This window comes from Prosthecodimorpha hirschii, from assembly GCF_001305515.1.
GTDB classification, from domain to species: domain Bacteria; phylum Pseudomonadota; class Alphaproteobacteria; order Rhizobiales; family Ancalomicrobiaceae; genus Prosthecodimorpha; species Prosthecodimorpha hirschii.
In genome coordinates this window covers 5,182,857-5,298,199 of the sequence record NZ_LJYW01000001.1, presented here as the reverse complement: position 1 = coordinate 5,298,199, position 115,343 = coordinate 5,182,857, and the positions used below count along the sequence as shown (strand labels likewise).

Here is a 115,343-nt window from a genome sequence, read left to right as displayed (position 1 = left end):
CATTGGAGACGAAATGGACGCGCGGGCCGTCGTGATAGGGCGCCAGCGCCAGCGTCACCATGGCGGGGCCGAGATCGGACCCGCCGATGCCGATATTGACCACATCCGTGAAGGCCTTGCCGGTGGCGCCCTTGACCGCGCCCGTGCGGACGGAATCGGCGAAGGCGCCCATGCGGATCAGCACCTCGGTCACGTCGGGCATCACGTCGCGCCCGTCGACCGTCACGGCCCGGCCGGACCGGTTGCGCAGCGCGGTATGCAGAACCGCGCGGCCCTCGGTGGTGTTGATCGGCTCGCCGGCGAACATCCGGTCGCGCCAGCCTTCGAGATCGGCGACGCGCGCCAGCGCCATCAGCCGCTCCATGGTCTGCGGTACGATCCTGTTCTTGGAATAGTCGATCAGCAGGTCGTCGAGCGCGACGGAGAAGCGCTGGAAGCGCTGCGGGTCGGCGGCGAACAGATCGCGCAGATGCAGCGGCTCGACCAGCCGGGCATGCTCGACGAGATCGGCCATGGCGAGATCGACAAGTTCGGGCATCACGCGGATCTCCGGTCCGAAACGCAGCATCGAAATCATGGCGGCACTCCTTGTCCCATGCGGTGCCGGCAGGATTTTCGGAACGTCACGGCGAAAGGCAGACGGCTTATCGGAATCATCAAGGCGGTCGCGGCGGGAAGCGCGCGAAATTGCGGCGCGCCGCCGCGACGCCCCGGCGCTAAAAGGCCTTGAAGGTGATCAGCGTCTTGGTGTCCTGGATGCCCGGAATGTGGTGCACCTTCTCGTTCACGAAGCGGCCGATATCGGTATCGTCCTCGACATAGAACTTCACGATCAGGTCGTGGTCGCCGGCAATGGAATAGATTTCCGATGCGATCTCGGCATCGGCAAGGGCGGTCGCGACCTCGTAGGCACGGCCGAGATTGGTCTTGATCAGGACGAAGAAGGGTTTCATGGGCTCGCCTTGGCGAATGATGCGGGCGCCCAATAGACCGGATCGCCGCCATGGCGGCAAGGGGTGGCGGCCCCGCTTACGGGGGCGGCCGAGCGCACCCGAACCGCGCCGTGCGGATCAAAACCCGGAGGGGATGTCGCGAAACAAGGACGCCCGCCCCGCCGCTGCAGCTTCGCGTCGGCGTGCCGGTCCCCTTGGGGCGGCGGCGCGACGCGATCATTCCGAAATTTCGGAAAGAGCGCAGGCGGCGGGCGGGTTGGGGAGATCGAAGGCTGCCGGTACATCCGCGGTCAGCGTTCCTGATCTCCACTGGACGCCGGGGCTTGGTCGGCCCCGCGTCACCGTCGAGACCAGAAGTGGGAGCGCATGGCCGCCATTGCAAGGGCGCCGACCAACTTTTCCCATCCAAATTCCCGCTTGCCAACGATGGGACGAGATCCTAGGTCTGTAGCCATCTCATGGGGGTGCCCGTCCTGACGGCCGGGCTGAGAGGCGGTGGCGCCAACTCCAAGAACCTGATCCGGGTCGTGCCGGCGGAGGGATTTGAGATGGCGATGGTCCCGCAATCCCGAACCGTCCTGCCCGCAATCCCGGCGGAGGCGCGTTCGTGACCCAGCAACTCCCCACACATTCCCCTGCGGGCGTCCCGCTCACGTCCGCCCCCTTCACAGCCGAACGCGTCGCCGGCGTGCTCGACGCGGTCCGGACCGCCCGGCCGCGGGTCCAGGTGATCACCAATCCGGTCGCTCAAGGCTATACGGCCAACATGCTGCTGGCGATCGGCGCGCGGCCGTCGATGACCTCCAGCCCGGAGGAGATCGCCGCCTTCATCGCGGTCTCCGGCAGCCTGCTGGTCAATCTCGGCATCCTCGACCGGCACCGGCGCGACGCCAGCCTGACCGCCGTCGAGGTCGCCCGCGAGATGGGCGTGCCGTGGGTGCTCGACCCGGTCAAGGTCGACATCTCCCCGCCCCGGCTCGACTTCGCACGCACGCTGATCGGCATGGAGCCGGATTTCGTGCGAGCCAACCATGACGAATTCGTCGGCCTCGGCGGCGCGGATACCGGCGAGGAGGCGGTCCGCCATTTCGCCGCCAGGAACCTGACCACCGTCGCGTTGTCCGGGCCGGTCGACATCGTCACCGACGGCACCCGGATCGTCAGGATCGCCAACGGGCATCCGCTGATGGACCGCGTCACCGCCATGGGCTGCGCCGGTACCGCGGTGGCGGCGGCGTTCCGGGCGGTCGAGCCGGACCCGCTGATCGCCGCCGCCGCGGCCCTGACCGTGATGGGCATCGCCGGCGAGGTCGCCGCGGCGGCCTCCAGCGGGCCGGGATCCTTCGCCGGCGCGATCCTGGATGCGCTCTACGGGCTGGATGCGGCCACCATCCTCGAGAAGGCGCGCCTGACATGACCGCCCCGCCCCCCTCCCCGAAGCCCGCCCCGACGATCGCCAGCGTGGCTGCCACGCTCGCCGCCCTGCGCGCCCGCCGGCCGCTGGTGCACAACATCACCAACTACGTGGCCATGACCGTCTCGGCCAATGTGCTCCTGTCCCTCGGCGCTTCCCCGGCCATGGTCCATGCCGGCGAGGAGGTCGAGGACTTCGTCGGCATCGCCGACGCGCTGGTGATCAATATCGGCACCCTGTCGGGCCCCTGGATCGAGGCCATGCTGCGCGCCGCCGCGGCTGCCGATCGCCTGGGCAAGCCCTGGCTGCTCGATCCGGTTGCCGCCGGCGCGACCCGGCTTCGCTCTGACGCCGCCCTCGCCCTCCTGCGCCTGAAGCCCGCCGTGGTGCGCGGCAATGCCGGGGAGATCATGGCGCTCGCGGGCCTCGCCGGCGCCGCCTCGACCGCCGCCGGGGCGGAAGCCAGCCGGGGCGTCGATTCGCTCGCCGGCTCGGAGGCGGCGGTCGCGGCCGCCGTCGCCCTCGCGCGGCAGGCCGGCACGGTCGTGGCGCTAACCGGCGAGACCGACTACGTGACCGACGGCACCCGCCTGATCGCGATCACCGGCGGCCATGCGCTGATGCCGCTCTCGACCGCGCTCGGCTGCGCGCTGTCCGCCGCCACCGGTGCCTTCCTGGCCGTGGCCCCGCCCTTAGACGCCGCCGTCGCGGCACTGGCCGTCTATGGCGCGGCCGGTGCGGTCGCCGGCGCGCGCTGTCCCGGTGGGGCCGGCCACCTGCCGGCCGAACTGTGCGACGCGCTCCTCGCCATGGACGAAGCCACCCTCGCCGCCCAGGCCGGCCTTACGGAGATCGCCCTTTGACCCGCCCCGCCTTCGATCTCGGTCTCTATCTGGTCACCGATCCGTCGATCGGCCAGCCGCGCGCGCTGCTCGACACGGTCGCGGCGGCGGTCGCCGGCGGCGTCACGCTGGTGCAGTTGCGCGACCCGTTGGCGGAGACCGGCGCCCTGGTCGCGGCCGCGCGCGCGCTGGTCGCCCTGCTCCGGCCGAAGGGCATCCCGCTCATCGTCAACGACCGTACCGACGTGGCCTTGGCGGCGGATGCCGAAGGGGTCCATGTCGGCCAGGGCGACATGGATGCGCGCGACGTGCGCCGCCTCCTCGGACCGGACCGGATCGTCGGCCTGTCGGTCGGCTCGCCGGCCGAATATGCCGCCTCGGCCGAAGCCCTCGCCGCGGTCGACTATCTCGGCACCGGGCCGATCCGCATGACCGCCACCAAGGCCGATGCCGGCGCGGCGATCGGCTTCGAGGGGCTCGGCGCCGTCGCCCGGCTGACCGCCCTGCCGATCGTCGCCATCGGCGGCATCGGCGCGGCCGAGATCGCCCCCTCGGTCGCGGCCGGCGCGCGCGGCGTGGCGGTGGTCTCGGCGATCATGGCCGCCGCCGACCCGAAAGCTGCCGCTGAGGCGCTGCGTGCCGAACTCGACCGTGCCCGTGCACGGCAGCCGGAGACCGCCGCATGACCGCCATCGCGCTGACCATCGCGGGCTCGGATTCCGGCGGCGGCGCCGGCATCCAGGCCGACCTGAAGACCTTCTCGGCGCTCGGCGTCTACGGCGCCAGCGTGCTGACCGCCCTGACGGCGCAGAACACGCTCGGCGTGACCGCGATCCACGACGTGCCGCCGGACTTCGTCACCGCCCAGATCGACGCGGTCTTCTCCGATCTCGCCGTCAATGCCGTGAAGATCGGCATGCTGTCGCAGCCGGCGGCGATCCGCGCGGTTGCGGCCGGGCTCGACCGCTGGTCGCCCGCCCATGTCGTGCTCGATCCGGTCATGGTCGCGGCGAGCGGTGCCAACCTGTTGCAGCCGGAAGCCGTCGCCACCCTGCGCGAAGTGCTGATCCCGCGCGCCCATCTGGTCACGCCGAACCTGCCCGAGGCGGCGCGCCTGCTCGGCGACGGCGTCGCCACCACGGAAGCGGCGATGATGGACCAGGCTCGGCGCATCCTGGCGATGGGGCCGCGCGCCGTGCTCATCAAGGGCGGGCACGGCCATGGCGCGGAAAGCGCCGACCTGCTCGTCTCCGCGGCCGGCCATCGCTGGTACCGCGCCGCCCGCCACGAGACGCAGAACACCCACGGCACCGGCTGCACGCTGTCCTCCGCGATCGCCGCCGGCCTCGCCCGGGGCCTGCCGCTGGAGAGCGCCGTGGCCGAGGCCAAGGCCTATGTCACCGCCGCCATCCGCGCCGCAGACGGGCTGAAGATCGGCCGCGGCCACGGGCCGGTGCATCATTTCCACGCCCTCTGGACGGGAGCCGAGACATGACCGGAACCGTTTCGCGCCGCCGTGCGCTGGCCGCGGCCGGCGCCGCGCTGGCCGCCCCGCTCGCCAGCCCGGCCCTCGCCAAGGGGCTGGCCGAATGGAAGATGGTCACCTCCTGGCCGAAGAACCTGCCCGGACCCGGCCTGTCCGCCGAGCGGCTCGCGCAATCGATCGCCCGGCTGACCGACGGCCGGCTGACCGTGAAGGTCTATGCGGCCGGCGAGTTGGTGCCGGCCCTGGAATGTTTCGACGCAGTCTCGGGCGGCACCGCCGAGATGGCCCATACGGCGGCGATCTACTGGCAGGGCAAGATGCCGGCCGCGCCGCTCTTCACCACCGCCCCCTTCGGCCTGACGCCGCTCGAGCACATGATCTGGATCGATCAGGCCGGCGGCCAGGCGCTGTGGGAGAAGCTCTACAGGCCCTTCGGCGTGCAGCCCTATATGGGCGGCAACACCGGCTTCTCGATGGCCGGCTGGTTCCGTCGCGAGGTGAACGGCCTCGAGGACCTGAAGGGCCTGCGCATCCGCGTGGTCGGGCTCGGCGGCGAGATCTACCGCCGGCTCGGCGCGACCCCGGTCTCCCTGCCGACCGGCGAGGTGCTGCCGGCGCTGCAGGCCGGCGTGGTCGATGCGGCGGAGGTGCTGGCGCCCTATTCGGACCTCGCCTTCGGCTATCACCGGGTGACCAAGACCTATTACGGCCCGGGCTTCAACAAGCCGAACGGCACCGGCGAGGCGATCGTCTCGATCAAGGCGCTGGAGGCCCTGCCGGCGGACTTGCGCGACCTGGTCGCCGTCGCCTGCCGGCAGGAGCACGCCAACGCGCTGACGCTCGCCGAATGGAACAACGCCTCCAGCCTGGAGGTGCTGAAATCGACCCACGGCATCGGCGTCAAACCGATGCCGGCCGACATTCTGGCCGCCGCCGCCCGCCATGGCGAGGACCTCCTCGGCGACATCGCCGCGCGCGATGCCGTCTCGCGCGAAGTGGTCGACAGCTACCGCGCCACCCGCCTGCGCACCGGCGGCTGGCTGCGCATCACGCAAGGATCGTTCCTGGACGCCCGCCAGGGCTAGGCGCCGGCACGCGCCTCGATCCCCCCATCGATCCCCGCGCTACGATCCCCGCATCGATCCTTGCATGGATCGATCCCCCCATCGATCCCCGCCTCGATCTCGCACCGCATCCCCGGACAAGGCGCGCGAGCGCCGCCGATCCGGGGCCTACTCGCCTCGCAACCGCGTCGGAATTCCCATGAAAAAGAAAGCCTTGCGGCAAGCGGCGAGGCGAGTGGGTCCCGGCTCTCCGCTCGCGCTCCGGCCGGGAATGCGTTGTGAGATTGGGTGCCTATCTCGGAATCTCGGTGCGCGGGCCGCCGGCGGCTCCGGGTGGGAATGCGGTGCGAAATGGTGCGTCCCCTGCCAGGTCCATCGGCACGCCAAGATCTCTCCGCGGATCCCCGGACAAGGCCCGAAGGGCCGCCGATCCGGGGCCTACTCGCCCCGCGACGGCATCAAGATCGTCAATCGAAACAAAATCTTGCGGCATGTTGTCGGCAGAGTGGGTCCCGGCTCTCCGCTCGCGCTCCGGCCGGGAATGCGGTTTGGGGATTGCCGATCCCCCTGTCGACTGCTGCGCTTCGATCCCTGAATGAATCGAGTCCCTGATCGATCCCTGCATCGATCCGTGCCACGATCCCTGCCCCGATCTGACGGCGCATCCCCGGACAAGGCGCGTCAACGCCGCCGATCCGGGGCCTACTCGCATCGCAACGATGTCGGAATTCCCATGAAAAAGAAAGCCTTGCGGCGAGTGGCCAGGCGAGTGGGTCCCGGCTCTCCGCTTCGCTCCGGCCGGGAATACGCTGAGAGATTGGGCGTCCATCTCTGGATCTCGGTGCGCGGACCGCCTGCGGCTCCGGGCGGGAATGCGGCGCGAGAGGGTAAGTCGGCTGCCAGATCCCTGGGCACGCCAAGATCTCTCCGCGGATCCGCGGACAAGGCCCGCCAGGGCCGCCGATCCGGGACCTACTCGCCTCGCGACGGCATCAAGATCATCAATCGAAACATAATCTTGCGGTATGTTGGCAGCAGAGCGGGTCCCGGTTCTCCGTTTCGCTCCGGCCGGGAATGCGGTTGGGGGATTGCCGATCCCCCCATCGATCCCCCCATCGATCCCCCCATCGATCACCGCAATGCCACAGCGGTGCCGCGACCCCTCCGGAACCGCCCGCCACCCTCTGGACGGCGCGGCGCGGCTCTGCGATGGTCCGGGCGGGTGCGCGAGGAGAATTCGATGCTGAAGTCCGTTCGGTGGCTTCCGGCCGCCTTGATTCTGGCCCCGCTCGTGCCCCATGCGGCTCCGGCCGCCGCCCAGACCACACCGCCGGCCGCGACCCAGTCGCAGAATCCGCTGCTCGACGCCGCCCGCGCGGCCTTCGATGCGCTGCCGCTCGACGACCGCAAGGCGATCCAGAACGATCTCGTCTGGGCCTCGACCTATAACGGCACGCTCGACGGCCAGTTCGGCAAGGGCAGCTTCGATGCGATCGTCGGCTTCGAACTGAAGAACAAGCTCAAGGCCGACGGCATCCTCGAGCCGCGCGAACGCAGTGCGCTGGCGGCGGAGGCGGAGAAGCTGCGCGGCATGTCCGGCTACGCGGTCGTCGCCGACCCGAAGACTGGCTTACGCATCGGCCTGCCGGTCAAGGCTTTCGAGACCTCCGGCCCGCGCGGCCGCGGCACGGCCTGGACGCGCAAGGACAACCGCATCTCGGTCGCCACCGAGGCCTACCGGCCCGGCGAAGCCGACCTGCAGGCGATGTTCGACCAGTTGAAGGCCGAGCAGGCCGGCCGCAAGGTCACCTATGCGATCTGGCGGCAGACCTGGTTCGTGGTCGCCGGCGAGACGCAGACGCACAAATTCTATACTCGCTACGCCACCGGCCCGGCGGGCGTCGTCGGCTACACCTACGGCTTCGAGAAATCGACCCCCGACGGCGACCGGATCGCCGTCGTGCTGTCGAACTCGTTCGATCCCTTCCCGGGCACCACCGCGGTCGCCGCCGGTCCGGCCCCCGCGATCGCGACGCCGCCTGCCGCGGTGACCACCGCGCCACCGCCCGCCGCCGCGACGACCGTCACGGCCGCACCCGCCGCCACGAAGCCGGCCGTTTCGACCACCCCAACGCCGCCGGCCGCCATCCCGGCCGCAGCCGAGAAGCCGGCCATGCTGGCGGCGAGCGGCCTGGTGGTCGCGCAGAACCGGGTCGTCACGGTCTCGGCGGCGCTCGACGCCTGCCGCGCGCCGAGCCTGCGCGGCAAGCCGGCCCGCGTCGTCGCCACCGATGGGGCCAGCGGCCTGGTCCTTCTGGAGGGCGAGACCGGACCCGCCACCCCGGTCGCCCTGCGCAGCCGAACGGTCGCGGCCGGCGAGGCGCTGATCGTTCTCGGCCAGGGCGAGCGCTCCGGCCAGGGCCTGATGGTCGGACCGGGCGAGGCGGTCGCCGCGCCCGAGGGCTCCAAGGCCGGCCAGCGCGTGCTGACGCCGCTGCAGCCCGGCGGCCTCGGCGCCACGGTCACCGACCGGTCGGGCGTCGTGGTCGGCCTCGTCGCCGGCCTTGCCAACGAACCGCGACGGATCGCCGGCGTCGCCCCCGAGGCGCCGTGGTCGGTCGCCGGCAGCGGCGCGCTCGCCGCCTTCCTGGCCGGCCAGGGCATCGCGGTCGCGACCGCCCCGGAGGCGTCTGCGGCGCGCAGTGCCGGTCAGATCGCCACCGCCCTCAAGGGCGCCGTGGTGCAGATCGGCTGCGGCCGCTAGAGCGTCTCCGGACCGGATGGAATCATCCTGTCGACTAGGAAGTGCTCCAGTTTCAAAGGCTTGAGCCGGTCCCTTGCGGTCAGATCGCGTCGATCCGACCGGGACAGGCTCGAGCCGATCCCGGCCGGCTCGGAATGCCGCGCGGCGCAGGGTCCCGCCGCGCACAGTACCGCCCCGCGCCTGCCGCAGAGCTCGATCCGGGAGCACACGGAATCGTCATGGCTCTGCCGCGGCGGGCGTCTGGCAGGCCCAGTGCCGTCGTGCCATGAGAGGCGATCCCTCTTGAGGCATCCCCACCATGGCCCTGCGCATTCGGACCGTCCCGTTGATCGTGGCGTCCGCCCTGTTCATGGAACATCTCGATTCGACCATCATCGCCACCGCCCTGCCGGTGATGGCGGACGATCTGGGCGTTCCCACCATCGCCCTCAATCTGGCGATCACCGCCTATCTGATCAGCATGGCGGTGTTCATCCCGGCCTCCGGCTGGATGGCCGACCGCTTCGGCGCCCGCCGGGTCTTCGTCTCGGCGATCGGGGTGTTCATGGCCGGCTCGATCCTGTGCGGTCTGGCCCCATCGATGACGGTGCTGATCCTCGGCCGCCTGCTGCAGGGGCTCGGCGGCGCCATGATGGTGCCGGTCGGACGGCTGGTCATGCTGCGCACCGTGCCCAAGGACGATCTGGTCGCCGCCATGGCCTGGCTGACCGTGCCGGCGCTGATCGGCCCGGTGATCGGCCCGCCCCTCGGCGGCCTGATCGCCACCTATGCGTCGTGGCGCTGGATCTTCTGGATCAACGTGCCGATCGGCTTTGCCGGCATCGCGCTGGCGCTCGCCTTCCTGCCGGCGATCCGGGAAGAAGAGCGGACCCCGTTCGACACCACCGGCTTCCTCCTGTCGGCGGTCGGGCTGGCCACCGGGGTCTTCGCCTTCGAAACCCTCGGCCGCGATATCGTGCCGCTGCCGGTCTCCCTGGCGCTCGCCGGTGCCGCCGGCCTGATCCTGTGGGCCTATGTCCGCCACGCCCGCGGCTTCGAACAGCCGATCATCGATGTCGGCCTTCTGCGCATCCCGACATTTCGCATCGCGGTCACGGGCGGCTCGCTGTTCCGGATCGGCATCGGCGCCCTGCCGTTCCTGCTGCCGCTTCAGATCCAGATCGGCTTCGGCCACTCGGCGCTGGAATCCGGCCTGACCACCTTCATCGCCGCCGCCGCCGCGATGATGATGAAATTCGCCGCCGCCACGATCATCGAGCGTTTCGGCTTCCGCTCGACCCTGATCGTCAATTCCGCGCTCGGCGGCCTGATGACCGCCAGCATCGCGCTGATCGGCGTCGGCACGCCGCTCGGGCTGATGATGGTGCTGCTGTTCGTCGGCGGCTTCTTCCGCTCGCTCAACTTCACCGCCATCAACGCCATCGCGTATGCGGATATCGAACCACACCAGATGAGCCGGGCGACCTCGCTGGCCAGCATGGCCCAGCAGATCTCGCTCTCCGCCGGCGTCGCCGTCGCGGCCATGATCCTCCACATGGTGACCGCGGCCGGCGCGGAACCGGATGCCGGGCGCATCTCGATGGCGCTGGCGGCGGTCGGCATCGCGTCCGGCCTGTCGGCGCTGATCTTCGCCCAGCTCCGGCCGGGTGCCGGCGCCTCGCTGCAGGGCGGGCGCCGGGCCGCGGCGGAGCCGGACGGACAGGCGTGACGCCGGCGGCTCCGGCGGCCCTGGCGGCTCAGGCAGCTCTGGCGGCCAGGAAACCGCTGGCGCGGACGGGCGACGTTACCTAAAAGTCAGCGTCCTGACGCAACCGCCGCCGGAGTCGACCTTGCCCGCCCGCCTCGAAGGGTTCCTCGCCGATCCGCGCCTGGAGCGCGCGATCCTCGTCCTGATCCTGATCAACGCCATTTCGCTCGGCCTGGAGACCAGCCCGACCGTGATGGATGCGATCGGCCCCGCCCTGCTGGCGCTGGATCGCGCGATCCTGGCCGTCTTCGTCGTCGAACTCATGCTGCGCCTCGTCGTGCGGCGCCTGAACTTCTTTCGCGATCCCTGGAGCGTGTTCGACCTGGTGGTCGTGGCCGTCGCGGTCGTACCGTCTTCGGGGCCCTTCTCGATCCTGCGCGCCCTGCGCATCCTGCGCGTACTGCGATTGATCACGGCGGTGCCGTCGCTGAAGCGGGTGGTCGGCGCGCTGCTCGGCGCCCTGCCGGGCATGGGCTCGATCGTGCTGCTCCTGGTGCTGATCTTCTATGTCGGCGCGGTCATGACCACGAAGATGTTCGGTGCCGACCACCAGGAAGCCTTCGGCACGCTCGGCGCTTCGCTCTATACCCTGTTCCAGATCATGACCCTGGACGGCTGGTCGAGCGAGGTGGTGCGGCCGGTCATGGCCAGTCATCCGCTCGCCTGGCTGTTCTTCGTGCCCTTCATCCTTGTCAGCGCCTTCATCGCGCTCAATCTCTTCATCGGCGTCGTCGTCAACGCCATGCAGAGCGAGCATGATGCCGTCATGGCCGAAGCCGAGGCGGCGGCGCGCCGGGCGCGCGAGGACCCGATCCTGGCCGAACTGCGCGCGCTGCGCGCCCAGGTCGGCGCCCTGGAGGCCCGCCTCGCCTCGCCGCCGCGCTGACAATCCGACAGCCGGCGCCGCACCCGATCCGCCGGCGCCGCGCCGGGCCGGCCAGTACCCGCGCCCCAGGCCTCGATACGGTCAGCCGAACAGGAATCCCGGATGCGGGGCGGCGAGCAGGTGCTCGTTCACGTAGCGGTTCTCGTCGGCGAAGATCCGCGCGGTCGCCTCGCGCAGGTCCTTGATGTCGGGCGCATATTTCGGAAATTGCTTGGGCGGCAGGACGCGCTTCATCTCCTTGATCAGATCCTTGCGCTCGAGCGCGGTGACCTGCTTGCGGGTATGGCGGTTGACGATCAGGGCGATCTGCATGGCCGGGTCGGACAGCGCGGGATTGAGTGCGTTCTCCTCGGGCTCCATGTCGGCGACGCTCTCCTCCGGCACCCGGCAGGCCTCGGCGATGAAGTTCCGATAGTAGCCGCCGAAGCCGTCGCGGATGCGCTCGTAGGGCAGCACGGTCACCCGCTCGGCGCCATATTCGGCGTTCAGCGCCTCGATGTAGCGGCGCCAGGACATCAGCGAGAGGTCGACCTCCTTCGGCCACCATTCCTCGAACGGCAGGCCGATGCGGCCGTGGCGGACCAGATGCGCATAGCAGGACAGGAGGTAGCTGTCCTGACGGCGCACGGTCAGCACGACGCGGAAATCGTAGGGCTCGAAATGGCGCAGGATCTTGAAGGTCCGGCCGGCCTGCGACGCCCAGTCGCCGCCCTTGCGGCGCGGATGCAGCAGGTAGATCGAGAAGCCTTCCTCGCTGACCAGCATCCGGTCGGTGCCCGGCTGGGACCAGGTGCGCACGAAGTCGTCGACGGCCTTGCGCGAGACCCGACGACGAAAGAAGGACGGCGTCTCGTCGCGCAGGGCCTCGCCGAACTCGGAATTGCGCAGCTTGCCGGTCGGCACATAGGCGATGCCCTGCTGGGCCAGTCGCAACCGCGCCGGCTTCAAGGCATGCTGGAGCGAGGTCGTCGCCGTCTTCGGCGCGCCGATGTGGAAGATGATCTGCAAGGACAGTCCCCGCTCCTGAGCCCCGATCGCGATTGGCCGGACCAGAACCGTTCAGGGCACGGCGGTGCGAGCCGCGGCCGCCGCCGGAGCCGACGATCCGGCTTCAGCGGGCGGCAACAAGGTCTCGAGCGCGCAGGGCTCCCCGGTTCGCGGGTCGAAATAGCGGCTGCTCACGATCCACGCAACGTGGAAGACCTCTTCGGCCGTACGGGCGCGACGCCGGAACGGCACCGCGCGCCGATCCGTGGTGAAGCCCCAGCCGGCATAGAAGGGCGTGCCGTGGCAGACCACCTCGGCGCCGCCGAGAGCCGCGATCAGGCCGACATCGGCGCTGACCACATGGACCACGTCCCAGCCGGCGGGCAGCCCCGAGCGCTCCGGTGCCGCCAGCATGGTAACCTTGCGCGCGCCGGCGATCTCGGCGATCCGTTCCGGCGTCAGGATCGGCGCCGGCGGGAGGCTGCCGATCGCGGCCGGCGCCATGACGCCGATTTCAGCCGACGGGTCGGCCTCCAGGGCGACCTTCAACATGGTCGCGAAGCTGTCGACGGACGCGCCGCCCAGGGCGACGGCACGATCGTTCTGCGCCTGGTCGACCACCAGGATGCGCCGCGCGCTGGTCCTGAGCGGCGCCGGACCGACGGACAGCCGCGGCAGCAGCGCCGCGACCCGGTCGCGCTCCGCCGGGTCGAGGGTCATCTCGCCGTTGAGGCGCGCGACCAGACGCGATTCGCGCGTGGCATCGTAGTAGGAGGCGCGATCGTCGTAGATCAGCGAGGCGACGGCCTTCGGCGTGCCCGAGGCGACGAAACCGTGATCGACGAACAGTTCCGGGCGGCCGAGCAGCCGCCGCACCGACTGATAGTAGGGATCGACCGTCTGGAAGCGCTGGTCGATGCGCATGCCATAGTCGGCACCGGCCGCCTTGCGCATCTCCTTCGGCAGGGCCAGCGCCTTGACGCCGAACAGCCGCCGCAGCGGCGCCGCCCAGCGGGCCGGGAGCGCGTCGTTGGAGAGCAGCGCGATCGCGCCGCTGGTGTGGCCTTCGACCAGTTCCTCCGGAATCCCCGGCCGCATGGCCTCGCGCCGCGGCAGGGCCGCGATCCGGGTCATCTCGGCACAGACGCGGGCCGCGGCGGCGCCGTCGAACGCACCGGCCGCCAGTTCGCGCCGCGCCCAGCCCATGCCCTGCTCGGAGACCATCGGCTTGCCCTTGGCCAGCGCCTCGGCGAGCAGGCGCAGCAGCGTGTCCTTGTCGGGCGCCCGCGCGATGTCGAGCTTCTGCCAGATCTGCTCGAACTTGAAATACGGCATCGAGATGGACGGACGGCCCATCAGGACGGCCTCGAACAGCATGGTCGAGTTGACCGAAAGCACCGCCGCGGCGTGGTAGAGCGCCTCCTCCGGCGAGACCAGGAACTTGACCGGACCGTCGATGGCAAAGTCGACCGAGGTCTCGATCTTGAGCCGCGTCTTCTGGTCGATGATGGTGCGTTTCGCCGGCGGCTGGCGGATGATCACCTGCACGCCCAATTCGCGCGCCACGTCGAGCAGGTCCTCGATCGCCTGCGACTGGCGGTCGAGCGCATAGTCCTGGCTGTCGACCTGGCTGTCGAGCGGCTGGCCGGCGAAGAGGACGATCGGCAGGGACGGATCGAGCGCGAAAATCGACGCATAGGCATCGCGATCGAGCGTCGGCTGATAGCGGTGGAAGATGTCGAACTTCGGCGAACCGGTCACCAGAAGACGGTCCGGGCGATAGCCGCGCTCCAGAAAGATGCGCCGCTGCATCTGTCCCCAGGCCAGCACATGGTCGGTCGCCGGCATGTTGGCGCCGCTGCGCGCCACGTAGTAGCGCTCCTCGTCGATGAAGACCGACTCGTGCGGAACCAGAATGGTCGGTATTTTCAACACCCGGCAGCAATGTACGATTTCACGCATTACGGGATGCCAGTCAAACGAGACGACGAAACCCGCAACCGAGCCGGCAAGGGGGGCGAGTTTCCTCATCACGAGGCGGCGGTATTTCTCCGGGTTATCTTGCGCATAGACAAGTACATTGAGGCGCGCGCGAACGTCCTCGCTATCCCGAACGATGTCGAGCGGATGGAACCGAACGCCACCGCCGCGAGCGATCTTCGAAACAAGCGCATCGCCATGTTCTGGTATCCATGGCATATACAAAAATACTGGCAGTTCACCAGCTTCCGGGCCGGGTCGGAGTTTTGAATCATACCAATGCGGCAATGTATCGTCGCCGTCGCGACCCACAACCCAACGTTTGATCCGGCGGATAAACTTGAATAGATCCATTGCCTCAGTCAATCGAAGCGTTGTTCGTTTACATTTCCCCGGGGCGCAACGCAGAACGCACCGGACCTATTCAAGGCAAGGTCGTTATAGGACGGCCTCGGATGGATGCCAACCGAGAAAGCGGGCGGTTTCGGGACCATGACCAAAAGGAACGAGTTCCTGGCGGGCATCAGTCGAGGCGAACGCGGACACTGGCCGTCGACCCACGGGCATCTATGACGGAGACCTGACTGTATCCGGCACCATCCGGTTGCCAGAACGCCGTCCGGCGCGAACCGGCGGTCGTCACCGGCACGCCGTTGACCATCCAGACCAGCGGCGGCACCCCGCCGAGCGCCTTCAGGGCGAGCGGCCCGGCGACCTCGGGTCCGAATCGGGCGAGACCGAGATCGATCCGGGCACCGTCCGGCGGGAAGGAGATCGCCAGGGCCGCCTCGGTGGCCGCCGACACGGTCTTCGGGATATCCCGGCGCAGATGGCGCAGCGGCGGCGGCAGGGTCGTGCTGGTCGCCACCAGGGTGTCGCGCGGTTGCGGAACCGTTTCCGGCGGCGTGCCGATGCGCGCATAGGCATCGAACAGGATCGGCGCGGCGACCAGCCGTCCGACCAGCCCGACCACCGGCGCGCCGTCCGGCCGGCCGACCCAGACCGCGATGGTCCAGCGCTTGTCGAAGCCGACCGCCCAGGCATCCCGGTAGCCGTAGGAGGTGCCGGTCTTGAAGGCGATCAGGCCCTGCGCCCCGTTGGTCGGCGGCGGCGCGCCCTTCAGGATGTCGGCGACATACCAGGCCGAGACCGCGTCGACGAAGCGGTGACGATCGGTCTCCGAGCCGGGTTCGTCGCGCCGCCAGGTCAGCGATATGGTCTCGCCGCCGCGCGCGAAGGCGGTATAGAGCCGCGCGGCGTCGACGAGGCGGATGCCGAGACCGCCGAGACCGACGGCGAGGCCGGGGGCGGCCTCGCGCGGCATCTCGATCTCGGCACCGGCCGCCTTCAGCCGGGCGATCAGCCGCGCCGGTCCGACCGCCCCGAGCAGTTCGACCGCCGGCACGTTGAGCGAATTCTGCAGCGCGCGGCGCGCCGTCACCGTGCCGTGGAACGACTGGTCGAAATTCTCCGGCGCCCAGGCGCCGTAGCGGGCCGGCCGGTCCTCCAGCACGGTCTCCGGATGGGCGATGCCGTTCTCGAAGGCGAGCGCATAGATGAACGGCTTCAGCGCCGAACCGGGCGAGCGGAAGGCGCGGGCGAGGTCGACCGAGCCGGCGCGTTCGGTCGCGAAATAGTCGGCGCCGCCGACATGGGCGTGCACCTCGCCGGTCGCGTTGTCGACGACCAGGATGGCCACCGAGACCTTCGGCCCGAGGCCCTGCACGCGCGCACCGGCCAGCGCCTCCAGGCTGGTCTGCAGGCGTGCGTCGACGGTGGTCCGGTGGACCCGCTCCTCGGGCCGCTCGGCGACCAACTGCTCGGAAAGATGCGGGGCATGCACCGGGAAGGGCTGACGGCCGGTCGGCACCGCCTCGGCCTTGGCCCGCGCCACCTCGGCGGCATTGAGCACGCCCTTGGCGAGCGCGCGGTCGAGCACCCGGTCGCGGGCGCGGCGGGCCAGATCCGGACGACGGTCGGGGCGGCGCAGCTCGGGCGATTGCGGCAGCGCGACCAGGAGCGCGGCCTCGGCATGGCTGAGGCGGCGCGGTTCCTTGCCGAAATAGGCGTAGCTCGCCGCCCGGATGCCTTCGATATTGCCGCCCTCGGGGGCAAGCCGCAGATAGATCGCGAGGATCTGGTCCTTCGTGAAGCGCCGCTCCAGTTCGGCCGCCCGCGCGATCTGGCGCAGCTTGGCGGCGACGTTGCGCTCGTCGCGCGGCTCGATCAGGCGGGCGACCTGCATGGTCAGCGTCGAGGCCCCGGAGACGACGCGGCCGGACGTGGCGAACTGGACCACGGCCCGCCCCATGGCGCGCCAGTCGACGCCGCCATGCTGACGGAAGCGGTCGTCCTCGTAGGCGTAGAGCAGTTTCAGATAGTCCGTGTCGACCTCCGAGGGGTCGAGCGGCAGGCGCCAGCGGCCGTCGACGGTCACGAAGGGGCGCAGCAGCCGGCCGTCGCGGTCGACCACGATGGTCGAGCGATGTTCGGCGGCGGCGAGATCGAGCGGGCCGAGCCCGTCCATGAAGGCGCGCGCACCGGAGAGCGCACCGCCGACCGCCGCGATGCCGACCATGCCGGCACCGACCAGGAAGGCGGCGAAGCCCCGGAGCCGGCCGCCGGCCGGAGCCGCGGCAACGGGTCCCGCGGCGGGCCGGTTGCGGTCCGCGTCGCGGGACCTGGCCTGTCCATCGCCCTGAGGGTTCACGGTTCTCATCATCCCTGGCTCGGGTCACAGATGTGAAAAGGCGATCGGCGATCATGGAAAGGGAGGTGGCGGCCCCGATGGGCCCGCCGGCGCCGCGCTTCAACGCACCGCCGCCGCCGGAGCCGCCACCTCTTCCGACCCGCCTCGACGGCGGCCCGGAGGTCCGGTGGTTCGATCGAGACGGATGGTCCCCATCCGCGGATGGTCTCCATCCGCCTCGTCGATCCGAACCACTAACTCTTTGACTCCGTGGTCGGTTCAATCTGACATTTGCGGGACGCAAATCTCGGATCTTTACCACCAGGCGGGCGCGGCCGGCCGAAGCCCGTGCCGCGCCCCTGCCCTCGTTCAGCGCTTCGGCTGCACCTCGACGGTGCCGAAGCCGGTGCGGCCGAACCGCTCGGGCCGATACATGTCCTCGACCACGGCCGGCGGATGCATGTAGGTCCCGGGCGCCACGGCACGGACGATGTAGGCGACGTGGAAGAAGGCCGACTGGCTCGAGGTCCGGTCGAAGGCCGCGACGAAGCGGTCGTCGCGGTATTCGGTGTGGCTCGGCTCGACCGAGCTCTCCAGCCAGGAGAACTTGTCGGTGTCGCTGCCGTCGACCAGCTTCGGATTGTCGATCTCGAAGCCGGCCGGCAGATGATCGACCAGCAGCAGGTCGGCCGCCTGGGCGGAGGCCTCGGTGACCTTCAGCACGACCACCAGCCGGTCGGTCTGGCGCACCTTGGACGGGTCCGCCTTGGTGCCGTCGAGCTTGTAGTAGGTCCGTTCGATCGTATAGCCGTTGGAGACGGCCGGCTCGGGCTGGATCGGGTGACCCGATGCCGTGACCACCAGCTGTGCCGGCGCCGACGAGGTATTGGCGACGGTGACCGGGCCGTCGGTCAGGGCGAGCCCGCGGAACGACCGGTAGAGGGCGCCCTGATGCGCGGCACCGTTGACCGACAGGGTCAGGCGTTCGGCATCCTTGAGCATGGCGTGGGCGGCGATCACCATCCAGGCATTCTCCTGGGTGGAGGTGTAGGTCTGCCGCGTGCGCACCTCTTCGACGACCAGCGAGGCGCGCTGGAAGGTCGGCTGGCCGAAGCCGCTTTCGGCCATCATGGCCATGATGCCGGCACCGTCGCGCAGCGCCGAACCGTAGTCGTGGCGGTAGTTGCGCTCGGCCTTGATGGCGACGAGCCGGTCCATGGCCGAGAGGAAGATCGGCTGGGCCCGGCCGCGATCACCGAGCATGGCCAGAGCCGCACCGAGCTGGGCCCGGGACAGCGGCGTCTGGAACATGTCGAGCTTCTGGTCGGCCAGATAGCGCAGGTCGCCGATCACCGGACGACCGTTGCGGGCCAGCACATAGGCCGCGTAGGCGATCTCCGGCGCATTCTCGGCGGTCGGATCCTCCATGTTGGCGATGACGTTGCGCAGATGGTCGAGGGCCAGTTCGAAGGCCACCTTGGGCACCTCGAAGCCGCGCTCCCGAGCCCGGGTCAGGAAGTCGGTGACGAAGGCGTCGAGCCAGACATTCTCGCCGCCGACCGACCACAGGCCGAAGGTGCCGCTCGAGTCCTGGCGCGCCAGAACCTTGTCGACGGTGTCGCGGATGCGCTGGTCGATCTTCTCGTCGAGCGCCAGCTGCTCCTCGCGGGCGAGCTTGTTGACGTAGAGGAGCGGCATGGCGCGGCTGACCAATTGCTCGGAGCAGCCATAGGGGTAGCGGTCGAGCGCCTTGAGGAGCGCCGGCACGTCGAAGGCACCGACCGGGGCGACCGACAGCGAGACGACGCCGGTGCCGGCGACGAAATCGGAGACCAGGTCCGGACCGATCGTCACCGACCCGCCATTGGCGGCGAGCGGCTGCACGGTGCGGCGGTAGACCGCCGGGACGCCCGGCTGCACCCGCAGCACCAGCTGCTGGTGCAGGTCGAGGCCCTGGCCGGAGAATTTCACGTCGATCACCGCGGTGCCGACGCCGGCGGCCGTGACCGGGATCGAGAGTTCGCTGCGTCCGTTCTTCTTCAGGGCGAGCGTCGAGCGCAGGCTGTCGGCCGGGATCACGACCGGGCCGTGGATGTCGACATCGACCGTATAGTCGCCGGCCGGTGCCTCGACATTGTCGATCGCCATGTGGAAGCGCGAGCGGTCGCCGAGCGTCAGGAAGCGCGGCAGCGTCGCCTGGACGACGACCGGATCGCGCACCACGACATCCGCCTGGGCATGGCCGACGCGGCCCTTCGACCAGGCGATGGCCGCGACCCGGACGGTGCCGTTGAAGGCCGGCAGGTCGAAGGTGACGGTCGCGGTGCCGTCGGCGCCGACCTTGACGACGCCCGAATAGCGGGCGAGCGGCAGGTCGCGCGGGACATCGGCGCCGCTCTCGGCGACAGAGTCGCCGCCGGAGCGGATCGTGCCGCGCACGCCCTGCATGCCGTCGATCAGGTAGCCGTAGAGATCGCGCAGCTCGACGCCGAGCTGGCGCTGGCCGAAATAGAACTTCTCCGGGTTCGGCGTCTCGTAGCGGGTCAGGTTGAGGATGCCGAGATCGACCGCGGAGACGACCACATTGGCGGTCTCGCCCGGCGCCAGGCCGGCGAGCTTGACCGGGATGGTCAGCGGTCCGCGCGGACGCTGCAGCGCCTGCGTGCCGAGGCTGACGCCGATCGTGCGCTGGTCCTGGTCGATGCCGAACCAGGAGACGCCGATGGCGCGGCCGGGCATGCGGTGGGCGGCAACATCGAGCGGGCGATGGGCGAAGCCGACCACATAGGCGCCGGCACCCCATTCGGCCTTGACCGGGATGGAGACGGTGGTGCCCGCCTTGACGGCGTCGACCACATGGGTGTCGACCACGCCGTCGGAGACGATCGCGATCGTCGCCTTGCCGTCGAAGCGCGGCGTGACGCGGACCTTCATCTCGTCGCCGGACTTATAGGCCGGCTTGTCGAGCTTCACGTCGAGCACGTCGGGGGTGTCGGGCTTGTCCGAGCCACCCCAGCCGACCGAGAAGGAGACCGACGTGTGGGCGCCGGTATCGTCGGTCAGGTCGAGGCGATAGGAGCCCCAGTCGACCGGAACGGCGAGGCGGGCCGGCTCGGCGGCGGCGATGTCGGTGCGGCCGTTGGAGACGCGCGACGTCGAGGTCACGGTCTCGTAGTCCCAGCGGCCTTCGCTATTGTACCACTGGTAGCGCTTGTGGACGCGGGACAGTTCCCAGGCCACGCCCTTGCGGGCGCGCCGCTCGCCGTCCGGCGACGCATAGGCGAGCTCGAATTCGGCGACCGAGCCTTCGTTGAGGGCGCTGTCCTCGAAGCGCTTGCGCACCGCGAGCACATTGCCCTCCGGCAGGATCGGCAGCGTCACCGAACGGGTGACCGCGCGACCGCCGGATTCGTTGACGCGCAGCGTGACCTTGGCCTCGACCGGGCGGCTGGTCTTGTAGCGCGGCATCGGCACGGTCACGTCGACCTTGCCGTTCTCGTCGGTGGTCGCGGTCTCCTGCAGGTCCTGGGTGACCGCCTCGAAACTCTCGTCGTCGAGGCCGATGACCCAGCCTTCGAGCCCCGGCACGGTGGTCTTCTTGGCGAGATCGACGGAGATCTCCCCGCTGACCTCCAGATCGGCGCCGGCCGCACCGTAGAGCTGGCGGGCCTCGACCGCGATGCGGGCCGGTTCGCCGGCGCGCAGACGCTCGGCGGCGGGAGCCAGCTTGAGCTCGATGCGCTCGGCCACATAGTCTTCGACCAGGAAGGTGACCTCGCCGATCGGCGGGCGCTTCGGATCGGCATAGGCCTCCAGGCGCCAGGTGCCGGTCGGCAGGCCGGAATTCAGCGTCAGCGACAGCGAGCGGCCGCCCTCGCCCTGGTCCTCGACCACCTGGCGGCGATATTCGACGCCGTCGGGGCGCTTGGCGACGATGGTCAGCGGCACGCCGGCGGCGGCGGTGCCCTTGGTGTCGCGCAAGAGCGCGGTCAGATAGACGGTCTCGCCGGAGCGGTAGACGCCGCGCTCGGTGAACAGGAAGGCGTCGAGCCCGGTGGGCGCATCGCGGCCGCCGACCCCGCGGTCGGTCAGGTCGAAGGCCTGGCCGGTCAGGTCGAGAAAGCCGTAGTCGCCCTTGGCGTCGGTCGCGACGACCAGGCCCGGGGCGGTGCCGCCGGCGCCGCGCGCCAGTCCCGGCGCGAAGCCGGCGAGGCCCTTGGCGTCGGTCTTGGCCGTGCCCAGCACCTCGTTGTTCTTGGCGACCAGCTTGACTTCGACGCCGGCGAGCGGCTCGGCGGAGGCGAGCGAGCGGACCATCACGGTGGCGCCGGACGAGCCGGTCATGGCGGTCAGACCGAGATCGGAGACCAGGAACCACTGCGTCGCACGGTTGTCGTATTCCTCGACCTTGGCGCCGGCCGCGACCGCCGACATCACATAGATGCCGGCCTCGAGCTTGCCGACGGCCTCCAGCACCGGGAAGGCGGTGACCACGTCCTTGTTGATGTCCATGGGCACGTCGAGCGAGCCCTTCCAGACGCGCAGGCCCTTCTCGTCGGCGATCTTGTCGGTCTGGTACTTGTCGAGCGCCTTGAGGAAGTTCTCGTCGCGCAGCGTCGGCACGATCGAGCGGTCGCCGATCCGGAAGATCTCGATCTCGACCGACTTGGTGTTGACGGTGACGACCGGCAGGCCTTCCTGGCCGGTGCGCGGCAGGACGTAGTTGCGCCCGGTGAAGCGCACCTGCGGGGCGCGGTCCTTGACGTAGGTCGTGTAGTCGATCGTCTTCAGGAGATCCTCGCCGGCGATCGCGGACGGCAGGCCGGCGCGGATGACGATGCCGTAGCGCTTGCCGTGTTCGAGCCCGTCGATGCAGATCTGGCGACCCGAGGCGGTGACGGCCGGATTGGCCATGCCGGTCACGGCCACATAGGGCGCATAGTCGGTGTTGCGCTTCAGCTCCTCGGTGAACTCGAAGCAGGCGCGCGGCTGGGCGGCATTGTTGTCGACCGAGGCGGTTTCGAAGCGGAAGCCGTATTTGTCGCGCAGGGCCGTATGCTGGGCGCGCACATTGGCGGCTTCGACCAGCTTCAGGCTTTCAGCATAGGCGTTGATGGCATAGCGCCAGTTTTCCTGCGCGGTCTCGGCAAGGCCCAGCGTCGCGAGCGCGGCCGCTTCGTCCGGCTTGGCGGCGGAGCGCTGATAGGCGGCATAGGCGGCCGCGGCGGCATCGGCACGGATCTGGTAGCGGTCGCTGTAACTCGACCGGACGACCCGCGCGGCGGCGATCGCATAGCGGTTCCAGACCGACCAGTCCTTCGGATCCAGGACGATGGCGGCCGAGAAGGCTTCGAGCGCCTTGTCGTAGTCGCCCGCGGCCAGCGCGGCGTCGCCGTCCTTCCTGGCCTTGTCGAGACTGGTTCCGGCAGGCTTGGCGGTCTTCTTGAACTTGGCCTCGAGCCGGGTCGCGGCACTGGCCAGGTCCTCCCTCTGGAGGGACTTCTCGGCGGCTGCCGGCGACAGGGCGAGAAGGACGAGCGCGAAGGCGGCGATTGCGGCGCGCAGAATGGACGACATGGCGCATCTCCCGTGAATGCCGACTTAGTAGGCCCGGATTGTTTCCCCAGCATTGCGTCGGCAGGCCGCTCCGGGCGGCTCCGCAAAGGTCCGCAATGCAAGGCGGATCTGTGCCGCGGCGGGCTGGCGGGCGGGGGGCCGGACCGCTAGATTGCCTGCAACGCTCCGTCCGCGAAATCAGCCCACGAGGATTCCATGACCGAGATGAAAGCGCCGGCCAAGTTCGGCCTGGGGGCGTCCGCCCAGCGCATCGAGGATCCGCATTTCGTCACCGGCCGTGGCCGCTACACCTCCGACATCACCCCGGCCGGAACGCTCTACGGCTATGTTCTGCGCGCCCAGATGGCGCATGCCCGCTTCACGCTGTCCGGCGTCGACGATGCCCGCGAGGCGCCCGGCGTGCATCTCGTCCTGACCGGCGAGGACGTCGAGGATCTCGGCCACATCCCCTGCCGCGGGCTGGTGCGCCAGGTCGACGGCAAGTTCCCGTGGGTGCCGCCGCGGCCGGTGCTCAATCTGACCACGGTGCGCCATGTCGGCGATCCGATCGCCTTCGTGGTCGCCGATACGGTCGAGGCGGCCCGCAGCGCCGCCGAGGCGATCGATGTCGACTATGTCCCCCTCGACGTGGCCGTCGAGACCCGCACCGCGCTCGATCCGGCGACCCCGGTGGTCTGGCCCGAGAAGGGCACCAACCTCGCCTTCGACTATTTCCTCGGCGACAAGGACAAGACCGACGCCGCCTTTGCGGCCGCGGCCCGGACCGTGGCGCTGGAGGTGGTCAACAACCGCCTGGTGGTCAACTACATGGAGACCCGGGCGGCGATCGGCGAATATGACGCCGATACCGACCGCTACACCCTGATCGCCGGCACCCAGGGCGGCCACGGCATGCGCGATGCGCTGGCCCGGCCGGTCCTGAAGATCGCCCCCTCGCAGCTGCGCGTGATCACGCCGGACGTGGGCGGCGGCTTCGGCATCAAGACCTTCGTGTTCAGCGAGTATCCGCTCGTACTGGTCGCCGCCAAGAAGCTCGGCCGTCCGGTCAAGTGGGTCGGCGACCGCACCGAGCACTTCATCGGCGACGCGCAGGGCCGCGACAACATCACGACCGGCGAGCTGGCGCTCGACGCGGATGGCCGCATCATCGGCTACCGGGTCGACCTGACCGCCAATATGGGCGCCTATCTGAACCAGTACGGCCCGTTCATCCCCTGGGTCGGCGTGACCATGTCGACCGGGCTCTACGACATTCCGGCGCTCGCCGTGTCGGTCAAGGGCGTCTTCACCAACACCCTGCCGGTCGATGCCTATCGCGGCGCCGGCCGCCCGGAGGCGGCCTATCTGATCGAGCGGCTGATGGATGTCGCCGCGCACGACCTCGGCCTCACCCCGGAGGAATTCCGCCGGCGCAACTTCGTCGCCACCCTGCCCTACACCACCGCCACCGGCCGCAGCTACGACACCGGCGATTTCGCCGGCCACATGGATGCCGGGCTCGCCGCCGCCGATTATGCCGGCTTCCCGGCCCGCCTCGCCGCCTCCAAGGCCGCCGGCAAGATCCGCGGCCTCGGCTTCGCCACCTATATCGAGGCCTGCGCCTTCCCGGGCAGCGAGGAGGCCAACGTCGTCCTCAATCCGGACGGCGGCGTCACGCTGTTCATCGGCACCCAGACCAACGGCCAGGGCCACGCCACCGCCTATGGCCAGATCATCGCCGGCTATCTCGGCATCGACATCGCCCAGGTGAAGACCGTGCAGGGCGACACGGATCTCGTCGCCAATGGCGGCGGCACCGGCGGCTCGCGCTCGATCCCGCTCGGCGCGGCCTCCGTCGACATCGCCGCCAAGGTGCTGGTCGAAAAGATCAAGGAACTGGCCGCGACCGAGCTGGAAACCTCGGCGGGCGATCTGGAACTGGTCGACGGCGCGGTCCGCATCGTCGGCACCGACCGCTCGATCTCGCTCGCCGACGTGGCCCGCGCCGCGCCCGACGAGGACAGCCGCAAGGGCTACGGCAAGTTCGTGCAGGACGAATGCACCTATCCCAACGGCACCCATGTCTGCGAGGTCGAGATCGACCCGGAGACCGGCAAGACCGACGTGGTCGGCTACACGATCGTCGACGATTTCGGCGTCACCGTGAACCCGCTGCTGCTCGCCGGCCAGGTCCATGGCGGCGTCGTGCAGGGGCTCGGCCAGGCCCTGATCGAGAACACGGTCTACGACGCCACCGGCCAGCTGCTGACCGCCTCGTTCATGGACTACGGCATGCCGCGCGCCGACGACGTGCCCTCGATCGCCTTCCAGACGCGCAACATCCCGTCGACCACCAACATGCTCGGCATCAAGGGCGCCGGCGAGGCCGGCACGATCGGCGCCACGCCGGCGGTCGCCAATGCGGTCAACGACGCGCTCTGGCGTGCCTACGGCATCCGCCATCTCGACATGCCGCTGACCCCGCTCAAGGTCTGGGAGGCGATCCGCGCCGCCGGCTGAGCCGGCGGGGTTCGATCGATACCGTCGGGCGATACCGTCGGGCGAAACCGTCGGGTGCCGCCCGGTTCCGGTGACCGCCGGTTCCGGTGACCACCGGTTCCGTCGGACGGAGGACCGGGCGAGAGGCCGACCTGCACGAAGGCCGCGGCGAACGCGGCCTTTGTCGTCTCCGGGGTTCGGGCGGCTGCAGGCGCCACGCCGTTGCCGCCGGCACGGCGTTCCGGAGCACGCGCGTATCGCGCCGGCCGCCGATTCGGGAACGGAACAGGCGCCGCGGCGGGATGCGGCCATGTCCGCAGGGCACTCGCGCCGGCAGCGAATTTGTCGCACAATTCGCAATGTCACGGATGCAGCGCTTGCGCCGTCCGACCTCGCCTCACCCCCCACGGCCTCTGCGCCCCGAACGAGAAGACCGGTCGCGACCGGCCCGGATGTTCCCGCCCGATGAACCCGCTCCTTGGAATCACGCTCAAGCTCATCTCGACGCTGGTCTTCGCCGGCATGCTGATCTCGATCAAGCTGGTCGCGGACCGCGTGCCGCCGGGCGAGATCGTGTTCTTCCGCTCCTTCTTCGCGCTGATCCCGGTCCTGATCTATCTGCGTTTCCAGGGACCGCTGGGGCCGCTCCTGTTCACCGAGCGGCCGGTCGGCCACATGGTCCGCTCGCTCTACGGCGTCACCTCCATGTTCCTGTGGTTCGGTGCCCTGCAGCTGCTGCCGGTCGCCGATGCGCTGGCGATCAGCTACGGCGCGCCGCTGCTGACGGTCGCGCTGGCCGCGGTTCTGCTCGGCGAACAGGTGCGCATCTACCGCTGGACGGCGGTGGTGGTCGGCTTCGGCGGCGTGCTGGTCATGCTGGCGCCCCATCTCGGCGACCTCAGGCACATCTTCAGCGACGGCGCCGCCTTCGGCGCCATGCTGGCGCTGATCTCGACCGTGTTCACCGCCCTCGCCGGCACCCAGGTGCGCCGCCTGACCATGACCGAGAAGACCGGCGCGATCGTGATCTACTTCTCGCTCGGCTGCACGCTGTTCTCCTTCGCGACGATTCCGTTCGGCTGGGTCCGGCCGTCCGCCTTCGATCTCGCCTGCCTGATCGCGTCCGGGCTGTTCGGCGGCATCGGGCAGCTCCTGATGACGCAAAGCTACCGCTATGCGCATGCCTCGCTGGTCGCGCCGCTCGAATATTCCTCCATGCTGTGGGCCGTGATCTACGGCGCCTGGCTGTTCGGCGAGGTCCCCGGGATCAGCGTCGTGATCGGCTCGGTGATCGTGATCGGCGCGGGCGTGTTCATCGTGTTGCGCGAGCGGGCGCTCGGCCGCTCGCCGGAGGAAATCCGGAAGCCCGGCCTGCCAGGCGGCGCCTGAGCCCGGGCCGCGATCCGACCCTCATCGCCGGAGAGCCCGGGCCGGCGATCGAACCGTCATCGCCATGTCGTCGCCATCTGCTTCGCCGGACTGCCCCGCCCGTCCGCGGAGTGCTAAACCGGAGGCGCGATTCGATGCCGGAGGATACGGCCGCCGTGGCCATGACCATCCCGCCACCCGCCAACGACCGGGTCCCGGCCCGCATCGGTCCGGGTGCCCTGGTGCTCGTCGTCGGGCCGTCGGGTGCCGGCAAGGACACGCTGATCGCCGGCGCGCGTGCGCTGCTCGCCGATGACGACCGCGTCGTCTTCCCGCGCCGGATCGTGACCCGCCCGCCCGACGCGACCGAGGACAACGACACGCTCGACGAGGCCGAGTTCGACATCCTGGTCCGGCTCGACCGCGCCGCCCTGTGGTGGCGCGCCCATGGTCTCGGCTATGCGCTGCCGCGCGCCATCGACGAGGCGATCGGCGCCGGCCGCATCGTGGTCGCCAACGTCTCGCGCCGCGTGGTCGCCGATGCCCTCGCCCGCTACGCCCGCGTGACCGTGGTGTTCGTCACAGCACCGCCCGAGGTGCTCGCCGCCCGGATCGCCGCGCGCGGCCGGGAGAGCGGCGCCGCGATCGCGGAGCGCCTGGCCCGATCGAGCGAGGCGCTGCCGGCGGTGCCGTCGCTGGTGGTGATCCAGAATGTCGGCGATCCGGAGGTCGGCGCGCAGCGGCTGGCCGACGTGATCGGCGACCTCGCGGCCGCGACCCGCTGACCGCGCGCCCGGCACTGATCCCAACGGCTCGGGATGCCGACGTATCGGGCCGTTGAAGGAACGCGATTTTCTCATAGGCGTCAGAGGCATGAGAAAGTCGCGTTTCGAAGCCCGACGATCATTCCACGACCGTCGGGGTGACCCGTTCAGAGCACGAGATTGAACAGGTCGATGCCGAGCCGGGCATTGATGGCGCGAAACAGTATCTGCGCCCGTTCCAGCACCTCCGGCGGGATCTCCTCCGGCCAGCGGGTCTGCCAGACATAGGCGACGCGCCGGGCGACATCGGCCCGCCAGCCGTCGGGAAGCAGGATCTGCTGACGGGTCGCCGACGCGACGATCTGGTCGACCAGCGCGCCCTGGCGCCGGTCGGCATCCTCGAGCACGAAGTCCTGGCCGAGCAGTTCGGCGACCATCGGCACGATCACACCTTCGCCGAAGACATCCTCGATGTCGACATGCGTCGCCCCGATCGCCTCGGAGACGGTCAGCACGCCGCTGCCGGCATGCTGGAGCAGCGCCGACGGGTTGAGCGGGGTGCGCCGCCGGGCGCCCTCGCCATCGTCGAGCAGCACCAGCGTCTGCGTCTCGGCCGTGGCGAACAGGGCCGCGATCGGCGCCATCAGGCGGGTGCCGCCGCAGGCCGTGACCTGGACATCCTCGGGGATCGCGTCGAACCCCGCCGCGCGGCACAGCACGGCGAGAATCTGCAGGTAGATGTGATGGCCGATGTCTTCGACCAGCACATTCTTGGGCGACCGGAACAGCGCCTGCATGACGTTGTAGCCGGCGGCGGCCTGCAGCGCGAAGGTCGTTTCCCGATCCGCCGGCCAGCCGTCGGACACGACCCGCGAATGCCCGGTCTCGTCCTCGAAGACCGGCGACACGCGATGCAGGTTCTTCGGATCGATCAGGAACGGGGAATGGGTCGAATACAGGAGCGTGTTGTTCTCCGAAAGCCGGTCGAAGAACGAGATCAGCTTCTGCTGCGCGGTCGGATGCAGGTTGAGACCGGGCTCATCGAGCAGCAGGACGGCGTTCTTGTGGCCCTCGTCGGATTCGAACAGGAACACCAGATAGAAGGAGAAGAACCACTGGAATCCCTTCGAGCGGGATTCCAGCTCGATCTCGACGCCCGGGCGCTTGTCGTCGGACACCCAGATGCGGAAATAGTCGCCGTCGGCGTCGTAGCGGATGCGGTAGCGCCGCTGGCCGAACCAGTCGGCGAAGCCGTCGGTGATGCTGAGCGAGGCCGAGTTCAGCTTCAGGGAGCGCAGTTCCTTGCGCTCCTGGTCGCGTCGGATCATCTCGTCGGTGACCCGGTCGCCGCGGTTGCGCGCCAGCGCCGCCTCGCCGCCGCCGAGCTCGGAGATCTCCTGCGGATTGAGGCCGACATGCTTGAACAGCGCATGGATGGTGCGCGTGCGCGGCTCGTTCGGGTGCTTGGCGAAGTCCTCCAGGAAGCGCGGCAGATAGATGGCGCTTTCCAGGATGCCGTAATTCTCGAAATAGATGAACACCGGCAGCTCGGCGATGATGGCGGCTTCCAGCTGGCTCTGCACCGGCCGGCTCGAGGCCTTGCCGAGAATGTCGTCGATGGCGTTGATCAGCTGGGAGACGATGTCGCCCGCCAGCGGGTTCATCTTCAGGTTGGCTTCGGCGCGCAGCTGGTTCAGAATCGCGATGCCCGGCTCCGACTTCAGATCCCGGATCGGAACCAGAATGTCCTTCTTGGCGACCGCCCAGGCCGACAATTCGGTGCGCAGCTGCTGGGTCTGCATCTCGCGGTCGAAGGACGGCGTCACCAGCCGGCGCGCGGCCTTGGCGAAGGTATCGAGCGCCATGGCCAGTTCGGTCGTCGGAATCGGCTGGTCCGAGATCGAGGCCTGGTAGCTGCACTTCATGGCGCCGTCGTAGTAGCGCGTGCAGATGACCAGCGTCGGCGGCGAGACGTTCAGGCGCTGCGACAGCTCGACCCGGAAGGTCGGCGACAGCTCGAACTCCACCGCGCAGACCGCCCAGTCGCCCGGCTTGCGAAAATCGCGCATGAAGCGCTCGCGCGGGAACTCGCGCTGCGGCCGGTACGGATCCTCGATGCCCGGATTGAACTTGTGCAGGGCTTTCAGAAGCGTGGTCTTGCCCGACTCGTTGCGGCCGACGAAGGCAGCCACCCGATCGACCGGAATCCAGCCGCTATCGTCAATATTCCTGAAGTTGGTAACGCGAAACCGTTTGAAAACAAGCCTGCCCATCGAGCGAACGTCCTTCGTGTCGGTCGGACCGACCTTAGCCCGCGCGGGCGGAAGTCACCGTCCTGGTCTTCGCGGCGCCCTCCGGCGCGGCGATCGGCAGGACAGTCGGCGACAGGAGCCCAAACCGGGCCCGACGACAGAGGCACCGCCGTCTCCGCCGCAGCAACTTGGCCTGCCGCGGCATCTCTACGGAACGCCGCCCTTTTCGTCAAACCCGGGAGGGTCCCGATATGTCAGCTGTATCGAGGATGGCGATCATTTTCTCGTCTTCGACCGGCTCGAACTCGGCATAGCCCTGGCCGACGGCGGAAAAGTCCGCCGGCTCGGCGAGAATCGCCAGGCGGTCGACCAGGGGTCTTAGCGCCGCGGCGGCGTCCGGCGCCGCGATCGGCGCGGCCAGTACGACGCGCGTCGCGCCGGACCGCGCCAGTGCCGTCAGAGCCGCCCGCACGGTGGCACCGGTCGCGATGCCGTCGTCGACGAGAATGACCGTCCGGCCGGCCACATCGACGGCCGCCCGGCCGCTCATATAGCGCGCGTGGCGCGCCTTGAGCTCGTCGACCTTGACCGCGCGCAAGGCCGCGAAGGTCGCCTCGTCGACGCTGAGCGCCGCGATCAGCGGCTCGTTGCGGACCGTGACCACGGAACCCGACCCCGCGGCCTCGGCCACCGCGCCGATGGCGAGCTCCGGGTTGCCGGGCGCCCCGATCTTGCGCACGAGGACGAGGCCGAGCGGCGCCTTCAGGGCCCGGGCGACGGGCGCCGCCACCGGCACGCCGCCCCTCGGAAGGGCCAGGACCACGGGCCGCCCCGCCGCCTCGTCGGCCAGGGCCACCGCCAAACGCTCTCCGGCCTCGCTCCGGTTCTGGAACATCGCCCGCCCTCCCCTGTCGCGCCGCCGCGCGATCGCACCGCCTCGCGGTCGCTCCGTCGCCACGTCGATCATGACGCATTTCCCGGCCGGGCAGCATCCGGCCAACCCCGCAGGGCGCCGGCCGGCGACGGACGCACGGCGGGCCCTTGCCAACCGGCTGCCCATCCATGAGGCAGACGACGCACAGCCGACCCATCGCTGCACGATAACTATGCAATTCGTCGAAATTGTCCATTTATTAAGCAACCCAGACGGCCCGGGCGGTACCGAATGCCGGAGAGAGCGGCCGGTTCGGCGGGAAACACTGCCGGAATCGGCCCGCGCGGCATTTGGCATCCCTCTTGCGAATGAATGGCGCCCGGCGGTCCTGAACCGGCCGGCACTCTTCGCCCACGCGGTCCCCGGGATCGTCGTGGATAGCCAATAAGCGGAGTTTTGGGGGAACTTAACCCATGCAGTTCATGTCCTACGCGACGCGCCTCGCGGTCGTCGGCTCCATCGCCTTCGGCGCGACCTCTGCGGCGCTCTCCGCCCAGGAAACCATCAAGGTCGGCATCCTCCACTCGCTCTCGGGCACCATGGCGATTTCCGAGACGACGCTGAAGGATACGATGCTCTTCCTCATCGACGAGCAGAACAAGAAGGGCGGCGTTCTCGGCAAGAAGCTCGAGGCCGTCGTCGTCGACCCGGCGTCCAACTGGCCGCTCTTCGCCGAGAAGGCTCGCGAACTGATCACCAAGGACAAGGTCTCGGCCGTGTTCGGCTGCTGGACCTCCGTCAGCCGCAAGTCCGTGCTGCCGGTGTTCAAGGAGCTCAACTCGATCCTCTTCTACCCCGTCCAGTACGAGGGCGAGGAATCCGAGCGCAACGTGTTCTACACCGGCGCTGCCCCGAACCAGCAGGCCATCCCGGCCGTCGACTATCTGATGTCGAAGGACGGCGGCGAAGTGAAGCGCTGGGTGCTGGCCGGCACCGACTACGTCTATCCGCGCACGACCAACAAGATCCTTGAGGCCTATCTCAAGTCGAAGGGCGTGGCCGAAGCGGACATCATGATCAACTACACGCCGTTCGGTCATTCCGACTGGCAGACGATCGTCTCCGACATCAAGAAGTTCGGCTCGGCCGGCAAGAAGACCGCCGTCGTGTCGACCATCAACGGTGACGCCAACGTGCCGTTCTACAAGGAACTCGGCAACCAGGGCATCAAGGCGACCGACATCCCGGTCGTGGCCTTCTCGGTCGGCGAGGAAGAGCTGGCCGGTATCGACACCAAGCCGCTGCTCGGCCATCTCGCCGCCTGGAACTACTTCCAGTCGGTCAAGAATCCGGCCAACGAGGCGTTCATCGCCAAGTGGAAGGAATTCACCAAGAACCCGAAGCGCGTGACCAACGACCCGATGGAAGCCCATGTCATCGGCTTCGCCATGTGGGTCAAGGCGGTCGAGAAGGCCGGCACGGCTGATCCGGACAAGGTCATCGACGCCCTGCCGGGCATCGAAGCCCCGAACCTGACCGGCGGCGTCTCCAAGATGCTCCCGAACCATCACATCACCAAGCCGGTCCTGATCGGCGAGATCAAGGCCGACGGCCAGTTCGACGTGGTGTGGCAGACCAAGGGCCTCGTCCCCGGCGACGCCTGGACCGACTTCCTGCCCGGCTCCAAGGACCTCGAAGCCGACTGGGTCACCCTCAAGTGCGGCAACTACAACACCGTCACCAAGAAGTGCGGCGCCTGATCGCTGCCACCTCCCGCGTGACCTGACCATCCGCGGGGAGGCTCGAAAGGCCTCCCCGCTCCGTCTCCGGCGCCAGCCCTTTGCCCGGTCCCCCGGGTCGAACGGTCCGCCGCCAGGCCGATCTGCCCTGCACGGCCGGGTCCGACCTGCGACACTTCGATAGTTCGGCTCCGATCGGCTGCCCCGAACCGCCGATCCCGCCCCGGCCGCGCCGCGATGCGGCCCCTGCGACGCATCCTTCGTCCACCGGCACCCGGGCCGATCGCCCCGGACCGCTCCAGACTGGATCGAGACGTCACCCGATGCTTCATTCCGCCCGCCGCCTTGCCGCCAGGGCCTTCGCCCCGCTCCTCCTCTCCTTCGGACTGGTCCTTGCCGCGCTCGCCTGGCTGCCGTCGGCCGCCGTGGCGCAGGCACCGATCGACGCCGCGCTCGAAAAGCTGACCACGGACAGCTACTCGGACACGATCGACGCGATCCAGGCCATCGCGGTGTCCGGCCATCCGCGCGCCGCGGTCATCATCCAGGCCCTGCAGGGCGGCCAGCTGGCCTTTTCGGCGGCCGAGAAGAAGGTCTATGTGCGGGTCGGCAACGGCCTGCAGGAGGCCGGCTCCGGCGCCGCGACGGCGGCCGTCCCGGCCGACCTCGCCGACGTGCGCGCCAACAACCGGGTGCGCGGCATCGTCTCCGCCGCGATGGGCACGCTGACGCTGCTCAATCCCGATCCCGCCCGGCGCCTCGAAGCGGCCGCCTCGGTCCTGAAATCGCGCGATGTCGCCTCGCTGCCCGCGCTCGAACAGGCGCTGGGGCGCGAGACCGACCCGGCCGTCAAGGCGGCCTTTGCGGCCGCGCGCGCCGCCATCGTGCTCAACAAGGCCGACGCCTCCGACAACGAGCGCGTCGCCGCCATCGACCTGATCCGCAAGCGCGGCGGCCAGGACGCCCTCGGCCTCCTGCGCGGCCTGCCGGCCGACACCCCGAAGCGCGTCAAGGATGCGGCGGAGGCCGGCGCCAAGGTGGTCGAGACCCAGCTCGCGCTGTGGTCGGGCGCCCAGAACGTCTGGTACGGGCTGTCGCTCGGCTCGGTCCTGCTGCTCGCCGCGATCGGCCTCGCCATCACCTTCGGCGTCATGGGCATCATCAACATGGCCCATGGCGAAATGGTCATGATCGGCGCCTACACGACCTTCGTGGTCCAGGAGGTGATCCGCGCCCACGCGCCCGGCCTGTTCGACTGGTCGCTGACCATCGCCATCCCGCTCGCCTTCCTGACCTCGGGCCTGGTCGGCGTGATCCTCGAACGCACCGTGATCCGCTGGCTCTACGGCCGCCCGCTCGAGACCCTGCTCGCCACCTGGGGCATCTCGCTGATCCTGATGCAGGCGGTGCGGACCCAGTTCGGCGCCAACAACCGCGAGGTCGGCGCGCCCTCCTTCATGTCCGGTTCCTTCGACATCGGCCACATGTCGATCACCTGGGGCCGGCTCTGGATCATCGTCTTCGCGCTCGCCGTGTTCGCCGCCCTGATCCTGGTCCTGAAGCGCACGCCGCTCGGCCTGCAGATGCGCGCGGTCACGCAGAACCGCTCGATGGCCAGCGCCATGGGCATCCGCACGCCCTTCGTCGACGCGCTGACCTTCGGCCTCGGCTGCGGCATCGCCGGCATTGCCGGCGTCGCGCTCAGCCAGATCGACAACGTCTCGCCCAATCTCGGCCAGAGCTACATCATCGACAGCTTCATGGTCGTGGTCTTCGGCGGGGTCGGCAATCTCTGGGGCACGCTGGTCGGCGCCATGACGCTCGGCGTGATCAACAAGTTCCTCGAACCCTATGCCGGCGCGGTGCTCGGCAAAATCCTGGTTCTCGTCTTCATCATCCTGTTCATCCAGAAGCGTCCGCGGGGCCTGTTCGCCCTCAAGGGTCGGTCGGTGGAAGCATGATCACCTCGTTCCTCCTCAAAGGCTTCGACCGCCGCGTCACCTTCGCGGTCCTGATCCTCGCGGTCATCGCCGTGGCGGTGCCCTGCTTCAACCTCTACCTGCCGCAGAACCATCCGCTGCATGTGCCGACCTATCTGGTGCAGCTCTGGGGCAAGTATGCCGCCTATGCGATGCTCGCCGTCGCCCTCGACCTGGTCTGGGGCTATTGCGGCATCCTCTCGCTCGGCCACGGCGCCTTCTTCGCGCTCGGCGGCTACGCGATGGGCATGTATCTGATGCGTCAGATCGGCACCCGCGGGGTCTATGCCCACCCGATCCTGCCGGACTTCATGGTCTTCCTGAACTGGAAGGAGCTGCCGGTCACCTGGTACGGCTTCGACTGGTTCGGCTATGCCGCCTTCATGGTGATGTTCGTGCCGGGCCTGCTGGCCTTCGTGTTCGGCTGGTTCGCCTTCCGCTCGCGCGTCACCGGCGTCTATCTGTCGATCATCACCCAGGCGATGACCTATGCGCTGCTGCTGGCCTTCTTCCGCAACGACATGGGCTTCGGCGGCAACAACGGACTGACCGACTTCAAGGACATCCTCGGCTACAACATCCAGGCCGACACGACCCGCGCCGGCCTGTTCTTCCTGACCGTGCTGGCCGTGATCGTCTCGCTGATCCTCGCCTCGGCGATCGTCAATTCCAAGCTCGGCAAGGTGCTGCTGGCGATCCGCGACGCGGAAAGCCGGACGCGGTTCATCGGCTACCGGGTCGAGAACTTCAAGGTCTTCGTCTTCACCGTCTCGGCCTGCATGGCCGGGATCGCCGGCGCCCTCTACGTGCCTCAGGTCGGCATCATCAACCCGTCCGAATTCTCGCCCGCCAACTCGATCGAGGCGGTCATCTGGGTGGCGGTCGGCGGGCGCGGCACGCTGGTCGGCGCCGTCGTCGGCGCGGTCGCGGTCAACTGGGGCAAGACCTGGTTCACCGGCGCCTTCCCGGCCTACTGGCTGTTCGCGCTCGGCGCGCTCTTCGTCCTCGTCACGCTGTTCCTGCCCAAGGGCATCATCGGCACCCTGTCGAGCCTGATGGCGCGCCGCCCGGCGCCCGCCGGGACCCTCAATCCCAAGCCGGCCGAGTGATCGCCATGGACCTCGCCAAGAATTCCCTCCTCTATCTCGACGGCGTCGCGGTCTCCTTCGACGGCTACAAGGCGTTGCGCGGTCTCTCCATGGTGATCGAACCGGGCGAGATGCGCGCGATCATCGGCCCGAACGGCGCCGGCAAGACCACCATGATGGACGTGATCACCGGCAAGACCCGCCCCGACGAGGGCGAGGTCCTGTTCGCCGGCTCGACCGACCTGACCCAGATGGACGAGGCGGCGATCGCCTCGCTCGGCATCGGCCGCAAGTTCCAGAAGCCGACCGTGTTCGAGAGCCAGACGGTGCGCGACAATCTCGTGCTCGCCCTGCAGGGCGACCGCGGCACCTTCGCGACCCTGTTCCACCGCCTGACCGGGCGCGAGGCGACGCGGCTCGACGAGCTCCTGGAGACCATCAAGCTGCAGGATCGCCAGAACGAACTGGCCAAGAATCTCAGCCACGGCCAGAAGCAGTGGCTGGAGATCGGCATGCTGCTCGCCCAGGAGCCGAAACTCCTCCTGGTCGACGAGCCGGTCGCCGGCATGACCGATGCCGAGACGATGGAAACCGCCCATCTTTTGCGCAAGATCAACGAGACCAAGTCGGTCGTGGTGGTCGAGCACGACATGCATTTCGTGCGCGAGCTCGGCGTCAAGGTGACGGTGCTGCACGAAGGCGCGGTGTTGTCCGAAGGGTCGATCGACCATGTCGCCAACGACCCGCGCGTCATCGAAGTCTATCTGGGGCGCTGAGAACCGATGCTGACCGTCTCCAACATCGACCTCTTCTACGGTGCCGCCCAGGCGTTGCGCTCGGTCTCGGTCTCGGCGAAAGCGGGCGAGATCTCCTGCGTGCTCGGCCGCAACGGCGTCGGCAAGACCTCGCTCTTGCGCGCCATCACCGGCCACCAGCCGATCACGAAGGGCTCGATCGTCTGGGAGGGCCAGGATCTCGGCCGCATGCCGCCCTACGAGCGCGCCCGCCGCGGCATCGCCTTCGTGCCGCAGGGCCGCGAGATCTTCCCGCTCCTGACCGTGCGCGAGAATCTCGAAACCGGCTATGCCTGCCTGCCGCGCGCGGAGCGCTACGTGCCCGACGAGATCTACGATCTCTTCCCGGTGCTCAAGGACATGCTCTGGCGGCGCGGCGGCGACCTCTCCGGCGGCCAGCAGCAGCAGCTCGCCATCGGCCGCGCCCTGGTCACCCGGCCGCGCCTGCTGGTCCTCGACGAGCCGACCGAGGGCATCCAGCCGTCGATCATCAAGGATATCGGCCGGGCGCTCGAATATCTGCGCTCCAAGGGCACCATGGCGATCCTGCTGGTCGAGCAGTATTTCGACTTCGCCAAGGAACTGGCCGACAGCTACGCCGTGCTCGACCGCGGCGAGGTGGTCATCGCCGGCTCCAAGGCCGAGGTCGACCCCGAACAGGTCCGCGCCAAGATCGCAGTGTGAGGCGGGAGGCCGTTGCGGCCGCGGAACCCGGTTCGGGATGAACCCAATCCCGACTCCGGATCGGCTGTGCGCAACGGCCGCAACCTCCCGACCGGCATGCCGGCCGCTGCGTCAGGCGCCGGTCGGTCAGACCCAGATTTCGGCGGTGGGGAACAGCAAGACCCCATCGCGCAAGTCTTCGGACGCCGCCAGGGATCGCGCCACACCCGAAAAGGTGGCAGGGCGGGCCGCCGGGTCTTCGTCGATCGAAAAATCGAAGCCGTTATCGAGTTCGATCCTCATCGACAGCTTGGCGACGACGATCGAGGTGATCGTGCGTCCGATCACGGCACGGCGGAATTCGATGCCCTCCCAATCGACGCGCTGGTCGATCCAGGGAGCCGGACGCCCGGACTCGACGTAAAAGACGTCTTCCACGAGCCGGCCGCAGCACGAGATCCACTCTCCCGCACCCCAAAGTGTCACCACGAGCCAGTCGTCGCCGAGGCGCAAGCCGAAGAACCCCGGTCCCCCCATGCCGTAGGTTCCGACACTCGTTTCCAGTTGCTCGATTTTCCGCCCGACGACGCGGGCGGGATCGAGTCTGCCAGGCGCGAAGTCGATGAGGTCGTGGGTTGGCCCAAACAAGCCCGAGGTCGCAACTGGAGGCTTCGACCGGTCGGGAATTTGGAACCTAGTATACAGCGGATTCCAGGCGCCCTCGACCATCCCTCGCCCCCTAAAGCCCCTACAACACCACCGGCCGTTCCGCGAAGGCCTTGCCCCAGGCGAACAGGCGGTAGCGGCGGTATTGGTAGCGGTAGTAGGGGTCGGCCTCGATCAGATCGATGACCTCGGCCTTGGACGGCGCTTCGATGATCCAGAGGGCGCCGACATAGTGGCCGTTGGGCTGGGGGCGGAGGCCGCCGGCGATCAGGATGCGGTCGCGATTTTTGTCCAGATAGGCGAGATGCGCTTCGCTGTTCTCGGCGCGCACCTGCGCCATCTCTTCGGAATCTTCGAAAAATACCATCCAGCGTGCCATGTCGTCCCCCTCCCGCGCGGCGCCGCGCCCCTGAGACGCCGAACCGTTCCGCTCGGGCAAACGAAAGTTGCGCCCGGTCGCCATGGCGGCCGGGCGTCTTCCGGGGCGCATCTTCGGGAAATGACGTATGGCTGTCCAACGAAAGCTATCGATCGGATTCATCACCATTTTTGACGAATGCCGACCGGCCGCGGCCTGCGCCGGTCCGGATCTCGCCGGATTCGCCACGTTCGCGGTGCCGGAACCGAACGCCGCCCGGCACCGACGCCTGCGGCGGGAGCCCGCATCGATCGGATCGGCCTCAGCCGCGCGCCTCGATCTCGGCCCGCAATTCGGCCAGGAACGGGATGTCGGCGAATTGGTCGGGGCGGACGCGATCCCAGTCGACGCCGCGCGGCTGCGGATGCGCGGTGCGGGTCTCGATCAGTTCGTCCGGCGTGGCGATCCAGTCGAGCGCCGAATCATGCGCCTCGATCACCAGCCGTTCGCGGTCGACCACCTGCAGGCCGTGCACCGTGGTGACGATCGGGGTCGACGGCCGCACCAGGCCCAGCTCGCGGAAGATGCCGAGTTCGAGATCGGCGAAGCCACCGCCCTTGCCGGTGCGGCCGCCGGCGCGCGTGACCGCGACCGAGCCGACCACGATCAGGTCCATCGGCCGCATCTCCTGGAAGCGGACCGGCTCGCCGACCTCCACGAAGACCTCCGAGCGGGCCGCATCCGCGAAGGCGATGCCGCGGCGGGCAAGCGCGTCCGGATCGAGCAGCACGAAGGGGAATGGCTTGACCAGTTCCGGCACCGGCGCATAGAGCCGCTTGCCGGCCTCCAGCGCCTTGCGCCGGACCGGGATCTGCGGCGGGTCCGGATTGCATTTGACGATCGCCGCGTCGCGCCAGGCCTTCAGCGTGGCCAGCCGCTCGGCCGCCGCCTCGGCGCCGACATAGTCGGGAATGCGGCTGCGCACCGGGCCGACGCCGGCGCCGCTCGTCTCAAGATCCGACCAGACCGCGTGGCGCAGCCCGTCCTTGGTTTCGTTGCGCCCCTGCCAGCGGGCACCCTCCCCGGTCGCCGCCATGCTCAGGCCTCCGCGATCACGCTGACATGGGCGGCGACGACCTTCCAGCCGTCCTCGGTGCGCGCCCAGGTCTGCATCTGGCGGCCGATCTTGCCCGGCATGCTGTCGCGCCGGAACAGCGTCGAGGCGACCGCGAAGTCGCGGCCATAGGTGGTGATCACCGTGCGCTCGATGGTGCGGGCGAGCCCGGCCGGGGAGCGCGCCGATCGGAAGGCGGCGATTTCGGCGAAGCCGTAGAGATTCTCGCCGATGCCGTAGCGGATCGTCTCCGGCGCGTCGCGGAACAGGCGGCCGAGCGTCTCGACATCGTTTGCGCCGAGCGCCGTCTCGTAGATCGCGAAGGCGGCCTCGACCTCGGCCTTGACCTCCGGAATGTCGACTTCCATCACGCCGGCACCTCCGCCACGAAACTCCTGCACGTGCCCGCCGCCTCCAGCGCCGCGGAGACGCGCAGCACCAGATCCTCCCGCCACGGCGCCGCGATCACCTGCACGCCGATCGGCAGCACCGCGCCCTCCAGCCAGACCGGCACGGTCGCGACCGGCAGGCCGATGAACGAGATCGCCTGGGTGTAGACGCCCATGTTCGGCCTGAGCGGCACCTCGACGCCGTCGAGCACCAGCGTCGTCTCCTCCGAGCGCGGCGCGAAGCAGGGCGTCGCCGGCGCCAGCAGGATGTCGAAGCGCTCGAACAGCTCGCGGGCGCGGTCGCGATACCAGCTGCGCAGCTTCTGCGCGCCGATCAGCCAGGGCGCCGGGATCATGGTGCCGGCGATGAAGCGGTCGCGGGTCGCCGGATCGTAGTCCTGCGGCCGGCTGCGGATGCGGTCGAAATGCAGCGAGGAGCCGGTCGCCGCCGTGATCACGAAGCCAGCGGCGCGCGCGGCGGTGGCCTGAGGCAGGATCGCCTCCTCGGTCGCGCCGAGCGCGGCCGCCACCGTCTCGACGCCGCGATAGGCCTCCGGATGGCCGAAGCGCTTGAAATGATCGCCGAGCACGCCGATGCGCAGGCCGTCGAGGCCCTTGCCGAGTTCCGGCACGGTCGGCTCGACCGGGCGGTCGGCGAGATGGCCGTCGGCCGGCTCGGGTCCCTGCATCAGGTCGTAGGCGAGCGCCAGATCGGCGGTCGCGCGCGCCATCGGGCCGAGATGGTCGAATTCGGCCACGAACGGATAGGTGCCGTGCCGCGTCAGGCGGCCGAAGGTCGGCTTCAGGCCGAACAGACCGCACAGCGAGGACGGCACGCGGATCGAGCCGTTGGTGTCCGAGCCGAGCGCCAGCGGCGCCATGCCGGCGGCGACCGCGGTGCCCGAACCGCCCGAGGAGCCGCCGGCCATGCGGGCGGGGTCGTGCGGGTTCAGCGCATTGCCGTCATGGACGTTCTGGCCCGTGAAATCATAGGCATATTCGCCCATGTTGAGGCCGCCGAGCAGGATCGCCCCGGCCGCCTCGAGCCGCGCGCCGAGCGCGGAATCGGCCTCGGCCGGCGCCCGTTCGCGGTTGATCTTGGAGCCGGCGCGGGTCGGCAGGCCCTCGATGTCGAACAGATTCTTGACCGCATAGGGCACGCCGGCGAGCGGCGGCAGCGTCTCGCCACGGGCGCGCGCCGCATCGATTCTCCCCGCCTTGGCGAGCGCGCGCGCGGCGGTCACGTCCGTGAAGGCGTTGAGACGCGGGTTGAGCGCGGCGATGCGCTCCAGGCACAGCCGCACGATGTCGTCGGCACTGACCTGGCCGGTGCGGACGGCGGCGGCGATCTCGGTCGCGGTGCCGAGGGAGGGATCGAGCGGCAGGCTCATGGGCGGAACACCGGCGCCGGCTCGGAATCCTCGGGGATGTCGACCGACAGCGCGAGCTCCGCCGCCTTGGCGATGGCCGCCATGTTGGCGACGACCGAGGGACGCCAGGCCTCCTCGATGGTCAGCCCGAGCATCTTTTCCATATGGGCGACATGCGCCGCGGCATCGAAGGCGGCAGGATCAGAGGCGGGAGACTTCATGCGCTGCGTCTCATGGCGCCCTCCAGGGGCGGTGCGGGAGGATCGGAGATCAGCCGACGGCGGCCTTGAGGGTGGCGAGGTCGGTCGACCAGCCGACGATGCCGCCCTGGGCGGTCATCATGCGGATCGCCGCGGCCTTGAATTCGGGAAAGTAGCTTTCGGTCGCGTCCTCGACCAGCAGGCATTCGTAGCCGCGGTCGTTGGCCTCGCGCATGGTGGTCTGCACGCAGACCTCGGTGGTCACGCCGGCGAAGACCAGATGGGTGATGCCCTTCAGGCGCAGGATGTCGCCGAGCGCGGTCGCGTAGAAGGCGCCCTTGCCGGGTTTGTCGATGACGATCTCGCCGGGCTGCGGCGCCAGGTCCGGGACGATGTCGTTGCCCGGCTCGCCGCGCACCAGGATGCGGCCCATCGGGCCCTCGTCGCCGATCCGGAGGCTCGGCGCGCCGCGGTCGCGCTTGGCCGGTGGGCAGTCGGCGAGGTCGGCGGAATGGGACTCGCGGGTGTGGACGATGGTCCAGCCCTTGGCGCGGAACAGGCCGATCAGGTCGCGCACGGTCGGCACGATCGCCTGCAGCAGCGAGACATCGTTGCCGAGCGTCTCGCCGAAGCCGCCCGGCTCGACGAAATCGCGCTGCATGTCGATCACCACCAGCGCGACGCGGGCCGGATCGAGGTCGTAGGCGAAGGGCTTGGCGGGGACGGTGACCATGGCTGTCCGATTCCGATGCGGGTGGGGCCGGGGCGGGCCGGCGCTCAGTGATGGCCCGCCATGGCGTGGCCGATGGTCTGCCGGTCGGTCTCCCCGATCGGCGCGACGTAGCTGATGCGGCCTTCCGACATGACGGCGACGCGATCGGCCAGTTCCAGGATCTCGTCGAGATCCTCGGACACCAGCAGCACGGCCGCACCGCGGTTGCGCTGGTCCATGATCTGCGAGCGGATCTCGGCGACCGAGGCGAAGTCGAGCCCGAAGCACGGATTGGCGACGATCAGCACGTCGACATCGCCGGACAGTTCTCGGGCGAGCACCGCGCGCTGCACGTTGCCGCCGGAGAGGTTCTCGATCGGCGTCTCGGGCGACGGCGTCTTGACCCGGTAGCGGGCGATCAGTTCGCGCGCGATCGCCTTCATCGGCCCGGGCTTCAGCCACCAGCCGCTGCGCGAGATCGGCGGCTGGTCGAAGGAGCGCAGCGCCATGTTCTCGGCGACCGACATGCGCGGCACGGCCGAATTGCGCAGCGGCTCCTCCTGCAGCGAGAAGACCTTCAGCTTGGCCATCGCGCCGCGGCTCGGCTCGAACGGGTGGCCGTGGATCAGGATGCGGCCGTCGTCGAGATCGCGCTGTCCGGACAGGACCTCGACCAGCTCGGACTGGCCGTTGCCCGAGACCCCGGCGATGCCGACGATCTCGCCGGCCTTGACCTTGAGGTCGATCGCCTCGATCGCCGGCAGGCCGTCGTCGTCGGAGGCGTAGAGCGCAGTCAGGTCGAGCACGGTCGCCGACTTCTCGACCGAGGTGCGGGCGGCGCGCTCGCGGATCTTGGTGTCGCCGATCATCATGCGCGCCATGTCGTCGCGCGTCAGGTCCTTGACGAGCCCCGAGCCGACCTGGCGGCCGCGGCGCAGCACCGTGACCTCGTCCGCATAGGCGGTCACTTCGCGGAACTTGTGGCTGATCATCAGGATGGTGATCTCGCCGGCCTCGACCATGCCGCGCAAGAGGCCGAGCATCTCGTCGGCCTCGCCGGGCGTCAGCACGCTGGTCGGCTCGTCGAGGATCAGGAAGCGGCGGTCGAGATAGAGCTGCTTGAGGATTTCGAGCTTCTGCTTCTCGCCGGCCGAGAGCGAGGAGACCGGCGTGCGCAGCGGCACCTTGAACGGCATCCGGTTGAGGAAGGCCTCCAGCGCGCCGATCTCGCTCTTCCAGTCGATCACCGACGGGCAGTCGGGGCGCGAGACGATCAGGTTCTCGGCGGCGGTCAGCGACGGCACCAGGGTGAAGTGCTGGTAGACCATGCCGAGCTTGTAGGCCATCGCGTCGCGCGGATTGCGCACCACGACCTCCTGCCCGTCGACCAGGAGCTTGCCCCGGGTCGGCTGGTAGAAGCCCATCATGCATTTGACCAGGGTCGACTTGCCGGCCCCGTTCTCGCCGAGCAGGGCATGCAGCGTGCCCGGCCGGACCTTGATCGAGGCATCCTCGAGCGCGGTCAGCGAGCCGAAGATCTTGGTCATGCCGACCGTTTCGACGCCGACGGCGGGCCTGTCCTTGTCGCTCATGGGCGGAGCCTCCGGGTATGGGCGTGAGCGGACGGAGTGAGCCTCACCGGATCGCCTCCAGGAAGCTCCGGCTGTCGGAAACCGCTCCGAACACGCCGCCCTGCATCTTGATCATGTCGATCGCGGCCAGGTGGTTGTCGTATTTGGTCGCCGCGCAGCAGTCGGTCAGCAGCAGGCATTCGAAGCCGCGGTCGTTGGCCTCGCGCATGGTCGTGTGGACGCAGACATCGGTGGTGATGCCGGTCAGCACGATGTTGCGCAGGCCCTTCAGGCGCAGGATCATTTCCAGATCGGTGGCGCAGAAGGAGCCCTTGCCGGGCTTGTCGATGATCACCTCGCCGGGCAGCGGCGCCAGTTCCGGGATGATCTCCCAGCCCGGCTCGCCGCGCACCAGGATGCGGCCGGCCGGGCCCTGGTCGCCGATGCCGGCGCCGATGCGCTGCGAGCGCCAGCGCTTGTTGGCCGGCAGGTCGGAGAGATCCGGGCGGTGCCCCTCGCGGGTGTGGATGATCGTGTAGCCCTTCGCGCGCATCGCCTCGAGCACAGCGGCGATCGGCCCGATCGGCGCCCGCGTCAGCGCGATGTCGTAGCCCATGCTGTCGACATAGCCGCCGACGCCGCAGAAATCGGTCTGCATGTCGATGACGATCAGGGCGGTGTTGTCGGGCCGCAGATCGCCGTCATAGGGCCAGGGATAGGGCTCGGAGGCGACGGTCCGGCCGCCGGGCACAGTTGCGGCGGCGACGCGTTCGTCGATGAGGGTCATGGGCACGCCTCCGGTTCGCTGTTGGTCACTCGGCAGCTTCGGCGATGGGCTTGCCGCCGTAGCGCCGGGTCGGCGCGGGGAAACCGCAGGCCGTGCCGTCCTTGTGCACGACGGCGTCCTCCCAGGGCAGGCGGTAGCGGCCGGCGACCATGTCCTGCATGAAGGTGTAGGGGCAGTCGCCTGCCCCGCCGGCGACGGCGACATAGCCGCGGTGCCCGAGCTGGTAGATGTTGTTCTCCACGCCCCAGTGGATGCGGGCCTCGCGCACCAGATCGGGCCGGACCTCGGCGGTGATGATCTCGTCGACGCGACCGGTCGTCCCGTGGGCGATGATGGTGCCGTCGAAATCGACGATCATGCCCTCGCCCATGGAATCGAAGCTGCCGTCGGACCCGCACATGCAGACATTGGCGGTCACCATCAGGTTCTGGAAGGCATTGGCCTGATTGGTGAAGCGCCAGGATTCCCGGATCGGCGCGGTGTAGCCGGCGGTCCGCAGCATGATCTCGGCGCCCTTGTAGGCGCATTCGCGCGCCATTTCCGGGAACATGCCGTCATGGCAGATGATCAGGGCCAGCTTGCAGCCCTTGGGCCCGTCGATGACCGGAATGCCGAGATCGCCGGGCTCCCAGGGCTCGACCGGGATCCAGGGATGGAGCTTGCGGTAGTAGAGCCGGAGCGTGCCGGTGTCGTCGATGATCAGGCCGGAATTGTAGGGGTTGCCGTCCGGGTTCGCCTCCATGATCGAGAAGCAGCCCCAGATGCGGTTCTCCACGCAGGCGGCCTTGAAGGCGGCGACCTCGGGGCCGTCGAGCGAGCACATGATCGCCGGATCGGTCGCCATGGACAGGCCGTGCAGCGAATATTCGGGGAAGACGACGAGGTCCATGGTCGCCAGATTGCGCCGGGCCTTGCCCACCATGGCGACGATGCGCTCCGTCTGCGCGGCCAGGTCGGCCTTCGTGGTGACGACCGGCAGCTGCAGCTGCACGAGGCCGATGACGACGCCGTTGGGCGACTTGTTGAGACCGCCGAGACCGTTCATGGCAACACTCCGCCGTTCGGACCGATCATTTCATCAGCGACAGTTCGGCCGGCGCGCCGCGCAGCGACCGCTTGGGCGAGATCGACAGGATCATGATCAGCAGCGTCAGGATGTAGGGCGCGGCATTGAAGAAGTGGTAGCCCTGGCTGATGCCGACCGACTGCAGCGCCGGACCGATCGCCCCGGCCCCGCCGAACAGCACCGCCGCCGCGAAGCAGGCGAGCGGGTTCCAGCGCGCGAAGATGACCAGCGCCACCGCCATCAAGCCCTGGCCCGACGAGAGGCCCTCGGTCCAGGAGCCCGGATAGTAGAGCGACAGGAAGGCGCCGCCGACGCCGGCCAGGAAACCGCCGACCGTTGTCGCCAGGAAGCGGACCCAATCGACCGAATAGCCCATGGCGCGCGCGGTCGCCGAACTGTCGCCGGTCATGCGCACGATCAGGCCCCAGCGCGTGTTGCGGAAGGCCCACCACAGCACGATCGCCACCGCGAGACCGGCGAAGAACAGCGGGTTTATCTTCAGGGCCTCGCGCACCTGCGGCACGTCCGACCAGAAGCCGAGTTCGAGCGCCGGCAGACGCGGCGCGGTCGGCTGGATGTAGGGCTTGCCGAAGAAGAAGGCGAGGCCGGTGCCGAACAGCATCATGGCGATGCCGATGGCCACGTCGTTGACCCGCGGCAGCTTGCAGACCCAGCCGTGGAAGGCGCCGAACAGGGAGCCGGCGACGCCGGCCGCCAGCACGCCGATCCAGGGACTGCCGGAATGGTACGAGATGGCGTAGCCGGTCATCGCGCCGAAGACCAGGATGCCTTCCAGGCCGAGATTGATGCGGCCGGACTTCTCGGTCAGGCATTCGCCGAGCGAGACGAACAGGAAGGGCGTGGAGACCCGGATCGCGCCGGCGAAGACGGCGAGCAGCACGGTCGAGAGGGCGTCGTTCATCCGCGGGCCTCCGGATCGAAGAGACGGAACCGTCCGTAAAGCGTCTCGGAGACGAGCAGGACCACGAAGATCAGCCCCTGCAGCACCTGGACGGTCGCATCCGGGAGCCCCATGCGCCGCTGGATCAGGCCGCCGGCCGCCGCCAGGCCGCCGAACAGCACCGCGACCGGCGCGATGGCGATCGGATTGTGACGGGCGAGGAACGAGACCAGGATGCCGGTGAAGCCGTAGCCGGCGATCAGCGAGCCGTTCGCCTTGCCGAGGATGGCGGCGACCTCGAAATAGCCCGCGACGCCCGCGCAGGCGCCGGCGATCATGGTCGCGGAGACCATCAGGGTGCCGACCGGCAGGCCTTGCGCCCGGGCGGCGCGGACATTGCCGCCGGTGACCCGGGCGGCGAAGCCGAAGGTGGTGCGCGACATCACGATGCCGAGCACGATCGCGATCACCACCCCGAAGGCGAGGCCCCAGTGGACATGCAGTCCGGGGATCTCGCCGACCATGTTGGCCGGGCCGATCGGCGCCGTCGACGGCTTGTTGGGATCGCTCGGATCGCGCAGCACGCCCTCGACGAAGAAATTCAGGATCGAGACCGCGATGTAGAACATCAGGAGCGAGGCGATCGTCTCGTTGATGCCGCGATAGTGCCGCAGCGCGCCGACCGCGCCGATCCACAGCGCGCCGGTGATCGCCGCGGTCAGCAGCATGACCGGCATGACGACGAAGGGCGGCGCCCAGGACAGGAGCGGCAGCGCGACCACGGCGGCGGTGAAGCCGGACAGCACCAAGGCCCCCTCCCCGCCGATGATGACCAGCCCCAGCCGGGCCGGAATGGCCACGCAGAGCGCGGTCAGGATCAGCGGCGCGGTGCGCACCAGCGTGTTCTGCCACGAGAATTCCGTGCCGAAGCCGCCGCGCCAGAGCAGCTCGAAGAAGGTCTGCGGCGATTTGCCGAGCGCCAGCAGGAACAGCGAGAACAGGCTGGCCGAGACGAACAGCGCGAACAGCGGGATGACGATGAATTCGGCCGAACGCCTCATGCCGCCGATCCACTCGCCGATGGCCGAGGGTGCCGCGAGGCCGGAGGATTGGGTGGTTTCCGTCACGGAGTCTCCCTCGTTCCCGCAAAGGCCGCGCCGAACCCCGAAGGTCCGGACGGCCGCCTTGCCGCCGTCCTGGCGCCGTCCCGTCCGCCGGCCGTGGCTTTCGAAGCGACGGCGGACGGCGGCACGGCGATGAAGAAACCGGCGCTCCCGTTCACGAAGCGCCGGGCCTTGCGATGCGGTCACCGGGACCGGCCGGCCCGGCCCGGCAGGACTAGGCCGGAGACAGTCCGAATCAGGTCAGCGAGCCGACGATGCCTTCGACCAGATAGTTCGTCGTTTCCAGGAAGTTGTCGTAATTGTCGATGGTCTTGCCAGCGGCGACGACCTCCTTGCCCTTGTTGTCCTTGATCGGACCGGTGACGTAGGGCTTGTTGGCCTTGAGATCCGCGATCGCCGCCGTCGCCGCCGCCTTGGCGGCGTCGGTCGCGCCGGCGCCGAAGGCGGTGTTCTGGACATAGTCCTTGTCGTAGCCGCCGCGCTCGAAATTCGGCAGCTTCTGGCCCTTGGCGAGCAGGTCGGCGAAGTTCTTGTAGATCGTCTCCCACTTGTATTCGGCGCCGGTGATGAAGCCCTTCGGCGCCAGCGAGGCCTGGGAGGCATTGTGGCCGCAGCACTTGATGCCGCGCTTCTCGGCGGTCTCGATCACCACCTTCGGGCTGTCGACATGGCAGGTCAGCACGTCGCAGCCGGCATCCGCCAGCGCGTTGGCGGCCTCGGCCTCGCGCACCGGCAGGGCCCAGTCGCCGGTGAAGATCAGCTGGATGGTGGCGTTCGGGTTGACCTTGCGCACGCCGAGCGCGAAGGCGTTGATGTTGGTCAGCACCGACGAGATCGGCTTGGCGGCGATGAAGCCGAGCTTGTTGGTCTTGGTCGACAGACCCGCGGCGATGCCGTCGACATAATGCGCCTGGTGCAGATAGGCGTAGTAGGAGCCGGCATTCTTCGGATGCTTGTCGGCCTGCCACAGGCCGATGGCGTGGCGGAACTCGACATCCGGGAACTTCTTGGCCATCTCGATCATGTGCGGATCGAAATAGCCGAAGGAGGTGGCGAAGATCAGCTTCGCACCATCGAGCTTGATCATCGATTCCATCGTCTTCTGCACGGCGATCGTCTCGGGGACGTTCTCCTCCTCGACCACCGTGATGCCCGGAACCGCCTTCAGGGCCTTGGCGGCCACCGCATGGGCCTGATTCCAGCCGAAGTCGTCGCGCGGACCGACATAGATGATGCCCATGGTGAGCCCTGCCGCCGCAGCAGGGCCGATCGCACCGAGTCCGGGCGCGACGCCGAGCGCCGCACCGGCAGCCGCCGTCTTCAGAAGGCGGCGGCGGGAAATCAGAATGTCCGACATGAAAGGCTCCCCTTCGACCGGTCACGCTCAGATTGCATGCAATCTCGCGCCGTTCCGCGGATGGTTCACGCAATGCCCGTGCCAACCCGGCGCGTCCTGCCGCGGCAGCGACAGGAGGCGACGGAATGTCCGCGTCGCCGCCGTCCTGCGCCCGCGAACCGGTCCGCGGAGGGCCGGGACGCTCCGCCGCGTGTGGACGGTATTGTATGCAAATGCGATGTTTGCAGGCATTCTGCCCTCACAATAGGCAGATCGACTCCACCTCGTCGGACGGTCTCGTCACCCCGCCGCACCGCCGCGGCGATGCGCGTAGGTTGCGTCGAGACGGCCCGCCAGATAGTCGGCGGCCGTGACCGGCGGATGGTTCGGCTGCGCGCCGGGGGCCACCGTGCCGGGCAGCGCCGCCACCAGGGCATCGGGGTTCGGATCGAGAAAATAGGCGATCGAGAACCGCTCCCGCCCGCTCGCATTGACCACGCGATGCGGCGTCGAGACATAGACGTCGTTGGTCCAGCGCATCAGGCAGTCGCCGATATTGACCACATAGGCGCCGGGCACGACCGGCGCCTCGATCCAGACCCCGTCGCGCCGCCGGACCTGCAGGCCGCCGACGTCGTCGGTCATCAGCAGCGTGATGTTGCCGTAGTCGGTATGCTCGCCGGCACCGATCTGCCCCGGCTCGGCCTCGACCGGCTGCGGCGGATAGTGCAGCAGGCGCAGGGTCGACATCGGCCGGTCGATCAGGGCTTCGAAATGATCCGGCGGGAGCCCGAGGTCGCAGGCGAAGGCACGATGCAGCCATGCGCCCAGCGCCTGGGTCTGATCGAAGTAAGCCAGTAGAGTCGCGCGGAATGCCGGATCGGCCGGCCAGCCGTTGAGACCGCGGAAGGGCACGCCGGCCTGCAGGTCCGGGTGATCGGCGGCCAGTTCGAGACCGACATTGAAGGCCTCCTTCAGATCGGCCGGGCGCGTCGGATCGAGCGCCTCGCTCTTCAGGGCCGCATAGCCGCGATTGTTGCCGACGCGCTCGATCGCCACGCGCGCCTTCTCGGCCGGATCGAGCGCAAAGAACCAGCGGGCCTGCGCAAAGGTTTGGTCGATCAGAGCCTGCGGGACGCCGTGGCCGACAACATAGAAGAAGCCGATCTCGCGGCAGGCCGCGCCGATCAGCGCCGCCAGGCGCGGCAGGTCGCGGCCGGAGAGATCGATGACGGGAAGCTGGTCGGACATGCGGGTCGTGCTCCTCGCGCTGCGGGCGGCGGATGCCGCGCCTCGGCAGTCCGCATAGCAAATGGACTGCCCATATTTTCATCGGACAGGGCCTTGGAAGCCTTCGAATCGTGGCAGAATGTCAGAATCCTGGGGTTGGCACCGGCCTTGCCACTCGCTACCACGCGATAAATAGTCCTATCCTCGCGTTCGGTGTGTGCTCGGGCGGCGAACAGTAAATGGAAGTGATCGGAGAATGTCGATGAAGGCGCCCACAACGGCGATCTCAGGCAAAAGCAGACCGAATCTCCGCGTGATCGAGGCGGGCGCCCCGACGCGGACGGTGGATTCGAGCCTGACGCGCGCCGAACGGCTGCGTGCGGAACTCGCCGACGATATCGTTTGCGGCCGACTGGCACCGGGTACCGCGCTCGACGAGACGACGCTCGCCAATCGATTCGGCGTGTCGCGGACGCCGGTCCGCGAGGCCCTGCGCGAACTGGCCGCAGCCGGGCTGGTGGTGCATCGCGCCCATCGTGGGGCGGTCGTCACCGCGCTCACCGAGGAGCGGCTGCGCGAGATGTTCTCGGTGATGACCGAACTGGAGGCACTCGCGGCCGCCGGCTGTGCAAGTTCCATGTCGCCCTCCGAACGGCAGCAGCTGGTCGACATCCACGACGACGCCGAGAACCTGGTCCGCGCCGGCGATCTGGCCGCTTATGCCGAAGCCAACGACCGGTTTCACGACTGCCTCTATGCCGGCAGCCACAATTCCTTCCTGGCCGAGACCCTCCTGTCGGTGCGCCGGCGCGTGTCCGCCTTCCGCCGCGCCCAGTTCCGCAGTCTCGGCCGGCTGAAGCTCAGCCATGAGGAGCACGACCGGGTCGTGCAGGCGGTCCTGAGAGGCGACCGCGACGCGGCAGCACGCGAAATGCGCAGCCATCTCGAGACGGTGCGCGATTCCTTCCTGGTCTTCCACGACGGCCTCTGACCGACGGCCTCTGACCGACCCCTCCGACCTGAAGGCCGGGCTGGACCGGCCGGGCCGGGTGCCGGGCGAACCACGCCCGGGACCTGCTCGTCCGGGCCGGCCCGCGCCCGAATTACCGCTCAGCGCGCCAGATGGGCGCGCCAGCCGCCGATGCCGGAAATGTCGAGGGCGCCCTCCAGCCCCTCGCGCTCGCACAGGAAGCCCTTGACGGTCGAGCCGTCCTCGAGCCGGACGGTGCCGATGCACAGCGGCTCGGGGATCAGCGGCAGGAGCGAGCCGAGCCCCTCCGGCGGCAGGGCCCAGACCTCGCCCGGAATGGCGAAGCCCGCGCCGTCGCCGACCCTGACCAGCCCCGGCCGTTCCGGCGGTCCGCCGGCCAGCGCGTGCAGCCGGTACGAGCGCTCGGTCCGCACCGCGGCGACGAAGCTGCCGCCGCGGCTGACGAGTTCGCCGTTGAGCGGCAGGCCCGACATGTGCGCCCCGACCACCAGCACCGGCACCGTGCCCTCCGGCGCCATAGGGGCAAGGGAGGCCGGAAGCGGCCTCGGCAGCCCGGTCGCGCCGAGCGGCAGACCGCTCTCGCCCTCGACCCGCCGACCGATCGCGGCGAGCCAGGCATCGCGCCCGCCCGGCGCCACGAAGGTCAGGCCGGACGGGCGTCCGTCCGAACGCAACCGCTCGGGCACGGCCAGTGCCGCGAGCCCGAACAGATTGACGAAATTGGTGTAGGTGCCGAGCGCCGAATTGGTCGCGATCGGATCGGCCGTCACCTCCGCGACCGTCCAGGCGCGGGTGACGGTCGGCATGACCAGCGCGTCGACGCGGCCCCAGACGGCTTCGCTCTGCCGGCGCAGGTCGGCGAGGCGGTAGGCGGCCTTGAAGGCCTCGACGGCGCTGCGCCCGCGGGCCGGCTCGATGATCGCCCGGGTGACCGGGTGCAGCGCGTCCGGCTTCGCGGTGATGAAGGCCTCGATCGCCGCATAGCGCTCGGCCACCCAGGGCCCCTCGTAGAGCAGGCGCGCGGCGGCCAGGAACGGCTCGAAATCGACCTCGATCAGATCCCATCCGCGCGCCGCCAGCCCGTCGAGCGCCGCCGCGAAGGCCGCCTCGCCGGCCGTGTCGCCGAAGAAATGGCGATGCGCCGTGCCGGGAATGCCGATCCGCACCCGCGCCGGCACCGCGCCGGGCGTCCCGATCGGGATCGGCCGCGAGAAGGCGTCGGCCGGATCATAGCCGCCCATCACCGACAGGACCGCCCAGGCATCGTCGACGGTGAGGCCGAAGATCGAGACGCAGTCGAGCGACCGGCAGGCCGGCACGACGCCGTGGGTCGAGGTCAGGCCCGGCGTCGGCTTCAGGCCGACCAGATTGTTGAGGCCGGCCGGCACGCGGCCGGACCCGGCCGTATCGGTGCCGAGCGAGAAGGACGCGATGCCGGCGGAGACCGCGGTCGCCGAGCCGGATGACGAGCCGCCCGGGATGAGGACCGGATCGAAGGCGTTGCGCGGCACGCCGTAGGGCGAGCGGACGCCGACGAGGCCGGTCGCGAACTGGTCGAGGTTGACCTTGCCGAGCATGATCGCACCGGCCGCCTCCAGCCGGGCGACGACCGTCGCCGAAGCCTGCGGCAGATAGGCGAAGTCCGGACAGGCGGCCGTGGTCGGCAGCCCCGCGACATCGATATTGTCCTTGACCACGAAGGGGATGCCGAAGAGCGGCAGCCCCGCCCGCGCCGCCGCCGGGATCGCCGCCAAGGCCGCCGCCCGGGCCGCCAGCGCCTCGCCGGTCGGCCGCGCCAGGAACAGGGCCGGATCATTGTGCGCGGCGATGCGCGCCTCGACGGCGGCGACGAGATCGTTCGGGTCAAGCCCTTCCGCATAGGCCGTCGCGAGCGACGCGATATCGAAACTGGCAGGCACGGCCTTCGGCATTCATTCTGTCTCCCTGTGCGGCGTCCCTCCGGGACGGAACCGCGCCTCGGCCGCGCCGATCCGATCGGCGCGGGCTCTGCGGTTTAGCAATCCGCATGCCATGGCCTGCCACTCGTATACAATTCCTCCGATGACCGCGCGAGACACTTTGCCCAAATTCCCCAGCGCCCGCCGGAACGGCCGTCAGCGGGCATGCGGCCCGAGCCGCGCGGCCAGGTCCGGCGGCAAGCGTCCGTCGCGATCGGCCGCGTAGGCGCGTGCGGCATCGATCAGGGCGTCGACCATGGCGGGAGAGAGATTGGAGAAGCGCCGCAACGGCTTGCCGCGCGCCTTGAGGGCCGCGTTGCAGGGCCGCGGACAGCCGTCGAGACAATCGACGCGGGTGACCGCCAGGGCCTCGCCCCGAGCCGCGGCGCGGGCCTCCACCGCCTCGGCGAGCGCCGCGCCCCGCGTCTTCGGCGGAACGGGATCGGCCATGCGGTCGCAGGTGACGCAGACGATCAGGCGCGCCGTCATGGAAGGGCCGGCTCGGCGCCGCAGGCTTCGACCGGCACGCGCCGACGGCGTCGCGGCGGCGTCACGCGCGCCAGCCAGCGCCCGAAGGCCGCCGCCGCGCTCGCCACCGACCAGACCCAGCCGAGCGCGGCGAACAGCCAGCCGAAGATGTGGGCGAGGCTCTTGGAGAGCAGGATGGCGCCGCGCCCGCACAGTTTCATGACCGCCCGGGTTCCGGTCCCGTAGACCTCGGACAGGCGGGCGAAGCGCGCGATCTCGGGGCCGGACCGCGCCGAGGCGAGCACATCGTCGACGGCGCGGTAGCCGGCGCGGCGATAGAGCTTGGCGGCGTCCTCGCCCATGGCGGCCAGCGGCGCGAGACGCTCGGTGCGCACCGCGGCCAGGGCGGCGGAGCGCGCCTCGGACAGTTCGAACTTGCCGACCGAGGCCAGGGCCCGCTTCAATCCCGGCATGTCGACCGCGGTGCGCAAAAGCCCGCCGACCGATGCGGCGAGCGGCGCCGACAGCCTTCCGGCCTTGCGGGCGGTCTTGACCAGCGTCAGCCCGGCCCGGACCGGCGCCGGCGTGCCGGCCATGGCCCCGGTGGCGCCGGTCACCGCGAGGCCGACGGCCGAGAGCCCGACCAGGATTTCGTCGACGGCCTCGCCGCGGGCGGCATGCCAGCCCTCGCGAACGAGATCGCGCACGTCGCCGATGCCGACCACATCGGCCGTGAAGGCCCCGGCCATGCCGGACAGCCCCTCGCCGTCGCCGATGAAGGCGCCGCGCGCGAAGGCCTTGGTGCTTTCCCAGGTCTGCCCATCCTCGAGCGCCTTGACGGCGGCCTTGCGCGCCGGGGCGACCGGCACACGCTCGGCCTCGGCCAGGGCCAGGAAGCTCTGCGCAAGGTCGAGATCGCGCTGCGCCACGGCCGCGTCGATCTCCTGGCCGATCCGCGCCTCGCTGACCCGTTCGGCCAGTTCGAGGCGTGCGAGCGCGGCGGGATCCTCGGAGGCCGCCCACCAGGTCCAGGCGACATGCGCGGCCGGCAGCACCACGCGCCCGGCCTGCCACAGCCCCGCCAGCACCGAAACCATGACGAGGACGGTCCAGAGCCTCCGGACCCGGTGCAGAACCGCCCAACCCATGCCGTGCCGCCGTACCCTTTCGCCGACCGGCCGCCGCCGCCGAAGGGCGGCAGTCCTAAGCCGATCCGGCCCATCATATGGGAAGAGATTGCGGCGACGCGGCGGCCTTTGTCGAGCCCGACACCGGCCCATCCCGGGCCGGGCCGCCGACGCGCGATCCCGCGGCGTGCCGTCAGGGCAGCGGCGATCGAAGGCGCGGCGGTTCCAGTTCGCGCGATGTCCGGAAAGCATCGGGTCCGATCGAACCGCTAATCGATCAGGACCAGATTCGGGCGGTTCACGGCGTCGCAGAACCAGATTTCCGTCGCGGCCCGCTCCGCGAGGCGCTGCAGGTAGGACACCTCGCGCCGGGTGAAATCGCGCGGCACGGTGTCGAGCAGGCAGAAGGCGCCGATCGCGTGCTGGCCGTTATGGCGGATCGGCGCGGCGGCGATCGAGCGCAGGCCGTGACCGCAGACCAGGATGTTGCGCGCAAATCGGGCATCCGATCGTAGGTCGGCGACGACCAGGGCGGAGTCCTCGACGATCACATGGCTACAAAAGGCCTGCTGGCGCGGCAGCATCGGCAAGTCCCGGCCAGCCATGGCGAGTTCGACGACCTCGTTCTCCTCAACCAGTGTGATGAGGACCGTCGAAACCTTGAAATCTCGCAGCGCCCGTCTGCAGATGGCCTGCAGGGCCGGTGCGGAGTTGCGAGCAACGAGCCCGAGATCGCGGACGATCTCCAAACGCTCGGCTTCATTGATCGGGACCGGATGCACCGTGGGAAAGCTCCAGTTGGAGGAGCATCCTGGCCCAAAGGAACTAACAAATCGTTTTAGAAGACGATCGATTCAAGTATAGAGATACATATGCAGAATATTGATGCAATCAAAGCGCGAAGTCTGGCAATGGCCAAAGGTTGTACTTGACGATCGTTCGCGTACATTCAACTTGACATTGAATGTTTGCATGACGCGAATTTGCTACCATTGATTGATTGACCGGAGCCGCCGACGTCAGAGCGAGCGCATCAAACCGCCGTCGACCTTCAGATTCTGACCCGTGATGTAGCCACCGCCGTCGGACAGCAGGAACGCCACCGTGGCGGCGATCTCGTCGCTGGTGCCGTAGCGCCGCATCGGCACGGCGGCGCGACGCTCCTCGGTCGCCGGCAGGCTGTCGATCCAACCGGGCAGGACGTTGTTGATGCGGATGTTGTCGGCCGCATAGCTGTCGGCGACCAGCTTGGTGTAGGCGGCGAGGCCGGCGCGGAACACCGCCGAGGTGGGGAACATCGACGACGGTTCGAATGCCCAGGCGGTCGAGATGTTGACGATGGCGCCGGCCTTCTGCGCCTGCATGATCGGCACCACCAGCCGCACCGGGCGAATGACGTTCATCAGGTAGACGTCCATGCCGCGATGCCAGTCGGCGTCGCTGATCTCCAGCACCGGTCCGCGCGGCCCGTGGCCGGCGCTGTTGACAAGCGCGTCGATCCGGCCCCACGCCGCCATGGCGGCGTCGACCAGCCGCTTCAGGTCGTCGTTGGATTGGTTCGACCCGGTCACGCCGATGCCGCCGAGTTCGGCCGCAAGCGCCTCGCCCTTGCCCGAAGACGACAGGATCGCGACCCGGTAGCCGTCCGCAGCCAGCCGCCGCGCCGCCGCCGCGCCCATGCCGCTGCCGCCCGCCGTGATCAGCGCCACCTTGCCGGTCGTCATCCTGCGTTCTCCCTCGATCGAAGCCGTTCGTCCCTGCCTCCATCGATCAGGAATCCACCGCGCTGGCAAGGGCGCGCGCGATCGGCGACATTCATTCGACAATATTCTTGTCGAAACCATTTGACAGCTGGGATCCTTTCGACAAATGTTATGTCGATAGGAGCACCGACGTGAACATCCGCGAGCTCGCCGCCCTGACCGGGGTCGCCGAACGCCAGATCCGCTACATGATCGCCGAAGGCTTCGTGCCGGCGCCGCGTGGCGGCCGGGCGCGGGCCGACTACGGCGACGATCATGTCGCCGCGATCCGGCGCTATGGCGAATTGCGCGCCCGCGGCCTGCCGCCCGCGGCCATCAAGGTGCTTCTGAACGAGGGGGGCGCGGTTCCGTTTCCGGTCGCGCCGGGGCTGACCCTCATGGTGGAACCCCGCCTGATCGGCAGCGGCGAACCGGCCGAAGGGCTGGTGGCGCGCCTGGCCGAGGTGGTGCGGACGATCGTCGAAAAGGACCGCCGCGATGACGACTGAAATCCTCGCAAGCCCCGACCCGCTCGGCCGCTGGAAAGCCGGCGCCCACATCCGCGGCAGCGACACGCCGGTGCCTCTGATCTCGACCCGCTACGACATCCGCATCCGCGGCGCGCTCGCCGAAATCGCCACGCGCCGCGTCTTCCGCAATGCCGAAGCCGGCAGCATCGAGGCGACCCTGACCTTCCCGGTGCCGGTCCAGGCGACGCTCTACGGCCTGACCGCGACCATCGACGGCCGCCGGCTGGTCGCCCAAGCGGCGGCCCGCAGCGCGGCCCGCGAGGTCTACGAGACGGCGATCGACCGCGGCCGGACCGCCATCCTGCACGAAGAGGTCCTGCGCGGCATCCATATGCTGTCGGTCGCCAACATCCCGCCCGGCGGCGAAGTCGCGGTCGAGGACCGCTGGGTCGTCGCGCTGACCACGCTCGGGCCGGCCGCCGACCGGCTGACGCCGGACGGGTCGGTCGCCGTGCTGCGCATCCCGGTCACGGTCGGCGACCTCTACGGCCGCTCGCCCCTGCCCGATTCCGACGACCTGATCGGCGGCGGCGCGCCGGCGCGGGCGACCGTCCACGCGGCGGCCGATGCCGGCATCCTGACGGTCAACGGCCGCCCGCCGGGTGCGGACGGGCTCGAACTCTCGCTCGGCCGGCCGATCGACCTGCGCCTGGAAGGCTGGCGGCCGACCGCCCTGGTCGCGCCGTTCGGCGACGGCCGGACGCTGCGGCTGGCGATCGCCCCGGCGCCGGTCGCCGAGGGCCGGCTCGACGGCGATCTGCTGCTCGACGAATCCGGGTCCATGGGCGAGCGCGATGCCGGCGGGCGCAGCAAGCACGAGACCGCGATCGCCGGTCTCAGGGATGCCGTCGGCCGGCTCCGGTCGGGCGACAGAGTGCGGCTCTGGCGCTTCGACGAGCGGCACGCCTTCGTCGGCGCCGTCACCGATGCCGCCAGTCTGGAGACGGCGCTGCGCGGTCTGACCGGCCCGCAGGGCGGCACCGAGATCGGCAGCGCGCTGGCCGCCGTGGCGGGCCGGCCGGAGAGCCGGACCGTGATCATCGTCACCGACGGCAAGAGCCATGCGCTCGACGTGCAGGCGCTCGCCCGCACAGGCCGGCGCTTCAGCGTGGTTCTGATCGGCGAGGACAGCCTGGAGGCCAATGTCGGCCATCTGGCCGCGCTTTCCGGCGGCGATCTCTTCGTCGGCGCGGCGGCCGATACCGGTCGCCTGCTCGCCGCCGCCGTCGCCGCGGCGCGCCAGCCGGTCACGCCGGCCGCCTCCGCCGGCACTCCTTTGCGGGACGGGCTGACCCTGACCCGCAACGGCCTGGCGATCGCGATCGACTTCCCGCCCGGCCCCGAGACCGGCGTGCCGGACGAGGCCGCCGCAGCCTTCGCGGCCGGCCTGATCCTGCCCCGCCTCGACAGTCCGGCCGCGACCGATCTCGCGCTCCGCCACCGGCTGGTCACGCATCTGACCAGTCTGGTCATGGTCGACGAGGCCGGCGCCGTCAGCGAGGACCTGCCGGCGACGCGCAAGATCGCGCTGCCGGCGATGGAACTCATGACCGATATGGGCATCGAGGCCGCGGCGCCGCGGGCCTACAGCCCGTCGATGGCCATGCCGGCAACGCCGGGTCGCAGCCGGATGGCGCCGACGAAAGTCATGCTGCCCAAACACGACGCGCCCGCCAGCGCCCCGTTCGGAGGGGCCAGCGACGGGGGCGCTCCCGCCGCACCGGCGCCGTCGCTGCTGCGCCGGCTGTTCGGGCGCCGGAGCGACCGCGGGCTCAAGGCCGTCGCCGCATCGATCCCCTGGCGCGACATCACCGATCTCGCGGACCTGCCCGGGCGCCTGACGCCCGAACAGGCTGCCGCACTCGACCGGCTCGCCCGGCATCCGGCCGTGGCCGCGCTGGCGGCCCGGCTCGGCCGGCCGGTGGAGATCGTCGCGGCGGCGCTGCTGGCAGAGCTGGCCGGACCGGGCGACCGCAACGCCGCCCGTCTGGCCCGGCGCGGGCTCGCCGGCTGCGTCGAGGCGGAGATCGCGGCCGTCTGGCAGGCGGTCGCCCCCTGACCGGGGTGCGCGTCCGGCGGCGGCCACGGGCATCCGGTCCGGCGTCCCCCGGGGCGCGCACAGCGGGCTCGCCCTGCCCGCTCAGGCCTCGACGACCGCCGCCACGACGAAACCGTCCGGTCCGGCAAGCGCGCCGAGGACCGGCCATGCGGCCGCGGACAGCGCGATCCAGTCGAGGCGCTTGCCCATCCGGCCGGGCGGATCGGCCGCATCGTCCAGGCCGGGCGGGAGCAGTTCGACTTCCTCATAAGGGCAGTCGGCGTGGGCCCGCGCGATCTCGGCGCCGTCCCGCTCGACCGCCAGAAGCACCCACCCGGACGCCTCGGCCGTCACGGTGACGGCGATCGCGGCGCCGTCCAGCGCGAGCACGATGCGGACCGGGTCGCCGACGAGCGGATCGCGGACGCTGACCTCGACGGTGCGTCCCGCCGCCGGTCCGGTCTCGATCCGCCAATGCGGATAGATCTCGGCCGCCATGGCCAGGCGGGCGACGAGCGCCTCGGCCTGCGGTCCGGCCTCAGGCCCGGTCAGATCGCGGCCGGTCGCGCTATCGAAATGCGAGGGACGGCCGGGCGATGACATGCAGCCTCCGAGCGACGGTCGGGCGCCGCAGCCGCACGCCGCGGCCGGTCCGGCCGGACCCGGCAGTGTCCTATCACCGCCGGACGACGCCGGCATGTCCGCCCTTCGGCGGGCCGAAGACGGCGCCGCCGGGCTCAGAGGCTGCGCCAGAAGCGAGGATCCTCGGCGGACTGGATCGACACCCACCGGATGTCGGTCGCCTTCCAGGGCCGGATCGCGTCGGATCGGTTGTCGAGCACGAGATCGCCGTCGCGGGTCTTGACCACCAGCACCGCATGGCCCTCGCCGTTCGACACGCGGCCGACCGCCAGGCGAAGCGCCGAGGCCGGCCATCCGGCCTGGATCAGCCGGTGCCGCTTGGTGATGGCGAAATCCTCGCAATCGCCGCTCGCCGGGGCGAGCGACCACTGGTCGATGATGCCCGGGCCGGACCGATCGTTGACCGGCAGGATCGCCCGGTTGACCGCGCGGTTGACCTCGTCCAGCACGGCCCGGCGCTGCCCGGTCAGGTCGACCCGGGTGACGCGGATCAGGCTCGGCTTGCGGCACTCGGTCGGGTTGGCCAGGCAGAACATGACATGGCCCATCGGGGCGACCGCGTAGCTGCCCTCCTGGATGAAGCTGTGCCGCGCCTTTTTGAAGTGCCCGGCCGAGCCGCCGAGATTGATCGCATGCGCGGGCAGGCTCGCCAGCAGGACGGCAGCAACAGCACCCGAGAAAACCAGAAAATAACGCACCATGAGCACAAGCCCCCATTTCATGGTCGTCGTTATACGCAAGACAATTCAATATGGAGATAGCGCCGCAAGGTAAATTCGAGCGCGCCGATAGACGAACCGGTAACCATGAACCGCCCGGCGCGGTCAGGTCTTGCTGATCCGATCTTTACCTTCTCGTGCTGGACTGAGGTCGAAGCCCCGGCGGCGACCGGGATGGCGGGAAGTCGGGAGCATCGTCCGTGTCGTTCAGTCACCTGGTGCTGCGCTACGCCGCCTTCGCGGTGCTCGCCACTCTGGTCAACCTGGCCACCCAGCGCGGCGTCCTGGCCTTCGGCGCCGGGCCGGCCGGTTACGCGCTCGCCCTGGTCGCCGGCACCGGCACGGGACTGGTGACGAAATACTGGCTCGACAAGCACTGGATCTTCTTCGACCGGGACCGCAGCCTCGGCGGACACTCGCGCAAGTTCACGCTCTATACGGTGATGGGGCTGGCGACGACGGCGATCTTCTGGGGCCTGGAGACGGCCTTCTGGCTCGCCTGGCAGACCGATGCCATGCGCGAGGCCGGCGGCGTGCTCGGCCTCACGATCGGATATGGGGTGAAATACAATCTCGACCGCCGCTTCGTCTTCACGGACGCGCGCCCCGTCGCGGCTCCTGCCGGCTGAGCACCCCGCTCGCTTCGGCGGCGCTCACTTCGGCGGCGGCACCTGCAGGGTGACGCCGGTATGCTCGGACTTGCCGTCCGAGAAGCTGTCCCATTTCAGCCAGCGCGCATTGAGATTGGTGACCTCCTCCTTGCGCTGGCTGGTGGTGATCAGGCCGATCTTGGCCGGCACGTAATTGGCGTCGTCGTTGACGATCGCCCGCGCCTGCCGTTCGAGCCGCTCGGCCGTCCGGCCGTCGCCCTGCCGGCGCGAGGCATTGGCGCGCACGATCATCTCGTTCGCCTCCGCCAGCCGTTCCGGCCTGATGTTGTAGGTCACGGCGATGAAGTCGCGCGGCCCCATCAGCTTCATGAAGGCCTGGAAATCGGAGCGGAACGCCTCGTTGCCGGGGGCGGTCAGGATGCGCTGCATCTCGGGCGTGTCGACGGCGGCGAGAGACTGGATCAGGCCCTGGCTGACATTGGCCTGGCGGACCTTCTCGACCTTCTTGAAGGTCCCGTCCGGGTTGGAGACCTGCTTCCATTTCGACACGTAGGAGACCGAGGTCGAGACGCCCAGGCCGACGAGATCGGTATTCTGGACATTGTCGGTGATGTTGTAGAGCGGCTTGTCGTCCGAGGTGCCGCTGATCCCGTCGCTGCCCGACGACATGCCGAAATGCTGGTTGGCCCCCTGCTGGCCGCCGAGACCGGCGAGCGCGCCGGTGCCCATGTTGAGCGGATTGTAGAGCCGCGCATAGACCGAGACATTGGCGCCCGCCGTCAGCGTCACGTCGACCTCGCCCTTGCGGGTGATCTCGCGCTGGCTCTCGGTCGTGACATCCTTGCGCCCGGTCGAGATCCCGACCTGCGCCTGGGCCTGCACGCCGACGCCGAGCGTGTCGGGCACGCCCGACAGTTTCGGTCCCTTGCCGCCGACCTGCGCGCGGCCGGTCACCTGCGCATTCGCACCGATCCGGCCGCGATCCTCGGTGGTCCCGCCGACATCGGTCGCGTCCTGCCAGTCCCACAGGTCGATCTTGCCGCCGTCGACCATCTTGGCGACGAGATTGACCATGGCCTGGCAACCTTCGGGGCTGTTGGCGAAGGAGATGCTGACGCCGGACAGGCGGCCGACGCTGCCTTCCACGCCGACCGAGCCCTCCGCCGTCAACTCGACGCCGGGCGCCATGTCGAACTTCTTGCCGACGACCAGATCGAGATTGCCGCGCCCCTCGCCGCCCGTGCGCAGATGCAGCTTGAAGCCGTCGCTGCCGCGCTCGATCTCGAACTGGCCGATATGGGCGCCGGACAGTTTCGCCTTGATGCCGACCAGGCCGGTCGGCTCGACCGGGATCTTGCCGCTGTCGAGCGTGATGCGCTGGCCGGCGCGCAGGTCGAGCTTGTCGCCCTCCTGGAAGCTCGACAGCATCGAGATCAGGCTCGACTTGGTTCTCTCGTCCATGACCTTGCGGTTGAGGAGCCCGTCCGGTGTGAAGCCGTGGCCGATCGACTTCATCAGGTCGACCATGCCGGCCTTGGAGAAGAAGGCCGGATTCTCGACCCGGATCCGGTCTACGGTCTCCGATGAGAGGTTGGCCTCCTGGAACCATTGGCGCATGTCGGATGCGCTCATGCGGCTGTAGAGGACGGAATCGATCTCCGGCGCGAAGGTGTCGAGATCGAGTCCCCAGCCCTTCAGCCGGGTCTCGATCGACGTGCGGGCCGGATCGCTGGCGGGATCGAAGGTCTCCGAGACGCCATCCTTGACGGTGAGATCGGACTTGGCGTGGCTGAACCCGCCATTCGCCCATTCCGACAGCACGGCCGCGCGCACCATGTCGGTGACCTGACCCATGGCCTTGGGATGCGCCTCGCGCCGCTGCGCGACGAGGTCGTCGAGCGCGCCGCCGCCGGTCTCGATCTCGCCGCCATGCTTTTCGAGCAGGGACGGGCCGGTTTCGCGGATATAGACGATCGCCTCGCAGACGTCCTTCAGCCTGGCGAGTTCGCCGATATCGGGACGCTCGCGCAGGCGCGCGGTCATCTTCGTCCAGCCGGACCGGTGCATCGAGCCGGTGTCGTAGCCGCGCAGATCGTCGAGGATGCCGTTCATCCGCGTCTCGGCATCGCGGGCGGCCGGCAGGTCGCGGCGGAGAATGGCGGCGTCGTACTCCTCCTTGATCTTCAGCGCGGCCAAGACGCTCTTGGCACTGCGCAGGCCGCGCGGGTCGTTGGCGCTGACCTTGATGCCGCGCTGGTCGTCGGCATTGGCGTCGGCGATCACCTTGCGGCTCGTCTCGATCCGGTCCTCGACCTTGCGATAGTCCTGGTAGACCTCGACGATCGCATCCTCGAGGCCGCGATACTGGCGGCCCTGGTCGGCGAGGCCGGTCCAGACCGGATCCTGCGGGTCGCCGCCCGACAGATCGCGCCGGATCTGCTGCGCGACGCCCTTGAAGTGGCCGGAGACGGTCGGATCGTCGAGCGACAGGCCGGAGCGGCCGCCGGTGCGCTCGGTCGGACCCGGCATCAGATGCGCCTTGCGGTAGCGCAGATCCGCGTCGCCGACCAGGATGTCGAGCACCTCCGAGCCGAGCGCCCGATTGCTCTCGGCCTGGTAGCCATCGATCATGCCCTGGGTCAGTTCGCTCTTCAGGACGATGCGGGCGACGTCGTTGATCGACTTCGTCACCTGATGGACATCGTCCACGCCGCCGACACCCTGCCGGTTCATCTGCCCGACGAGCGTCTCGACCTCCGCCAGGTCGGTCGGCGTGACGCCGATCGAGCGGAGCTCCGCGTTGGAGATGCCGACATGAGCGAGCGGCGACCCCGGCTGCGGATCGAGCGAGGCGAGATCGAGGCCCGGATGCAGGCCGAGCGCGTTGTGTTCGGCCTTGAGCGTCTGCGCCTCCAGATTGGCGATGCGCGCCATCAGGAAGGCCACGTCGCGCCCGGAGGCCTCGTTGCCGAAGGATTTCAGCGCCTTCAGCAGGGCCGCGTCCTTGCGGATGCTGGACGGCGCGCCGTTGAAGACACGCACCGAGCCCTGCCCCCAGGTCCAGGGCTTGTACCAGCGCCGGCGATCGACGCTGAGCACGTCGGCAAGGCGCCGGTTGACCTCGCCGAGTTCGTGCCGGAGCTGCGCGGCCTTGCGGCCTTCCGCGGGCGCCTCGCGCAGGGCGCGACATTCGGCCAGCGTGTGGGCGAGATCGCGGCGCAGGGGACTGAAATGGTCGACCAGCCGGTCGCGGTCGGCCGGCGTCAAGTCCTCTTCCTTCTTGTGCGCCAGGTCGAGGATGTCCTTCGGCAGCGGCCCGTAGTCGCGCTCCAGCCGCGCCGTGAGCGTGGCGACGGACTGCCGGGCGCCGTGCTCCTGCTCGAAGGGCAGGCACGCCCGGTCGAAATCGGCGTCGTGGCCCTGCAGACCCTCGAAGGTTTCGCCGTCACGGATCATGCCGGCGAGCGTCGACAGCCCCTCGGCGGCCCTGCCGCGGCGCGCCGGGTCGAGGCTGTCGCCGTTGTCGCGGATGTTCGGCAGGGCCGAGGCGATCGAGCGCATCGCGCCGCCGAGCGGGAATTTCGGGTCCTTGTCGAGGATCCGGCCGAAGCTCGCGACCGCATCGCGGCAATCGAGCCGCGTCCCGATCTCCGCGACCAGCCGGTCGATCTCGCCGCGCGCCTTGGCGGACGCCTCCTGGCCATGCAGGTTGCCGAGCGCTTCGCCATATCCTTTCAGCGCGTCGCGGAATTCGGCCAGCGTGAAAGGCTCGCCGCCATCGGTCAGCACCGGCTCGCGGCCGGTGCCGAATTCGTCGATCATCCGGCCGATCTGCCGGACCGTGGCCTCGCCGACGCCCGGCCGTCCGATGCCGTGGCTGGCATTGTGCAGGGACCATAGCGCGGTCATCACGCCGCCCTTGGTCAGCGGTCCGTCCAGGTTCGCCCCCAGACGCGGGAATTCGGCGCCGATCTGGGTCGCGACGATCCGGTCGCGCAGCTTCAGGAGTTCGCCGATCGCGCCTTCCAGCGTCGCGATGTCGTCCTTGACCTGCCGGACCGCCTCGGCGTCGACCGGGTCGGTCGTCTCCAGCCGATGCAGGTGATCGCGCGCCGTCGCCAGCGCGGTGCGCCGATCCGCCAGCAGATCGCCGACGACGGCCTGCTGCTTCGCCGCATCGCCCTTGAGCTTGAGTTGGTCGCCGACCAGCGCCGTCTCCTGCGCCAGGCGCTCCTTCGGCGTCGCCAGGGTCTCGTGCGGGACATCCTTCATCAGGAGAGTGCGGAACCCGTCCTCAAGCGCCGTCGTGCCCTTCTGCAGGTCGCCGAGCTTCTCGGCAAAGGTCTTGGCCGGGGCCTGCCCGCCTTGGACCTGCCCGCCTTGGACTTGGCCGCCTTGGACTTGGCCCCCCTGGACCTGCCCGCCCTGAACCTGGCCCCCCTGACCCTGGCCGCCGAGCTGGCTCTTCTTGCGCTGGATCGCGCCGCCCGGATCGCCCTTGACGAGGCGACCGAGCAGGAGGGCGCCGCGATGGCCCTTGCGGGTCAGGACGTGGTCGCCCTTGTAGCGGTGCTGCGAGGAAACTTTCGGCTTGTCGGAGGTCTTGGCCCGCTTGAAGGCATGGACCGACCCTTGCTGGGTCTTGCCGCCGCCGAAAAGCGCGCGCAGGGAGAAGCCCGATTTGATGCTGAGATTGGTATCGACCACGGCGGCCCCCGGCGCTCGGACGTGACGGTCAGATGCGCACGAAATGCTGCGCGATCTCGGTATCGAGCGTTCCGGACACCGGGACGGTGTCGCCGTGGCGCAGAACGTTGATGGTCGCCGCGAAGGCTTCCAGGAAACCGGACAGCCGGGCGGTATCCAGCCCGTCGATCGGCAGGGCGCAACAGAGGCGCAACGCATCGCCCTCCGGGTCGAGCGCGAGCCAGGCGTTGGACAGCGGGTGCCCGAACAGATTGAGCCGCATCGCGGCTTCGAGGTCGGCCGCGCGGTTCGGGCCGAGCCGGCGGATGGCGGCCTGCAGGTAGACGAAGCTCGCCCCTTCGGGACTTTCGAGCGAGAAGCTCTCGTCGTCGAGAACCAGGGTCAGGACGCCGGACGGATCGGGCGAGAGGTCTTCGCCGATTTCCGCCCCGAGATCGGCGAGCAGGTGGAGGAAGGCGTCGGACGACTGTTGCATCCCCGATGTCCCGCGACTGAAGGCGCAGCCCGGGGCGATGCGCAAAGCGCCGTTCGCCCCCGAAAGCCCGCCGCTTCGAGAACCGGGACCGGCACGAATCCGTGCAAAAGACTCAAAGCCCGCCCCGGCAGCGACCTGCGGCACAATCCGGGCCGGCCGCTGACGGCAGGACCGGACTCGGCCACCGCCGGACACGCTAGTGATCTTCCACAATGGCGATGTGACAGTCGGGCGCCGGGAACGGAAACGGCACCGCTGCCGGCGGATCGGGTTGCCGATCGGCGCGACGCAGGGCGGCGGGAGACCGGTTCTCTTAAGGGCGAAGGCCGCGCGGCGCCCGGCGCGCCGGTTCGGGCCGCGCCGGGTCGGCGGGCGCGGAATCGGCCGGCAAGGGGTCGGCAGCCGGCACGGGCCGGACCAGATCCATGGCGCCGATCAGCAGCGCGGTGGCGAAACCGAACTGCACGGCCAGGACGGTCAGAATGGCGGAGCCCGGCGCCCAGCCCCAGACCAGGGCCGCGACGGCGTGCAGCGCCAGGGCCGCCAGCGAAAGCAGCGCGATGGCGTTCACCCGGCAAAAGAGCCCGGACAGGAGGCCACTGAGGACTGCCACCACAAGGAGGACGAGCATGGACCGGTTCGCATTCTAGACTTCGACGACGCCCAAGATATTGCGAAAATATGAATAGCATCTTTATGAATAAACGCGCGTTTCCCGAAATCGAGACCGGTGTCGTCTGGATTAAAATTCTCACGATCCGATTCACGAAATCTTGACTCTGCTGCGATCGGCAGCGGTCGGGATCGGCGGTCCGCGTCAGGTCGGGCCAGGTCGGTCCGGGTCAGGTCGGGCCGGGTCAGGTCGGGAGCGCACGCCCCTCGAATAGCGCGGCCGGCACCGCCAGCGTGGCCAGCCTCGGCTCGCCGATGTCGAAGGCGACCAGCTGCCACCAGAACAGACGCTTGCGCCGCCCGTTATGCATCGCCGTCCAGGGGATGAAGAGCGGCGGATGGCCGATCCGGAACAGCGGCAGGATGGCGATATGGAGGCCTTCCGGGGTCACCGTGATGGTCAGGGTGTTGCGGTAGTTGACGAGGCCCATCTGGCCGGATTGCATGGCGAAGCGGTGCCCGGACACCGGCGCCCGCGCCCGATAGCGTTCGGCCACCCGCCCCCAGCCGCCGATCGCGGCGAGCAGCTTCGAAATGCCGGCGAACATGCCGACGAGAGCGACCGGGAACAGGACGACCATCCCCAGCACCAGGGGAGCGAGGCTCGAACCGTAAGCAGACGTCATGGTCGCGGACACTCCCGGCCGGTCGCGGTCGCCGCCGACTATAGCGAGGCCGACTGGCAACCACGAGCCTCGGCAGGCCCGCCGGCGATTTCGACCGGTACCGCCGGAATCTCCGCCGATGCCTGCGGGGCGCGGTCGACCGCGGTCGTGTCGGCTCCGAGCATGAGCGGGATGTCGCGGTTCGGAACGGGGCGCGAGAAATAGTAGCCCTGGACATATTCGCAGCCCATGGCCTGCAGCAGGTCGAGCTGCGCGGCCGTCTCGACGCCCTCCGCAAGCGCCACGATGCCGAGATTGTGGGCGAGGCCGACGATCGTGCGGACGATCTCGCGCGAGGTATCGTCCTCCGTCAGCTTGCGTACGAAGCTCTTGTCGATCTTCAGCTTGTCGATCGGCAGCTGGCTCAGATAGGCGAGCGAGGAATAGCCGGTCCCGAAATCGTCGATGGCGAGGCGCACGCCGAGCGCCTTCAGTTCGGCCAGGCGACGGTCCAGCCCCTCGCCGTGGTCGAGCAGCGCGCCTTCGGTGATCTCCAGTTCCAGGCAGCGGGCCGGCAGGCCGGCCGCCGAAAGGGCCGCCGCCACGCGCTCGACGATGTCGCTTCGCTTGAACTCACGCGGCGTCAGGTTGACGGCGACCAGATCCAGGGCGACCCCGGCCTCGCGCCACGCCTGCAATTGCCGGCAGGCCTCCGGCAGCACCCATTCGCCGATCGGCAGGACGAGACCGGTCTCGTCGGCGATGGCCAGGAACCGTCCGGGCTCCATCAGGCCATGCACGGGATGGCGCCACCGGATCAGGGCTTCGACGCCACGGACCCGCCCGTCCGCGGTCCCGACCAGAGGCTGGTAGTAGAGCTCGAACTCGCCGTTGTCGATCGCGCGGCGCAGGCCGATTTCCGTATCGAGCCGGGCCGAGGCGGCTTCGGTCAGATCGCCGGTATAGAAGCGCACGGTGTCGCCACCGGCGGCCTTGGCCGCATAGAGCGCGGCATCGGCATGCTGGAGCAGATCGGTCGCGTGATCGCCGTCGCCGGGGAAGACGGCGACGCCGATGCTGACGGTGACGTAGAGGCTCCGGCCGCCCGCCAGGGTGAAGGGTTGGTCGAGCTGGCGGCGCCAGTGCTCGGCCTGGACGCCGATGGCATCGCGATCCGTGACGCCGTGGATCACGGCGACGAATTCGTCGCCGCCGAGCCGGGCCAGCACCGCCCCGATCGGCAGCCCCTCCTTCAGCCGGTTGGCGACCGCCACGATCAGCTCGTCGCCGACCGCATGACCGAGACTGTCGTTGACCGTCTTGAACCGGTCGAGATCGAAGAACAGGACCGCGCCGCCGGACTGATAGGCGGCGGCATTGCCGAGCGACTGGCCGATCGCGTTCATCAGCGTGGCGCGGTTGGGCAGGCCGGTCAGAACGTCGTGATTGGCCAGGAAGGCGAGATGCGCCTCCGAGGTCTTCAGCTTGCCGATGTCGATGAAGGTGCCGATCCGCCGGACCGGGCGGCCCTGGGCGTCGCGCACGGTCGAGATGGTCAGCCATTGCGGATAGACCTCGCCGCTGCGCCGGCGGTTCCAGATCTCACCCTGCCAGTGGCCGTTCTCGTTGATCTCCCACCACAGCGCCTCGTAGAAGGCCTTGTCCTGCAGACCCGAGTTCAGGATGCTGACCGAGCGGCCGACGGCTTCCGCCCGGCTCCAGCCCGTGATCACCGTGAAGGCCGGATTGACGTCGATGATCCGACCGTTCGGATCGGTGATCATCACGCCTTCCTGCGTGTTGGAGAACACGGCCGCAGCCTGCCGGAGGGCCTCTTCGTCGCGCTTCTGCTTGGTCAGGTCGACATGCGTGCCGACCATGCGGATCGGCTCGCCGGCGGCGCCGCGCACCACGAAGGCGCGCGACAGGATATGGCGCCATTCGCCGTTCTTGGCGCGCATGCGGAACTCGCACGCGTAGGAATCGCGACGCCCGTCGAAGATCGCGGCCGTCTGGTCGTGCGCGGCCTGACGGTCGTCGGGATGCAGCAGGGCGTCGTGGCTCTCGATCCGGTCCTCGATCTCGTCCTCGCCATAGCCGAGCATCGCCTTCCAGCGCGGCGAGTAGTAGATCGTACCGGTGACGAGGTTCCAGTCCCAGACGCCGTCATTGGCGCCGCGCATCGCCAGATCGAAGCGTTCCTGGCTGGCCCGCAACGCATCCTCGGCCCGGCGGCGCGCCGTGATGTCCTGGAGGGTCGCGATCACCGTCCGTTCGCCGGACTTGGCATCGCGCGCGCTGGTCGCCGTGATCGCGACGATCACCGTGCTGCCGTCCGGCCGCAGGAGCCGACGTTCGGCCGACATGACCTGTCGCTCGCCGGAGAACAGCATCGATACGGAGGCCGCAACGGCGGACCGCTCGTCGGGATGCACCAGGTCGAGCGGCGTCCCCGTCTCCAGCTTCTCCGGATCGATCCCGGTGATCTCGTAGAAGGCCCGATTGCAGCGGCCGAACCGGCCGCCCGCCCGGATCTGGACGATCCCGACCGGCACCTGGTCGAAGGTCACCCGATAGCGATCCTCCGCCGCCTGCGCCTCGCGCTGGCGGGCAAGGTCGGACAGGACCACCCCGAGCCGCTGCCGCTGCCAGAGGAACAGGCCGAGCGCCAGGCTGGCCCCGAAGGCGACCGCGACGCAGACCGCCGCCGCGACGGCAAGGTGGCGCAGGCCGGCCAGGGCCGTGTTCTCGTCGATCTCGGTCAGAACGAACCATCCCGGCACCGGCAAGCGCGCCGCTGCCGCCAGGATGCCCGTGCCGCTGCCATCCGGCGCTTCGATCCGCCGATGCCCGGTCGCGGCGAAGATCGCTTCCGGGGAATCCTCCCCGGCCTCCTCGTCTGCGCCCGGCAGGAAGGCCTGGCTCCGCGCGAACAGGGTCTCCAGGCGACCGTCCACCGTCCGCATCAGGAGCGTCCGCGACCTGTCCCCGCCGGCCATGCGCTGGAAGAACGGCAGATCCGGCAACCATTCGCCGATCACGAAGGCCTGCACGGGCGCGCCGGACGTCGCCGGCGCCCCCGACGGGTCGCCGGCCCGACGCGGCGGCACCAGGAGGCCGCGGACCGGAGCGATCGCTCCGAAATGCGTCTGACCATCGGCCTGGCGATGCAGGTCGATCAGGGTGGTGACCTGGGGCGCCTGGCCGTCGACCCGCCCGGACATGGCCGCGATGCGTTGCAGCATGACCGTATCCGGCTTGGCATCGGCACTGCCCGCCAGGAGGTGCCCGTCGGCATCGACCAGCGCGATGGCGACGAAGCCGAAAATGTCCCGGGCGGCTTCCATGGTCCGGTCGATGGTCACGCGGTGGAGCGGCTCCGCCGACGCATCCGAGGCGGATCGGGCGATCGCCTCGAGACTGTGCTGACGGCTGGCCAGCCAGTCGGAAATGGCCTGCCCGCGGGCCTCGGCGGTCGCCTCCAAGTGGTCGAAGACGCCTTGACGGAGGGCACTATCCTCGGCGCGATAGACCAATACGGCGATCATGCCGACGGCAAGGACCGAGGCGCCGGCCGCCAGAGGCTCCCACAACCGAAGCCGGATCGACTCCTCGCCCGCGGCCGCCTCGAGCGGCACGTTGCGCAGCACCATGTGGAGCAGCAGCGAGGTTACGGCGACGAAGAACAGACCTTTGTATTTCGCGAGCTCGGCAAGACTCGCCGGATCGGCTATCTGGGCCAGAAGCGTGTCCGAAGCGTATATCCAAAGAGTTGCAAATCCTGCATAGAAGACAACGATGCGGACGGCGCGTGCCTTGACAGAAAACAGCGAGATGAAGCGAAACGCCATGGGATGCCCGATCGCATCGGCTGCCGACATTGGGATCGAGCCGAGAGTGCGGCGATGCTACTTCCAAGCCCCTTATAATCCGTTACATGAATATATTAGAGAGCATCGGATTCGCTGATCAGCCGCGCGCGAGAAACCACGCATAGGCGGACCGGATGCCCTCCTCCAGGCCGATCCGTGCCTGCCAGCCGGTCCCGGCGAGGCGGCCGCCATCCATCAGCTTGCGCGGGGTGCCGTCCGGCTTGGTCGTGTCGTAGCGCACGGCGCCCTCGAAACCGACCACCCGGGCGATCAGCGCGGCCAGTTCGGCGATGGTCACATCCGTTCCGGAGCCGACATTGACGTGGCCGGCATCCGAATAGGTCTTCATGAGATGCACGCAGGCATCGGCGCAATCGTCGACATGGAGAAACTCGCGCCGCGGCGTGCCCGTGCCCCAGACGACGATCTCGGCGTCGCCGCGCTGCCTGGCCTCGTGCGTCTTGCGGATCAGCGCCGGCATGACGTGACTGGAGGCGAGATCGAAATTATCGCCGGGACCATAGAGGTTGGTCGGCATGGCCGAGATGAAATCGCAACCGTGCTGGCGCCGGTAGGCCTGGGCGAGCTTGATGCCGGCGATCTTGGCGATCGCGTACCATTCGTTGGTCGGCTCCAGCGGACCGGTCAGCAAGGCATCCTCGACGATCGGCTGGGCGGCGAATTTCGGATAGATGCAGGACGATCCGAGAAACAGCAGCTTCTCGACGCCGACGCGATGCGCGGCCTCGATGATGTTCGCCTCGATCATCAGGTTGTCGTAGAGGAAATCGGCCGGATAGGTGTCGTTGGCGAGAATGCCACCGACCTTTGCGGCGGCCAGGAAGACCGCATCCGGCCGTTCCTTGTCCATCCAGGCCCGGATCGCACGCTGATCGCGCAGATCGGCTTCCGCCCGATCGACCGTCAGCACCGTGCAGGCCTCCGAGCCGAGCCGGCGCACGATGGCGGACCCGACCATGCCGCGATGCCCGGCCACCCAGACGCGCTTCCCGACAAGCGAATAAATAGGATCCGACATGGTTGTGAAATCTCCAGAGCGTCGTTCGGCAATAGGTGGCGTCCGATCGAAAAGCAACCGGCATGCCGGTCTGGCGCCATCTGTCGGGCGCTGTCGAATGATGCCGTCGAACTATGAAGATCGCAGGACTCGGCGGGACCGGGCCTTGGAGGCAGCGGCGGCCCGGCCTCGATATGTGTGCGGTCGGAAAAAGGAATGGGGGATTGTCGGCGGCGAGAAGGACCCTGCGATCGAGGAAGCCGGCATCAGGCAACGGCCGGCGTCCTGTCATCGGACGCAAGGTTCGACCGACGCAAAGGTCAAGGATACGGATACTCGAAGGGGGCGATAGCGCCGGGATGCGGCACCCGGCGGACCGGGCGCCGCATCCCGGTCTGGTTCTCAGGGGAGCGTGCAGGTGCCGGTGCCGCCGTCGCGGACGTAGGAATCGGTCGAGGCGGCGCCGTTGGCGGCGGTCACGACGTTGAGACCCGGGGCCAGGAAGACCGGGGTGCTGCGCCGGGTCGTGCCGTTCAACTGGGTCAGAGGAACGCCGTTGACCGAGACATTCAGCAGGTAGGCGCCATTGTCGAAGAGATTGACGAAGGGCTGAGCCCGGCCGGTCGCCCCGTTCAGCGCGCAGCCCGGGATCACCGTCATGGAGGATTTGCGGCTCGCGGCATATTCGACATCGCCCGTCACCGTATTGCCGACGGTGCTCGGAATGCAGACGTTCGCCTGCCCGGGATCCGGCGTTGCGTCGAACGTGTAGCTGTCGGTGCCGGCGCCCTTCAGCACCACCGCAACGGTATCGACCTGCGGCCCGAGCCAGACCGTGGCGTCGGGGCTGGAAAAGTTGACGCTGGCCACCGGGGTCCGGTTGAGCAGGACCGTCGCCTTCGCATTCTTCCTGGCATTGTAGAGTCCCGCCTTGACCATCGGCGCCAGGCCGTTGACCGGGTGCAGCGCGCACTCGATGCCGCCCGACGCATAGGTCTTGCCGCTCGGGCCGACCTGCACGCCGGTCAGCGCATCCGCATCCGGAGCGAGGGCCAGGGAGGCGACCAGGCCGAGCAGACCGACAAAGCTATGGCGTCCGTATTTCATCGTATGTCCCCGAGCGTCACGATCAAAATCCGTCTGAAATCCGGAATCACGCCAGATCTCGCCCAAATGCCGCTCCCCGGCGGCCACAACCATCGCCGATCACGGTCCGAATTCACGGGTCGACCGGCGCACAATGCATTCTTCATACCGAGAATGTCATGACGCTGACGTCCTGTACTGGCGAATTCAAAAGGAGATCTTCACGAATATTCAAAAATTAACCCGGGAACCGACGAAGGGTCAGACTCTCGTCAGCCTGATCGCGTATCATCGACCGGTGGAGTTTGCGCCGTGGAACCATGAATGTTCCGACGCATTTTATGAAATTCCACGGACTTCCCTTAGGATTCATTAGGCAAATCAGGACATGACGACTGCCATCCTCCGCGAGCGATTCGTCGGCGGCAAGGCAATGCCCAATCGATGGCCCCAGGCTTTACACGTTTGCGAAGCCTTTGCGACGAATCAGCCTCGAATTCCATTCGAATTCTCGCGCCTGGCTGAGATGACGCTTACACGACAGGTAAACATGACTTAACATTTGGTGACGTAGGGTCCGCCCCGGCGAACACGACCTTGGGACGGCTCGGTCTTGGCGCCCCAAACGCCCTTGGGGAACGAGACATGTACAATCTGACCATCAACGGGAAGTCGTATTCGGTCGACGTGCCGGCCAGCATGCCGCTGCTCTGGGTGCTGCGCGACGTGGTCGGCCTGACGGGCACGAAATATGGCTGCGGCATCGAGGTGTGCGGCGCCTGCACCGTGCTGGTCAACGGCGAGCCGGAGCGCTCCTGCGACATGGAGGTCAAGGAGGCGGTCGGCAAGCAGATCACGACGGTCGAAGGCCTGTCGCCGAACCGCAGCCACACCCTGCAGCTGGCCTGGATCGCCAAGCAGGTGCCGCAATGCGGCTACTGCCAGTCGGGCATGCTGATGAAGGCCGCGGCCCTACTCCGGCAGACGCCGAAGCCCACGGACGCCCAGATCGACGCCGCCATGAGCAATGTCTGCGCCTGCGGCACCTATCCCCGCATCAAGGCCGCCATCAAGGCCGCCGCCGGCATCGCCGCCTGATCGCCGGTCCGGTCGCGCGCCGTCCCCGGACGGAGCCGCTGTACCGCCGCCGGTCCCGCATGCCCATTTCAGGAGCCCGTTCGCCATGACGATCCATCAGAACGCCCCCGATCCCACCACGGTCAGCCGCCGCACCCTCATCGGCCAGGGCGCCGCCGCCTTCGCCGGCCTCGCCATCGGCTTCGGCCCTGAGATGGCCGCCGCCAAGAAGGGCAGCGGTGGCGGCAGCGGAAGCGGAAGTGGAAGCGGAAGCGGGAGCGGCGGCACGACGACGCCGACCGGCACGCCGACCACCGCCAATGTCGGCGGCCTCGTCGGCACCTATGTCGGCAACTGGCTGCTGATCGGCGCCGACAACACCGTCACGATCCTGTGCGGCAGCCAGGAGATGGGCCAGGGGATCATGACCGGCCTCGCCCAGGTGGTGGCCGAGGAACTGATGGTCGATTGGAACCAGGTCAAGGTCGAACATGCCCCGGCCGGCAACTTCACCTATGCCGACCCGGCGATGCGCGGCGTGACCGGCGGCTCGATGTCGATGCGCGGCTACTACCAGGGCCTGCGCGTCGCCGGCGCCAAGGCCCGCGAGATGCTCAAGATGGTGGCCGTCGCCCGGTTCGGCGGCTCGCTCGGCAATGCGGTCGCGGCCTCCGGCACCGTTTCGGTCAACGGCCAGACCGCCACCTATGGCGCGCTCGCGGCCGCCGCCGCCCAGCAGACCCCGCCGTCGAGCCCGGCCCTGATCGGCAACGGCCGCCTGATCGGCCGTTCGGTGGCGCGCACCGACATCCCCGCCAAGGTCGACGGCAGTGCCGTCTTCGGCATCGACGTGCGCCTGCCCGGCATGGTCTATGCCGCCGTCAAGCATTCCCCGGTCCATGGCGGCACGCTGTCGCCCACCTACAGCCCGGCGACGCCCTCCGGCACCCTCAAGGCGGTCAATATCGGCACGGCGGTCGCCGTCGTCGCCACCAACACCTGGGCGGCCAAGAATGCGGTCGCAAGGCTCACCCCGAGCTGGATCCTGCCGGTCGGCGCCACCGACATCGACAGCGCCAAGATCGATGCCACCGCGCAGACCCTGATGGCGTCCGGCACGCCGCTGAACGCCGAACTGCTCGGCGATGCCGAGGGCAGCTGGGCGGGTTCGCCGAAGCGGCTCGAAATGACCTATGCGGCGCCGTTCATGGCTCACGCCACGCTCGAGCCGATGGCCTGCACGGTGCTCTACACGCCCGGCCAGTCCTGCGAGGTCTGGGCCTCCACCCAGGCGCCGCCCTCGGTGGTCGGCGTGGTCACCAAGCTGACCGGCCTGCCGGCCACCGCCGTCGTCGTCCATCCGATGTTCATGGGCGGCGGCATGGGCCGCAAGTTCGAGACCGATTTCGTCACCGAGGCGGTCAAGATCGCCATGGCGGTGCCGGGCAAGCCGGTCAAGCTGACCTGGACCCGCGAAGAGGACATGACCCACGACTTCTACCGGCCGATGGCCCTGTCGCGGGTCCGGATCGGCCTCGACGCCAACGGACAGCCGACCTCGTGGTCGAACCGCATCGTGACGCCGTCGATCCTGCTGCGCTTCGGCGTGCCGGGCACGATGGTCGACAGCCAGGCGGTCGACGGTGCCATCGGCCTGCCCTACGCCTTCCCGTCGAAGCGCGTCGACTATGTCCGCCACACCACCACCGCCCCGGTCGGCTTCTGGCGCTCGGTCGGCCATTCCTACAACACCTTCGTGGTCGAATCGGCGATCGACGAGGCGGCGCTCGCCGCGGGCGTCGACCCGCTCCTGTTCCGTCAGCGCCTGCTCGCCGCGTCGCCGCGCCATCTGGCGGTCTTGAACGCCGCCGCCGCCCTGGCCGGATGGGGCACGCCGCCGCCGGCCGGCCGGGCCCGCGGCATCGCCATGACGATCGGCTTCGGCAGCATCGTCGCGCAGGTGGCGGAGATCTCGGCGCCGACGACCGGCGCGCTGACGGTGCACCGCATCTCCTGCGCCATCGATTGCGGCATCGCCGTCAATCCGGACCAGGTCACCGCGCAGATGGAAGGCGGCATCATCCAGGCGCTCGGCGCGGCGATGTGGAGCCGGATCACCTTCGCGGCCGGCCGGACCGTGCAGCGCAACTACAACAACTACCGCATGCTCAAGATGCGCGAGACGCCGCAGATCGCGGTCACCATCGTGCAGCAGGGCAGCCCGATCGGCGGCGTCGGCGAGCCGGGCGTGCCCTGCGTCGCCCCCGCGGTCGCCAATGCCTATGCGAAACTGACCGGCACGCGCTTCCGCTCCCTGCCCTTCTTCCCGAATGCCGGAACGATGGGCGAGGACGAGGGCGAGGACGACTGACCCTTCGCCCGACCGGAACGAGCGGGCAGGTTCGGCGGATCGGCCGGCCTGCCCGTTTCGCATGGCGCGGCGGCGCCCTGCCGCCGGACGCGGCGCGGCCACCCCGCCGGCACCATTGGGCGGAACGGCCGCCGGCACCCGCGGTCGGAACGACCGCCGGCACCCAAGCGGGACCGGCCCCGCCGTCAGCCCATGGGGTTGGCCGCGTAAGCTGCCGTGCGCGACGCCAAAGCGCCGCCGATCACGCCGCTGCCGAGCAGCCCCTCGAAATAGCCGATCGTCTTCTCCAGGCCCTCGCGCAGGGCAACCTTCGGCTCCCAGCGCAGGATCTCGCGGGCCTGGCCGATATCCGGCCGACGCTGCAGAGGATCGTCCTGCGGCAGCGGCCGGAACACGATCTTCGACTTCGACCCGGTCAGTTCGATCACCTGCTCGGCGAGGGCGCGGATCGTGAACTCGTCCGGATTGCCGATATTGATCGGCCCGGTCACGTCGTCGGGCGTGTCCATCATGCGCATCATCGCCTCGATCAGGTCGTCGCGATAGCAGAAGGAGCGCGTCTGCAGACCTTCGCCGAAGATGGTGATGTCTTCGCCGCGCAGCGCCTGGACGATGAAGTTCGATACCACGCGCCCGTCATGGGGATGCATGCGCGGGCCGTAGGTGTTGAAGATGCGGACGACCTTGATCCGCAGCCTGTGCTGCCGATGGTAGTCGAAAAACAGCGTCTCGGCGCAGCGCTTGCCTTCGTCGTAGCAGGAGCGGATGCCGATCGGATTGACGTTGCCCCAATAGCTTTCGACCTGCGGGTGGACGACCGGATCGCCATAGACCTCGGACGTCGAGGCCTGCAGGATCCGGGCGCGCAGCCGTTTGGCGAGGCCCAGCATGTTGATGGCGCCGTGCACGCTGGTCTTGGTCGTCTGAACCGGATCGTGCTGATAGTGGATCGGCGAGGCCGGACAGGCCAGATTGTAGATCTCGTCGACCTCGACATAGAGCGGGAAGCAGACGTCGTGGCGCATCAGCTCGAAGCGGCGATGGCCGATCAGGTGCTCGATATTGCGCCGGGTGCCGGTGAAGAAATTGTCGACGCACAGAACCTCGTCGCCACGGTCGAGCAGGCGTTCGACCAGATGGGAGCCGAGAAACCCAGCCCCGCCGGTCACTAAGATGCGCTTGTACATTCCCGCTCCTTCATTCGTCCGCGCGGATTTGAAAAGTCCTATCAACCGTCACCCTGGGCTTCGAGCCCCGATCGTCGCGATCAAGGGACCGTGACCGGTTCCGCCGCCCGAACCGCGGCGGCCAGTTCGGCTGCCGCACCATGTCCGTTCGCTTTGACCAATTCCGCCGCCGTGACCAATTCGGCCGCCGCGGCCAGTTCGGCCGCCGCGGCCAACTCGGCCGCCGCGCAGGCGAAATGGTAGAAGGTCGAGGCCGGCGCCGGCTCCTCGACGAAGCGGCCGTCCTCCCGCATCCGGTCGCGCCAGAGCCCGGGGACGGCAACGTCAAGATAGCGCTCGATCGCCGCCCAGGCGGACAGGATTTCGGCCTCGGCTTCGGACCGGGCCGCCGATCCCGGCGCGGCCCAGTCGCGGCAGGCGATGCCGGCCTTCAGGCGCTCCGTCTGCGGCCAGGCCCGTGCCGTCGCGCGCTTGATCCTGAAATCGCGCCCGATCTCGTCGACGGCCACATTGCGGTCCCGGTCGACGCCGTGACGGCGGGCGATCTCGGCGAAGCGCAGCGCCATGGCGGCGGTCGCCTCGCCGCTCAGCGCCTGCCAGCGCCAAAGCAGCCAGGTCCATTCGAACAGATGGCCCGGCTCGACCGAATCGCCGTCCGCGCCGCCGAGCGGCTGCCAGTCACCGTCGAAGACTTCGAGCAACGCGCCGGTCTCCGGATCGCGAAACAGGTCCCGGCACATGGCCACGACCTGATGGCCGAGGCCCCGCCAGCGCGGGCTCGTGCCGACGCTCATCCAGGCGATGGCGACTTCCAGAAGATGCATGTGCGGGTTGGCGCGCAGCGGCAATTGCCGCGGCCGGCGCTCCTCGTAGCCGACCGAAGGGTGGCGCAGGTCGCGCTCGATCAGGTCGAGCACCCGCAGCGCCTGCCGTTCGAGAGCCGGATCCCCGGAAATCCGCTGCGCTTCCGCCAGCGCCAGCATCCAGAAGGCCTGATCGTAGAGATCGGGCCCGGCATCGAGGATGGTCCCGTCGACGGCGATGCGCGCCGCGATCCCCCCCGAGCCGGTGCTGCCGGGGCCGCGCAGGAAGGCGAGGCCCTGCGCCATGGCGCGTTCGACCGGCCCGGACCAGCCGAGCCGGGCCGCCACCGCGAAGGCATAGACCTGACGCGCCGAGACCCGCACCCGCCGCGTCTCGCGCAACGCATCTCCGCCGAGGCCGATCCGTTCGACGAAGCCCCCAGCCGGATCGATCCCGCGCTCCCACCACAGCGGTGCCGCGGTATTGACAATCCAGTCCCGAGCTTTGGCGGCAGCGCTCTCAAGCCACATGGTGAGTTTCACCCCAAACACGTCACAATCCAGAAAGGCACAAATTACAGCTGAATCGAAACACAACACCGCGTCTTCTCGAAACACATTCAAATATCCTGCCAGATATTCGGCGCAGGCAACGAAAAGTGCGGGAACGGTAAATCACGACCTAAAGGGGCGAGCGCCGGCCGCTTCGGGCCCCTCAGGCCCGGCCGATCATCAGAAGCGCCAGACCGCGCTCGACGGCCTCGCGGTCGGGACCGGACAGGATGGCGGTCAGGCGGCGTTCGGTCTCGGCGTGGTCGCGCATCGCCGGTTCGACCACGCGGCGACCGAGTTCGGTCAGTTCGACCACCACGCCGCGGCCGTCGGTGGCGTCCGCGAAGCGCCGGATGTAGCCGGCCTTCTCCAGCCGGCGCAGCAGGTTGGAGAGACCGCCCGAGGTCAGGATCAGGGTGTCGAGCAGGGCCTTGGGGCTCATCCGGTAGGGCTCGCCCTCGACCCGGAGCGTCGCCAGCACGGCGAAGGCCGGATACTTCAGCTTGTGGCGCGCCAGCGTCTTGTTGATCGCGGCCAGATAGACTTCGTTCAGGTGCAGCAGCCGCCCGACGATCGCCTTGCCGGAGCTGTCGATGCCGGGAAATTCGCGCTGCCAGCGGCGGATGCCGGCACCGACCCGATCCGCGTCCGACAGGGCATCGGCCACGGTCCCATCGATCCGCCGCGCCGCCTCCGTCCCCATTGCCGTTCTCTCCTGCCCGCCTGTCCTGTGACCCAACCCGGCCGGCGGTTCAAGCCGCGGTTGTCGCATTCGGCCGACAGGATATCTTCCAATTATCTTTCTTGAAAGACATTTCGACCCGTGCCATCCTGGCCTTCGTCAGACGCTCCGACAGTCCGGCCGATCGGCCGGAACGATCGCCGGCGCGCCGGCAAGACCAGCAACGACGGCCCTGGCGCGCTGACGGGATGCGGCGCGGGGATCAAGGGCCGCGTCGACGGACCGGAATCGAGGAGAGGGCTCACCATGTCGCTGCGCAATTCGACCATCGCCGCCGTCCTGACCATCGGCCTGACCGGCACGGCGGGTGCCGAGGAACTCGTGGTCGGCTCCTTCGGCGGGTCCTTCGCCGACAACGTCAAGGCCTGCCATGTCGCCGCCTTCGAGAAGGCGACCGGCGCCACCGTCGCGCTGAAGCTCGGCAACTCCTCGCAGTTCGCCGCCGCGGTCCGCGCCACCGGCGGCAAGCCGGACATGGACATCGTCTATATCGACAACTCGCTCGCCGCCCAGCTCAACGGCGAAGGCCTCGCCGACAAGATCGACCGCACCAAGCTGAAGAGCGCGCCCGACGTGATCGCCTCGGCCTGGGGCAAGAACGACAGCTACGTCGTCGCCATGGTCAGCGCCACCGCGCTCGTCTACAACCCGAAGCTGGTCAAGGCGCCGCCGAGCTCCTGGCTCGACCTCGCCGATCCGGCCTATGCCGGCAAGTATGCGATCGGCGACATCACCGGCACCTCCGGCCTGCACTACCTGCTCGCCGTCAACAAGGCCAAGGGCGGCACGCTGGACAACACCGATCCGGGCTTCGAGGCGATCAAGCCGATCGCCAAGGGGTCGGCGGTTCTCTACACCCAGGCCGACCAGCTGCTCGCCCTGTTCGAGCGCGAGGAGATCGCCGTCGCGCCGTGGTATCCGGACCGCGCCGGCGTCGCCATGGACAAGGGCCTGTCGCTCGCCGTCGCCTATCCGAAGGAAGGCGCGGTCGGCATCCTGCCCGCCGTCGTCATCCCCAAGGGCACCGCGAAGGCCGATCTGGCGCTCAAGTTCCTCGACCAGATCCTGTCCGCCGAGGGCCAGGGCTGCTTCTCCGAGAAGGCCTATATCGGCGCCGTCAACACCAAGGTGAAGCTGTCCGACAAGGTCGCCAAGATCGTGCCGAACGGCGAGAGCCTGGAGAAGGCCTGGTTCATCGACCCCGAGCTGATCGCCAAGAACTCGGCCAACTGGACCCGCCGCTGGCAGCGCGAGGTGGCGCGCTGATCCGCTCGCCGCGCCGCTGCGGGATAGGCCCATGAGCACGCTGACCTTCGAGGCACTCGGCAAGTCCTACGGGGACACCGAGGTCGTCCGGGACATTTCGCTGACCATCCGGGAGGGAGAATTCGTCTCCCTGCTCGGCCCGTCCGGCTGCGGCAAGACCACCATCCTGCGCATGGTCGCAGGTCTGGTCGAGCCGAGCCGCGGGCGCATCCTGATCGGCAGCGACGATGTCACGCGGCTGCCGCCGAACCGGCGCGGCCTCGGCCTGGTGTTCCAGTCCTATGCGCTGTTCCCGCATCTGAGCGTCACCGAAAACGTCGCCTTCGGGCTGCGCCGGCGCAAGGTCGCCGGCGCGGAACTCGACCGGCGCGTGCGCGAGGCGCTCGCCATGGTGCGGCTCGCCACCTTCGCCGACCGCATGCCGCGCCAGCTCTCCGGCGGCCAGCAGCAGCGCGTCGCCATCGCCCGCGCCATCGCGCCGCGGCCGCGCGTGCTGCTGTTCGACGAGCCGCTCTCCAACCTCGACGCCCAATTGCGCGAGGAGATGCAGATCGAGCTGAAACGCCTGCAGCGCGATGTCGGCATCACCACCCTGTTCGTCACCCACGACCAGGGCGAGGCGTTGACCATGTCGGACCGGGTCGGCGTCATGGCGCGCGGCGTGATGCAGCAATTCGCCCCGCCCGAAGACATCTATCACCGCCCCGCGACCGCCTTCGTCGCCGGCTTCATCGGCCGGCCGAACCGGCTCGCCGGCCGCGTCGTCCGGCGCGACGGCGCCGGCGGCCGGGTCCGGATCGGCGACCGGGTCGAACTCGCCGCCGCCGCGATCGACCTGCCGGACGGCGCCGCCGCCAGCGTGATCATCCGCCAGGAGGCGATCCGGCTGGCAGCGGTCGGCGCGACCGCCAGCCCGTCCGATGCACCCGACCGGGTCCCCGGCGTTCCCGGAACCGTCCTGCTGCGCTCCTTCTCGGGCGCGCGGGTGCAATATGTCGTGCGCGTCGCCGAGGGCGTCGAGCTGGTCGCGGAGACCGGCTCGCAGGGCGCCGCCGCCGATCTGGCGCCCGGCACGGCTGTCAGCCTGAACATCCCGCCGGAGGCGGTCTTCGCGATGCCGCCCGAGGAGCCGGCGCCATGATGCCGGTCCGGCACGCGCTCCTGATCCTGGCCCCGCTCGGCCTCGTCCTGGCGGCCTTCTTCCTGGTCCCCGTGCTGATGCTGCTGCCGACCAGCTTCGGCAGCTACGTGCCCGGATCCGGCATCGCCAAGGGCGTCTGGACGCTGGAGAACTATCTGCGCATCGCCACCGACGACTACTACCGCGAGGTGATCTGGCGCACCCTCGGGCTCGGCCTCGGCGTGTCGCTCGCCAGCCTGATCCTCGGCTATCCGGTCGCCTGGCTGATCGCACGCGGCCCGGCAAGCTGGCGCGTGCCGCTGATCCTGCTGGTCGTCTTCCCGATGCTGCTCAATCTCGTGGTCCGCTCCTTCGGCTGGATCGTGCTGCTGGCCAATCGCGGCCTCGTCAACAATCTCTTGATGCAGCTCGGCCTGATCACCGCGCCGATCAAGCTGATGTTCAACCTGACCGGCGTGATGATCGGCCTGACCCACATCTACCTGCCCTTTATGGTGCTGATGCTGGTCGCCGCGATCCGCAACATCCCGCGCGACGTGGAGGCCGCCGCCGCCACGCTCGGCTCGAGCCGCACCCATGTGTTCCTGTCCGTGACGCTGCCTTTGTCGGCGCCCGGCATCCTGGCCGGCTCGATCCTGGTCTTCGTCCTGACCATCAGCGCGCTGGTCACGCCGCGCATGCTCGGCGGGCCGACCTACAAGGTCATGGCGACGCTGATCTACGACGAATATGTGCAACTGCTCGACTGGCCGAGCGGATCGGCGCTGTCCTTCGCGCTGGCCCTGATGGCGATCGGCATCATCTGGGCGTCGAGCCGGTTGGCGCGGCGCTGGGCGGGCATGGCATGAGCGACGGCACCGACCACCGCCCCGGACGGGCCGTGACCGCGGCAGCGATCGCCGTGCTGGTCTTCCTGCAGATCCCCGTGCTGGTCGTCATGCTGGCGGCCTTCTCGACCACCTCCTACCTGACCATCCCGCCCAAGGGCCTGACGCTCGCCTGGTTCGGCAAGGTGCTGGCCGACCCGACCTATCTGGCAGCGATCCGGATGAGCCTGATCCTCGCCTTCGGCTCGACGCTGGTCTCCACCGTGCTCGGCGTGGCCGCCGCCTATGCCCTGTTCCGGCGCACCCTGCCCGGCTCGGAGGCGATCATCGCCTTCCTGATGGCGCCCTTGGTCATGCCGGCGGTGGTGGTCGGCGTCGCGCTCCTGCAGTTCTTCAGCCTGACCGGCCTGCGCGGCACCCTGTTCGGGCTGCTGATGGCCCATGTGGTGATCACCGTGCCCTATATCGTGCGCTCCGCCCTGGCGAGCCTCGCCGGGCTCGACGGCGCGCTGGAGGAGGCCGCCCGGGTGCTCGGCGCGACCGGCCTGGAGGCGTTCCGGCTGGTCACGCTGCCGCTGATCCTGCCGGGCGTGGTCGCCGGCGCCCTGTTCGCCTTCATCACCTCGCTCGACAACGTGCCGGTCACCATCTTCCTGATCGGCGCCAACCAGACCACCCTGCCGGTGCTGATCTTCTCCTCCGTCGAGATGGGCATCGACCCGAGCGTCGCCGCCGTCTCGACGCTTCTGATCCTCGCCACCGCGATCGTCCTCATCCTGGCGGAACGCCGCTTCCGCCTGCATCGCTTCGTCTGAAGAAAGTTCGCGCCATGCCGCTGACCAGCAAGGGTTTTCCCCTTTTCCTGACCTTCGATCTCGACGCCGAGACGATGTGGACCGCGCGCGACCCGGCCTATGCCAACCGGCCGATCCTGATGTCGCAGGGCGCCTATGGCTGGAAGGTCGGCACCGGCCGCATCCTCGACCTGCTCGACCGCTACGGCATCAAGTCGACCTTCTTCGTGCCCGGCCTGGTCATCGACCAGCGCGAGGCGCTGATCGAGGAGATCCTACGCCGCGGTCATGAGCTCGCCCATCACAGCTACAGCCATGCCTGGATCCTGAGCCTGACGCCCGAACAGGAGCGCGAGGAGATGGAACGCGGCTGGCAGTCGATCAAGCGCGTCAGCGGCAAGGCCCCGCGCGGCTGGCGCTCGCCCGCAGCCGAGATCAGCCCGATCACCATGCCGATGCTGGTCGAATACGGCTTCGACTATTCCTCGAACTTCTTCGACGACGACTCGCCCTACCTGCACACGGTCGACGGTCGCGAGACCAAGCTCGTCGAGCTGCCGTTCCGCTGGGTGCTCGACGATGCGCCCTTCTTCCAATACTCGATCGTTCTGCCCGGCCGCACCATGCAGGCGCCCTCGGCGCTCCTGGAGGCCTGGAAGTCCGAATTCGACGTGCTCCATGCCGAGGACCGCATGATGATGGTCGGCATGCACCCACAGATCATCGGCCAGCCGTCGCGCCTGAAGGTGCTCGAAGCCTTCATCGAATATGCGCTCGGCCATTCCGGCGTCTGGATCGGCCGCTGCGACGAGATGGTCGACGACATGCGCCCGGGCCTGGAACGCGCCCGCGCCGAGGCCGGCCGGTGAGCCCGCCGCTGGCCGGTTCCCAGGTCGTGACCCTGCCGTTTGCCGGCCGGCGCATTCTGGTCGCCGGCGCCGCCAAAGGCATCGGCCGCGCCACGGTCGCCCGCCTCGTCGCCGAGGGGGCGGCCGTCGCCGCGCTCGACCGCGATGCCGCGGCCCTCGCCGATCTCGCCACCGCCCTGTCCGGCGCGGCACTCGTGACCGCCGTCGCCGACGTGACCGACGCCGCCGCGATCCAGGCCGCCGTGGCGGAGGCCGCGTCCCGCCTCGGCGGCCTCGACGGCCTCGTCAATGCGGCCGGCATCGACCTCGTCGCGCCGGTCGACGCCATGGCCCCGGCCGACTGGGCGCGCGTGATGGCCGTCAACCTGACCGGGCCGATGACGGTGATCCAGGCGGCCTGGCCGCATCTGGCGGCGGCCGGTGGTGCGACCATCGTCAACGTCTCCTCCGCGGCCGGCCTCGCGCCGCTGAAACACCGCACCGCCTATTGCGCCTCCAAGGCCGGCCTGCAGATGGCCTCCAAGGCGCTCGCCCTGGAGGCGGCCGGCTTCGGCATCCGCGTCAACGTGGTCTGCCCGGGCGCGGTCGATACCGACCTGTTCCGCTCCTACCTCGAAGGCGCTGCCGATCCGGAAGCCGCGCTCGCCGCCGTCAAGGCGCGCTACGCGCTGGAACGGATCGCCAGCCCGGACGAGATCGCCGCCGCCATCGTCTGGCTGAGCGGGCCGGACTCCTCCTTCGTCACCGGCATCGCCATGGCGGTCGACGGCGGCCGCAGCTTCCATTGAGGGATCGAGCCATGGGCGAGCCCCGCTTCTCCGGCAAGGTCGCCATCGTCACCGGCGGCGCCAACGGCATCGGCGCGGCGACGGCCCGCCGCTTCCTGGCCGAAGGCGCGCAGGTCGCGGTGATCGATCGGGAGGAGCCGGACTTCGCCGCGGCGCTGGCGCCGGACCAGAACGCCCGGCTTCTGGCCGTCGCCGGCGACTGCACGGATGCCGACACGCTGGCCGCCTTCCACGCCCGGGCCGAAGCGGCCTTCGGGCCGGTCGACATCCTGTTCAACAATGTCGGCCAGAGCGGACGCGAGCGCGCGGCGCCGTTCCACGAGTCCGACGAGGCCGTCTGGCGCTTCGTGCTGGAGGTCTCGCTGTTCACGACCCTGCGCATGGCCCGGCTGGTCGTCCCGGGCATGCGGGCGCGCGGGCGCGGCCGGATCGTCAACATGTCGAGCGATGCGGCGCTGGTCGGCGATGCCGGGCTCGCCGACTATGCCGCCGCCAAGATGGGCATCGTCGGCTTCACCCGCTCTCTCGCGCGCGAGAATGCCGCCTTCGGCATCACCGTCAACGCGGTCGCACCGGGCGCGATCCGGACCCGGGCGCATGACCGGCTGACGCCCGCCGTGCTCGACCGCATCAAGGCCGGCACGCCGGCCGGCTTCATCGCCGAGCCGGAGGACGTCGCCGGCTGCGTTGCCTTCCTGGCGAGCGACGATGCCCGCTACATCACCGGCCAGACGCTCGCCATCGACGGCGGCCGCTGGATGCTCTGACCGCACGCTTGAGCCCGTCCCGTCCGGATCGACGCGACCCGGACGGAACGGGCTCAAGTTATTGATCTATTTGCATTTCCTTACCGATCGGATGATTTCATCCGATCGGGAAATGCTCTCGCACCCCGGGGACCGCATGACCGACATCGCCGATCTCACTGCCGTCGCGCTCGCCGAGGCCATCCGGACGCGCGCGGTATCGCCGGTCGAGGCGGTCGAGGCCGCGCTCGCCCGCATCGAAGCCCGGGCCGATCTCAACGCCTTTATGGCCGTCCCGGCGGCGCGCGCGCGCGCCGAGGCTGAGGCCGCGGAGGCACGGCTCAAGGCCGGCGAGCCGGCCCGCCCGCTCGAAGGGATTCCCTTCTCGGTCAAGGACCTGACCCTGACCGAAGGGGTCGAGACCAGCCAGGGTTCGGCGCTCTTCGCCGGCACCATCCCGCGCGCCGATGCGGTCGCGGTGGCCCGGGCGCGCGCGGCCGGCGCGATCCTGATCGGCAAGACAACGACCCCGGAATTCGGCCACAAGCCCTTCACCGAGGGCCCGCATTTCGGCCGCACGCTCAACCCCTGGAGCCGGGCGCATACCTGCGGCGGCTCTTCCGGCGGGGCGGCCGTGGCGGTCGCGACCGGCATGGGGCCGCTGGCGCTCGGCAGCGACGGCGGCGGCTCGATCCGGATCCCAGCCTCCTGCTGCGGCGTCGTCGGCCTGAAGGCGACGCTCGGCGCCATCCCCAACCTGCAGGCGCCCGACCTGTTCGGCGCCAATTCCTATGTCGGCCCAATGACGCGCACCGTCGCCGACACGAGGCTGCTGTTCGAGGCAATCGCCGGCCCGGACCGGCGCGATCCCTATGGCCAGTCGCCGCCCGCCCACGGCCCCCGGCTCGCCGCCGGCGACCGGCCCCGCCTCGCGCTCCTGATGCGCTGCGGCACGATCCTGGATCCCGAGGTCGAGACCGCGGTCGCCGCCGCCATGGTCCGCGCCGAGGCGCTCGGCTTCGCGGTCGAGCCGATCGAGCTCGACCTCGCCGCCCTGGAACCGGCCTTTCTGGTCTTCCTGCGCTCGCTGCTGCTCGCCCGTCTCGGCCGGGCCGCCGCCGCGACCCCGGAGAAGCTCGATCCGACGCTGCTCGCCACCATCGAGGCGGGCCGGGCCTATTCGGCCGCCGACCTCGCCGAGGCCCAGTTCGCCCGCACGGCGATGTTCGACACCGTGCAGTCGATCCTCGGCCGTTTCGATGCCATCGCGTCGCCGACGCTGACCGCGCCCGCGCTGCCGGTCGGCCTCGACCCGCTCGGCCGCATCGCCATCGACGGCCGCGACGCCGGCACCATCCGGGGCGCCTGGTACCCCTACACCTACCCGTTCAACCTGACCGGCCCCCCGGCCATCTCGATCCCGTGCGGCCGCTCGAAAGACGGCCTGCCGATCGGCCTGCAGCTGGTCGCCGCCTGGCATCACGACCGCTACCTGCTCGACCTCGCCGCCGCTCTGGAAGAGGACGGCGCGGGCGCCTGCGCGCCGGTCTGACCCGATCGCCGGCCCGCTGATGGGCCGGCCTTCCGGCCCGGCCGGCACCGGGCCGCCCCGTCAGGGCACCAGCGCCCGCAGGGTCTGCTCGAAGCCGTCGATGATTGCGGTGCGGTCCCAGCGCGTCTCGGCGCGGCGGCGGGCCTCGGCGGCCAGTCCGGCCCTGAGGTCGGGGTCGTCGAGGAGGCGGGCGATCGCCTCCGCAAAGGCCTGTTCGTCCTCGGGCGCGACCACCAGGCCGCAGCCCTCGACCTCCGCGGCCAGTCCGGTGTTCGGATCGGCGGTGGCGACGACGGCGCGTCCGGAGGCCAGCATGTTGGTGAGTTTCGACGGCAGCACCAGGTCGGCCGCGCCGGCGCGCTGCGGCAGCAGGTGCACGGTGGCGAGCCCGACCAGGTCGCCGAGCCGTTCCTTCGGCTGCAGCGGGCGGAAGACGACATTGCCGAGCCCGGCCGCCGACTGGCGCAGCGGCTCCATATTCGGCCCGTCGCCGCAGATCACGAAGGTCAGGTCCCGGCGATGCGCCAGCCGGCGCGCCGCGCCGACCACGATCTCGATGCCCTGCTTGTTGGCAACGTTGCCGGAATAGAGCGCGACATGCTCGGTCGCGATGCCCCATTCGGCGCGGAACGGCGACGGGCCGACGAGCGGCCGCACGGCCTCGATGTCGGCCCAGTTGCGGAACTCGACCACGCGCTCCGGCGCGACGCCCTTGGCGATGCAGCGCCGGCACATGGCTGGCGAGATCGAGCTGACGCGGTCGAAGCCGGCGAGGACCCGGCTCTCGAACGCGCCGGCCCACCGGGCCAGCCGCCCGCCGCCGACGAGACCGGTCGCCACCGCCGCCTCGACCTCGAAATCCTGGATATGCAGCCAGGAGCGCGCGCCGGCGAGCCGAGCCGCCAAGCCCGCGACCGGTGCGGCGATCAGCGACGGCGCGGCGGTGAAGACGAGATCGGGCCGGAACCGCCGCGCGGCGACCAGCATCGGCCACAGCGCGGAAGCCGCGAAGCTCATGTGATGCAGGATGCGCCGCGCCCCGCTCGGCCGCGCCGGCACATAATGGGCGACGCGCGTGACCGCGACACCCGCCTCGTTGGTGTCCCGGCGCCAGCCGCCACGAAACGGCGCCGGCACCGCCCAGGCCGGATAGTAGGGCTTGCCGGCGACGACCGCGACCTGATGCCCGCGCGCGGCCAGCGCCTCGGCGAGCCCGGTCGTGTAGACGGCGATGCCGACCGGTTCCGGCGCATAGTTGAGACCGAGAACGAGAATGCGCAGAGGCCGGCCGGTCCCAACGCCGGTCGCGCCCGGCCCGGCACCGTCCGATCGCCCCGGCATGGCATCCCCGTCGGTCTGCGTCCGGCCATCCATCGGGCCGCTACGCATCCTTCATGATCGGCGCGGTCTCCATGATGCGCAGGTCCTCCTGCACCATCTCGCGGCACAGGGCCCGGACAGGGGTCTCGTGCTGCCAGCCGAGCATCTCGCGGGCCTTGGTCGGGTCGCCGATCAGGAGTTCGACCTCGGTCGGCCGGAAGTAGCGCGGGTCGACTTCGACCAGCACGCGGCCCGTGGCGCGGTCGATGCCCTGTTCGTCGACGCCCGTACCGCGCCAGTCGAGCGCGATGCCGACATCCTCGAAGGCCCAGGTGACGAAGTCGCGCACGCGGGTGGTCACGCCGGTCGCCAGCACATAGTCGTCCGGCTTGTCCTGCTGCAGCATCAGCCACATGCCGCGGACATATTCGCGCGCATGGCCCCAGTCGCGCTGGGCATCGAGATTGCCGAGCCACAGCTTCGGCTGCCGGCCGAGCCGGATCGCCGCCGCCGCGCGGGTGATCTTGCGGGTGACGAAGGTCTCGCCGCGCAGCGGGCTTTCGTGATTGAACAGGATGCCGTTGGAGGCATGCATGCCATAGGCTTCGCGATAGTTGACCACGATCCAATAGGCATAGAGCTTCGCCGCCGCATAGGGCGAGCGCGGATAGAAGGGCGTCGTCTCGCGCTGCGGGACTTCCTGGACCAGCCCGTAGAGCTCCGATGTCGAGGCCTGGTAGAAGCGCGACTTCTTCTCGAGGCCGAGGATGCGGATCGCCTCCAGAAGCCTGAGCGCGCCGATCGCGTCGGCATTGGCGGTGTATTCCGGCGTCTCGAAGGAGACCTGGACGTGACTCTGCGCCGCCAGATTGTAGATCTCGTCCGGCTGGCAGTGCTGGACGATGCGGATGAGATTGGTCGAATCCGTCGTGTCACCGTAGTGCATGATGAATTTAGGGCTTTCGACATGCGGATCCTGGTAGATGTGCTCGATCCGGCCGGTATTGAAGGAAGACGACCGCCGCTTGATGCCGTGGACCGTATAGCCCTTCGAAAGCAGAAGTTCTGCCAGATAGGCGCCGTCCTGACCGGTGATACCGGTGACCAGCGCCACCTTGCCGGCCGATGCCGAGAGATCAGTCATGAAATCCCCTGAACGCAATGAACCCAATGCCGACGGAACTGCAGCCCGTCGCGGATAGCCTAGCGTCCCAATCTCAAAAGTGGGTGAACCCGGGTTGCTCAAATTCGAGGCAGGCGACCGCCGGCACGCCGACTGACGATAGACCGGGATCGACCCGGAATGCCAGTTGGTTGGTAGACGGAGTTGGGCGACAGTGCCCGAGGGATCGCCACGACAGGCGGTCGGCGGACCAGGGTCGAGGTCAACCATGCCAAAGCGTTCGGGACATTGCCTGTGCGGCCAGGCGACGGTTTCCGTTTCCGGCGAGCCGCTGCGTGTCGGCATCTGTCACTGTTCCGACTGCCGGAAGGAAAGCGGCTCGGCCTTCACCTTCTATGCGGTCTGGCCGCGTCCCGCCTTCGAATGGACCGGTGAAACGGCCACGTTCCGAGGGCAGAGCTTCTGCCCGTCCTGCGGATCCCGCCTCTTCTCGGCCGACGCCGAAGAGGCGGAAATCAAGCTCGGCATCCTGTCCGACCCGCCCGTCGGGCTCGTCCCAGACTATGAGCTTTGGATCAAGCGCCGCGAGCCCTGGCTGAGGCCGATCGAGGGCGCCGAGCAATATGACGAGGATCGCCCCGAACCGCAGCCCCAAGACGTCCCCGGACCTCCAGGCCCAACGTAGCGCAAACGGCGGGCGACGCTGCCGCCCGTGCATGCCGGTGGCCTTCCGCGCGGCCTTCGGTTAAACCGGCCGGCATGGCAGCCCCCCTTCTCACTCTCCGCGACATCCACCTCTCCTTCGGCGGTCCGCGCCTGCTCGAAGGCGCCGAACTCTCCGTCTTCGACGGCGACCGCATCTGTCTTGTCGGCCGCAACGGCTCGGGCAAGTCGACGCTGCTCAAGGTCGCCGCCGGGCTGATCGAGGCCGATCGCGGCGAGCGCGTCGTCAACCAGGCGACGACGGTGCGCTACCTGCCGCAGGAGCCGGATCTGTCGGCCTATCCGAGCGTGCTCGCCTATGTCGAGGAGGGCCTCGGACCGGCCGACGACAGCTATCGGGCGCGCTACCTGATCGAGGAACTGGGCATGACCGGCGCAGAGGACCCGAAGCGGCTCTCCGGCGGCGAGGCCCGCCGGGCGGCACTCGCTCGGGTGCTGGCGCCCGAGCCCGACGTGCTGCTGCTCGACGAGCCGACCAACCATCTCGACCTGCCGGCGATCGAATGGCTGGAGTCGGAGCTGAAGTCGCTCCGCTCGGCGCTCGTTCTGATCAGCCACGACCGCGCCTTCCTGACCGCGCTCAGCCGCTCGACGGTGTGGATCGACCGCGGCACCGCCCGGCGCATGGAGCGCGGCTTCGCCCATTTCGAGGCTTGGCGCGACGACCTCCTGGCCGAGGAGGAGCGCGACGCACAGAAGCTCGACCGCAAGATCGTCGCCGAGGAGCATTGGGTGCGCTACGGCGTCACCGCGCGGCGCAAGCGCAATGTCCGCCGCATGGCCGAACTGTCGGAACTGCGCCGCCGCCGCAAGGAGGCGCGCCGGCCGGTCGGCGACGTGAAGATGACGGTCAGCGAGGCCGACGCCTCCGGCAAGCTGGTCGTCGAGGCCGAAGGCATTGCCAAGGCCTTCGCCGGGCGCACCGTGGTCGAACCCTTCTCGATCCGCATCGGGCGCGGCGACCGGGTCGGCCTGATCGGTCCCAACGGCGCCGGCAAGACCACCCTGGTCAAGATGCTGACCGGCACGCTGGCCCCCGATTCCGGCACCGTGCGCCTCGGCGTCGGCCTGGAGATGGTCACGCTCGACCAGAAGCGCGAGGGCCTCGACCCGTCCGCCTCGCTCCGCGAGGCGCTGACCGAGGGCCGCGGCGACACGCTGACGGTCGGCGGCCAGCCGAAGCACGTCATGAGCTACATGAAGGACTTCCTGTTCGGCGCCGAACAGGCCGGCACGCCGGTCTCGGTGCTGTCGGGCGGCGAGCGTGGCCGGCTGATGCTCGCCCGGGCGCTGGCCAAGCCGTCGAACCTGATCGTGCTCGACGAGCCGACCAACGACCTCGACCTCGAAACGCTCGACCTGCTCGAGGAGATGCTGGCCGACTATCCCGGCACCGTCATCCTGGTCAGCCACGACCGCGACTTCCTCGACCGCATCGCCACCTCGGTGGTGGTCTCCGACGGCGACGGCCGCTGGCTCGAATATGCCGGCGGCTATTCCGACATGGTCGCCCAGCGCGGCTACGGCGTGAAGGCGCGCCGCATCACCCCGCCGCCGGGCGAGGCGGCGACCGCATCCGAGACCACCCCGAAACCCGCGGGCGCCGCCCCGCCCGCCGCCCGGCGCAAGCTCAGCTTCAACGAGAGCCACGCTCTGAAGACCCTGCCGGCGACGATCGAGAAGCTCGGCGGCGAGATCGCCACCCTGCAGGCCGCCATGGCCGACCCCGATCTCTACGCCAAGAACCCGAAGCGCTTCGCAGAGACCGCCGCCAGGCTCGACAAGGCCCAGGCGGCGCTCGCCGCCGCCGAGGACGAATGGCTGCGCCTGGAGATGCTGCGCGAGGAGATCGGCGGTTAGGCCGGTCCCGGCCAGATCGAAACGATCCGACCGAGAAGGACGGGCTCAAGCCCTTGAGTCCGGCGCCTTTCCTTGTCGATCGGAGGAGTCCATCCGATCGGGTAACGCTCCAGGCGGGACCGGCGGGCGGCGCCCCGCCCCCGCCGGAACGCGCTCCAGCCCCCTGCCCCTGCCCCGACCGGAAAGCCCTGGAGCGGCTCGATCGCCGCCCCGAGACGTCGGGTCGCCCAAGCCGCTCCGGCGCGACGACAGGCCCGCCCGCGGCCCGGCCATCGGCCGGTCGTCCATCGCGCAGCGATCGCGACGGCCCCGGTCCGGCACTTCTCCACAGATCAGACGCCGCTTTCCAAATCGCCGGCCGATGCCCCTTGCATCCCCCGCCCCCGTGTGGCAGATACCGCCCCACATCGGACCGGCCCCGCCGGCACCCGGGTTCGCTGCGGTAGCTCAGTGGTAGAGCACTCCCTTGGTAAGGGAGAGGTCGAGAGTTCAATCCTCTCTCGCAGCACCATTTTTCACGATCGATGCGAGATGGAATTCTAGCGCTGGCGCAATCGCGTGACGCCGGATTGCCGTCCGATGTCCGGGATGTATCGCGGCGCGGGCCGACACCAACGGGCCTCGCCGCCGGCACGGCGCGAGCCGAGGCGGCATGCGGGTCGACCGGTGCAGAGCCCGGTCGACGGCGGACCGCCCCCCGCCGGAGCCCCGTGGGCGGAGACCTGAGGGCGGAGACCTGATCGGGTGCCCGCTTGCGCCGGGGGCGGATGGCGCCATCCGGCGGGTGGGGCGTCGCCGGCGGCCGGCGGCCGGCCGCATCCTGCGCCGTTGTCATCTCTTCGGCCGGAGCGATTCAAGGCGTTAAAATTCGGTGAAATTTCGAATAAAACTCGACCCTGTTCGGCCGCCGGGGACAGGAGAGAGGCGCCTTGAAACCGCATGCCGTCCGCAATGCCCTCTTCGTGCCGGTCCTGATCGGCGCGGCCTTGGCGACGACCGGGATCACGGCCGCGTCGGCGGCCTCCGCCGGCGACCCGTTGATGGCAGGTCTCGCCATTCCGGCCACGGCGCCGACGCTGGGACTGTGGTCGCCCGTCAAGGGCTGGCCGCTCGTCGGACTGCATGCCGCGCTGATGCCGTCCGGCGTGGTCATGACCTACGGATCGCCGACCGGCGCCGGCCCTCAGGACGGTCGAACCTTCGATCTTTGGGACCCCGCCAAGGGCTTGGACGATCCGGCGGCGCATTACACGCTGCCGAACGCGCAATCGATCGACAGCTTCTGCTCGGCGGCTTCGCTGCTGACCTCGGGTTCGATGCTGATCACCGGCGGCAGTTCGACCGTCTCCGGCCTGTCGCCCCTGGCCAGCACGATCTTCAATCCGCGCACCAACACGCCGACGGCACTCGCCGCGACGCTGAAATATCCCCGCTGGTACGGGACGATGATCACCCTGCAGGACGGGCGGGTGGTGGTGGTCGGCGGCGGCAAGCCCTATGTGACCGACGCCTACAAGGATGTGGCCGGCTCGCTGTCGCGCAACGACGTGTCGATGATCCCGGAGATCTATACGCCCGGCGCCGGCTGGTCGGCGCTTGGCGGCGCGGCCAGCCAGGATGCCGCGGGCCCCGACTTGAACCGCTGGTGGTATCCGCGTCTGTGGGTCGCCCCCAACGGCAAGGTCTTCGGCTTGTCGGCCGAGAAGATGTGGTCGCTCGATGTCTCCGGCGCCGGCAAGACGACGACGCTCGGGACGTTCAAGTCCGGCTACGACAACACGACGAAGCCGAATGTCGGCCCGACATCGACGGCGGTCATGTTCGATATCGGCCGCATCCTCCAGGTCGGCGGCAACGGAGCCGCCAACGGCGCTCCCACCGCGTCGAGCGCGGCGGCCTCGATCATCGACATTCGCGGCGCCAAGCCGGTGGTTGCCGAAACCGCCGCGATGGCCAATCCCCGCCAATGGGCCAACAGCACCGTCCTTCCCAATGGCCGGGTCCTGGTGACCGGCGGTACGCGGTTCGGCGACAATGCCGGAACGGACGCGGTCTACGGTGCCGAGATCTGGGACCCGGCCACCGGACGCTGGACCGCCGGCGCCTCGGCTTCCGTCTATCGCGGCTATCATTCGGCGGCGATCCTGCTGCCGAACGGCGCCATCCTGTCGACGGGCGGCGGCCTGCCGGGGCCGGCCAGGAACTTCAACGCCGAGATCTACTATCCGCCCTATCTGTTCACCACCGTGAACGGCACCGCCACGCTGGCACCGCGACCGTCGATCAAGTCCATCAATGCGTCGGGCTTTGCCTATGGCGCGCAGATGACCGTCACGCTCGACGACGCGAGCCGGATCGCGCGCGTCGCCCTGATCGGTCTCAGTTCCACCACGCATTCCTTCAACACCGGGCAGCGCTTCATCCCGGTGGCCTTCCGTCAATCCGGCACCAAGGTGACGGTCTCGCTGCCGGCGCAAGCGCATGTGGCGCCGCCCGGATACTATATGGTCTTCCTGTCCGATCAGGCCGGCGTGCCCTCGCAAGGCAGGATCGTCGCGCTCGGCGGCTCGACCGCGGCGCCGCCGAGCGCGCCCGAGGGCGGCGGCGTCAATTGGGTGGCGATCGGCAACGGCGCGTCGCGCATCTCCCATGGCGCGGACGGAACCACGGTGGCGATCGACGCACAGGCCGGAACCCTGTGGACCTATGCGGGCGACAACAGTTGGACGCAGATCAAGGCGCCGGTGGCCATGACCGACGTGGCCGTGGTGTCCAGGACGAGCCTCTACGCGATCGGCGCCGACAGGGCGGTCTACCGCTACAACGGCGCGGCCTGGGCGGCCGTCGGCCAGAATGCGCTCAGCGTCGGCGCAGCATCGGACGGAACCGTCGTCGTGACGCGGGCCGACAATTCCATCTGGCGGAAAAGCGCCGACGACAACGGCAGCGCCTGGAAACAGACGGCCGGACGCGCCCTGCGCGTCGCACCCCAGAGTGCCAGCCGGCTATGGATGATCGGGCTCGACAAGGCCGTCTACGGCTCCGTCGCGGGCGCAACATGGTTCAAATACGGCACCGACGCACGCGATCTCGCGGTCGCCCCGGACGGCTACCTGCTGGTGTCGAGCGCCAACGATTCCAGCCTGTGGGGCCGCGATTCGAGTGTCGCCACGTCGAGCTGGACCGCAATCCAAGGCTCCGCCCAGTCGGTCGCGATGGCAGACGACGGAGTCCTGATGGTCGTGGCACCGAACGGTACCGTCTACCGCCGCTGAACCGCGACGCAGCCGGGAAACGCCCGCCTTTTCGGACAGAACCGGCACCCGCCGCGCTACGCCGACGGCGGCCGGCCGGTCCGCGACGGAAACCGCTGCGGTAGCTCAGTGGTAGAGCACTCCCTTGGTAAGGGAGAGGTCGAGAGTTCAATCCTCTCTCGCAGCACCATTCATCCCGTTGCTTTTACAAGTGTCCGAACAGCCATTTGGGCGGGCTCCGTCATGCCTCTCTGTGGCTGGCCGCAGCCCTGGCGGGGCGGCTGTCAGCCGGCGCGCATGCACTGCGGCACGGAGAGAAGCACCCCGGCGTCGACGCCGCGCGGAAGGCTGCACCGGGGCGTGGAAGGTCGGATCGGGCGCGTCGCCATCTCCCCGACCCTCGCGCTTCCCGCTCGTCCGTAACCGGTAGCCGTCTTCAGCGCGGCGGCGGGTAGCCGACTTCCCGCGCCGCGGCCGGGCCCGTCATGTTGCAGCGCCAGGTCCCGAAACTCGTGACCCAGCAGGCCCCTTCGGCCTTTGCGACGCGTGCCTGACCGCAGTTCCTGGCCGGATCGCCGCCCGAATAGGCAACCGCCTTGGGATCGCGGCAGACAACCCATGTCCAGGCCCCGCGAAGGGAATGGACGGATTTCGAGGTGTCCGAATCGGCCATCGTCATCAATTCCTCGCGGCCCTTGTGCGGACGGGCCGCCCCGATCTGGACCGAGAAATCCTCGACCAGCCAGAGTTCGTCGGAGGCCGTCGCCTGTTCGCGCTCGCACCGGACAAGGGCCGTGACCGCGTTGGAGTCGAGCGCGGTCGAAGCGCCGATCGCCGCGCATTGCGTGACCGGATCCCGCGCGCCCCAACGCGAGCCGTCGACGGCCACGGCGGCCCCCACGCCGAGACCGAGAACCGCCACGGCCGCCATTGAAAGAATTCGAACATGCGAATGCTGGAGACGGATCATGTGACACTCTTTCGAAGAGGACCCTCGGTCGTTCGGCTTCCGGCCGTGACGGTCGTTCACGACCCTCTGAGAGCTGCAGGGCGCCGTGACCTTCCAGGCATCGGCAGCGATCCGCAGCCCGGCAGGGCCGTGCAGCCGGCATTGTTGACGGCAGATACGGTTGCGGTCAATTCAGATGACATTTTTGTCAAGTCATTGCACTTTTTAGGCAATCGGTGGTTTGGCCACCTGCCCGCCTCCGGGTTCGGCTTACCGGCAGGGCGGCCCGGCCGTGAAGGGGCTCCGGTCGACCGGCAGATGGGTGTCGGCTTCGCGACAGGACATGCCCGACCGGTCGCCCCGCCGGAGCGACCGAGGGTCCGGTCCCCGCGGGCAACCCGGCCCGCCTGTCGATTGGCAGGATGTGCCGGCGCGGTCATCATCCGTTTTCCCCCTGTGATGAAACTGACAGAGGCGCCCGGCGAAGCGGGTTATGCCGGATGTCGAACGACACACGTGGAGAACGCCCATGTCCATCGAGACCTTCAAGAGCCTCCTCACCGCATTCGGCGACGGCATCGGTCTGCCCGGGCTGGAGCCCGATCCGGAGGGCTATGTCGCGCTCGGCTTCGACGATCTGCAGGTGCATCTGCAGTATGAGGCGGACGACGATGTCGTCGTCGCCTTCTGCAAGATCGGGACGATCGACGAGGACCGCCGCGAGGGCATCCTCGCGTGGCTGCTGGGCGCCAATCTGTTCTGGCAGGCGACGCGCGGCGCGACGATCGCGATCGACCCGGTCGAGGACCTCGTCTTCGTGCAGCAGCGCCTGGAACTGGAACGCACCGAGCCGGCGCGCTTCGAGGGCTGGCTCGGCACCTTCGTCGACGTGGCCGACCATTGGCAGGGCCGCCTCGCCGCCGTCAATGCCGGCGAGCCGATCGACGCCGACTCGACGCCCGGCCCGACGGCCGGCGGCTCCGACATCCAGATCCTGGTCTGAGGGAGGGCGCCATGGCCATCGGCATCGAATCCTTCCGACAGTCCGGCGACCGGCTGGTTCTGGCTCAGAACCACGGGGGGCAGCCGACCGGCGTGGTCAACGCCAAGCTGCCCTTCAAGGATCGCTTCGTCAATTTCTTCAAGTCCGGCGACGACCGCTACGGCACGCAGCAGCAGCGCACCGAGAATGCCACCTTCAAGACGGCGTTCCTGCGCGCGCTGGAGAAGTCCGAGGGGCCTGAGGTGGCGCGGCGCGCCGTGCAGATGGCCGGTGCCGAGCGCTTCATGATGAGCGCCAAGCCGATGAGCGAGCGCAAGGTCAAGGAGATCCTCGACGCCGCGCAGCATATCCGCAAGGATGCGGTCGTCTACAATCAGAACATCACCAAGGACTACCTGCGCGCGACCGGCACGCCGTCGCTGCAGCACGCCTTCCACCAGGTGGTCAACGGTGCGCTGCCCGACGAGGTGATGCGCGATCCGGACCTGATCAAGGCGGTGAAGAAGGAAATCCAGTTCAGCGACACCTATCCGCGCCACCGGATGGGCGTCAACGAGATCGACACCGCGGCACAGCGCGGCATCCAGAAGTATCTGGAGCGCCGGCAGGGCAATTTCGCCGAGGCCCATCCCGGCCTCAATGCCATGCTGACGGCCAATCCGGGCATCTGCACCAAGGACAACGCCTACGGGTGCAACGATCTGATCGCCAAGCTCGATCCGGGTCAGAACCATGCGCTCGGCCTCGAACCGCAGGCGTTCCGGGACGAATCGACCCGCGCGCTCGAACTGATCCGCGACAATGCCGCGATCCTCGGCACCAACCGCTTCACGCCGGAGGGCTGGACCGCGCAGGAACACGAGATCGCCGACGCGCTGATGAACCTGCAGCTGGTCAAGGCCGGGCTCGGCAATCTCGCCGGCACCGACGTGCCGGGTTCGCAGGTCGGCCTCGACCTCGTCCAGCACCTGATCACCGAGGTCGATCACCAGATCGACCAGTTGAACGCGAAGTTCAGCTACATCCAGGACATGCGCGAAGCGGATCCGCTGAGCAACAAGATGGTCGCCTATTCGAACATGCTCTGGGCGCATGCGGTCGGCTTCATCATCGACGATGCCATCGCCCAGCTGCAGCAGCAACCCAATACCGCGAACGCGATCCAGCAGCTGCAGCAGTCCAAGACCAACTATACGAACGCCCGCACGCAGGACTACACCAACGCGCCGCCCGGCCGCACGATCCTGCCCGGCCAGATCGACAAGTCGCAGCATCCCGCCACGCTCGGCAAGACCAACGCCACCGCGTCGGTGCGCAACGCGCTGCATCAGGCCGGCTTCACGGATGCCCAGATCAACGAGATGACCAGCAGCAAGGCGCTCGGCAAGGCCCGCCAGCGCGCCCTCAACCAGAATCCGGACTGGGCGCCGGTGCAACGCAAGATGATCGTCAGCCGCGACGGCGTCACGCGCACCTACCAGTCGCACATCAAGCCGGGCGCCTCGATCAACGGCCGCTTCGCCCGCCGCTATGCGCAGAACGGTCCGCTCGAGGTCAACGGCCCGCACCATAGCCCGACATCGGGCATCAGCTCGGCGACCAAGGGCGATCACTATCACGCCCGCAACCTGAAGGTCAGCGAGCTCTATCGCGACGACGGCCACGGCAATCTGACGCCCAAGACCAAGGTGATCGGCCACGGCGTGCTCGACATGTGGGAGATCGCCGACCCGCAGGAGCGGCAGCGGGCCAACGAGCGCGGCGCGACCGAGGTGCTGGAGGCGGCGATCACCACCAACGACCGCATCATGCAGACGGCCTTGACGCGGATGGACAACAACGATCCGACGCCCGTCAAGGTGACGCATGTCAGCGTCAACCTAATCACGCCCGCCAGCATCCGCGAGATCCCGCTCGTGCGCGGCAAGCTGCCCGACTACCAGGAGAACACCTACACGCAGGCGCAGTTCCAGTCCTTCGACACGGCCAGCAACCAGGGCCAGCCGATGACCATGAAGGTCGACGACGAGCGCGTGCCGCACAACGTCCAGCAGGACCAGGACATCAACGTCCAGGTCGACGTGATCGCCTTCTCGTTCGGCATCAATCCGCTCGCCACCGGCACTTTCGGCAGCGTGCTCGGCGGCTGGGGCAACGTCTACGAACACAACCGCGGCATGATGGTGAAGTTCATCGGCGATCTCGGCGAGGGCGATTTCGGCTCCGCCGGCACCCGTCCGGGCGGCTTCATCGGCTCCGTCTTCGACCGGCTCGATCCGAACGTGCCGGCCGAGAAGGAGATGCTGGACAAGATCGCGGACCAGACCAACACGGTCCGGCAGATGTTCACCAGCGAGACCTTCAAGAAGGGCAACGGCGACCCGGCCAAGATGGGCCGCCACATCCTGGCGCTGCAGTCGCTGGCCGAAGAGGCGCTGGCGCTGAAGAACGTCACCGACGAGGCCGCGACCATGTCGAAGGGCTGCAAGTCGGACAAGGATCGCGGCGGCGTCACCGACGTGGAGCTGAAGCACCTCTTGATCACCGACGACATGGGCGGCCGGATCACGCCGGACACCACGCTGGAACGGCAGGACCAGGAAAACTACTACGTCGTGGCGTCGAGCTCCGGCCAGTTGGAGAACCAGCGTCTGAACACCGGCCTGGCCGGTTCCAAGGAAGCCGGCAAGCTGGGCGAGCGCATCCCGTCCAAGACCGTGCGCACCTTCCTGTCGGGCCTCGGCGCCTTCGCGTCCGAATAACGCCCGCGCGCGCAACACGAAACGGCGGCCTCCCGGACCCGGGCGGCCGCCGTTTCCATGGCCGCCGGCCGGCAGGCCGGCGCTCGCATCGGGACTTCCGGAATTCAGCCGGCCGGCGAGCGCTTCGGGGCGTCCGCCGGGCGTCGCCCGGCCGGCGGGCCGGCGGGCGTGCGGCCACGCTTGGCCGCTGGCCGCCTGATGTCGGACGGCGGGCGGATCAGGACGCCGTCGCGCACGCCGTGCAGCAGCGACTCCTTCGTCAGGCGGCGCAACTGACCGGAGCCGTCGCGCCGGAGCAGAGCCGCAACCCGACGCCGCAGGGCCGGCACCAGGCGGACGAGCAGCAGGCCGGCCGCCAGACGCGCCATGCGGAGGCGCGTCCGCCAGGCGAGCCCCGGCGGCAGCGGCACCGCGATTTCGTTGCGATCGTGACCGGTGAAGTATTGGTCGGCATCGCGGTCCTTGCGCGGATCGCCCTCGGGGAAATCGCCCCGGCCGCGGCGCTTCTTCTCCTCGAATTCGTGCCGGGACTTGACCACATAGTGGTTCACCCGCCCCCCGCCGTAACGGATGTCGACCGGCCGGCCCTGGATATCCTCCAGCACCATCGGCGTCCCGTCGGCATGAACCGACAGGCCATGGGAGAGATACGGGGCGTGGACGTGGACGGCATGGAAGGCGAGCCGCCGGGTTGCGGACTTGCCGAGCCGGTTCATCGGATGCCCGGGCGGGGCCGCCTTCTGGAAGCGTTCCATGACCAAGCCGAAGCCCGGCTCGACCCGGCCCGACGAGCCGAAGGTCCGCCAGTTGAAGAAGACCTGGGTGACGGCATCCGGAAAGGTGGCCAGAAAGTCGCCGATCGGCCTCTGCTCATCGAGCAGCAGGAACTCGTCGAGATCGAGGAACACGATCCAGTCGGAGCGCGACTGCAGCACCGCATCGGTGAAGGCCCAGAGCTGCGGCCCGAATTCGGGGCGGTCCGGCTGGTGACGATACTTCACCCGCCCGAGCGCATCGAGGGCGGCCAGCGTCCGGGCGCTGCCGTCGCTGCTGCCGTTGTCGTAGACGACGATCTCGGTGAAGCCGAGCCCTTCGTGATGGGCGATCCATTCGAGGAGATAGCGCCCCTCGTTCTTGGCGCAGGTCGCCAGCGTGACGGTGACGCCCTCCGCCGTCCGCTGCGGACCGGGGTCGTTGTGCGATTGTGCCATGATCCCCAGTGCCATGCGGGTCCGGATACGCGCCGGACCATGCCGCCTTCCGGCGAACCGGGCAAGCATCCATCACGGCAAGCCATCTGGAATTGCAGGCAGGCCGACCGTTGCACCAGATGCCGGCGCAGGACCGGCCCCGGGCGCCCGGGCGGTGCCGGGCACCGGTCAGACCGGCACCCGGTCCTGGCGCTTCAGCGCGGTCATGCTGAAATCGCCATGGGCCTGGCCGATATCGGCCTTGGGGATGCGCAGGACCAGCGATCCGTTGTCCTCGACGATCGTGTAGCGGCCGTTCGGGGTCTGGGCGGCGACGAAATTCTCCAGCTGGCGGCGCGCGGACCGGCCGACGCCCTCGGCGCGGAATTCGAGGGTGTCGCCCTGCTCCTTGACCTGCCACTCGGTCCGGTTCTTGACCATCGGATATTCGAGTTCGGTGTTGCCGCTCATCCAGCTGTGTTCGGAGCTGATCTTCTCCAGCGCGTCGAGCACGTCGAGCGTGTTGCGCTGCGCGGTTTCCGGCGTCATCGGGCTGCGCACGCCGGAGAAGTCGAAATCGTAGACCGCGAGACGATCGCCGAACACGTCGAGGATATGCTCGCGCCGCGACAGATAGGCCTTTTCCATCTCGCCGATCTGGCCGGAGAAATCGAGCCCCGGATTGTCCTTGCCGAAGGTCGCCGCATATTCGCGGAACACCGCCACGTCCTCGTTGGTCTTCGACAGCCGGGCCAGTTCCTTGACGCCCTCCATGCGCTCGGAGAACGGGCTCTGGTCGAAGATCGAGAAGTTCTTGTAGCACTTGCCGTCGAAGATGCTCGGCTGCTCGAACGACATGTCCGAGCGGATGTCCTTGCGGGCCATCAGGTTCTGCCCGCCGGTCTCGAGCGAGTGGCCCGGATCGATGGCGGCGAACTCGTTGCCGACGCGGCCCTTGTTGCCGCCCTTGGAACCGATCGCGTCGCGGTCGCCGAGCAGCAGCATGAAGATCTTGTTGCGGCCCATCTCGCGGATCGAGGTGTCGACCTCGTAGTGGCCGCGGGCATTCTTCACCGGCTTGCCGTCCTCGCCGAGCTTGACCAGTTGCCCGTTGCGCGGGCCGCCGACGATGGCGCCTTCGAAATCGGAGAATTTCTCGCCGTTGCGACCCGACATGTGGGTGCCGTCGAGCAGCAGCTTCGGCACCGGCGGCCCGTTCGGCGGCTGGTAGACGGTCGGCACCAGCTTCATCTTCTGGGCGAAGATGCCGAAACGGCTCATCAGGTCGTTGGCGAGGCTTTCGCGCATCGCGTCGCGGTTGATCGCGTCCGGCGTCTGCCGACGGGCCATCTGGTGGAAGAACTTGCCGATCGCGCCGAAGCCGAAGCTCTTGGCGTTCGATTTCGGCAGCGTATAGGTCCGCTCCTCGCCGCGGCCCGAGCCCTGGGCCTCGCGGTAGTCCAATTTGACGTAGTGCCTGGTGTTGAACTTCTTCTCGTTGTCCATGACGTGCTTCTTGAGCGCGGGGAAGACCCGCTCGCTGCTCTTCAGGGCACCATAGACTTCGGCCTTCAGGTCCGGATTGCGGCTGATGAAATGGAACGGGTCGTCCTTGCCGGGCCGGAAGCCGACCGAGGGATCGCGGGCGGCCAGATACTTGGCCGCCTCCGAGCGCACCGCGTGCGATCCGCTCCAGGGATGCATGCCCCGGTCCAGAAAGGCGTCGGCGCGCACCGAGAAGGCGTGGCCCGGCGTGCTGAGCTTGGCGGTATCCTTCGGGGTCCAGTCCTTCAGCGCCACGAAGCCCGGCTCGACGCCGCGATTCTTGTCGGCGATCACCCGATAGGGGCCGACCACCGTGCCGGTGTCGCGGCTCGGATCGAAGCGCCGGCCGAACGGCGTCATCTGCAGCTTTTCGCGGAAGAATTTGAGACCGTAGCTCGGCTTGTCGGATTTCTTGACCGTGCCCTCGGCGACCTTGTCCTTCGGCACGGCGCGCGTCTTGTCCTGACGGCTGAGCGAGAGATGGCGCGTCCGGCTCGGCTCCGACGTGCGGGCCGACAGACCGTCCATCGTGCCCGTCGGATCGCTCACGCTTCGGGAGCGGTTGTCTCCACGGTCGATCCCGATCGGGACGGACCCGGAAAACTTCAACGAAACGCCCTCAGCCATACCGAAGTCCCCTGCCTGTCCGAACACCCGTCTCGCGACTACAGCCGCAGTATGACGTCTCCGGCCGGTTCCTCTGTCACGGTCGTCACATCGGAAGCGGCGATCGGCGTGCGGCCGGCGACACGATCGGTCCAGTCCCGCGCCACGGTGACGAAATCGGACAGACGGTCGCGCAGGGCGGCCGGATGCTGGCCGGCCAGCGGTACGGTTTCGACCAGCACCGCCATGCGGGTCTCGCGATCGAGCCCGAGCGTCGCCCCGCCGGTGCCGCGCCAGAAGAAGTTGGCGTCGAGCATCGCCTCGGCGAGATCGGCCGGCAGGGGATCGGCCGGCGAGCCGAGCGGCGAGGCCAAGAGCAGCGCGTCCTCCTCGTCGAGAAAGGAGATGTCGACCTGAAGCGTGTCGTCGATGGTCAGGGCGCAGTCCCCGTCCGCATCGAATGCCAGATCGGGCAGCCCGAGCAGCGCGCCAACGTCCCCGATCAGCAACTGAGCCTTCGCCATGTCCATCGATGCGCCTCCTCCGGCCGTCCCGGTCCGTCTTCCAGCCTATTGACCGATTCCCATGCATACCACTTCGGTCACCGGCGGCGTCCCATCCTGGTGACCGGGCCCTGCGAATGGGGTACCGGTAAGGGCGACCATGCTAGTCTGATCCGGACCCGGCGGCGACCCCGACGGCGGATCGGACGGCGTGCCCCGAAGGATCGGACCGGTTCGGCCCGGCCGAGGCCAGAACGGCCGTCGGCGGTGGCGGCGGGCGAAGAATGGCGGAACGGATGCGACCCCGATGACGGCAGAGCCTGACATCCTGGCCCGGCTTGCCGGCGGCCTCGGACTGGACCTCGGTTTCGACGACGACGGTGCGGCCACGGCGCTGATCGCCGACGGCTTGGACGTGACCATCGATCGCAGCCAGGACGGGGCGGAGGTGCTGCTGATCTGCGATCTCGGCCCGCTCGAACGCGGCGCCGCGGCCGCCGACGCCATGCTCGGCCTGCTCGACGCCAACCCGCGGCTGGCCGCCCTCGGCACCGGCACCTATGCCCGCGAGGCGGCGTCCGGCAGCGTGGTCCTGATCGGCCGACGCGCCGTAGCCAGCCTCGATCCCGACCGGTTCGAAGCCTGGTTCGGCGATTTCGTCGATGCGGCCCTCGCCGGGCAGGTCCTCGTCGGGCCGGCGCCGATGCAGCCGGAGGCCGAGGACCTCGTCGAGGATCAGGACGACTTCCGCGGCATCATCTCGGCCGAAGCCCTGCTCGGCCTGTCGTAGGACCCCGGGCATGACCGAATCACCCGACCGGGGAAAACCGCCGACGACGCGCGGCCGGCAGCCGCCGGAACAAAATTCCGGGGGCGAGGACGAACGGCAGCGCCGGGCGGCGCGGCTGGCCGAGGCCCTGCGGGCCAACCTGCGCCGGCGCAAGGCCGCCGGCCGCCCTGAAGGCGCAGAGGAAACCGATCCGCCCGCGACCGAGGCCGGCCCCGACCCCGCCTGACCCTGGGGAAGAGGCGGAAATCCGCCGACTTGTGATCCCGCCCTGCCCACGCTATGGCTCAGCGAAGGGGTGACGCGGGGCTGTCGCGGGACCAGAAGGAACATCCGATCCATGGACAAGATCCGCATCGTGGGCGGCGGGACGCTCGCCGGCACCATCCCGATCTCGGGAGCCAAGAACGCGGCGCTTCCGCTCATGATCGCGAGCCTGCTGACGGCCGACCGGCTGACGCTGGAAAACGTGCCGCGGCTGCGCGACGTGGCCATGCTGCAGCGGATCCTGTCGAACCACGGCGTCGACTATTCGCTCGACGGCAAGCGCCCGGGCCAGGATCACCTGGCCGGTCAGACCATCCATTTCAGCGCCCGCGAGATCGTCGACACCACGGCCCCCTATGATCTGGTCAGCCAGATGCGCGCCAGCTTCTGGGTGGTCGGTCCGCTGCTCGCCCGGATGGGCGAAGCGCGGGTCTCGCTGCCCGGCGGCTGCGCCATCGGCAGCCGTCCGGTCGACTTCTTCATCACCGGCCTGCAGGCGCTCGGCGCCGAGATCGACATCGACCGCGGCTATGTGGTGGCGCGCGCGCCCGGCGGGCGGTTGACCGGCTCGCGGGTCGTGTTCCCGAAGGTGTCGGTCGGCGCGACCCATACGGTCATGATGGCCGCCGCCCTCGCCCGCGGCGAAACCGTGATCGAGAATGCGGCGCGCGAGCCCGAAGTCGCCGATCTCGCCCGCTGCCTGATCGCCATGGGGGCCGAGATCGAGGGCGCCGGCACGTCGACCATCCGCATCCAGGGCCGCGACAGCCTGCACGGGGCGACCCATCGCGTGCTGCCCGATCGCATCGAGACCGGCACCTACGCCATGGCGGTGGCGATGACCGGCGGCGACGTTCTGCTCGAAGGCACGTCCTACGACCTGCTGGCCACCGCGCTCGAAACCCTGAAGAGCGCCGGGGTCGACGTGACCTCCACCCCGGCCGGCATCCGGGTGCGACGCAACGGCAACGGCATCCAGCCGGTCGACGTCACCACCGAGCCCTTCCCGGGCTTCCCGACCGATCTGCAGGCGCAGTTCATGGCCCTGATGAGCCGGTCCCAGGGCCGGTCGCGCATCACCGAGACCATCTTCGAGAACCGCTTCATGCATGTCGCGGAACTCGCCCGGCTCGGCGCCCACATCCATCTCGACGGCCAGGTGGCGACCGTCGAGGGCGTCGACCGACTGATCGGCGCTCCCGTCATGGCGACCGACCTGCGCGCCTCGGTGTCGCTGGTCATCGCCGGGCTGGCGGCCGAAGGCGAAACCATCGTCTCGCGCGTCTACCATCTCGACCGCGGCTTCGAGCGCCTGGAAGAGAAGCTGTCGCGCTGCGGCGCCTCGATCGAGCGGATCGGCGGCGAAGGCGCCCGCTGAGCGACGGCCGGGCAAGCCTTTGAGATACCGGTAAGCATATGCCGTGAAATGCATTTTTGTGCCGGACCGACGGTCATTCGACGCAACGACGAAATCTGACGGAAACATGTCGGTGCTAGTCATGGACCCCAACGCCGCTGCCGAGCACCCGACGGGGGCGTGAATTCGGAGGAGCTTGTCTATGATCCGTGGTCTCGTTATCGCCGCCGCCGCCGGCGTGGCGCTCACTTTCGCCGCCCCCGCCTCGGCCCTCGACACCGCCAAGGTCGATGCGGCCGGCGCCCCGTCGACCGGCTGGGAGCACAGCTCCGTTGCGGGCAAGAAGATCTACTACGTCGCCCCGGTCTACAAGGTGAAGGTGCGCCGTCCCGTCTATGTGGCCCCGGTCTATGTCGCGCCGGTCTACAAGGTCAAGCGCAAGGTCTACTACTACTATTGAGATCCGACACGGCCATCGCGGCCTGAGGCCGCCCGTGCAGCGAAGCCCGGAGCCATGGCTCCGGGCTTTTTCGTATCCGCAGACCGGCGGGCAGGATGCGGATTCTTCCGCACACGGCCCCTTTCGCCTCGGATCGGGGTGCGTCGGCATTGCACCCGGGCCCGCTCTTTCCTAAGTGAGGGCCGGATCCCAATCGGCACGCGGGCGGCGGTCCCGGGCGCGGCGAAGCGGGTGGCGGAACATGACGTTGAAACTGGTGGCGCTGGATGGCGAGGATCTCGCCGTGCTTTCGGCCTGCGTCCAGGATGCGGTGATCAAGGTCGGCGATCTCGACTGGCAGCCCAAGGCCGGGCTGTTCGCGCTGGCCATGAACCGCTTCGCCTGGGAGCAGACCCCGGGCGCGGAGCCTGCGCGCAGCGGCACCGCGGCCTTCGAGCGGCGCCGTGCCTGTCTGCATTTCGCCCGCGTCGGCCGGGTCCGCAGCCACGGCATCGACCGCCATCGCCCCGGCGAGGTGCTGGTCCTGCTGGCGATCACCTTCACGCCGTCGGAAGGGCCGAGCGGAACCGTCGAACTGCTGTTCGCCGGCGGTGCCGCCATCCGGCTCGACGTCGAATGCCTCGAGGCGCAGCTGTCCGATCTCGGCGGCGCCTGGGCGACCGGCAACCTGCCTGCCCACGAGCGCTGAGCGCCGGCCCGTCGCGCGGACGACACGGCGCGTCGGCGCGACGCTGCTCGCGGTCGACAAGGCCGGCCGCCGCCGCTAAGCATGCCGCGACCTGATCTGACCGGAGCGGCGACGTGGCCATTCGTCTCGACATCACCGATCCCAATTTCGAAGCCCGCTTCGCGGCCTTCCTGGCGACCAAGCGCGAGGTCTCCGAGGAGGTCGACGACGCCGTCCGCGCCATCCTGGCCGACGTGCGCCAGCGCGGCGACGCGGCCCTGGTCGATCTCTCCCGGCGCTTCGACCGCGTCGAGCTCGACGGCCGGCTGCGCATCACCGCGGACGAGGTCGACCGCGCCATCGCCGCCGTCGACCGGGAGACGCTCGACGCCCTGACCTTCGCGCGCGACCGCATCCGCGCCCACCACGAACGCCAGCGGCCGGCCGACGACCGCTACACCGACGCGCTCGGCGTCGAACTCGGCTCACGCTGGACCGCCGTCGAGGCGGTCGGCCTCTACGTTCCGGGCGGCACGGCGAGCTATCCGTCCTCGGTCCTGATGAATGCGGTTCCGGCCGCCGTGGCAGGCGTGCCGCGCATCGTCATGGTGGTGCCGACGCCCGACGACCGGCTGAACCCGCTGGTGCTGGCCGCCGCCCGGCTCGGCGGCGTGCAGGAGATCTACCGCGTCGGCGGCGCCCAGGCGGTCGCGGCGCTCGCCTACGGCACCGAGACCATCCGGCCGGTCGCCAAGATCGTCGGCCCGGGCAATGCCTATGTGGCCGCCGCCAAGCGCCGGGTGTTCGGCACCGTCGGCATCGACATGATCGCCGGCCCGTCGGAAGTGCTGGTCATCGCGGATGCCGGCAACGATCCCGACTGGCTGGCCGCCGACCTGCTTGCCCAGGCCGAACACGACCCCGCCGCGCAGGCGATCCTGATCACCGACGCCCCCGACCTCGCCGACGCGGTCGAGGCGGCCGTCGCCCGTCAGCTCGCCCGCCTGCCGCGCGGCGAGACGGCGGGGGCCAGCTGGCGCGACTTCGGCGCGGTGATCGTGGTCCGCTCGCTCGACGAGACCGTCGCGCTCGCCGACCGCATCGCCGCCGAACATCTCGAACTCGCCGTCGCCGACCCGGAGGCGCTGGCCGGGCGCATCCGCAATGCCGGCGCGGTCTTCCTCGGCCGGCACACGCCGGAGGTGATCGGCGACTATGTCGGCGGCTCCAACCATGTCCTGCCGACGGCGCGCTCGGCCCGCTTCTCCTCGGGCCTCGGCGTGCTCGACTTCATGAAGCGCACCTCGATCCTGAAGGTCGGCCCGGAGGCGTTGCGCGCGCTGGGGCCCGCCGCGATCGCGCTGGCAAAGGCGGAGGGGCTCGATGCCCATGCCCGCTCGGTCGCGATTCGCCTCAATCTGTGACAAGCTCGCTGAAAGATCCTGGGGGGAGTCACGCCCGACATGGCGGAGCCGCAAGAACAGAGGCCCGGAGCCCGGCTGATCGAGATTCATCTCGACGACCAGTCGATCGCCCGGTCGACCGCCGACGTGGAACACGAACGCGCGGTCGCGATCTACGACCTGATCGAGGAGAACCATTTCGAGCCGTGCGGCCATGACGGCGGGCCCTATCGGCTGCGCATCGGGCTGATCGACAACAAGCTCCGGCTGGAGATCGTCGACACCGGCAGCGACGGCACCTTCACCCACATCCTCTCGCTGTCGCCCTTCCGGAAGATCGTGAAGGACTACTTCATGGTCTGCGAGAGCTACTATGCGGCCATCCGCAGTTCGACCCCGGCGCAGATCGAAGCCATCGACATGGGCCGGCGCGGCCTGCACAACGAGGGCTCGAAGGTGCTCATGGATCGGCTCGCCGACAAGGTGACCATGGACTTCGACACCGCGCGCCGCCTGTTCACCCTCGTCTGCGCCCTGCACTGGAAAGGGTGACGGTGGTGGAGCGGACGCGGCCGAGCGCCGTCCTCTTCGCCTGCTCGATGAATGCCGTCCGCTCGCCCATGGCCGAGGCGATCGCCAAGCACCTGTTCAATCGCAAGATCTATTTCCAGTCGGCCGGCGTGCGCCCGGGCGGCGAACTCGATCCCTTCGCCGTCAAGGTGCTGGAGGAGATCGGGCTCGACATTTCGCGGCACCGGCCGCGCACCTTCGACGACATCGAGGATTCCAACTTCGACCTGATCGTCACGCTGGCGCCCGAGGCCCACCACAAGGCGCTCGATCTGACGCGGACCCAGGCGATGGATGTCGAATACTGGCCGACTCAGGATCCGCAGCTCGCCTCCGGATCGCGCGAGCAGATTCTCGAGGCCTATCGCACCGTGCGCGACGGCCTGATGCGGCGCATCAAGGACCGTCTCGGCTGGTCGCCGCAGGCGCATGACTGACCGTCCCCGGCACGGGGTTACCGTTTGCCCATGCCCTCCAAACCGTTGGGACCTGGGCCCTCTTCCGCCCGGGCCATCGCGATGGCATGCTTTTTTGACCATACGAGCCCGGTGGGCCGATTGGGGGTGTCGATGCGCAGCTCGCGCGGGGCGCGCGGTCTGGAGAAATCATCCGGAAGCATGTCCCTGCTAAAGGCTCCCCAGGACGGGGTGCAGCGATACAAGGTCGGGACATCGCCGGGCGGGGAGAGGCACATGGACAGGAAACTACTGCTTTCGGTCGTCCTCGGCGCGACCTTCTGGGCCGGAGCCGCGCAGGCGCGCGATCTTGCCAGCATGTCGGGCGAGGAGATCACGGCGCTGCAGCGCCGGTTGACCGATGCCGCCTGCTATAGCGGCGCCATCGACGGACGCGCCAACGAAGCCCTGTCGCGCGCCGTCGCGACCTGTCCGACCCAGGACCCGGTGCTGCGCATCGAGACGGGCATGCACACGGCCATCATCTGGCCGTTCGGCGTCGACCAGAACTGCACCGTGATGGCGACCGGCTCCTACGACAAGTCGGTCCGTCTCTGGTCGCTGCCGGATGGCCGGCCGATCGAGACCCTGCGCCTGCCGATCGGCCCGGCCGAAGGCGGCAAGCTCTATGTGGCGACGCTGTCGGCCGACGGGCGCTATGTCGCCGCCGGCGGCTGGGACGCCGGCTGGGACAAGGGCCTGAAGGCCGGCGTCTACGTCTTCGACCGCACCGCCCGCACGCTGCGCCGCCTCGGCGGCTTCGAGAACGTCATGCATTCGCTGGCCTTCTCGCCCGACGGCAGTCGCCTGGCGGTCGGCCTCAGCGGCCAGAACGGCATCCGCATCCTGGACGTGGCCACGGGGCGCGAACTGGCTGCGGACCGCGATTACAAGGGCGAGGTCTACGGCCTGAAATTCGACCGCGACGGCGCGCTGGTCTCCGTCAGCTACGACAATTTCATCCGCCGCTACGATGCCGGCGGCAAGCTGACCGCCCGCGCCCGGCTGCCGGAGACGACCAAGCCGCAATCGCTCGCCTTCGATCCGACCGGCCAGCGGATCGCCGTCGCCTACTACAAGAATCTCGCCGTCACCTATCTGGACGCCCGCACCCTCGCGGTCACCGGCAAGAGCGAAACCGGCGGCCTGACCAGCGGCGACCTCTTCTCGGTCACCTGGGCCAATGACGGGCGCACGATCTACACCGCCGGCTCGGCCGGCAACCCGACCATCGTGCGGCGCCTGACCCCCGACGGCAAGCGCATCGGCAACGACAGCCCGGCCTCGAACAACTCGATCATGGGCCTGCAGCCCTGCGGCTCGAAGGCCATCTTCACCTCCTCCGATCCCTCGATCGGCACGGTCGATCCGGACGGCCGCGTCACCACGCTGCAGGGCGTGCGCATCCTCGACGCGCGCACCAAGTTCGGCGATGCCTTCGCGGTCTCGCAGGACGGCCGCACCCTGCGCTTCGGGCTCGGCATCGGCGCCAAGGACCCGGTCGTGTTCGACCTCGACGGCGGCCGCCTGACGGATTCGCCCGGCGTTCCGGCCGGCCTGAGCGGCCCGTCGACCGTCGGCTTCCGCATCGACAAATGGCAGGACGACACCGCCCCGACCTTCGAGGGCAAGCCGATCGCGCTCGACAATTACGAGGTCTCGCGCTCGCTGGTCACCCGCCCGGACCGTTCGGGCTTCCTGATCGGCACCGGCTGGTCGCTGCGCGCCTACGACGCCAAGGGCACGCCGCGCTGGAAGGTGCCGGTCCCCGGCACCGCCTGGGGCGTCAACTTCGCCCAGAACGGCCGGGTCATCCTGGCGGCGCATGGCGACGGCACGATCCGCTGGTACCGGTGGTCGGACGGGAAGGAACTGCTGGCGCTGTTCATCGACGTGCCGACGCGGCGCTGGGTGGCGTGGACGCCGACGGGCTACTACACGGCCTCGGCCGGCGGCGAGGACCTGATCGGCTGGCACGTCAACCGCGGCTGGAACCAGCTCGCCGACTTCTTCCCCGCCGCCCGCTTCCGCGATCGCTTCAACCGCCCCGACGTGGTCGCCAAGGTGCTCGACACCCTCGACGAGGACCAGGCCGTCGTCGCCGCCAATGCGGTCGCCAAGCGCAAGCCCGACAATGCCGTCTCCATCGAGACCCAGCTGCCGCCGGTCATCTCCGTCGTGCCGCCGGCCGGCGGCACCAACTTCACCGGCCAGGAACTGACCCTCGAATACGAGCTGCGCTCGCCCTCCGGCCTGCCGGTCACCGGCATCGACGTGCTGATCGACGGCCGCGCCGGCGACGCCACCCGCGGCATCGCCCGCACCGACGGCAAGCCGATCGACACCGGCAAGGGCCGCATCACCGTCACCCTGCCGCAGCGCGACGTGGAGGTCTCCCTGATCGCCCGCGCCGGCGACAAGACCAGCGAGCCGGCCCGCGTCAAGCTCGCCTATGCCGGCCAGAAGCAGGACCCCGCCGCCCTGCTCAAGCCCAAGCTCTATGTCCTCGCCGTCGGCGTCGCCAAGTACCAGGACTCCTCCGTCGAGCCCCTCGGCCTGCCCGGCAAGGACGCCTCCGACTTCGCCAAGGCCATGCTGGCCCAGAAGGGCGGCATCTACGGCGACGTGGTGGTCCGTTCCCTGATCGACGGCGACGCCACCCGCGACGGCATCGTCGAGGGCCTGGAATGGCTGGAGAAGCAGGTCACCAGCCGCGACATCGGCATGATCTTCCTGGCCGGCCACGGCTATCTCGACAATGCCGGCGCCTTCTGGTTCCTGCCCGTCGACGCCTCGATCTCCAAGCTCAGGAGCCGCGGCATCAACAAGGAGGACATCCGCTCGACGCTCAGCCGGCTCGCCGGCAAGGCCGTGCTGTTCCTCGACGCCTGCCATGCCGCCGGCGTCTCGGCCGACAAGACCCGCGGCTCGGTCGACATCAACGGCGTCGTCAACGAACTGGCGGCGAGCGAGAACGGCGTCGTCGTGTTCGGCTCCTCGACCGGCAAGGAACTGTCGATCGAGAACGCCGCCTGGGGCAACGGCGCCTTCACCAAGGCGGTCATCGAGGGCATCGCCGAGGGCAAGGCCGACCTCCTGAAGAACGGCGTCATCACCCTCTCCGAGCTCGATGTCTACGTCGCCGAGCGCGTCAAGGTCCTCACCGACGGCCGCCAGCATCCCGTCATGTCCAAGCCCGGCACCATCCCGGACTTCTCCATCGCCATCCAGAAGCGCTGACAATCCGCAAAGGCCGCCCCGTTCCGGGCGCGGCCTTTGCCATCGGCCGTCCATCGAGCAGGACGGCCAAGCCGCCCCCAACCCGGATTCCGGAACGGCCCGAACCGGGCCAGCCGCGACGCCCGCTACAGGCGGATGACGGTCGCGAACCGAAACGCAGGAGCGACATCGCATGTTGAAGCGATTCTGCATCACCGTCGCGCTCGGGGCGCTGACGGCCGCCGCGCCGGCCGGTGCCCGCGACCTCGCCAGCTACGCGCCGGAGGAGATCTCCGCCCTGCAGCGCCGGCTGACCGATGCCGGCTGCTACACCGGCGCGATCGACGGCCGACGCAACGAGGCGCTCGCCCGCGCCGTCGGGTCGTGCCCGGACCAGGAACCGGTCCTGCGCATCGAGACCGGCATGCATTCCGGCCTGCCCGGCCCGATCGGCGTCGACGCCGCCTGCACGGTGCTGGCCACCGGCGCCGCCGACAAGACCGTCCGGCTCTGGTCGATGCCGGACGGCAAGCCGATCGAAACCCTGCGCCTGCCCGTCGGGGCCGGCAATTTCGGCAAGATCTACGCCACGGCGCTCAGCAACGACGGCCGCTACGTCGCCGCCGGCGGCTGGGATGCCGCCCGCGACAAGGGCCAGCGCTACGGCATCTACCTGTTCGACCGGGTCGCCCGGACGATGCGCCGGATCGGCGATTTCGACAACGTCATCGACAGCCTGGCCTTTTCGCGCGACGGTCGCCGCATCGTCGCCGGCCTCGGACGCGACAACGGCATCCGCGTGCTCGACGTGGCCACCGGCCGCGAACTGATGGCCGACAAGGACTACAAGGACGACACCTACGGCGTCCTGTTCGATGCCGCCGGCACGCTCTACGCGACCAGTTCGGACGGCTTCATCCGCCGCTACGACGCGGCCATGAAGCGGACCCACAAGATCAAGGCTCCGGACGGACCGCAGCCCGCCATGCTGGCGATCGATCCGACCGGCCGACGGCTCGCGGTCGGCTATGACGAGACGGTCGGCTTCTCGATGCTCGATGCCGCAACCCTGCAGCCGCTCGCCAAGGCCGAAGTCGGCGACGTCAAGTCGGGCACGCTCTATGCCGCGGCCTGGTCGTCGGACGGCCGCTTCGTCATGACCGGCGGCCGCACCGGCAATCCGAAGATCCTCCGGGCACTCGGCCCGGACGGCCGCAAGGTCGGCAACGACCGGACGGTCCAGGCCGGCACCATTCTCGATCTGAAGACCTGCGGCGACAAGATCGCCTACATCGCCGCCGATCCGACCTTCGGCACCATCGCGGCCGACGGCAAGGTCTCGGTCCTGCAGATGCAGCGCGGCATGGACGCGCGCAACAAGCTGCGCGACGCCTTCACGGTGTCGCCGGACGGCCGCAGCGTGCGCTTCGGTCTCGGCTATTCGGACACCAATCCGATCCTGTTCGATCTCGATGCCGGCGGCATCAGCGACGCGCCGAACAAGATCCCCACCCACCTGACCGCCGACATCACCGGCCTGAAGGTGGACAAGTGGGAGGACGAATACGAGACGAGCATCGGCGGCAAGAAGCTCGAGCTGGACAGCTACGAGCGCGCCCGCTCGCTGGCGGTCCGGCCCGACCGTTCGGGCTTCGCACTCGGCACCGGCTGGGCGCTGCGCGCCTACGACGCCAAGGGAACCCTGCGCTGGCGCCAGCAGGTGCCGGCGACGACCTGGGGCGTGAACATGGCCCAGGAGGGCCGCATCATGGTCGCCGCCCATGCGGACGGCACGATCCGCTGGTACCGCTGGTCCGACGGCAAGGAACTGCTGGCGCTGTTCATCGACGTACCGACGCGGCGCTGGGTGGCGTGGACGCCGACGGGCTACTACACGGCCTCGGCCGGCGGCGAGGACCTGATCGGCTGGCACGTCAACCGCGGCTGGAACCAGCTCGCCGACTTCTTCCCCGCCGCCCGCTTCCGTGACCGCTTCAACCGCCCCGACGTGGTCGCCAAGGTGCTCGACACCCTCGACGAGGACCAGGCCGTCGTCGCCGCCAACGCGGTCGCCAAGCGCAAGCCCGACAATGCCGTCTCCATCGAGACCCAGCTGCCGCCGGTCATCTCCG

The 115,343-nt window shown here is 69.2% G+C and carries 91 protein-coding genes, 2 tRNA genes and 1 riboswitch (1 of these 94 only partly in view); of the genes, 48 read left to right on the top strand and 45 right to left on the bottom strand.

Going from position 1 to position 115,343, the window contains the following annotated elements:
- Nucleotides 1–538 carry the start of a glucose-6-phosphate isomerase gene (pgi, locus tag ABB55_RS23290; RefSeq protein WP_152982289.1) on the bottom strand. 1,097 nt of this gene lie to the left of the window's left edge, so only the first 538 of its 1,635 coding nucleotides appear in the window; the start codon lies at nt 536–538; its stop codon lies off the left edge, out of view.
- 178 nt (nt 539–716) lie between these two features.
- Nucleotides 717–953 carry an Lrp/AsnC ligand binding domain-containing protein gene (locus ABB55_RS23285; protein WP_054362252.1) on the bottom strand — a complete coding sequence of 79 codons (237 nt, stop codon included), beginning with the start codon at nt 951–953 and terminating at the stop codon, nt 717–719.
- 450 nt (nt 954–1,403) lie between these two features.
- A riboswitch (TPP riboswitch) is annotated at nt 1,404–1,513 on the top strand.
- A 47-nt stretch (nt 1,514–1,560) separates the two neighbouring features.
- On the opposite strand from ABB55_RS23285, the gene thiM (ABB55_RS23280) reads away from it, so the two are divergent.
- From thiM (ABB55_RS23280) to ABB55_RS23245, 8 genes are all read left to right on the top strand, one after another.
- The gene (thiM, locus tag ABB55_RS23280; RefSeq protein ID WP_083463874.1) at nt 1,561–2,370 is read left to right on the top strand and encodes a hydroxyethylthiazole kinase; all 810 of its coding nucleotides are present in this window, start codon (nt 1,561–1,563) and stop codon (nt 2,368–2,370) included.
- The gene (thiM, locus tag ABB55_RS23275; RefSeq protein WP_054360951.1) at nt 2,367–3,230 is read left to right on the top strand and encodes a hydroxyethylthiazole kinase; all 864 of its coding nucleotides are present in this window, start codon (nt 2,367–2,369) and stop codon (nt 3,228–3,230) included. The genes thiM (ABB55_RS23280) and thiM (ABB55_RS23275) overlap by 4 nt, the downstream gene beginning before the upstream one ends.
- On the top strand, nt 3,227–3,895 hold the full coding sequence (gene thiE / locus ABB55_RS23270; RefSeq protein WP_054360950.1) for a thiamine phosphate synthase: 669 nt from the start codon (nt 3,227–3,229) through the stop codon (nt 3,893–3,895). Before thiM (ABB55_RS23275) ends, thiE begins: the two co-directional genes overlap by 4 nt.
- Nucleotides 3,892–4,704 (top strand): bifunctional hydroxymethylpyrimidine kinase/phosphomethylpyrimidine kinase, encoded by an 813-nt coding sequence (gene thiD / locus ABB55_RS23265; RefSeq protein WP_054360949.1) that lies wholly within the window; start codon nt 3,892–3,894, stop codon nt 4,702–4,704. Before thiE ends, thiD begins: the two co-directional genes overlap by 4 nt.
- Entirely contained in the window at nt 4,701–5,780 is a 1,080-nt protein-coding gene (locus tag ABB55_RS23260; protein WP_054360948.1) for a TRAP transporter substrate-binding protein, read from the top strand. Before thiD ends, ABB55_RS23260 begins: the two co-directional genes overlap by 4 nt.
- 1,219 nt (nt 5,781–6,999) lie before the next feature.
- Nucleotides 7,000–8,523 carry a peptidoglycan-binding domain-containing protein gene (locus ABB55_RS23255; RefSeq protein WP_054360947.1) on the top strand — a complete coding sequence of 508 codons (1,524 nt, stop codon included), beginning with the start codon at nt 7,000–7,002 and terminating at the stop codon, nt 8,521–8,523.
- 298 nt (nt 8,524–8,821) lie between these two features.
- Nucleotides 8,822–10,231 carry an MFS transporter gene (locus tag ABB55_RS23250; RefSeq protein ID WP_152982151.1) on the top strand — a complete coding sequence of 470 codons (1,410 nt, stop codon included), beginning with the start codon at nt 8,822–8,824 and terminating at the stop codon, nt 10,229–10,231.
- Between the two features lie 121 nt (nt 10,232–10,352).
- Nucleotides 10,353–11,156, top strand: coding sequence for an ion transporter (locus ABB55_RS23245; RefSeq protein ID WP_054360946.1), 804 nt, complete (start codon nt 10,353–10,355; stop codon nt 11,154–11,156).
- An 81-nt stretch (nt 11,157–11,237) separates the two neighbouring features.
- Here ABB55_RS23245 and ABB55_RS23240 read toward each other — a convergent pair whose 3' ends face one another.
- Nucleotides 11,238–12,164 (bottom strand): hypothetical protein, encoded by a 927-nt coding sequence (locus ABB55_RS23240; protein ID WP_054360945.1) that lies wholly within the window; start codon nt 12,162–12,164, stop codon nt 11,238–11,240.
- 51 nt (nt 12,165–12,215) lie between these two features.
- Entirely contained in the window at nt 12,216–14,105 is a 1,890-nt protein-coding gene (locus tag ABB55_RS23235; RefSeq protein WP_160321299.1) for a capsular polysaccharide export protein, LipB/KpsS family, read from the bottom strand.
- On the opposite strand from ABB55_RS23235, the gene ABB55_RS30515 reads away from it, so the two are divergent.
- On the top strand, nt 14,088–14,393 hold the full coding sequence (locus tag ABB55_RS30515; RefSeq protein ID WP_054360943.1) for a hypothetical protein: 306 nt from the start codon (nt 14,088–14,090) through the stop codon (nt 14,391–14,393). The two genes, ABB55_RS23235 and ABB55_RS30515, sit on opposite strands and share 18 nt — an antisense overlap.
- A gap of 253 nt (nt 14,394–14,646) precedes the next feature.
- Here ABB55_RS30515 and pbpC read toward each other — a convergent pair whose 3' ends face one another.
- Together pbpC and ABB55_RS23220 are read right to left on the bottom strand one after the other, a co-directional pair.
- Nucleotides 14,647–16,845: a penicillin-binding protein 1C gene (gene pbpC / locus ABB55_RS23225; protein ID WP_420848238.1), complete on the bottom strand. Its 2,199-nt coding sequence runs from the start codon at nt 16,843–16,845 to the stop codon at nt 14,647–14,649.
- A gap of 336 nt (nt 16,846–17,181) precedes the next feature.
- Nucleotides 17,182–22,389, bottom strand: a complete 5,208-nt coding sequence (locus ABB55_RS23220) for an alpha-2-macroglobulin family protein (protein ID WP_083463871.1) — start codon at nt 22,387–22,389, stop codon at nt 17,182–17,184.
- 195 nt (nt 22,390–22,584) lie between these two features.
- Between ABB55_RS23220 and ABB55_RS23215 the strand changes: the two genes are divergently transcribed.
- The 3 genes from ABB55_RS23215 (at nt 22,585) to phnN (ending at nt 27,020) form a co-directional block, all read left to right on the top strand.
- Nucleotides 22,585–24,888, top strand: a complete 2,304-nt coding sequence (locus ABB55_RS23215) for a xanthine dehydrogenase family protein molybdopterin-binding subunit (protein WP_054360942.1) — start codon at nt 22,585–22,587, stop codon at nt 24,886–24,888.
- 444 nt (nt 24,889–25,332) lie between these two features.
- On the top strand, nt 25,333–26,256 hold the full coding sequence (locus tag ABB55_RS23210) for a DMT family transporter (RefSeq protein WP_054360941.1): 924 nt from the start codon (nt 25,333–25,335) through the stop codon (nt 26,254–26,256).
- A gap of 161 nt (nt 26,257–26,417) precedes the next feature.
- Entirely contained in the window at nt 26,418–27,020 is a 603-nt protein-coding gene (gene phnN, locus ABB55_RS23205; RefSeq protein WP_054362249.1) for a phosphonate metabolism protein/1,5-bisphosphokinase (PRPP-forming) PhnN, read from the top strand.
- A 146-nt stretch (nt 27,021–27,166) separates the two neighbouring features.
- Here the strand turns inward: phnN and ABB55_RS23200 are convergent, their stop codons facing one another.
- Together ABB55_RS23200 and ABB55_RS23195 are read right to left on the bottom strand one after the other, a co-directional pair.
- Nucleotides 27,167–29,191 carry an ATP-dependent nuclease gene (locus ABB55_RS23200; RefSeq protein ID WP_054360940.1) on the bottom strand — a complete coding sequence of 675 codons (2,025 nt, stop codon included), beginning with the start codon at nt 29,189–29,191 and terminating at the stop codon, nt 27,167–27,169.
- A 289-nt stretch (nt 29,192–29,480) separates the two neighbouring features.
- The gene (locus ABB55_RS23195; protein ID WP_054360939.1) at nt 29,481–30,146 is read right to left on the bottom strand and encodes a phosphoribosyltransferase; all 666 of its coding nucleotides are present in this window, start codon (nt 30,144–30,146) and stop codon (nt 29,481–29,483) included.
- A gap of 452 nt (nt 30,147–30,598) precedes the next feature.
- On the opposite strand from ABB55_RS23195, the gene urtA reads away from it, so the two are divergent.
- The 5 genes from urtA (at nt 30,599) to urtE (ending at nt 36,409) form a co-directional block, all read left to right on the top strand.
- Nucleotides 30,599–31,885, top strand: coding sequence for an urea ABC transporter substrate-binding protein (gene urtA, locus ABB55_RS23190; RefSeq protein ID WP_054360938.1), 1,287 nt, complete (start codon nt 30,599–30,601; stop codon nt 31,883–31,885).
- 302 nt (nt 31,886–32,187) lie between these two features.
- A complete protein-coding gene (gene urtB / locus ABB55_RS23185) occupies nt 32,188–33,825 on the top strand; it encodes an urea ABC transporter permease subunit UrtB (protein ID WP_200912061.1) in 1,638 nt (545 codons plus the stop codon).
- Nucleotides 33,822–34,952 (top strand): urea ABC transporter permease subunit UrtC, encoded by a 1,131-nt coding sequence (gene urtC, locus ABB55_RS23180; protein ID WP_054360937.1) that lies wholly within the window; start codon nt 33,822–33,824, stop codon nt 34,950–34,952. The genes urtB and urtC overlap by 4 nt, the downstream gene beginning before the upstream one ends.
- A 5-nt stretch (nt 34,953–34,957) precedes the next feature.
- Nucleotides 34,958–35,707 carry an urea ABC transporter ATP-binding protein UrtD gene (urtD, locus tag ABB55_RS23175; RefSeq protein WP_054360936.1) on the top strand — a complete coding sequence of 250 codons (750 nt, stop codon included), beginning with the start codon at nt 34,958–34,960 and terminating at the stop codon, nt 35,705–35,707.
- A gap of 6 nt (nt 35,708–35,713) precedes the next feature.
- Nucleotides 35,714–36,409 (top strand): urea ABC transporter ATP-binding subunit UrtE, encoded by a 696-nt coding sequence (urtE, locus tag ABB55_RS23170; RefSeq protein ID WP_054360935.1) that lies wholly within the window; start codon nt 35,714–35,716, stop codon nt 36,407–36,409.
- 126 nt (nt 36,410–36,535) lie between these two features.
- Here the strand turns inward: urtE and ABB55_RS23165 are convergent, their stop codons facing one another.
- The 14 genes from ABB55_RS23165 to ABB55_RS23100 all read right to left on the bottom strand — a co-directional run bounded on the left by ABB55_RS23165 (nt 36,536) and on the right by ABB55_RS23100 (nt 49,233).
- Nucleotides 36,536–37,117, bottom strand: coding sequence for a hypothetical protein (locus tag ABB55_RS23165; protein ID WP_054360934.1), 582 nt, complete (start codon nt 37,115–37,117; stop codon nt 36,536–36,538).
- Between the two features lie 19 nt (nt 37,118–37,136).
- Nucleotides 37,137–37,433, bottom strand: coding sequence for a YciI family protein (locus tag ABB55_RS30510; RefSeq protein WP_054360933.1), 297 nt, complete (start codon nt 37,431–37,433; stop codon nt 37,137–37,139).
- Between the two features lie 301 nt (nt 37,434–37,734).
- Nucleotides 37,735–38,508: a 5-formyltetrahydrofolate cyclo-ligase gene (locus tag ABB55_RS23155; protein ID WP_054360932.1), complete on the bottom strand. Its 774-nt coding sequence runs from the start codon at nt 38,506–38,508 to the stop codon at nt 37,735–37,737.
- Nucleotides 38,509–38,510: 2 nt separating this feature from the next.
- A complete protein-coding gene (hpxZ, locus tag ABB55_RS23150; protein ID WP_054360931.1) occupies nt 38,511–38,894 on the bottom strand; it encodes an oxalurate catabolism protein HpxZ in 384 nt (127 codons plus the stop codon).
- Nucleotides 38,894–40,306 (bottom strand): AtzE family amidohydrolase, encoded by a 1,413-nt coding sequence (locus ABB55_RS23145; protein ID WP_054360930.1) that lies wholly within the window; start codon nt 40,304–40,306, stop codon nt 38,894–38,896. The genes hpxZ and ABB55_RS23145 overlap by 1 nt, the downstream gene beginning before the upstream one ends.
- On the bottom strand, nt 40,303–40,506 hold the full coding sequence (locus ABB55_RS23140) for an AtzG-like protein (protein ID WP_054360929.1): 204 nt from the start codon (nt 40,504–40,506) through the stop codon (nt 40,303–40,305). The genes ABB55_RS23145 and ABB55_RS23140 overlap by 4 nt, the downstream gene beginning before the upstream one ends.
- Before the next feature lie 49 nt (nt 40,507–40,555).
- Nucleotides 40,556–41,218 carry a cysteine hydrolase family protein gene (locus ABB55_RS23135; protein ID WP_054360928.1) on the bottom strand — a complete coding sequence of 221 codons (663 nt, stop codon included), beginning with the start codon at nt 41,216–41,218 and terminating at the stop codon, nt 40,556–40,558.
- A gap of 44 nt (nt 41,219–41,262) precedes the next feature.
- Nucleotides 41,263–42,789 carry an ABC transporter ATP-binding protein gene (locus tag ABB55_RS23130; protein WP_054360927.1) on the bottom strand — a complete coding sequence of 509 codons (1,527 nt, stop codon included), beginning with the start codon at nt 42,787–42,789 and terminating at the stop codon, nt 41,263–41,265.
- 43 nt (nt 42,790–42,832) lie between these two features.
- Complete coding sequence (gene biuH, locus ABB55_RS23125) at nt 42,833–43,555, bottom strand: biuret amidohydrolase (RefSeq protein ID WP_054360926.1); 723 nt, start codon at nt 43,553–43,555, stop codon at nt 42,833–42,835.
- A 25-nt stretch (nt 43,556–43,580) separates the two neighbouring features.
- Nucleotides 43,581–44,600, bottom strand: a complete 1,020-nt coding sequence (locus tag ABB55_RS23120) for a formamidase (protein ID WP_054360925.1) — start codon at nt 44,598–44,600, stop codon at nt 43,581–43,583.
- A 25-nt stretch (nt 44,601–44,625) separates the two neighbouring features.
- A complete protein-coding gene (locus ABB55_RS23115) occupies nt 44,626–45,543 on the bottom strand; it encodes an ABC transporter permease (protein WP_054360924.1) in 918 nt (305 codons plus the stop codon).
- Complete coding sequence (locus ABB55_RS23110) at nt 45,540–46,649, bottom strand: ABC transporter permease (RefSeq protein WP_054360923.1); 1,110 nt, start codon at nt 46,647–46,649, stop codon at nt 45,540–45,542. The genes ABB55_RS23115 and ABB55_RS23110 overlap by 4 nt, the downstream gene beginning before the upstream one ends.
- Nucleotides 46,650–46,881: 232 nt before the next feature.
- A complete protein-coding gene (locus tag ABB55_RS23105) occupies nt 46,882–48,003 on the bottom strand; it encodes a BMP family ABC transporter substrate-binding protein (protein WP_054360922.1) in 1,122 nt (373 codons plus the stop codon).
- A gap of 279 nt (nt 48,004–48,282) precedes the next feature.
- Nucleotides 48,283–49,233, bottom strand: a complete 951-nt coding sequence (locus ABB55_RS23100) for an isopenicillin N synthase family dioxygenase (RefSeq protein ID WP_054360921.1) — start codon at nt 49,231–49,233, stop codon at nt 48,283–48,285.
- Nucleotides 49,234–49,525: 292 nt separating this feature from the next.
- Here ABB55_RS23100 and ABB55_RS23095 point away from each other — a divergent pair, with 292 nt between their 5' ends.
- Nucleotides 49,526–50,203: a GntR family transcriptional regulator gene (locus tag ABB55_RS23095; protein WP_244472104.1), complete on the top strand. Its 678-nt coding sequence runs from the start codon at nt 49,526–49,528 to the stop codon at nt 50,201–50,203.
- A gap of 119 nt (nt 50,204–50,322) precedes the next feature.
- Here ABB55_RS23095 and atzF read toward each other — a convergent pair whose 3' ends face one another.
- From atzF to ABB55_RS23070, 5 genes are all read right to left on the bottom strand, one after another.
- Complete coding sequence (gene atzF, locus ABB55_RS23090; protein ID WP_054360919.1) at nt 50,323–52,134, bottom strand: allophanate hydrolase; 1,812 nt, start codon at nt 52,132–52,134, stop codon at nt 50,323–50,325.
- 183 nt (nt 52,135–52,317) lie between these two features.
- On the bottom strand, nt 52,318–52,650 hold the full coding sequence (locus tag ABB55_RS23085) for a DUF1636 family protein (protein ID WP_054360918.1): 333 nt from the start codon (nt 52,648–52,650) through the stop codon (nt 52,318–52,320).
- A complete protein-coding gene (locus tag ABB55_RS23080) occupies nt 52,647–53,777 on the bottom strand; it encodes a hypothetical protein (protein WP_054360917.1) in 1,131 nt (376 codons plus the stop codon). Before ABB55_RS23080 ends, ABB55_RS23085 begins: the two co-directional genes overlap by 4 nt.
- A 248-nt stretch (nt 53,778–54,025) precedes the next feature.
- Nucleotides 54,026–54,505: a GAF domain-containing protein gene (locus ABB55_RS23075; RefSeq protein WP_160321298.1), complete on the bottom strand. Its 480-nt coding sequence runs from the start codon at nt 54,503–54,505 to the stop codon at nt 54,026–54,028.
- Between the two features lie 270 nt (nt 54,506–54,775).
- Nucleotides 54,776–55,480: an SDR family oxidoreductase gene (locus ABB55_RS23070; protein ID WP_054360915.1), complete on the bottom strand. Its 705-nt coding sequence runs from the start codon at nt 55,478–55,480 to the stop codon at nt 54,776–54,778.
- A gap of 170 nt (nt 55,481–55,650) precedes the next feature.
- Between ABB55_RS23070 and ABB55_RS23065 the strand changes: the two genes are divergently transcribed.
- Together ABB55_RS23065 and ABB55_RS23060 are read left to right on the top strand one after the other, a co-directional pair.
- Nucleotides 55,651–56,007 carry a helix-turn-helix domain-containing protein gene (locus tag ABB55_RS23065; protein ID WP_054360914.1) on the top strand — a complete coding sequence of 119 codons (357 nt, stop codon included), beginning with the start codon at nt 55,651–55,653 and terminating at the stop codon, nt 56,005–56,007.
- The gene (locus ABB55_RS23060; protein WP_054360913.1) at nt 55,997–58,087 is read left to right on the top strand and encodes a VIT domain-containing protein; all 2,091 of its coding nucleotides are present in this window, start codon (nt 55,997–55,999) and stop codon (nt 58,085–58,087) included. Before ABB55_RS23065 ends, ABB55_RS23060 begins: the two co-directional genes overlap by 11 nt.
- Before the next feature lie 81 nt (nt 58,088–58,168).
- Here the strand turns inward: ABB55_RS23060 and ABB55_RS23055 are convergent, their stop codons facing one another.
- Entirely contained in the window at nt 58,169–58,669 is a 501-nt protein-coding gene (locus ABB55_RS23055) for a hypothetical protein (RefSeq protein WP_054360912.1), read from the bottom strand.
- A gap of 134 nt (nt 58,670–58,803) precedes the next feature.
- Complete coding sequence (locus ABB55_RS23050; protein ID WP_054360911.1) at nt 58,804–59,409, bottom strand: transglutaminase-like cysteine peptidase; 606 nt, start codon at nt 59,407–59,409, stop codon at nt 58,804–58,806.
- A 218-nt stretch (nt 59,410–59,627) separates the two neighbouring features.
- On the opposite strand from ABB55_RS23050, the gene ABB55_RS23045 reads away from it, so the two are divergent.
- Entirely contained in the window at nt 59,628–60,056 is a 429-nt protein-coding gene (locus ABB55_RS23045) for a GtrA family protein (protein ID WP_054360910.1), read from the top strand.
- Between the two features lie 24 nt (nt 60,057–60,080).
- Here the strand turns inward: ABB55_RS23045 and ABB55_RS23040 are convergent, their stop codons facing one another.
- From ABB55_RS23040 to ABB55_RS23010, 7 genes are all read right to left on the bottom strand, one after another.
- The gene (locus ABB55_RS23040) at nt 60,081–64,745 is read right to left on the bottom strand and encodes a hypothetical protein (protein WP_054360909.1); all 4,665 of its coding nucleotides are present in this window, start codon (nt 64,743–64,745) and stop codon (nt 60,081–60,083) included.
- A 28-nt stretch (nt 64,746–64,773) separates the two neighbouring features.
- Entirely contained in the window at nt 64,774–65,220 is a 447-nt protein-coding gene (locus ABB55_RS23035; protein ID WP_054360908.1) for a type III secretion system chaperone, read from the bottom strand.
- Between the two features lie 313 nt (nt 65,221–65,533).
- Nucleotides 65,534–65,851: a hypothetical protein gene (locus ABB55_RS23030; protein WP_054360907.1), complete on the bottom strand. Its 318-nt coding sequence runs from the start codon at nt 65,849–65,851 to the stop codon at nt 65,534–65,536.
- Between the two features lie 226 nt (nt 65,852–66,077).
- On the bottom strand, nt 66,078–66,518 hold the full coding sequence (locus tag ABB55_RS23025; protein ID WP_140939817.1) for a hypothetical protein: 441 nt from the start codon (nt 66,516–66,518) through the stop codon (nt 66,078–66,080).
- Nucleotides 66,519–66,556: 38 nt separating this feature from the next.
- Nucleotides 66,557–70,348, bottom strand: a complete 3,792-nt coding sequence (locus tag ABB55_RS23020) for a bifunctional diguanylate cyclase/phosphodiesterase (RefSeq protein WP_160321297.1) — start codon at nt 70,346–70,348, stop codon at nt 66,557–66,559.
- A gap of 118 nt (nt 70,349–70,466) precedes the next feature.
- Nucleotides 70,467–71,408 carry a GDP-L-fucose synthase gene (gene fcl, locus ABB55_RS23015; RefSeq protein WP_054360904.1) on the bottom strand — a complete coding sequence of 314 codons (942 nt, stop codon included), beginning with the start codon at nt 71,406–71,408 and terminating at the stop codon, nt 70,467–70,469.
- Between the two features lie 381 nt (nt 71,409–71,789).
- Nucleotides 71,790–72,494 (bottom strand): hypothetical protein, encoded by a 705-nt coding sequence (locus tag ABB55_RS23010; protein WP_054360903.1) that lies wholly within the window; start codon nt 72,492–72,494, stop codon nt 71,790–71,792.
- A 624-nt stretch (nt 72,495–73,118) separates the two neighbouring features.
- Between ABB55_RS23010 and ABB55_RS23005 the strand changes: the two genes are divergently transcribed.
- Together ABB55_RS23005 and ABB55_RS23000 are read left to right on the top strand one after the other, a co-directional pair.
- Complete coding sequence (locus ABB55_RS23005) at nt 73,119–73,571, top strand: (2Fe-2S)-binding protein (RefSeq protein WP_054360902.1); 453 nt, start codon at nt 73,119–73,121, stop codon at nt 73,569–73,571.
- 85 nt (nt 73,572–73,656) lie between these two features.
- Nucleotides 73,657–75,921 carry a xanthine dehydrogenase family protein molybdopterin-binding subunit gene (locus ABB55_RS23000; protein WP_054360901.1) on the top strand — a complete coding sequence of 755 codons (2,265 nt, stop codon included), beginning with the start codon at nt 73,657–73,659 and terminating at the stop codon, nt 75,919–75,921.
- A gap of 185 nt (nt 75,922–76,106) precedes the next feature.
- Here the strand turns inward: ABB55_RS23000 and ABB55_RS22995 are convergent, their stop codons facing one another.
- The 3 genes from ABB55_RS22995 to ABB55_RS22985 form a co-directional block, all read right to left on the bottom strand.
- Nucleotides 76,107–77,108, bottom strand: a complete 1,002-nt coding sequence (locus ABB55_RS22995; RefSeq protein WP_054360900.1) for a UDP-glucuronic acid decarboxylase family protein — start codon at nt 77,106–77,108, stop codon at nt 76,107–76,109.
- Nucleotides 77,109–77,188: 80 nt separating this feature from the next.
- On the bottom strand, nt 77,189–78,463 hold the full coding sequence (locus ABB55_RS22990) for an AGE family epimerase/isomerase (protein WP_152982150.1): 1,275 nt from the start codon (nt 78,461–78,463) through the stop codon (nt 77,189–77,191).
- Between the two features lie 163 nt (nt 78,464–78,626).
- Complete coding sequence (locus ABB55_RS22985) at nt 78,627–79,130, bottom strand: MarR family winged helix-turn-helix transcriptional regulator (protein WP_244472103.1); 504 nt, start codon at nt 79,128–79,130, stop codon at nt 78,627–78,629.
- A 321-nt stretch (nt 79,131–79,451) separates the two neighbouring features.
- On the opposite strand from ABB55_RS22985, the gene ABB55_RS22980 reads away from it, so the two are divergent.
- The 8 genes from ABB55_RS22980 (at nt 79,452) to ABB55_RS22945 (ending at nt 87,188) form a co-directional block, all read left to right on the top strand.
- Nucleotides 79,452–80,471, top strand: coding sequence for an ABC transporter substrate-binding protein (locus ABB55_RS22980; RefSeq protein ID WP_054360897.1), 1,020 nt, complete (start codon nt 79,452–79,454; stop codon nt 80,469–80,471).
- A 31-nt stretch (nt 80,472–80,502) separates the two neighbouring features.
- Complete coding sequence (locus tag ABB55_RS22975) at nt 80,503–81,612, top strand: ABC transporter ATP-binding protein (RefSeq protein ID WP_054360896.1); 1,110 nt, start codon at nt 80,503–80,505, stop codon at nt 81,610–81,612.
- A complete protein-coding gene (locus tag ABB55_RS22970) occupies nt 81,609–82,460 on the top strand; it encodes an ABC transporter permease (RefSeq protein ID WP_054360895.1) in 852 nt (283 codons plus the stop codon). Before ABB55_RS22975 ends, ABB55_RS22970 begins: the two co-directional genes overlap by 4 nt.
- The gene (locus ABB55_RS22965) at nt 82,457–83,254 is read left to right on the top strand and encodes an ABC transporter permease (protein WP_054360894.1); all 798 of its coding nucleotides are present in this window, start codon (nt 82,457–82,459) and stop codon (nt 83,252–83,254) included. Before ABB55_RS22970 ends, ABB55_RS22965 begins: the two co-directional genes overlap by 4 nt.
- Nucleotides 83,255–83,268: 14 nt before the next feature.
- Nucleotides 83,269–84,102: a polysaccharide deacetylase family protein gene (locus ABB55_RS22960; protein ID WP_054360893.1), complete on the top strand. Its 834-nt coding sequence runs from the start codon at nt 83,269–83,271 to the stop codon at nt 84,100–84,102.
- A complete protein-coding gene (locus ABB55_RS22955; protein ID WP_244472102.1) occupies nt 84,099–84,890 on the top strand; it encodes an SDR family NAD(P)-dependent oxidoreductase in 792 nt (263 codons plus the stop codon). The genes ABB55_RS22960 and ABB55_RS22955 overlap by 4 nt, the downstream gene beginning before the upstream one ends.
- Before the next feature lie 11 nt (nt 84,891–84,901).
- On the top strand, nt 84,902–85,657 hold the full coding sequence (locus ABB55_RS22950) for an SDR family NAD(P)-dependent oxidoreductase (RefSeq protein WP_054360892.1): 756 nt from the start codon (nt 84,902–84,904) through the stop codon (nt 85,655–85,657).
- Between the two features lie 136 nt (nt 85,658–85,793).
- Nucleotides 85,794–87,188, top strand: a complete 1,395-nt coding sequence (locus ABB55_RS22945) for an amidase (protein ID WP_054362246.1) — start codon at nt 85,794–85,796, stop codon at nt 87,186–87,188.
- Nucleotides 87,189–87,248: 60 nt separating this feature from the next.
- On the opposite strand, the gene ABB55_RS22940 is transcribed toward ABB55_RS22945, so the two are convergent.
- Both ABB55_RS22940 and gmd read right to left on the bottom strand, forming a co-directional pair.
- On the bottom strand, nt 87,249–88,529 hold the full coding sequence (locus ABB55_RS22940) for a WcaI family glycosyltransferase (protein WP_200912059.1): 1,281 nt from the start codon (nt 88,527–88,529) through the stop codon (nt 87,249–87,251).
- A 40-nt stretch (nt 88,530–88,569) separates the two neighbouring features.
- Nucleotides 88,570–89,652, bottom strand: coding sequence for a GDP-mannose 4,6-dehydratase (gmd, locus tag ABB55_RS22935; protein ID WP_054360891.1), 1,083 nt, complete (start codon nt 89,650–89,652; stop codon nt 88,570–88,572).
- A 247-nt stretch (nt 89,653–89,899) separates the two neighbouring features.
- Between gmd and ABB55_RS22930 the strand changes: the two genes are divergently transcribed.
- The 5 genes from ABB55_RS22930 (at nt 89,900) to ABB55_RS22910 (ending at nt 95,658) form a co-directional block, all read left to right on the top strand.
- A complete protein-coding gene (locus ABB55_RS22930; RefSeq protein ID WP_054360890.1) occupies nt 89,900–90,316 on the top strand; it encodes a GFA family protein in 417 nt (138 codons plus the stop codon).
- 74 nt (nt 90,317–90,390) lie between these two features.
- Nucleotides 90,391–92,214: an ABC-F family ATP-binding cassette domain-containing protein gene (locus ABB55_RS22925; protein ID WP_054360889.1), complete on the top strand. Its 1,824-nt coding sequence runs from the start codon at nt 90,391–90,393 to the stop codon at nt 92,212–92,214.
- Between the two features lie 436 nt (nt 92,215–92,650).
- Nucleotides 92,651–92,725: transfer RNA gene (locus tag ABB55_RS22920), tRNA-Thr, on the top strand.
- Nucleotides 92,726–93,143: 418 nt separating this feature from the next.
- Complete coding sequence (locus ABB55_RS22915; protein WP_244472101.1) at nt 93,144–95,489, top strand: galactose oxidase-like domain-containing protein; 2,346 nt, start codon at nt 93,144–93,146, stop codon at nt 95,487–95,489.
- A 94-nt stretch (nt 95,490–95,583) separates the two neighbouring features.
- Nucleotides 95,584–95,658 (top strand) — tRNA-Thr (locus ABB55_RS22910).
- 246 nt (nt 95,659–95,904) lie between these two features.
- Here ABB55_RS22910 and ABB55_RS22905 read toward each other — a convergent pair.
- A complete protein-coding gene (locus ABB55_RS22905) occupies nt 95,905–96,438 on the bottom strand; it encodes a hypothetical protein (protein ID WP_152982149.1) in 534 nt (177 codons plus the stop codon).
- Nucleotides 96,439–96,946: 508 nt separating this feature from the next.
- Between ABB55_RS22905 and ABB55_RS22900 the strand changes: the two genes are divergently transcribed.
- Both ABB55_RS22900 and ABB55_RS22895 read left to right on the top strand, forming a co-directional pair.
- Nucleotides 96,947–97,420, top strand: coding sequence for a type III secretion system chaperone (locus ABB55_RS22900; protein ID WP_054360887.1), 474 nt, complete (start codon nt 96,947–96,949; stop codon nt 97,418–97,420).
- 11 nt (nt 97,421–97,431) lie between these two features.
- Nucleotides 97,432–100,182: an inositol phosphate phosphatase SopB gene (locus tag ABB55_RS22895; protein WP_054360886.1), complete on the top strand. Its 2,751-nt coding sequence runs from the start codon at nt 97,432–97,434 to the stop codon at nt 100,180–100,182.
- A 104-nt stretch (nt 100,183–100,286) separates the two neighbouring features.
- Here ABB55_RS22895 and ABB55_RS22890 read toward each other — a convergent pair whose 3' ends face one another.
- The 3 genes from ABB55_RS22890 to ABB55_RS22880 all read right to left on the bottom strand — a co-directional run bounded on the left by ABB55_RS22890 (nt 100,287) and on the right by ABB55_RS22880 (nt 104,053).
- Nucleotides 100,287–101,408 (bottom strand): glycosyltransferase family 2 protein, encoded by a 1,122-nt coding sequence (locus ABB55_RS22890; RefSeq protein ID WP_054360885.1) that lies wholly within the window; start codon nt 101,406–101,408, stop codon nt 100,287–100,289.
- A 153-nt stretch (nt 101,409–101,561) separates the two neighbouring features.
- Nucleotides 101,562–103,445: a hypothetical protein gene (locus tag ABB55_RS22885; RefSeq protein WP_054360884.1), complete on the bottom strand. Its 1,884-nt coding sequence runs from the start codon at nt 103,443–103,445 to the stop codon at nt 101,562–101,564.
- Nucleotides 103,446–103,582: 137 nt separating this feature from the next.
- A complete protein-coding gene (locus ABB55_RS22880) occupies nt 103,583–104,053 on the bottom strand; it encodes a CesT family type III secretion system chaperone (protein WP_054360883.1) in 471 nt (156 codons plus the stop codon).
- A gap of 280 nt (nt 104,054–104,333) precedes the next feature.
- On the opposite strand from ABB55_RS22880, the gene ABB55_RS22875 reads away from it, so the two are divergent.
- The 10 genes from ABB55_RS22875 to ABB55_RS22830 form a co-directional block, all read left to right on the top strand.
- Complete coding sequence (locus tag ABB55_RS22875) at nt 104,334–104,816, top strand: type III secretion system chaperone (RefSeq protein ID WP_054360882.1); 483 nt, start codon at nt 104,334–104,336, stop codon at nt 104,814–104,816.
- Between the two features lie 10 nt (nt 104,817–104,826).
- Nucleotides 104,827–105,042: a hypothetical protein gene (locus tag ABB55_RS30725; RefSeq protein ID WP_054360881.1), complete on the top strand. Its 216-nt coding sequence runs from the start codon at nt 104,827–104,829 to the stop codon at nt 105,040–105,042.
- A gap of 111 nt (nt 105,043–105,153) precedes the next feature.
- Nucleotides 105,154–106,458, top strand: a complete 1,305-nt coding sequence (murA, locus tag ABB55_RS22865) for a UDP-N-acetylglucosamine 1-carboxyvinyltransferase (RefSeq protein WP_054360880.1) — start codon at nt 105,154–105,156, stop codon at nt 106,456–106,458.
- A 181-nt stretch (nt 106,459–106,639) separates the two neighbouring features.
- Entirely contained in the window at nt 106,640–106,897 is a 258-nt protein-coding gene (locus tag ABB55_RS22860) for a hypothetical protein (protein WP_054360879.1), read from the top strand.
- A gap of 241 nt (nt 106,898–107,138) precedes the next feature.
- Nucleotides 107,139–107,585, top strand: coding sequence for a DUF2948 family protein (locus tag ABB55_RS22855; protein ID WP_054360878.1), 447 nt, complete (start codon nt 107,139–107,141; stop codon nt 107,583–107,585).
- 113 nt (nt 107,586–107,698) lie between these two features.
- Nucleotides 107,699–108,988 carry a histidinol dehydrogenase gene (hisD, locus tag ABB55_RS22850; protein WP_054360877.1) on the top strand — a complete coding sequence of 430 codons (1,290 nt, stop codon included), beginning with the start codon at nt 107,699–107,701 and terminating at the stop codon, nt 108,986–108,988.
- A gap of 39 nt (nt 108,989–109,027) precedes the next feature.
- Nucleotides 109,028–109,519: a UPF0262 family protein gene (locus tag ABB55_RS22845; protein ID WP_054360876.1), complete on the top strand. Its 492-nt coding sequence runs from the start codon at nt 109,028–109,030 to the stop codon at nt 109,517–109,519.
- A 2-nt stretch (nt 109,520–109,521) separates the two neighbouring features.
- Nucleotides 109,522–109,974, top strand: a complete 453-nt coding sequence (locus tag ABB55_RS22840; protein ID WP_276326411.1) for an arsenate-mycothiol transferase ArsC — start codon at nt 109,522–109,524, stop codon at nt 109,972–109,974.
- Between the two features lie 255 nt (nt 109,975–110,229).
- Complete coding sequence (locus ABB55_RS22835) at nt 110,230–113,232, top strand: caspase family protein (RefSeq protein WP_054360875.1); 3,003 nt, start codon at nt 110,230–110,232, stop codon at nt 113,230–113,232.
- 172 nt (nt 113,233–113,404) lie between these two features.
- On the top strand, nt 113,405–115,343 hold a 1,939-nt coding region (locus ABB55_RS22830), incomplete at its 3' end, for a WD40 repeat domain-containing protein (RefSeq protein ID WP_200912058.1).

Bases quoted from the DNA above. Each gene is read 5' to 3' on its own strand.
- thiM (WP_054360951.1), top strand. From the start codon at position 2,367: ATGACCGCCCCGCCCCCCTCCCCGAAGCCCGCCCCGACGATCGCCAGC.
- ABB55_RS23100 (WP_054360921.1), bottom strand. From the start codon at position 49,233: ATGTCCGACCAGCTTCCCGTCATCGATCTCTCCGGCCGCGACCTGCCG.
- ABB55_RS23030 (WP_054360907.1), bottom strand. From the start codon at position 65,851: ATGCTCGTCCTCCTTGTGGTGGCAGTCCTCAGTGGCCTCCTGTCCGGG.
- murA (WP_054360880.1), top strand. From the start codon at position 105,154: ATGGACAAGATCCGCATCGTGGGCGGCGGGACGCTCGCCGGCACCATC.
- ABB55_RS22995 (WP_054360900.1), bottom strand. From the start codon at position 77,108: ATGTACAAGCGCATCTTAGTGACCGGCGGGGCTGGGTTTCTCGGCTCC.
- urtC (WP_054360937.1), top strand. From the start codon at position 33,822: ATGATCACCTCGTTCCTCCTCAAAGGCTTCGACCGCCGCGTCACCTTC.
- ABB55_RS22895 (WP_054360886.1), top strand. From the start codon at position 97,432: ATGGCCATCGGCATCGAATCCTTCCGACAGTCCGGCGACCGGCTGGTT.
- ABB55_RS23195 (WP_054360939.1), bottom strand. From the start codon at position 30,146: ATGTTCCAGAACCGGAGCGAGGCCGGAGAGCGTTTGGCGGTGGCCCTG.
- ABB55_RS23105 (WP_054360922.1), bottom strand. From the start codon at position 48,003: ATGTCGGACATTCTGATTTCCCGCCGCCGCCTTCTGAAGACGGCGGCT.
- ABB55_RS22970 (WP_054360895.1), top strand. From the start codon at position 81,609: ATGATGCCGGTCCGGCACGCGCTCCTGATCCTGGCCCCGCTCGGCCTC.
- thiD (WP_054360949.1), top strand. From the start codon at position 3,892: ATGACCGCCATCGCGCTGACCATCGCGGGCTCGGATTCCGGCGGCGGC.
- ABB55_RS22925 (WP_054360889.1), top strand. From the start codon at position 90,391: ATGGCAGCCCCCCTTCTCACTCTCCGCGACATCCACCTCTCCTTCGGC.
- ABB55_RS23210 (WP_054360941.1), top strand. From the start codon at position 25,333: ATGAACCCGCTCCTTGGAATCACGCTCAAGCTCATCTCGACGCTGGTC.
- ABB55_RS23155 (WP_054360932.1), bottom strand. From the start codon at position 38,508: ATGGCGGCGACCGGGGAGGGTGCCCGCTGGCAGGGGCGCAACGAAACC.
- ABB55_RS30725 (WP_054360881.1), top strand. From the start codon at position 104,827: ATGACCGAATCACCCGACCGGGGAAAACCGCCGACGACGCGCGGCCGG.
- ABB55_RS22890 (WP_054360885.1), bottom strand. From the start codon at position 101,408: ATGGCACTGGGGATCATGGCACAATCGCACAACGACCCCGGTCCGCAG.
- ABB55_RS23120 (WP_054360925.1), bottom strand. From the start codon at position 44,600: ATGAACGGTCTCGGCGGTCTCAACAAGTCGCCCAACGGCGTCGTCATC.
- ABB55_RS23165 (WP_054360934.1), bottom strand. From the start codon at position 37,117: ATGGTCGAGGGCGCCTGGAATCCGCTGTATACTAGGTTCCAAATTCCC.
- ABB55_RS22880 (WP_054360883.1), bottom strand. From the start codon at position 104,053: ATGGACATGGCGAAGGCTCAGTTGCTGATCGGGGACGTTGGCGCGCTG.
- ABB55_RS22975 (WP_054360896.1), top strand. From the start codon at position 80,503: ATGAGCACGCTGACCTTCGAGGCACTCGGCAAGTCCTACGGGGACACC.
- ABB55_RS23000 (WP_054360901.1), top strand. From the start codon at position 73,657: ATGACGATCCATCAGAACGCCCCCGATCCCACCACGGTCAGCCGCCGC.
- ABB55_RS23070 (WP_054360915.1), bottom strand. From the start codon at position 55,480: ATGACGACCGGCAAGGTGGCGCTGATCACGGCGGGCGGCAGCGGCATG.
- pbpC (WP_420848238.1), bottom strand. From the start codon at position 16,845: ATGATGAGAACCGTGAACCCTCAGGGCGATGGACAGGCCAGGTCCCGC.
- ABB55_RS22930 (WP_054360890.1), top strand. From the start codon at position 89,900: ATGCCAAAGCGTTCGGGACATTGCCTGTGCGGCCAGGCGACGGTTTCC.
- ABB55_RS23135 (WP_054360928.1), bottom strand. From the start codon at position 41,218: ATGGTCACCGTCCCCGCCAAGCCCTTCGCCTACGACCTCGATCCGGCC.
- ABB55_RS23035 (WP_054360908.1), bottom strand. From the start codon at position 65,220: ATGCAACAGTCGTCCGACGCCTTCCTCCACCTGCTCGCCGATCTCGGG.
- ABB55_RS22855 (WP_054360878.1), top strand. From the start codon at position 107,139: ATGACGTTGAAACTGGTGGCGCTGGATGGCGAGGATCTCGCCGTGCTT.
- ABB55_RS22980 (WP_054360897.1), top strand. From the start codon at position 79,452: ATGTCGCTGCGCAATTCGACCATCGCCGCCGTCCTGACCATCGGCCTG.
- ABB55_RS22940 (WP_200912059.1), bottom strand. From the start codon at position 88,529: ATGCCGGGGCGATCGGACGGTGCCGGGCCGGGCGCGACCGGCGTTGGG.
- ABB55_RS23145 (WP_054360930.1), bottom strand. From the start codon at position 40,306: ATGAGCCTGCCGCTCGATCCCTCCCTCGGCACCGCGACCGAGATCGCC.
- ABB55_RS23085 (WP_054360918.1), bottom strand. From the start codon at position 52,650: ATGACGGCGCGCCTGATCGTCTGCGTCACCTGCGACCGCATGGCCGAT.
- ABB55_RS23255 (WP_054360947.1), top strand. From the start codon at position 7,000: ATGCTGAAGTCCGTTCGGTGGCTTCCGGCCGCCTTGATTCTGGCCCCG.
- ABB55_RS23130 (WP_054360927.1), bottom strand. From the start codon at position 42,789: ATGAGCGACAAGGACAGGCCCGCCGTCGGCGTCGAAACGGTCGGCATG.
- gmd (WP_054360891.1), bottom strand. From the start codon at position 89,652: ATGACTGATCTCTCGGCATCGGCCGGCAAGGTGGCGCTGGTCACCGGT.
- phnN (WP_054362249.1), top strand. From the start codon at position 26,418: ATGACCATCCCGCCACCCGCCAACGACCGGGTCCCGGCCCGCATCGGT.
- urtB (WP_200912061.1), top strand. From the start codon at position 32,188: ATGCTTCATTCCGCCCGCCGCCTTGCCGCCAGGGCCTTCGCCCCGCTC.
- ABB55_RS22875 (WP_054360882.1), top strand. From the start codon at position 104,334: ATGACGGCAGAGCCTGACATCCTGGCCCGGCTTGCCGGCGGCCTCGGA.
- ABB55_RS30515 (WP_054360943.1), top strand. From the start codon at position 14,088: ATGTACGATTTCACGCATTACGGGATGCCAGTCAAACGAGACGACGAA.
- ABB55_RS22945 (WP_054362246.1), top strand. From the start codon at position 85,794: ATGACCGACATCGCCGATCTCACTGCCGTCGCGCTCGCCGAGGCCATC.
- ABB55_RS22960 (WP_054360893.1), top strand. From the start codon at position 83,269: ATGCCGCTGACCAGCAAGGGTTTTCCCCTTTTCCTGACCTTCGATCTC.
- ABB55_RS23080 (WP_054360917.1), bottom strand. From the start codon at position 53,777: ATGGGTTGGGCGGTTCTGCACCGGGTCCGGAGGCTCTGGACCGTCCTC.
- ABB55_RS23115 (WP_054360924.1), bottom strand. From the start codon at position 45,543: ATGAACGACGCCCTCTCGACCGTGCTGCTCGCCGTCTTCGCCGGCGCG.
- ABB55_RS23215 (WP_054360942.1), top strand. From the start codon at position 22,585: ATGACCGAGATGAAAGCGCCGGCCAAGTTCGGCCTGGGGGCGTCCGCC.
- ABB55_RS22950 (WP_054360892.1), top strand. From the start codon at position 84,902: ATGGGCGAGCCCCGCTTCTCCGGCAAGGTCGCCATCGTCACCGGCGGC.
- ABB55_RS23235 (WP_160321299.1), bottom strand. From the start codon at position 14,105: ATGCGTGAAATCGTACATTGCTGCCGGGTGTTGAAAATACCGACCATT.
- ABB55_RS22835 (WP_054360875.1), top strand. From the start codon at position 110,230: ATGGACAGGAAACTACTGCTTTCGGTCGTCCTCGGCGCGACCTTCTGG.
- ABB55_RS22885 (WP_054360884.1), bottom strand. From the start codon at position 103,445: ATGGACGGTCTGTCGGCCCGCACGTCGGAGCCGAGCCGGACGCGCCAT.
- ABB55_RS22845 (WP_054360876.1), top strand. From the start codon at position 109,028: ATGGCGGAGCCGCAAGAACAGAGGCCCGGAGCCCGGCTGATCGAGATT.
- ABB55_RS22900 (WP_054360887.1), top strand. From the start codon at position 96,947: ATGTCCATCGAGACCTTCAAGAGCCTCCTCACCGCATTCGGCGACGGC.
- ABB55_RS23050 (WP_054360911.1), bottom strand. From the start codon at position 59,409: ATGGTGCGTTATTTTCTGGTTTTCTCGGGTGCTGTTGCTGCCGTCCTG.
- ABB55_RS23250 (WP_152982151.1), top strand. From the start codon at position 8,822: ATGGCCCTGCGCATTCGGACCGTCCCGTTGATCGTGGCGTCCGCCCTG.
- urtA (WP_054360938.1), top strand. From the start codon at position 30,599: ATGCAGTTCATGTCCTACGCGACGCGCCTCGCGGTCGTCGGCTCCATC.
- hpxZ (WP_054360931.1), bottom strand. From the start codon at position 38,894: ATGGAAGTCGACATTCCGGAGGTCAAGGCCGAGGTCGAGGCCGCCTTC.
- ABB55_RS23285 (WP_054362252.1), bottom strand. From the start codon at position 953: ATGAAACCCTTCTTCGTCCTGATCAAGACCAATCTCGGCCGTGCCTAC.
- biuH (WP_054360926.1), bottom strand. From the start codon at position 43,555: ATGACCCTCATCGACGAACGCGTCGCCGCCGCAACTGTGCCCGGCGGC.
- ABB55_RS23140 (WP_054360929.1), bottom strand. From the start codon at position 40,506: ATGAAGTCTCCCGCCTCTGATCCTGCCGCCTTCGATGCCGCGGCGCAT.
- ABB55_RS23060 (WP_054360913.1), top strand. From the start codon at position 55,997: ATGACGACTGAAATCCTCGCAAGCCCCGACCCGCTCGGCCGCTGGAAA.
- ABB55_RS23010 (WP_054360903.1), bottom strand. From the start codon at position 72,494: ATGAAATACGGACGCCATAGCTTTGTCGGTCTGCTCGGCCTGGTCGCC.
- urtE (WP_054360935.1), top strand. From the start codon at position 35,714: ATGCTGACCGTCTCCAACATCGACCTCTTCTACGGTGCCGCCCAGGCG.
- ABB55_RS22905 (WP_152982149.1), bottom strand. From the start codon at position 96,438: ATGATCCGTCTCCAGCATTCGCATGTTCGAATTCTTTCAATGGCGGCC.
- ABB55_RS23020 (WP_160321297.1), bottom strand. From the start codon at position 70,348: ATGGCGTTTCGCTTCATCTCGCTGTTTTCTGTCAAGGCACGCGCCGTC.
- ABB55_RS23005 (WP_054360902.1), top strand. From the start codon at position 73,119: ATGTACAATCTGACCATCAACGGGAAGTCGTATTCGGTCGACGTGCCG.
- ABB55_RS22860 (WP_054360879.1), top strand. From the start codon at position 106,640: ATGATCCGTGGTCTCGTTATCGCCGCCGCCGCCGGCGTGGCGCTCACT.
- fcl (WP_054360904.1), bottom strand. From the start codon at position 71,408: ATGTCGGATCCTATTTATTCGCTTGTCGGGAAGCGCGTCTGGGTGGCC.
- ABB55_RS23055 (WP_054360912.1), bottom strand. From the start codon at position 58,669: ATGTCATCGCCCGGCCGTCCCTCGCATTTCGATAGCGCGACCGGCCGC.
- ABB55_RS30510 (WP_054360933.1), bottom strand. From the start codon at position 37,433: ATGGCACGCTGGATGGTATTTTTCGAAGATTCCGAAGAGATGGCGCAG.
- ABB55_RS23260 (WP_054360948.1), top strand. From the start codon at position 4,701: ATGACCGGAACCGTTTCGCGCCGCCGTGCGCTGGCCGCGGCCGGCGCC.
- atzF (WP_054360919.1), bottom strand. From the start codon at position 52,134: ATGCCGAAGGCCGTGCCTGCCAGTTTCGATATCGCGTCGCTCGCGACG.
- ABB55_RS23220 (WP_083463871.1), bottom strand. From the start codon at position 22,389: ATGTCGTCCATTCTGCGCGCCGCAATCGCCGCCTTCGCGCTCGTCCTT.
- ABB55_RS22965 (WP_054360894.1), top strand. From the start codon at position 82,457: ATGAGCGACGGCACCGACCACCGCCCCGGACGGGCCGTGACCGCGGCA.
- ABB55_RS23025 (WP_140939817.1), bottom strand. From the start codon at position 66,518: ATGACGTCTGCTTACGGTTCGAGCCTCGCTCCCCTGGTGCTGGGGATG.
- urtD (WP_054360936.1), top strand. From the start codon at position 34,958: ATGGACCTCGCCAAGAATTCCCTCCTCTATCTCGACGGCGTCGCGGTC.